At 68.6% G+C, this 111530-nt stretch carries 108 protein-coding genes and 3 pseudogenes (2 of these 111 cut by a window edge); 57 read left to right on the forward strand and 54 right to left on the reverse strand.

The window, feature by feature from the left end:
- Positions 1-777 carry the 3' portion of an SDR family NAD(P)-dependent oxidoreductase gene (locus tag ASE22_RS24085; protein ID WP_056366194.1) on the forward strand. Its footprint begins 9 nt before the window's first position, so 777 of the gene's 786 nt are visible here — the last part of the coding sequence; its start codon lies off the left edge, out of view; its stop codon occupies positions 775-777.
- Positions 778-821: 44 nt separating this feature from the next.
- Here the strand turns inward: ASE22_RS24085 and ASE22_RS24090 are convergent, their stop codons facing one another.
- A complete protein-coding gene (locus ASE22_RS24090) occupies positions 822-1118 on the reverse strand; it encodes a hypothetical protein (RefSeq protein WP_056365756.1) in 297 nt (98 codons plus the stop codon).
- A 10-nt stretch (positions 1119-1128) separates the two neighbouring features.
- Positions 1129-4029 carry a M16 family metallopeptidase gene (locus ASE22_RS24095; RefSeq protein WP_056365759.1) on the reverse strand — a complete coding sequence of 967 codons (2901 nt, stop codon included), beginning with the start codon at positions 4027-4029 and terminating at the stop codon, positions 1129-1131.
- Between the two features lie 249 nt (positions 4030-4278).
- Between ASE22_RS24095 and clpB the strand changes: the two genes are divergently transcribed.
- Positions 4279-6858 carry an ATP-dependent chaperone ClpB gene (clpB, locus tag ASE22_RS24100; RefSeq protein ID WP_056365763.1) on the forward strand — a complete coding sequence of 860 codons (2580 nt, stop codon included), beginning with the start codon at positions 4279-4281 and terminating at the stop codon, positions 6856-6858.
- Positions 6859-6965: 107 nt separating this feature from the next.
- Here the strand turns inward: clpB and ASE22_RS24105 are convergent, their stop codons facing one another.
- The 7 genes from ASE22_RS24105 to ASE22_RS24135 form a co-directional block, all read right to left on the reverse strand.
- Positions 6966-7391: an Hpt domain-containing protein gene (locus ASE22_RS24105; RefSeq protein WP_056365766.1), complete on the reverse strand. Its 426-nt coding sequence runs from the start codon at positions 7389-7391 to the stop codon at positions 6966-6968.
- A 158-nt stretch (positions 7392-7549) separates the two neighbouring features.
- Positions 7550-7768, reverse strand: a complete 219-nt coding sequence (locus tag ASE22_RS24110; protein ID WP_056365769.1) for a sulfurtransferase TusA family protein — start codon at positions 7766-7768, stop codon at positions 7550-7552.
- A complete protein-coding gene (der, locus tag ASE22_RS24115; protein WP_056365772.1) occupies positions 7768-9132 on the reverse strand; it encodes a ribosome biogenesis GTPase Der in 1365 nt (454 codons plus the stop codon). Before der ends, ASE22_RS24110 begins: the two co-directional genes overlap by 1 nt.
- Before the next feature lie 249 nt (positions 9133-9381).
- Positions 9382-10716, reverse strand: coding sequence for a PQQ-like beta-propeller repeat protein (locus ASE22_RS24120; protein ID WP_056365775.1), 1335 nt, complete (start codon positions 10714-10716; stop codon positions 9382-9384).
- 4 nt (positions 10717-10720) lie between these two features.
- Positions 10721-11428 carry a tetratricopeptide repeat protein gene (locus tag ASE22_RS24125; RefSeq protein ID WP_056365778.1) on the reverse strand — a complete coding sequence of 236 codons (708 nt, stop codon included), beginning with the start codon at positions 11426-11428 and terminating at the stop codon, positions 10721-10723.
- 110 nt (positions 11429-11538) lie between these two features.
- On the reverse strand, positions 11539-12396 hold the full coding sequence (gene panB / locus ASE22_RS24130; protein ID WP_056365780.1) for a 3-methyl-2-oxobutanoate hydroxymethyltransferase: 858 nt from the start codon (positions 12394-12396) through the stop codon (positions 11539-11541).
- Positions 12397-12652: 256 nt separating this feature from the next.
- Complete coding sequence (locus ASE22_RS24135) at positions 12653-12916, reverse strand: DUF2312 domain-containing protein (protein WP_056365782.1); 264 nt, start codon at positions 12914-12916, stop codon at positions 12653-12655.
- A gap of 191 nt (positions 12917-13107) precedes the next feature.
- On the opposite strand from ASE22_RS24135, the gene pyk reads away from it, so the two are divergent.
- The 3 genes from pyk to ASE22_RS27795 all read left to right on the forward strand — a co-directional run bounded on the left by pyk (position 13108) and on the right by ASE22_RS27795 (position 17348).
- A complete protein-coding gene (pyk, locus tag ASE22_RS24140) occupies positions 13108-14565 on the forward strand; it encodes a pyruvate kinase (protein WP_056365785.1) in 1458 nt (485 codons plus the stop codon).
- Positions 14566-14742: 177 nt separating this feature from the next.
- The gene (locus tag ASE22_RS24145; protein ID WP_056601277.1) at positions 14743-15591 is read left to right on the forward strand and encodes an MOSC domain-containing protein; all 849 of its coding nucleotides are present in this window, start codon (positions 14743-14745) and stop codon (positions 15589-15591) included.
- A 137-nt stretch (positions 15592-15728) separates the two neighbouring features.
- Complete coding sequence (locus ASE22_RS27795) at positions 15729-17348, forward strand: S10 family peptidase (protein ID WP_056365792.1); 1620 nt, start codon at positions 15729-15731, stop codon at positions 17346-17348.
- A gap of 9 nt (positions 17349-17357) precedes the next feature.
- Here ASE22_RS27795 and ASE22_RS27800 read toward each other — a convergent pair.
- The 4 genes and pseudogenes from ASE22_RS27800 to ykgO form a co-directional block, all read right to left on the reverse strand.
- Positions 17358-17556 (reverse strand): annotated as a pseudogene (locus ASE22_RS27800) (GIY-YIG nuclease family protein); the annotation flags it as partial.
- 204 nt (positions 17557-17760) lie between these two features.
- Positions 17761-18004 (reverse strand): annotated as a pseudogene (locus ASE22_RS24155) (GIY-YIG nuclease family protein).
- 462 nt (positions 18005-18466) lie between these two features.
- Positions 18467-19093 carry an HAD-IA family hydrolase gene (locus ASE22_RS24160; RefSeq protein ID WP_327196994.1) on the reverse strand — a complete coding sequence of 209 codons (627 nt, stop codon included), beginning with the start codon at positions 19091-19093 and terminating at the stop codon, positions 18467-18469.
- Positions 19093-19218 carry a type B 50S ribosomal protein L36 gene (ykgO, locus tag ASE22_RS24165; protein ID WP_003046794.1) on the reverse strand — a complete coding sequence of 42 codons (126 nt, stop codon included), beginning with the start codon at positions 19216-19218 and terminating at the stop codon, positions 19093-19095. The genes ASE22_RS24160 and ykgO overlap by 1 nt, the downstream gene beginning before the upstream one ends.
- A gap of 221 nt (positions 19219-19439) precedes the next feature.
- On the opposite strand from ykgO, the gene ASE22_RS24170 reads away from it, so the two are divergent.
- The gene (locus tag ASE22_RS24170; protein WP_056365799.1) at positions 19440-20060 is read left to right on the forward strand and encodes a DUF4136 domain-containing protein; all 621 of its coding nucleotides are present in this window, start codon (positions 19440-19442) and stop codon (positions 20058-20060) included.
- Positions 20057-21196 (forward strand): M14 family metallopeptidase, encoded by a 1140-nt coding sequence (locus tag ASE22_RS24175; RefSeq protein ID WP_056365802.1) that lies wholly within the window; start codon positions 20057-20059, stop codon positions 21194-21196. The genes ASE22_RS24170 and ASE22_RS24175 overlap by 4 nt, the downstream gene beginning before the upstream one ends.
- Before the next feature lie 37 nt (positions 21197-21233).
- On the opposite strand, the gene ASE22_RS24180 is transcribed toward ASE22_RS24175, so the two are convergent.
- A complete protein-coding gene (locus ASE22_RS24180) occupies positions 21234-21569 on the reverse strand; it encodes a PilZ domain-containing protein (RefSeq protein ID WP_235535995.1) in 336 nt (111 codons plus the stop codon).
- 150 nt (positions 21570-21719) lie between these two features.
- A complete protein-coding gene (locus tag ASE22_RS24185; RefSeq protein WP_056365805.1) occupies positions 21720-22286 on the reverse strand; it encodes an HNH endonuclease in 567 nt (188 codons plus the stop codon).
- Between the two features lie 176 nt (positions 22287-22462).
- Here ASE22_RS24185 and gluQRS point away from each other — a divergent pair, with 176 nt between their 5' ends.
- From gluQRS to uvrA, 5 genes are all read left to right on the forward strand, one after another.
- Positions 22463-23350: a tRNA glutamyl-Q(34) synthetase GluQRS gene (gene gluQRS / locus ASE22_RS24190; RefSeq protein ID WP_056365808.1), complete on the forward strand. Its 888-nt coding sequence runs from the start codon at positions 22463-22465 to the stop codon at positions 23348-23350.
- Between the two features lie 124 nt (positions 23351-23474).
- Positions 23475-23768, forward strand: a complete 294-nt coding sequence (locus ASE22_RS24195) for a GIY-YIG nuclease family protein (RefSeq protein WP_056365811.1) — start codon at positions 23475-23477, stop codon at positions 23766-23768.
- Positions 23769-24148: 380 nt separating this feature from the next.
- Positions 24149-24379, forward strand: a complete 231-nt coding sequence (locus ASE22_RS24200; RefSeq protein WP_056365815.1) for a twin transmembrane helix small protein — start codon at positions 24149-24151, stop codon at positions 24377-24379.
- 13 nt (positions 24380-24392) lie between these two features.
- The gene (locus ASE22_RS24205) at positions 24393-24962 is read left to right on the forward strand and encodes a cob(I)yrinic acid a,c-diamide adenosyltransferase (protein WP_056365818.1); all 570 of its coding nucleotides are present in this window, start codon (positions 24393-24395) and stop codon (positions 24960-24962) included.
- A 106-nt stretch (positions 24963-25068) separates the two neighbouring features.
- A complete protein-coding gene (gene uvrA, locus ASE22_RS24210) occupies positions 25069-28137 on the forward strand; it encodes an excinuclease ABC subunit UvrA (protein ID WP_056365820.1) in 3069 nt (1022 codons plus the stop codon).
- Between the two features lie 637 nt (positions 28138-28774).
- Here uvrA and ASE22_RS27025 read toward each other — a convergent pair.
- Both ASE22_RS27025 and ASE22_RS26405 read right to left on the reverse strand, forming a co-directional pair.
- Complete coding sequence (locus ASE22_RS27025) at positions 28775-29479, reverse strand: hypothetical protein (RefSeq protein ID WP_156397267.1); 705 nt, start codon at positions 29477-29479, stop codon at positions 28775-28777.
- Positions 29480-29483: 4 nt separating this feature from the next.
- Positions 29484-29984, reverse strand: coding sequence for a Panacea domain-containing protein (locus ASE22_RS26405; protein ID WP_156397266.1), 501 nt, complete (start codon positions 29982-29984; stop codon positions 29484-29486).
- Positions 29985-30375: 391 nt separating this feature from the next.
- Here ASE22_RS26405 and ASE22_RS24225 point away from each other — a divergent pair, with 391 nt between their 5' ends.
- From ASE22_RS24225 to ASE22_RS28055, 4 genes and pseudogenes are all read left to right on the forward strand, one after another.
- Positions 30376-31500 carry a calcium-binding protein gene (locus ASE22_RS24225; protein ID WP_056365829.1) on the forward strand — a complete coding sequence of 375 codons (1125 nt, stop codon included), beginning with the start codon at positions 30376-30378 and terminating at the stop codon, positions 31498-31500.
- 78 nt (positions 31501-31578) lie between these two features.
- Positions 31579-32199 carry a hypothetical protein gene (locus ASE22_RS24230; protein WP_056601273.1) on the forward strand — a complete coding sequence of 207 codons (621 nt, stop codon included), beginning with the start codon at positions 31579-31581 and terminating at the stop codon, positions 32197-32199.
- Between the two features lie 122 nt (positions 32200-32321).
- The gene (locus ASE22_RS24235) at positions 32322-33437 is read left to right on the forward strand and encodes a calcium-binding protein (protein ID WP_056365838.1); all 1116 of its coding nucleotides are present in this window, start codon (positions 32322-32324) and stop codon (positions 33435-33437) included.
- A gap of 349 nt (positions 33438-33786) precedes the next feature.
- Positions 33787-33924, forward strand: a pseudogene (locus ASE22_RS28055) (HGGxSTG domain-containing protein); the annotation flags it as partial.
- 318 nt (positions 33925-34242) lie between these two features.
- Here the strand turns inward: ASE22_RS28055 and ASE22_RS24240 are convergent.
- Positions 34243-35115 (reverse strand): DUF817 domain-containing protein, encoded by an 873-nt coding sequence (locus ASE22_RS24240; RefSeq protein WP_056366198.1) that lies wholly within the window; start codon positions 35113-35115, stop codon positions 34243-34245.
- A gap of 303 nt (positions 35116-35418) precedes the next feature.
- Here ASE22_RS24240 and ASE22_RS24245 point away from each other — a divergent pair, with 303 nt between their 5' ends.
- Positions 35419-36081, forward strand: coding sequence for an SOS response-associated peptidase family protein (locus tag ASE22_RS24245; RefSeq protein WP_056365841.1), 663 nt, complete (start codon positions 35419-35421; stop codon positions 36079-36081).
- A 180-nt stretch (positions 36082-36261) separates the two neighbouring features.
- On the opposite strand, the gene ASE22_RS24250 is transcribed toward ASE22_RS24245, so the two are convergent.
- The 4 genes from ASE22_RS24250 to ggt form a co-directional block, all read right to left on the reverse strand.
- A complete protein-coding gene (locus ASE22_RS24250; protein WP_056365844.1) occupies positions 36262-36705 on the reverse strand; it encodes a hypothetical protein in 444 nt (147 codons plus the stop codon).
- An 81-nt stretch (positions 36706-36786) separates the two neighbouring features.
- Positions 36787-37632 carry an AAA family ATPase gene (locus ASE22_RS24255; protein WP_056365846.1) on the reverse strand — a complete coding sequence of 282 codons (846 nt, stop codon included), beginning with the start codon at positions 37630-37632 and terminating at the stop codon, positions 36787-36789.
- A gap of 158 nt (positions 37633-37790) precedes the next feature.
- Positions 37791-38468: a DUF6975 family protein gene (locus ASE22_RS24260; RefSeq protein ID WP_056365850.1), complete on the reverse strand. Its 678-nt coding sequence runs from the start codon at positions 38466-38468 to the stop codon at positions 37791-37793.
- A gap of 164 nt (positions 38469-38632) precedes the next feature.
- Positions 38633-40351 (reverse strand): gamma-glutamyltransferase, encoded by a 1719-nt coding sequence (gene ggt / locus ASE22_RS24265; RefSeq protein ID WP_056365853.1) that lies wholly within the window; start codon positions 40349-40351, stop codon positions 38633-38635.
- A 236-nt stretch (positions 40352-40587) separates the two neighbouring features.
- On the opposite strand from ggt, the gene ffh reads away from it, so the two are divergent.
- From ffh to ASE22_RS24320, 11 genes are all read left to right on the forward strand, one after another.
- A complete protein-coding gene (gene ffh / locus ASE22_RS24270; RefSeq protein ID WP_056366201.1) occupies positions 40588-42063 on the forward strand; it encodes a signal recognition particle protein in 1476 nt (491 codons plus the stop codon).
- A 35-nt stretch (positions 42064-42098) separates the two neighbouring features.
- The gene (rpsP, locus tag ASE22_RS24275; protein WP_056365856.1) at positions 42099-42635 is read left to right on the forward strand and encodes a 30S ribosomal protein S16; all 537 of its coding nucleotides are present in this window, start codon (positions 42099-42101) and stop codon (positions 42633-42635) included.
- Between the two features lie 106 nt (positions 42636-42741).
- Complete coding sequence (gene rimM / locus ASE22_RS24280; protein ID WP_235535991.1) at positions 42742-43215, forward strand: ribosome maturation factor RimM; 474 nt, start codon at positions 42742-42744, stop codon at positions 43213-43215.
- Positions 43212-43487 carry a hypothetical protein gene (locus ASE22_RS24285; protein ID WP_056365862.1) on the forward strand — a complete coding sequence of 92 codons (276 nt, stop codon included), beginning with the start codon at positions 43212-43214 and terminating at the stop codon, positions 43485-43487. Before rimM ends, ASE22_RS24285 begins: the two co-directional genes overlap by 4 nt.
- Before the next feature lie 76 nt (positions 43488-43563).
- Positions 43564-44304 (forward strand): tRNA (guanosine(37)-N1)-methyltransferase TrmD, encoded by a 741-nt coding sequence (gene trmD, locus ASE22_RS24290; protein ID WP_056365866.1) that lies wholly within the window; start codon positions 43564-43566, stop codon positions 44302-44304.
- Between the two features lie 2 nt (positions 44305-44306).
- Positions 44307-44696, forward strand: a complete 390-nt coding sequence (rplS, locus tag ASE22_RS24295; RefSeq protein WP_056365870.1) for a 50S ribosomal protein L19 — start codon at positions 44307-44309, stop codon at positions 44694-44696.
- Positions 44697-44879: 183 nt separating this feature from the next.
- Positions 44880-45905 carry an aspartate-semialdehyde dehydrogenase gene (locus tag ASE22_RS24300; RefSeq protein WP_056366204.1) on the forward strand — a complete coding sequence of 342 codons (1026 nt, stop codon included), beginning with the start codon at positions 44880-44882 and terminating at the stop codon, positions 45903-45905.
- A gap of 279 nt (positions 45906-46184) precedes the next feature.
- On the forward strand, positions 46185-46628 hold the full coding sequence (locus tag ASE22_RS24305) for a GFA family protein (protein ID WP_056365873.1): 444 nt from the start codon (positions 46185-46187) through the stop codon (positions 46626-46628).
- On the forward strand, positions 46609-47382 hold the full coding sequence (locus ASE22_RS24310) for an alpha/beta fold hydrolase (RefSeq protein ID WP_056365876.1): 774 nt from the start codon (positions 46609-46611) through the stop codon (positions 47380-47382). Before ASE22_RS24305 ends, ASE22_RS24310 begins: the two co-directional genes overlap by 20 nt.
- A 120-nt stretch (positions 47383-47502) precedes the next feature.
- Positions 47503-49353 carry a M2 family metallopeptidase gene (locus ASE22_RS24315; RefSeq protein WP_056365879.1) on the forward strand — a complete coding sequence of 617 codons (1851 nt, stop codon included), beginning with the start codon at positions 47503-47505 and terminating at the stop codon, positions 49351-49353.
- Between the two features lie 294 nt (positions 49354-49647).
- Positions 49648-50814, forward strand: a complete 1167-nt coding sequence (locus ASE22_RS24320; protein ID WP_056365882.1) for a GGDEF domain-containing protein — start codon at positions 49648-49650, stop codon at positions 50812-50814.
- 16 nt (positions 50815-50830) lie between these two features.
- Here the strand turns inward: ASE22_RS24320 and ASE22_RS24325 are convergent, their stop codons facing one another.
- From ASE22_RS24325 to ASE22_RS24340, 4 genes are all read right to left on the reverse strand, one after another.
- Positions 50831-52282, reverse strand: a complete 1452-nt coding sequence (locus tag ASE22_RS24325) for an AMP nucleosidase (protein WP_056365885.1) — start codon at positions 52280-52282, stop codon at positions 50831-50833.
- Positions 52283-52333: 51 nt separating this feature from the next.
- Positions 52334-52816, reverse strand: coding sequence for a peroxiredoxin (locus ASE22_RS24330; protein ID WP_056365888.1), 483 nt, complete (start codon positions 52814-52816; stop codon positions 52334-52336).
- A 16-nt stretch (positions 52817-52832) separates the two neighbouring features.
- Positions 52833-53981, reverse strand: a complete 1149-nt coding sequence (locus ASE22_RS24335; protein WP_056366207.1) for a glycosyltransferase family 4 protein — start codon at positions 53979-53981, stop codon at positions 52833-52835.
- 144 nt (positions 53982-54125) lie between these two features.
- Complete coding sequence (locus ASE22_RS24340) at positions 54126-55088, reverse strand: glycosyltransferase family A protein (protein ID WP_056365891.1); 963 nt, start codon at positions 55086-55088, stop codon at positions 54126-54128.
- A 24-nt stretch (positions 55089-55112) separates the two neighbouring features.
- On the opposite strand from ASE22_RS24340, the gene ASE22_RS24345 reads away from it, so the two are divergent.
- From ASE22_RS24345 to ASE22_RS24385, 9 genes are all read left to right on the forward strand, one after another.
- Positions 55113-55673 carry a YqgE/AlgH family protein gene (locus ASE22_RS24345; RefSeq protein WP_056365894.1) on the forward strand — a complete coding sequence of 187 codons (561 nt, stop codon included), beginning with the start codon at positions 55113-55115 and terminating at the stop codon, positions 55671-55673.
- A 222-nt stretch (positions 55674-55895) separates the two neighbouring features.
- A complete protein-coding gene (ahcY, locus tag ASE22_RS24350) occupies positions 55896-57305 on the forward strand; it encodes an adenosylhomocysteinase (protein WP_056365897.1) in 1410 nt (469 codons plus the stop codon).
- Positions 57306-57597: 292 nt separating this feature from the next.
- On the forward strand, positions 57598-59979 hold the full coding sequence (locus ASE22_RS24355) for a sensor histidine kinase (protein WP_056365900.1): 2382 nt from the start codon (positions 57598-57600) through the stop codon (positions 59977-59979).
- Between the two features lie 25 nt (positions 59980-60004).
- Positions 60005-60463, forward strand: coding sequence for a tRNA (adenosine(37)-N6)-threonylcarbamoyltransferase complex ATPase subunit type 1 TsaE (tsaE, locus tag ASE22_RS24360; protein WP_156397265.1), 459 nt, complete (start codon positions 60005-60007; stop codon positions 60461-60463).
- Positions 60460-61419 carry an aminoglycoside phosphotransferase family protein gene (locus ASE22_RS24365; protein ID WP_056365903.1) on the forward strand — a complete coding sequence of 320 codons (960 nt, stop codon included), beginning with the start codon at positions 60460-60462 and terminating at the stop codon, positions 61417-61419. Before tsaE ends, ASE22_RS24365 begins: the two co-directional genes overlap by 4 nt.
- On the forward strand, positions 61416-62174 hold the full coding sequence (locus ASE22_RS24370; RefSeq protein ID WP_056365906.1) for a nucleotidyltransferase family protein: 759 nt from the start codon (positions 61416-61418) through the stop codon (positions 62172-62174). The genes ASE22_RS24365 and ASE22_RS24370 overlap by 4 nt, the downstream gene beginning before the upstream one ends.
- A gap of 120 nt (positions 62175-62294) precedes the next feature.
- On the forward strand, positions 62295-63227 hold the full coding sequence (gene thiL, locus ASE22_RS24375) for a thiamine-phosphate kinase (RefSeq protein ID WP_056365909.1): 933 nt from the start codon (positions 62295-62297) through the stop codon (positions 63225-63227).
- A 179-nt stretch (positions 63228-63406) separates the two neighbouring features.
- Positions 63407-65503, forward strand: coding sequence for a sodium-translocating pyrophosphatase (locus ASE22_RS24380; RefSeq protein WP_056365912.1), 2097 nt, complete (start codon positions 63407-63409; stop codon positions 65501-65503).
- 145 nt (positions 65504-65648) lie between these two features.
- The gene (locus tag ASE22_RS24385) at positions 65649-66140 is read left to right on the forward strand and encodes a GNAT family N-acetyltransferase (protein ID WP_235537443.1); all 492 of its coding nucleotides are present in this window, start codon (positions 65649-65651) and stop codon (positions 66138-66140) included.
- A gap of 45 nt (positions 66141-66185) precedes the next feature.
- Here the strand turns inward: ASE22_RS24385 and ASE22_RS24390 are convergent, their stop codons facing one another.
- From ASE22_RS24390 to ASE22_RS24405, 4 genes are all read right to left on the reverse strand, one after another.
- The gene (locus tag ASE22_RS24390; protein ID WP_056366212.1) at positions 66186-68948 is read right to left on the reverse strand and encodes a [protein-PII] uridylyltransferase; all 2763 of its coding nucleotides are present in this window, start codon (positions 68946-68948) and stop codon (positions 66186-66188) included.
- Positions 68949-69119: 171 nt separating this feature from the next.
- Complete coding sequence (locus tag ASE22_RS24395; RefSeq protein WP_056365918.1) at positions 69120-69389, reverse strand: hypothetical protein; 270 nt, start codon at positions 69387-69389, stop codon at positions 69120-69122.
- Positions 69383-69616, reverse strand: a complete 234-nt coding sequence (locus ASE22_RS24400) for a hypothetical protein (RefSeq protein WP_056365921.1) — start codon at positions 69614-69616, stop codon at positions 69383-69385. The genes ASE22_RS24395 and ASE22_RS24400 overlap by 7 nt, the downstream gene beginning before the upstream one ends.
- On the reverse strand, positions 69613-70071 hold the full coding sequence (locus tag ASE22_RS24405; RefSeq protein ID WP_056365923.1) for a DUF983 domain-containing protein: 459 nt from the start codon (positions 70069-70071) through the stop codon (positions 69613-69615). Before ASE22_RS24405 ends, ASE22_RS24400 begins: the two co-directional genes overlap by 4 nt.
- Positions 70072-70153: 82 nt before the next feature.
- Between ASE22_RS24405 and ASE22_RS24410 the strand changes: the two genes are divergently transcribed.
- Together ASE22_RS24410 and ASE22_RS24415 are read left to right on the forward strand one after the other, a co-directional pair.
- A complete protein-coding gene (locus ASE22_RS24410) occupies positions 70154-71515 on the forward strand; it encodes an aminotransferase-like domain-containing protein (protein ID WP_056365927.1) in 1362 nt (453 codons plus the stop codon).
- A gap of 102 nt (positions 71516-71617) precedes the next feature.
- Positions 71618-72046: a PaaI family thioesterase gene (locus ASE22_RS24415; protein ID WP_056365930.1), complete on the forward strand. Its 429-nt coding sequence runs from the start codon at positions 71618-71620 to the stop codon at positions 72044-72046.
- Between the two features lie 18 nt (positions 72047-72064).
- Here the strand turns inward: ASE22_RS24415 and ASE22_RS24420 are convergent, their stop codons facing one another.
- A complete protein-coding gene (locus ASE22_RS24420; protein ID WP_056365933.1) occupies positions 72065-72355 on the reverse strand; it encodes a hypothetical protein in 291 nt (96 codons plus the stop codon).
- Between the two features lie 360 nt (positions 72356-72715).
- Complete coding sequence (gene mutS / locus ASE22_RS24425; RefSeq protein ID WP_235535988.1) at positions 72716-75358, reverse strand: DNA mismatch repair protein MutS; 2643 nt, start codon at positions 75356-75358, stop codon at positions 72716-72718.
- 116 nt (positions 75359-75474) lie between these two features.
- Here mutS and ASE22_RS24430 point away from each other — a divergent pair, with 116 nt between their 5' ends.
- A complete protein-coding gene (locus tag ASE22_RS24430) occupies positions 75475-77736 on the forward strand; it encodes an NADP-dependent malic enzyme (protein ID WP_056365938.1) in 2262 nt (753 codons plus the stop codon).
- Positions 77737-77787: 51 nt separating this feature from the next.
- On the opposite strand, the gene ASE22_RS24435 is transcribed toward ASE22_RS24430, so the two are convergent.
- A complete protein-coding gene (locus ASE22_RS24435) occupies positions 77788-78516 on the reverse strand; it encodes a hypothetical protein (protein ID WP_056365940.1) in 729 nt (242 codons plus the stop codon).
- A gap of 178 nt (positions 78517-78694) precedes the next feature.
- Between ASE22_RS24435 and recF the strand changes: the two genes are divergently transcribed.
- Complete coding sequence (recF, locus tag ASE22_RS24440; RefSeq protein ID WP_056365943.1) at positions 78695-79777, forward strand: DNA replication/repair protein RecF; 1083 nt, start codon at positions 78695-78697, stop codon at positions 79775-79777.
- Between the two features lie 303 nt (positions 79778-80080).
- The gene (gene gyrB / locus ASE22_RS24445) at positions 80081-82561 is read left to right on the forward strand and encodes a DNA topoisomerase (ATP-hydrolyzing) subunit B (protein WP_056365946.1); all 2481 of its coding nucleotides are present in this window, start codon (positions 80081-80083) and stop codon (positions 82559-82561) included.
- Positions 82562-82610: 49 nt separating this feature from the next.
- On the opposite strand, the gene ASE22_RS24450 is transcribed toward gyrB, so the two are convergent.
- Both ASE22_RS24450 and ASE22_RS24455 read right to left on the reverse strand, forming a co-directional pair.
- Positions 82611-83963, reverse strand: coding sequence for a DUF3999 family protein (locus tag ASE22_RS24450; RefSeq protein ID WP_056365949.1), 1353 nt, complete (start codon positions 83961-83963; stop codon positions 82611-82613).
- Positions 83960-86794 carry a DUF2339 domain-containing protein gene (locus ASE22_RS24455; protein ID WP_056365952.1) on the reverse strand — a complete coding sequence of 945 codons (2835 nt, stop codon included), beginning with the start codon at positions 86792-86794 and terminating at the stop codon, positions 83960-83962. The genes ASE22_RS24450 and ASE22_RS24455 overlap by 4 nt, the downstream gene beginning before the upstream one ends.
- Positions 86795-86933: 139 nt before the next feature.
- On the opposite strand from ASE22_RS24455, the gene ASE22_RS24460 reads away from it, so the two are divergent.
- Entirely contained in the window at positions 86934-87410 is a 477-nt protein-coding gene (locus tag ASE22_RS24460; RefSeq protein ID WP_056365955.1) for a YaiI/YqxD family protein, read from the forward strand.
- Positions 87411-87487: 77 nt separating this feature from the next.
- On the opposite strand, the gene ASE22_RS24465 is transcribed toward ASE22_RS24460, so the two are convergent.
- The 4 genes from ASE22_RS24465 to ASE22_RS24480 all read right to left on the reverse strand — a co-directional run bounded on the left by ASE22_RS24465 (position 87488) and on the right by ASE22_RS24480 (position 90021).
- Positions 87488-88015, reverse strand: coding sequence for a DUF1993 domain-containing protein (locus ASE22_RS24465; RefSeq protein ID WP_056365960.1), 528 nt, complete (start codon positions 88013-88015; stop codon positions 87488-87490).
- 200 nt (positions 88016-88215) lie between these two features.
- Positions 88216-88536, reverse strand: a complete 321-nt coding sequence (locus ASE22_RS24470; RefSeq protein WP_056365962.1) for a hypothetical protein — start codon at positions 88534-88536, stop codon at positions 88216-88218.
- A gap of 32 nt (positions 88537-88568) precedes the next feature.
- Entirely contained in the window at positions 88569-89168 is a 600-nt protein-coding gene (gene wrbA, locus ASE22_RS24475) for an NAD(P)H:quinone oxidoreductase (RefSeq protein ID WP_056365964.1), read from the reverse strand.
- A 154-nt stretch (positions 89169-89322) separates the two neighbouring features.
- Positions 89323-90021 carry a pirin family protein gene (locus ASE22_RS24480; RefSeq protein WP_056365967.1) on the reverse strand — a complete coding sequence of 233 codons (699 nt, stop codon included), beginning with the start codon at positions 90019-90021 and terminating at the stop codon, positions 89323-89325.
- Positions 90022-90152: 131 nt separating this feature from the next.
- On the opposite strand from ASE22_RS24480, the gene ASE22_RS24485 reads away from it, so the two are divergent.
- The 6 genes from ASE22_RS24485 (at position 90153) to ASE22_RS24510 (ending at position 95719) form a co-directional block, all read left to right on the forward strand.
- Positions 90153-91070: a LysR family transcriptional regulator gene (locus tag ASE22_RS24485; RefSeq protein ID WP_056365970.1), complete on the forward strand. Its 918-nt coding sequence runs from the start codon at positions 90153-90155 to the stop codon at positions 91068-91070.
- 133 nt (positions 91071-91203) lie between these two features.
- Positions 91204-91470 (forward strand): DUF3297 family protein, encoded by a 267-nt coding sequence (locus ASE22_RS24490; RefSeq protein ID WP_056366215.1) that lies wholly within the window; start codon positions 91204-91206, stop codon positions 91468-91470.
- 5 nt (positions 91471-91475) lie between these two features.
- Positions 91476-92363, forward strand: coding sequence for an aldose 1-epimerase family protein (locus ASE22_RS24495; protein WP_056365973.1), 888 nt, complete (start codon positions 91476-91478; stop codon positions 92361-92363).
- A gap of 109 nt (positions 92364-92472) precedes the next feature.
- The gene (locus ASE22_RS24500) at positions 92473-92763 is read left to right on the forward strand and encodes a hypothetical protein (protein ID WP_056365975.1); all 291 of its coding nucleotides are present in this window, start codon (positions 92473-92475) and stop codon (positions 92761-92763) included.
- Between the two features lie 266 nt (positions 92764-93029).
- The gene (msrB, locus tag ASE22_RS24505) at positions 93030-93422 is read left to right on the forward strand and encodes a peptide-methionine (R)-S-oxide reductase MsrB (protein ID WP_056365978.1); all 393 of its coding nucleotides are present in this window, start codon (positions 93030-93032) and stop codon (positions 93420-93422) included.
- Between the two features lie 167 nt (positions 93423-93589).
- Positions 93590-95719: a transglycosylase domain-containing protein gene (locus ASE22_RS24510; RefSeq protein ID WP_056365980.1), complete on the forward strand. Its 2130-nt coding sequence runs from the start codon at positions 93590-93592 to the stop codon at positions 95717-95719.
- 38 nt (positions 95720-95757) lie between these two features.
- Here the strand turns inward: ASE22_RS24510 and ASE22_RS24515 are convergent, their stop codons facing one another.
- From ASE22_RS24515 to ASE22_RS24525, 3 genes are all read right to left on the reverse strand, one after another.
- Positions 95758-96480 carry a M48 family metallopeptidase gene (locus ASE22_RS24515; protein WP_056365984.1) on the reverse strand — a complete coding sequence of 241 codons (723 nt, stop codon included), beginning with the start codon at positions 96478-96480 and terminating at the stop codon, positions 95758-95760.
- A 116-nt stretch (positions 96481-96596) separates the two neighbouring features.
- Positions 96597-97037: a YcgN family cysteine cluster protein gene (locus ASE22_RS24520; RefSeq protein WP_056365988.1), complete on the reverse strand. Its 441-nt coding sequence runs from the start codon at positions 97035-97037 to the stop codon at positions 96597-96599.
- 1 nt (position 97038) lies between these two features.
- Positions 97039-97650: an SCO family protein gene (locus tag ASE22_RS24525; RefSeq protein ID WP_056365992.1), complete on the reverse strand. Its 612-nt coding sequence runs from the start codon at positions 97648-97650 to the stop codon at positions 97039-97041.
- A gap of 180 nt (positions 97651-97830) precedes the next feature.
- Here ASE22_RS24525 and ASE22_RS24530 point away from each other — a divergent pair, with 180 nt between their 5' ends.
- The gene (locus ASE22_RS24530; RefSeq protein WP_056366218.1) at positions 97831-98457 is read left to right on the forward strand and encodes an ankyrin repeat domain-containing protein; all 627 of its coding nucleotides are present in this window, start codon (positions 97831-97833) and stop codon (positions 98455-98457) included.
- Between the two features lie 64 nt (positions 98458-98521).
- Here ASE22_RS24530 and ASE22_RS24535 read toward each other — a convergent pair whose 3' ends face one another.
- The 10 genes from ASE22_RS24535 to ASE22_RS24580 form a co-directional block, all read right to left on the reverse strand.
- Entirely contained in the window at positions 98522-98968 is a 447-nt protein-coding gene (locus tag ASE22_RS24535) for an MmcB family DNA repair protein (protein WP_235535986.1), read from the reverse strand.
- 184 nt (positions 98969-99152) lie between these two features.
- A complete protein-coding gene (locus ASE22_RS24540; RefSeq protein ID WP_056365997.1) occupies positions 99153-99491 on the reverse strand; it encodes a DUF1491 family protein in 339 nt (112 codons plus the stop codon).
- 24 nt (positions 99492-99515) lie between these two features.
- On the reverse strand, positions 99516-99971 hold the full coding sequence (locus tag ASE22_RS24545; RefSeq protein ID WP_056366000.1) for a PaaI family thioesterase: 456 nt from the start codon (positions 99969-99971) through the stop codon (positions 99516-99518).
- 21 nt (positions 99972-99992) lie between these two features.
- On the reverse strand, positions 99993-100478 hold the full coding sequence (locus ASE22_RS24550; protein WP_082545561.1) for a PTS sugar transporter subunit IIA: 486 nt from the start codon (positions 100476-100478) through the stop codon (positions 99993-99995).
- Positions 100479-100498: 20 nt separating this feature from the next.
- Positions 100499-101092 (reverse strand): ribosome hibernation-promoting factor, HPF/YfiA family, encoded by a 594-nt coding sequence (gene hpf / locus ASE22_RS24555; RefSeq protein WP_056366004.1) that lies wholly within the window; start codon positions 101090-101092, stop codon positions 100499-100501.
- A gap of 79 nt (positions 101093-101171) precedes the next feature.
- Positions 101172-101873, reverse strand: a complete 702-nt coding sequence (dnaQ, locus tag ASE22_RS24560; RefSeq protein ID WP_056366006.1) for a DNA polymerase III subunit epsilon — start codon at positions 101871-101873, stop codon at positions 101172-101174.
- Positions 101866-102474: a dephospho-CoA kinase gene (gene coaE, locus ASE22_RS24565; protein WP_056366009.1), complete on the reverse strand. Its 609-nt coding sequence runs from the start codon at positions 102472-102474 to the stop codon at positions 101866-101868. Before coaE ends, dnaQ begins: the two co-directional genes overlap by 8 nt.
- Positions 102475-102479: 5 nt before the next feature.
- Positions 102480-103334 (reverse strand): shikimate dehydrogenase, encoded by an 855-nt coding sequence (gene aroE / locus ASE22_RS24570; protein ID WP_056366012.1) that lies wholly within the window; start codon positions 103332-103334, stop codon positions 102480-102482.
- A complete protein-coding gene (locus ASE22_RS24575; protein ID WP_056366013.1) occupies positions 103331-103924 on the reverse strand; it encodes a Maf family protein in 594 nt (197 codons plus the stop codon). Before ASE22_RS24575 ends, aroE begins: the two co-directional genes overlap by 4 nt.
- A gap of 76 nt (positions 103925-104000) precedes the next feature.
- A complete protein-coding gene (locus tag ASE22_RS24580; RefSeq protein ID WP_056366016.1) occupies positions 104001-104825 on the reverse strand; it encodes a pyruvate, water dikinase regulatory protein in 825 nt (274 codons plus the stop codon).
- 301 nt (positions 104826-105126) lie between these two features.
- On the opposite strand from ASE22_RS24580, the gene hemE reads away from it, so the two are divergent.
- The 4 genes from hemE to ASE22_RS24600 all read left to right on the forward strand — a co-directional run bounded on the left by hemE (position 105127) and on the right by ASE22_RS24600 (position 108835).
- Entirely contained in the window at positions 105127-106161 is a 1035-nt protein-coding gene (gene hemE, locus ASE22_RS24585) for a uroporphyrinogen decarboxylase (RefSeq protein ID WP_056366019.1), read from the forward strand.
- A gap of 3 nt (positions 106162-106164) precedes the next feature.
- A complete protein-coding gene (locus ASE22_RS24590; protein ID WP_235535984.1) occupies positions 106165-106632 on the forward strand; it encodes a CopD family protein in 468 nt (155 codons plus the stop codon).
- Positions 106633-106852: 220 nt separating this feature from the next.
- Complete coding sequence (gene rho / locus ASE22_RS24595; protein WP_056366022.1) at positions 106853-108109, forward strand: transcription termination factor Rho; 1257 nt, start codon at positions 106853-106855, stop codon at positions 108107-108109.
- A 21-nt stretch (positions 108110-108130) separates the two neighbouring features.
- Positions 108131-108835, forward strand: a complete 705-nt coding sequence (locus ASE22_RS24600) for a class I SAM-dependent methyltransferase (RefSeq protein WP_056366025.1) — start codon at positions 108131-108133, stop codon at positions 108833-108835.
- Positions 108836-108900: 65 nt separating this feature from the next.
- On the opposite strand, the gene ASE22_RS24605 is transcribed toward ASE22_RS24600, so the two are convergent.
- Both ASE22_RS24605 and ASE22_RS27030 read right to left on the reverse strand, forming a co-directional pair.
- Positions 108901-109113 (reverse strand): DUF2061 domain-containing protein, encoded by a 213-nt coding sequence (locus ASE22_RS24605; RefSeq protein WP_056366028.1) that lies wholly within the window; start codon positions 109111-109113, stop codon positions 108901-108903.
- Between the two features lie 224 nt (positions 109114-109337).
- Positions 109338-109508, reverse strand: coding sequence for a hypothetical protein (locus tag ASE22_RS27030; protein ID WP_156397264.1), 171 nt, complete (start codon positions 109506-109508; stop codon positions 109338-109340).
- Between the two features lie 145 nt (positions 109509-109653).
- Here ASE22_RS27030 and ASE22_RS24610 point away from each other — a divergent pair, with 145 nt between their 5' ends.
- From ASE22_RS24610 to ASE22_RS24620, 3 genes are all read left to right on the forward strand, one after another.
- Positions 109654-110550 (forward strand): class I SAM-dependent methyltransferase, encoded by an 897-nt coding sequence (locus ASE22_RS24610; protein ID WP_056366228.1) that lies wholly within the window; start codon positions 109654-109656, stop codon positions 110548-110550.
- Positions 110551-110559: 9 nt separating this feature from the next.
- On the forward strand, positions 110560-111210 hold the full coding sequence (locus ASE22_RS24615) for a TerC family protein (protein WP_056366031.1): 651 nt from the start codon (positions 110560-110562) through the stop codon (positions 111208-111210).
- Between the two features lie 304 nt (positions 111211-111514).
- Positions 111515-111530 carry the beginning of a choice-of-anchor A family protein gene (locus ASE22_RS24620; RefSeq protein ID WP_056366034.1) on the forward strand. It continues 1046 nt past the right edge of the window, so the window shows 16 of its 1062 coding nt (coding positions 1-16); it begins with the start codon at positions 111515-111517; its stop codon lies beyond the right edge, outside the window.

A 111530-nucleotide genomic window follows, 5' to 3' on the forward strand; every position in this document is an offset into this window, starting at 1 on the left:
CAACTCACGGGAAAGACGGCGCTGGTGACGGGATCGACCGCCGGCATCGGCCTGGCGATCGCCGAACGGCTCGCGGCCGAGGGCGTCGAGGTGACCATCTCCGGCCGCGACCGGGCCAAGCTCGACGCCGCGGCCGAGCGGGTCGGCAAGGCCGGGACGGTTCGCGCGGTGCTGGCCGACGCCGCGACAGCGCAAGGGGCGGCGGCGCTGATCGAGGCGGTGCCCGCGGTCGACATCCTGGTCAACAATCTCGGTATCTACGAAGCCAAGCCGTTCGCCGAGATCAGCGACGAGGACTGGCACCGCTTCTTCGACGTCAACGTGATGAGCGGGGTCCGCCTCTCCCGGCACCATTTCCCGGCGATGCTCGCGCGGAACTGGGGCCGGATCATCTTCATCGCCAGCGAGAGCGGGCTGATGATCCCGGGCGAGATGATCCACTACGGCATGACCAAGACCGCGCAGCTCGCGGTGTCGCGCGGGCTCGCCGAGCAGACGCGGGGCAGCGGCGTCACCGTCAACGCGGTGCTGCCGGGGCCGACCCGGTCCGAGGGGATCACCGGCTTCATCCGGTCGGTCGTCGACAACAAGGACGCCCCGGAGGCCGAGCGCGAAGCCGAGTTCTTCGACAAGCTCCGCCCGTCCTCGCTGATCCGGCGGCTGATCGAGGCGGAGGAGGTCGCGGCGATGGTGGCGTTCCTCGCCAGCCCGCTCGCGGCCGTCACCAACGGCGCCGCGGTCCGCGTCGAAGGCGGACTGGTCCCGACGATCGCCTGAGCGACGGGCGGCTGGAGACCGTCCGCGTCGAGCGGTCGATGGCTTCAGCTGCGCCGCGTGCCGGTCATCTCGGCCTTGCCGAAGGCGCCCATGGTGACGGTGCCGGTCAGCCGGTCGCCGTCGACCACCGCCTTGCCCACCAGCGTCATCGGCATCGGCTTCTTGGTCGGCATCTTCCAGACCAGGCGGTCGCCCTCGATCCGGCCGTCGATCACCGGCAGCTCGCCGATGTCGGCGACGTTGCTGCCGGTGAAGCGGTCGCCGTCGCGGACGATGGTCAGGACCGACGGCTGCTCGCCGAACGGCGCGCGGGTGACGCAGTCCCAGATCTCGGTGGTCATTGGCCGTCCCTCATTGGCCGACCGTCATCCGCTCGACCGGCAGGCCGATGTCCTTGAGCTGCGGCTCGACCTTGGCGGCGTCGCCGACGACGACCCAGATCAGGCTGTCGGGGCGGATCGCGGCGCGGGCGGCCTCGTCCATCTGGGCGGCGGTCAGCGCGCGGAAGCGGCCCGGCAGCTTCTCGTAATAATCGTCGGGCCGCTGCAGCGTATCCATCTGGATCAGCGCGCCGAGCAGGTCGCTCGAGGTTTCGAACGACCCCGGCAGCGACCGGATCTGGCCGTTGACGGTCCGCTCGCGCTCCTCGGCGTCGACCCCCTTGGTGGTCAGGAACGCCTTCATGTCGGCGAGCGCGGCCTTGATCGAATCGCCGGTCCGGTCGGTCTGCACCGGGGCGACGACGTAGAGCGGCATGGTGTCGCGCAGCGTCTGCGCCTGGGTGAAGGCGCCATAGGCCCAGCCCTTGCTCTCGCGCAGGTCCATGTTGAGCCGCGACAGGAAGCTGCCGCCGATCACCTCGTTCGCCGCCATCAGCGCCAGCGGATCGTCGACGCCCTTGGTCGGCAGCAGCTGGCCGGCCATGATGTAGCTCTGCGGGCTCTGCGGCCGGTCGATCAGCACGATCCGCGCGGGCCGCGCCATGCGGTCCATGCGGAACAGCTTCTCGCCCTTCGCCGCCGCCGGGGCGGCCCAGTTGCCGAAGCGCGCCTCGAGCAGCGGCTTGAGCTCGTCGAGGGTGGTGTCGCCGGTCACGAAGATCTTGGCGTTGTCGGGCCGGATCCAGCTCTGGTGGAAGGCGACGAGGTCGGCGCGGGTGACCGCCTTCACCCCTTCCTCGGTACCGCTGCCCGACAGCGGCACGCCATAGGGGTGGAGATTGCCGTAGAGCAGCGTCGGCAGGATCCGGCGGGCGATGCCGCGCGGCTGCGAATTCTCCGAGGCGATCCCGGCGAGGATCTGGCCGCGCAGCCGCTCGATCTCGGCCGGCGCGAAGGTCGGCCGCTCGACGATGTCGGCGAGCAGGTCGAGCGACGGGGCGAGATTGGCCTTGAGCGCGAACATCGACACATTGGTGCGGTCCATCGACGACGACGAGGCGATCTGCGCGCCGAGTCGTTCCTGCGCCTCGGCGATGCCGATCGAGTCGAGCTTGCCCGCGCCTTCGTCGAGCAGCGACAGCATCAGCCCCTGGGTGCCGAGCTTGGCCTTGGGATCGGCGGCGTTGCCGGCGTCGAACGCCACCGACACCCGCACCGTCGGCACCGTCGTGCGCCGCGCGAACACCACCTTGATCCCGTTCGACAGCGTCGTCCGCTCGACGTCGGGGAAGGCCAGGTCCTTGATGTCCTCGACCGGCGGGGGCGAGCTGCGGTCGACCGCGGCGGTCGGCTTCAGCGTCTGCGAGATCGCCGGGGCGGCCGCGCCGCCCTCGAACCGCGGGTCGCGATAATAGCGCGGGCCCATGCCACCGCCGGACGCGCCGATCGCGCTGCCCCCGGCCGCCGCCATGTCCGACGCGGTCCGCTCGCCCGGCTCGACGACCAGCCGGAAGGCGGGACGGCCGAGCCATTTCTGCAGCGCCGCCTTGACGCTCGCCGGGGTCGCCATCGCCGTCGCGGCGAGGTCCTTCTTGTACTTCTCGGGATCGTTCGAATAGACCGCGCCCTCGGCCAGCGTCACCGCCTTGCCGGCGAAGCCGCCGACGGTTTCGAGGCCGGCGATCTCGCCCGCCGCCTGCCGGGTGGCGGCGCGCTTCACCTCGTCGGCGGTCGGGCCGTTGCGGACGAACTCGGCGATCAGCGCGTCGAGCTGCTTCGCGACGAGCTTGGGGTCGACGCCGGGCTTCACGTCGGCGGTCACCTCGACGATCGAGATCTTCTCGAACTCCTGCACGCTGGCGGTCACCGAGACGGCGGTCTTGGCCTTGCGGACCAGCGCATTGTCGAGCCGCGACGAGGCGAGCCCGCCGAGCACGTCGAGGCCGAGGTCGAGCGGGATCAGGTCGGGATCGTTGAGGCCCGGCACCACCCAGTTGCGATAGATGCGGGTCTGCGCGACGCGGTCCTTCATCACCTGGTCGACCGGCGCCTTGAGCGTCGGCACCGGCACGTCGCGGCGCGCCGTCGCGGGCCCGCGCGGGATGTCGCCGAACCATTTCGCGACCTTCGCCTTCGCCGTGGCGGCGTCGATGTCGCCGGCCAGCACCAGCACCGCGTTGTTCGGGCCGTAATGCGCGCGGAACCAGTTCTTCACGTCGTCGAGACTGGCGGCGTCGAGGTCCGCCATCGAGCCGATCGTCGAGTGGCGATAGGGATGGCCGTCGGGGAACAGCGCGGCGAGCTGGGCATATTCGACCAGACCATAGGGCTCGTTGTCGCCCTGGCGCTTCTCGTTCTGGACGACGCCGCGCTGGTTATCGAGCTTGGCCTTGTCGATCGCGCCGAGCAGATGGCCCATGCGGTCCGATTCGAGGAACAGCGCCAGGTCGAGCGCGCCGGTCGGCACCGTCTCGAAATAATTGGTGCGGTCGAACCAGGTGGTGCCGTTGAGGTCGGTCGCGCCGATCGATTCGAGCGGCTTGAAGAAGTCCTCGTTGGCGTTCTCCGACCCGTTGAACATCAGATGCTCGAACAGGTGGGCGAAGCCGGTCTTGCCCGCGGGCTCGTCCTTCGACCCGATATGATACCAGACCGACACCGCGACGACCGGCGCCTTGCGGTCGGTATGGACGATCACCCGCAGCCCGTTGTCGAGGGTGAAGCTGTCATAGGGGATGTCGACCGCCTTCACGAGCGTCGCGACCGAGGCCGGCGCGGCGGCGGCGGTGGCGGGGGTGGCGGCGATCGACGGGACGGAGAGCGCGGTCGCGAACAGCAGGGCGGCGGCGGGACGGAACAGGCTGCGGCGCATTAGGGACTTTCCGGATGGGGGAAGGATTGCCGTGCAGTCTAGCCTCTGGCGCGACGGGTGCAATATGCGTGTAATACGCTTGTCGGTTGTCGGCGGTGGCTGGTCGGCGGATCGGAACGGCCGGGCGCGCCACGGCGGGCGGGCAAGCGTGCCGCGGCATGGACGAGGGGGGACGGACTTGTTTCGACGAACACTTGTGTTGCACAAAAGCCACACCATATCGCCGGACATAGAAGACAGGGATCAGGCATGAACCTCGAGAAATTCACCGACCGCGCGAAGGGCTTCCTCCAGTCGGCGCAGACCGTCGCGATCCGCAACAACCATCAGCGCATCGCCCCCGAGCATCTGCTCAAGGCGCTGCTCGAGGACGAGCAAGGCATGGCGTCCGGCCTGATCAAGGCGGCCGGCGGCGACGCGGCGACGGCGATGCGCGCCACCGACGCGGCGCTCGCGAAGATCCCGGCGGTGTCGGGCAGCGGCGCCCAGCAGACGCCGGGCCTCGACAACGACCTCGCCCGCGTCCTCGACCAGGCCGAGCAGATCGCCCAGAAGGCCGGCGACTCCTATGTCACCGTCGAGCGGATGCTGCTCGCGCTCACGCTGTCCACCACCACCCCGGCCGGCAAGGCGCTGGCCGAGGCCGGCGTGCGGGCCGATGCGCTCAACGGCGCGATCAACGAGCTGCGCGGCGGCCGCAGCGCCGATACGGCGAGCGCCGAGGACCGCTACGACGCGCTCAAGAAATTCGCCCGCGACCTGACCGCGGCGGCGCGCGACGGCAAGCTCGACCCGGTGATCGGCCGCGACGAGGAGATTCGCCGCACCATCCAGGTGCTGGCGCGGCGCACCAAGAACAATCCCGTCCTGATCGGCGAGCCCGGCGTCGGCAAGACCGCGATCGCCGAGGGGCTCGCGCTGCGCATCGCCAATGGCGACGTGCCCGACGGCCTGAAGGACCGCAAGGTGATGGCGCTCGACATGGGCAGCCTGATCGCGGGCGCGAAATATCGCGGCGAGTTCGAGGAACGGTTGAAGGGCGTGCTCGACGAGGTGAAGGGCGCCGAGGGCCAGATCATCCTGTTCATCGACGAGATGCACACGCTGATCGGCGCGGGCAAGTCCGAGGGCGCGATGGATGCCGGCAACCTGCTCAAGCCCGCCCTGGCGCGCGGCGAGCTCCATTGCATCGGCGCGACCACGCTCGACGAATATCGCAAATATGTCGAGAAGGACCCGGCCCTGCAGCGGCGCTTCCAGCCGGTGTTCGTCGGCGAGCCGACGGTCGAGGACACCATCTCGATCCTGCGCGGGCTCAAGGAGAAGTACGAGCTGCACCACGGCGTGCGGATCACCGACGGGGCGATCGTCTCGGCGGCGACGCTCGGCAACCGCTACATCACCGACCGCTTCCTGCCCGACAAGGCGATCGACCTGATGGACGAGGCCGCGTCGCGGCTGCGCATGGAGGTCGAGTCCAAGCCCGAGGAGATCGAGAATCTCGATCGCCGCATCATCCAGCTCAAGATCGAGCGCGAGGCGCTGAAGAAGGAGACCGACGCGGCGTCCAAGGACCGGCTCGACGCGCTCGAGGCCGATCTGGTCGAGCTCGAGGAACAGTCGGCCGAGCTCACCCAGCGCTGGCAGGGCGAGAAGGACAAGATCAACGCCGAGGCCAAGCTCAAGGAGCAGCTCGACGCGGCGCGGATGGAGCTCGACCAGGCGCAGCGCCGGGGCGATCTCGGCCGCGCGGGCGAGCTCAGCTACGGCGTGATCCCCGGCCTCGAGAAGGAACTGGCCGAGGCGCAGGGCGCCACCGTCGGCGCCATGCTCCGCGAGGAGGTGACCGCCGAGGACATCGCCGGCGTCGTCAGCCGCTGGACCGGCATCCCCGTCGACAAGATGCTCGAGGGCGAGCGCGAGAAGCTGCTCGCCATGGAGGAGGAGCTGGGCAGGCGCGTGATCGGCCAGAAGGACGCGATCGAGGCGGTGTCGCGCGCGGTCCGCCGCAGCCGCGCCGGGCTCCAGGATCCGAACCGGCCGCTCGGCAGCTTCCTGTTCCTCGGCCCGACCGGCGTCGGCAAGACCGAGCTGACCAAGGCGCTCGCCGAATTCCTGTTCGACGATTCGTCGGCGATGGTGCGCATCGACATGTCGGAGTTCATGGAGAAGCACAGCGTCGCCCGGTTGATCGGCGCCCCTCCCGGCTATGTCGGCTATGAGGAGGGCGGCGTGCTGACCGAGGCGGTGCGGCGGCGGCCCTATCAGGTCATCCTGTTCGACGAGGTCGAGAAGGCGCATGGCGACGTGTTCAACGTGCTGCTCCAGGTGCTCGACGACGGGCGGCTGACCGACGGCCAGGGCCGCACGGTCGACTTCTCGAACACGCTGATCATCCTGACCTCGAACCTGGGCAGCCAGTTCCTCGCCAATCTCGGCGAGGGCCAGGCGGTCGAGAGCGTCGAGGACCAGGTGATGGACGTCGTCCGCGCCCATTTCCGGCCCGAATTCCTCAACCGGCTCGACGAGATCATCCTGTTCCACCGTCTGGGCCAGGAGCATATGGGCCCGATCGTCGACATCCAGGTCGGCCGGGTCGGCAAGCTGCTCAAGGATCGCAAGATCAAGCTCGACCTCACCGACGGTGCGCGCGCCTGGCTGGGCAGGGTCGGCTATGATCCGGTCTACGGCGCCCGGCCGCTCAAGCGCGCGGTGCAGAAATATCTGCAGGACCCGCTCGCCGAAGCGCTGCTCCGGGGCGAGGTCCCCGACGGATCGACGATCACGATCGGCGAGGGCGACGGCAGACTGGAGCTCAAGGCGACGTGAGGCGGGGGGCGTCGGTCATGGCCGATGCCCCACCCCTTTCCCCACCGTCATGCTGAAACACCTTCAGCATGACGGCTATTCCTTGAGGGAGACCATCACCGAAATCGTCAGCCCTGCTTGCGGCCGAAACCGGCGGCGGCGGGGCGGCGCAGCGGCGCGGCCTGGCCGCGGGTCAGCTCGCGCTCGAACGCGCCGAGCGTCTCGATCAGCAGCGGGCGCAGCCGGATGATCTCGGCGTCGAGCTTGTCGGGGGCGCTGTGCTCCTCGACGCAGCGGCGCGCGCTATGCTCGATATGCTCGGCGAGCCGGCCGAGCGCCTCGCCGCCGAACTGCAGCGAATCGCCCTTGAGCGTGTGGGCGGGCCGGACCATCGAGACGGCGTCGCGCAGCTTGTACGCCTGTTCGACCGCGACCACGCACTTGGCGGCGTCGTCGCGATAATAGCCGAGGATCTTGGCGAAATCGCTGCCGATCAGCGCGCGCGTCTGGTCGAACGTCGTCCAGTTCACCACGCTGTTGCCGCTCTGCCCCATGTCCCGTTCCCATTCGCACTCTGGTCGATGCTGAAGCCATAGGCGAAGGCTCGTAAACGTCAGGTTACCGTAAGGGCGTTGTTTTCACCCGATTTTCCGAGATCGTTACGGTGGCGGCATATTTTCGCGCGCCGAAGCCGGACATTCGTCCGGGAAAATCAGGGCGTGACAGCCTTGCTGACGATCCACGCGGCCGATTCGGCGGCCGGGGTCACCGACCATCCCCGCTGCGCTGCGAGCGCCGCGATCTCGCCCGGCGCGATCGGATCGTCGGCGAGGATCAATACCGATTCGGCCCCGTCACGAAGCACGCGCGCCAGCCGGACCGCCGGCCAGGGACAGCGCATGCCGCGCGCGTCGAGCCGCAGCGGCTCCATCAGTCGAACGGGTTCTTCGGCGCGCGCACGGTGAGCCGGACCGGGACCGAGCCGAAGCCGAGGTCGCGGCGGATGCCGTTGACCAGGTAGCGGCGATAGCTTTCGGGCAGCTGGTCGACCCGGGTGCCGAACAGCACGAAGCTCGGCGGACGCGTCCGCGCCTGGGTCAGGTAGCGCAGCTTGATCCGCCGGCCGCCGGGGGCGGGGGGCGGATTGGCCTCGATCGCCTTCTCGAACCAGCGGTTGAGCTTGCCGGTCGACACGCGCAGCGACCAGGCGTCGCGGGTTTCGTAGGCGACCTGGAGCAGCTGGTCGATGCCGCGGCCGCTGACCCCCGAGACGGTCAGCAGCGGCAGGCCCTTAACCTGCGCGAGCCCTTCGTCGAGCGCGGTGCGGATGCCCTGGAACAGCGCGGGCGGATCGGCCGCGACGTCCCATTTGCTCAGCGCGATGATCAGCGCGCGGCCCTCCTGCAGCACCTTGTCGGCGATGCGCAGGTCCTGCGCCTCCAGCCCCAGCGTGGCGTCGAGCAGCAGCACCACGACCTCGGCGAAGTCGACCGCGCGCAGGCCGTCGGCGACCGACAGCTTCTCGAGCTTGTCCTGCACCTTGGCGCGCTTGCGCATACCGGCGGTGTCGATCAGCCGGATCGGCCGGATCTGGCCGTCGGGCGCCTTCCAGTCCCAGTCGATCGCGATCGAATCGCGGGTGATGCCCGCCTCGGGCCCGGTGATCAGCCGCTGCTCGCCGAGAATCTTGTTGATCAGGGTCGACTTGCCGGCATTGGGACGGCCGACGATCGCCAGCTTGAGCGGACCGCCCTCCTCGTCTTCGCCCGGGTCCGCCTCGTCGGTCTCCTCGTCGCGCTCGATATGCGGGCGCAGCGCCTCGAACAGGTCGACCAGGCCCTCGCCATGCTCGGCCGAGAAGGGAATCGGATCGCCCAGGCCCAGGCTGAACGCCTCGTGCACCCCGCCCTCGGTCGCCCTGCCCTCGGCCTTGTTGGCGACGAGCACCACCGGCGTATCCTCGCTGCGCAGCCAGCGCGCGATCTCCTCGTCGAGCGGGGTCAGCCCCGCGCGCGCGTCGATCATGAACAGCGCGACATCGGCTTCGCCGACGGCGGCCTGGGTTTGCGCGCGCATCCGGCCGGGGAGCGTCTGCGGGTCGTCGGTTTCGAAGCCGGCGGTGTCGATGATGCGGAAGTCGAGGCCGATCAGGGTCGCGTCGCCCTCGCGCCGGTCGCGGGTGACGCCGGGCCGGTCGTCGACCAGTGCCAGCTTCTTGCCGACCAGGCGGTTGAACAGCGTCGACTTGCCGACATTGGGACGGCCGACGATCGCGACGGTGGGGAGTATTGCCATGGGAGGGGGCCCATAGCGATATTAGGAGTCTTTTGTTAGCCCTCAAACGCCGGGCGGCCGGCATCGCCGACCTTGGCTTCCTCGCACAAGCTCGGGCGCGCGTTCGCGCTTGCTGAGCCCCGACGGGCTCCGACCCTTGGCTCTTGCGGTGGAACGGGACGCGGCAGCGTCCCGCAAGGCCGAACGGCCGCCGCGCTATCCCCGCGAAAGCCAAGGCCGGCGGACGCCGGCCGCCCGGCGCCCGCCGGCCTATCTATACGCTACCAGCCGCCCCTTGTCGGTCATCACCAGCAGCGTGTTGTCGGCCACCACCGGCGCGGCGTAGATCGTGTCGCCGAGCTTGGTGACGGTGCCGACCTTGCCGTCCTCGACCGCGACGTTGACGATCTGCCCCTCGGTGTTGGTGAGGATCAGGCGGCCGCCGGCGAGCACCGGGCCCGACCAGCCGATCGGCTTGCTCTTCTTCTTCGGGTTCTTCCAGCGGTCGAGCTTGGTCTGCCAGCGAATGCGGCCGCTGTTGCGGGCGATGCAGAGCAGCTTGGCGTCGTCGGTGACGAGGAACAGCCATTCGCCGGCGACCCACGGCGTCTCGATGCCGGCGATGTTGAGCTCCCACAGCCGCTGGCCGGTGACGATGTCCATCGCGACCATGCGGCCGCCCTGGCCGACCGCATAGACCCGGCCCTGGTCGATCACCGGCGATGCGTCGATGTCGACGAGGCTGGCGACCGAGGTGGTGATGCTGGTCCGCGACAGCGAGTCCTGCCACACCGCGCGGCCATTCTCGTAGCGATAGGCGCTCAGCTCGCCCGACGAGAAGCCGGCGATGACGGTGCCCTGGCCGACCGCCGGGGCGCCGACCCCGAACACGGCGGCGTTCTCGAGGCTGGCGCTCGCGGTCCAGATCTGCTCGCCATTGCCTTCCTTGAGCGCGAAGAGCTGATTGTCCTGGCTCATCACATAGATGGCGTCGCTGCCGATCGAGGGCGCGCCGCGCAGCGGGCCGCCCGGGCGCACCTTCCACAGCTGGTTGCCGGTGCCCGCGTCGAACGCGGCGGCATCGCCGACGCCGTTGGTGGCATAGACCTTGCCGTTGCCGTAGCTGACGCCGCCGCCGAACAGCGACGACTTGTTGCCGCCCTTGTCCGAAAGGGTCGCGGTCCAGACGGGGGCGCCGCTCTTCAGGTCATAGGCGTGGATCTCGGCATCGACGTCGATCACATAGACGCGGCCGGCGCCGACCACCGGCCCCGCGGCGAGCCGGGCCTTCTTGGTCGATCCGGCGATCTTCCGGTCCCAGGCGACGCCGAGCTGCTGGCCGAGCGCGACATGGCCCATCGACTTGGTGGCGTTGCCGCCCGGCTGCGCCCATTCCGGGTTGACCTGCTCGGGGGGCACGGTGACGGGCACCACCTCCAGCGTCGGATCGACCTCGGCCCCGGTCTCCGCGGTCAGGATCGAGATGCGCTGGCCCAGCACCGGAGTCTTGGGCTTCTTGCCCTCGCCGCCGCCGAAGATGCCGCAGCCGGCGAGCATCGTCGTCATCGCCAGCGCCGCGGTGAGCGCCATGAGCTTCCGGTTCATCCGATCAATCCTTGTCAGCGGGGGCGGCGGCGGACGCGGCGTCGACAGTGACGCCGAGGCTGGTCGCGAGGCGCGCGGCTCGGGTCCGCAACGTGTCCGGCATCGTCTTGTCGCGGGCGATGGCGGCGAGCAGCCGGCCCGCCTCCGCGCCGCGGTTGGTCTGGATCAGGGCGATCGCGGTCATCTCGCCCGCGGCGCCGAAGAAGGCGTTGCCCTCGACCGTCAGCGGCTTGAGCCGGTCGATAACCTGCTGCGGCTTCAGGCCGTCATATTCGAGCAGGGTCTGGCGGATCAGCGAGATGTCGCGATAGGGCTGGGCGACCGTCTCGTCGGCGGCGATGCCGGCATAGATGCCGATCGCGCTCTTGGTGTCGCCACGTTCGGCGGCCAGCGTCGCCTTGGTCAGCAGCGCCGCCACCCGGTAGCCGGGGCCGCCCTCGGCGACGAGCCTGTCGATCTTCTTGGCGGCCTCGGTCGCGCGGCTGGCCTGCACGTCAGCGATCAGCGCGCCCATCTCCTCGCCCTGCGCCTCGGCCTTCTTCTCGGACGCCTGGCGCCAGTAGAGGAAGCCGGCGAGCGCGAGCAGGAGGACGAGCAGCACGAGCAGGCCGATCCGTCCATAATGCCGGACCATGGTCTGGAGCTGATCGCGGCGCAGCTCGTCGTCGACCTCGCGCAGGAAGGCTTCTTCGGTGGGCGGCGTGGAGGCCAAGCATCTTCTCCGAAACTAGGAATGCCGGCTCTATTAGCGAGCCGCGCCGTCGGGTGCCATAGCCAATAGATATGGCGGGTGAACGGAGCCCGTGGTTGTCGGGCCGGCGCTCACGGCTTGGGCTGATAGGTCTGGTCGACCGTCGGGAAGGCGCGCGCGCGGACATCGGCGGCATAGTCCGCCACCGCCGCGTCGATCCTGCCCGACAATTGCTCATATTTCTTCACGAAGCGCGGCACCCGGTCGAACATGCCCAGCATGTCGTCGATCACGAGGACCTGGCCGTCGCACTGCGCCGATCCGCCGATGCCGATCGTCGGCACGTCGATCGCGCGCGTCATCTCGATCGCCAGCGGTTCGACCACGCCCTCGACCACCACCGAGAAGGCACCCGCCCGGGCGACCGCCTTGGCGTCGTCGATCAGCCGGGCATATTCCTCCTGGGTGCGCCCGCGCGCGCCATAGCCGCCCAGCGCGTTGACCGCCTGCGGGGTGAGCCCGACATGGCCGACCACCGGGATGCCGCGCGCGGTCAGGAAGGCGATCGTCTCGGCCATCGCCGCGCCGCCCTCGAGCTTGACCGCCGCCGCGCCGGTTTCCTTCAGCACGCGCGACGCCGAGCGGAAGGCCTGTGCGGGGCTTTCCTCATAGGAGCCGAACGGCATGTCGACGATGACGAGGCTGTGATAGCTGCCGCGCACCACCGCGGCGCCATGCGCGATCATCATGTCGAGGCTGACCGGGATGCTCGACGGCAGGCCGTAGATCACCTGGCCCAGGCTGTCGCCGACCAGCAGCATGTCGCAATGCGGATCGAGGATCTGCGCCATCCGGACCGAATAGGCGGTGAGCATCACCAGCGGCACCTTGCCCTTCGCGGCGCGGATCGCGGGCACGGTGAGCCGCTTCATCGGCGCGGGGGTCGGATTGGCGCGGCTGGTGGCGGTGTCGAGCTGGAAGGTGGACATTTTGGTTGGGCCCTCAAGCGCCGGGCGCCGGACGTCCGTCCGGCTTGGCTATCCTCGCATAAGCTCGGGCGGCCGTTCGGCCTTGCGGGCTCTGACGAGCCCGTTGCCTAGGCTGATGGGCGGCGGGGGTCAAATCGCTCTTCCCCCAGCCGTCACCCCAGCGGAGGCTGGGGTCTCGGGCGAGGAGCGGTCCCCTCGTCTCCCGAGATTCCAGCCTTCGCTGGAAGGACGGTCATTGCGTTGGTGAGGGACTATCCTAGATCATCCCCAGCGCGGCCATGTAGGTCTCCAGGACCATCGCCTCTTCCTCGTGCTCGCCCTTCTTCTTCTTGCGGATCGAGATGAGCTTGCGCACGATCTTGGTGTCGTAGCCGCGGCCCTTCATCTCGGACATGACGTCCTTGATGTCGTCGGCGATGCCCTTCTTCTCTTCCTCGAGCCGCTCGACCCGCTCGACGAACAGGCGCAGCTCCTGCGCCGCGATGCTGCCCTTGTCTTCGGTCGTGTCGGCTTCGGCCATGATTCGCGTATCCCTCGATGTGCGTGAAGGCGCAGGCTGTAGAGGCAGGCGCGCGGGGGCTCAACGGGGAATCGGCGAAGCGCCCGATGCGGCGAACCATGACAGGGCGGCGACGGAAGGGGTTGCCATCTCGGCGCCAGATTCTATCCCGAGGTGCTCCTGAGACCTCTCACCGAGAAGCGGAAGCGCACGTGGACATCCAGATTCCCCCCCGTCAGCGCAAGGTTCGCGTGCTCGCCACGCTGGGTCCGGCGAGCAGCTCGCCCGAGATGATCGCGAAGCTGTTCCGCGCGGGCGCCGACGCCTTCCGCATCAACATGAGCCACGGCGGCCATGAGGACAAGATCCCGATCGTCCAGGCGATCCGGGCGATGGAGAAGGAGCTCGGCCGCGCGACGACGATCCTGTTCGACCTGCAGGGCCCGAAGCTCAGGGTCGGCAAATTCGCCGACGGCTCGGTCCAGCTGGCGACCGGCCAGGCCTTCGTCCTCGACCGCGATCCCGCGCCGGGCGACCTGCACCGGGTGCAGCTGCCGCACCGCGAGATCTTCGAGGCGCTCGAGCCCGGCGCGCGCCTGCTGCTCGACGACGGCAAGCTGGTGCTGCGCGTCCGCACCGTCCATGCCGACCGGATCGAGACGCTGGTCGAGGTCGGCGGCGCGCTGTCGAACAGCAAGGGGCTGAACGTCCCCGACGTGATCGTGCCGATGGCGGCGCTGACCGAGAAGGATCGCCGCGACCTGACCTTCGCCTGCGATCACGGCGCCGACTGGATCGCGCTGAGCTTCGTCCAGCGGCCCGAGGACGTCGCCGAGGCGCGCCGGCTGATCGGCGGCAAGGCGGCGCTGCTCGCCAAGATCGAGAAGCCCGCCGCGGTCGAGCGGCTCGACGAGATATTGGAGATCGCCGACGCGGTGATGGTCGCGCGCGGCGACCTGGGCGTCGAGCTGCCGCCCGAGCGGGTGCCGCCGATGCAGAAGCGCATCGTCGAGACCGCGCGACGGATGGGCCGGCCGGTGGTGGTCGCGACCCAGATGCTCGAATCGATGATCCAGTCGCCCAGCCCGACCCGCGCCGAGGTGTCCGACGTCGCGACCGCGATCTACGACGGCGCCGACGCGGTGATGCTGTCGGCCGAATCGGCGAGCGGCCAGTGGCCCGAGGAGGCGGTGGCGATGATGGACGCGATCGCGCGCTCGGTCGAAAGCGATCCCGGCTATGCCGCGCGCCTCCACTTCACCCAGACCCACCCCGACGCGACCACCGCCGACGCGCTCGCCGAGGCCGCCGCGCAGATCGCTTCGACCGTCTCGGCCAGCCTGATCATCTGCTTCACCCTCTCGGGCTCGACCGCGCGGCGCATCGCCCGCGAGCGGCCGTCGGTGCCGCTGCTGGTGCTCACCCCGAAGCTTGCCACCGCACGGCGCACCGGGCTGCTGTGGGGCAGCCATTCGGTCCGCACCCGCGACGTCGCCAGCTTCGAGGAGATGGTCGGCAAGGCCAAGCGCATGGCGCTGCGCCACAAGCTCGCCAATGCCGGCGACCGCATCGTCGTCGTCGCGGGCGTGCCGTTCGGGACGCCGGGATCGACCAACATGATCCACGTCGTCCGGCTGACGGGCGACGAGCTCAAGGGTTATTCGGGATAACCCGTCCACGCTCGGGCCTCGGCACCCGATCGCGCGGGGCCGTCGCCCGGTAATTTGGCCGGCCGGCCGAATCTCGTTGGTGGGCCGGCCAGCAGCCGGTTCGCCGGTCCCCGTCTCTTTCCGTTCGCGCCGGCCGTGGCTAAGCGTGGGCATAGGCGGGCGGTCGGGAGCGAAGCGGTGGAACATCTGGGTCAGGTCGAGGAATTGCGGCGCTACCCCGTCAAGTCGATGGGGGGAGAGATGCTGGCGGCGGCGCGGATAGACACCCGCGGGCTGGAGGGCGATCGCGTCTGCGCCTTCATCGACGAGGAAACGGGCAAGGTCGTCACCGCGAAACTGCCGCACCGCTGGCGCGCGATGCTCGGCTTCGCCGCGACCTTCGATCCGGACGGCGGCGGCGGCGTCCGGGTCCGCTTTCCCGACGGATCGACCATGTCGGCCGGCGATGGCGACGCGATCGGCGCGGCGCTGTCCGCCGCGCTCGGGCGACGGGTCCGGCTCGCGCTGGAACGTCCCGAGCAATTGCTGATGGACCGCGCGGTGCCCGAGGCGGTGGCCGAGGCCGGCAGCGGCGCGGATGTCGAGGCGATCGTCCTGCCGGTCGGGATGGGCGCGCCCGAAGGCGGCTTCTTCGATTATGCGCCGATCCATCTGATCGCCACCGACAGCCTCGATGCGATGGCGGCCGATTCGCTTGCGGGGGTGCCGGAGCCCGTTCGCTTCCGTCCGAACATCGTCATCCGGACCGCGGCAAAGCCCTTCGTCGAGAATGACTGGGTCGGCGGGACGCTCGCCATCGGCGACGCCGTCCGGCTGCGGGTAACGCTGCCGACCCCGAGATGCGCCGTCCCGACCCTGGCGCACGGGTCCGTGCCGCCCGATCCGCGCCTGACCCTCGCCGTCGCGAAGCGCAACCGCGTCGAGGTTCTCGACATGGGCCCGCTGCCCTGCCTGGGCGCCTATGCCGAGGTCGTCTCGACCGGCGAGATCCGCGTCGGCGATCCGGTGGTCTGGTCGCCCGCCTGATCGCCGGGCCGGCCGCTTGTCCGGGCAGCGCCGGCCGCTTGGCGCGTATATCCGCAAAAACACATTGCAAGCGCCGCCGGGCGATTCATGATGCCGGCTTAGCGCCGTTCGCGGCCCCATCGATGAGAAGCCCGTCCATGAAGCCAGTCCTCGCCGCCACGCTTGCCGCCCTGCTCGCCGCAACCGCGCCCGCCACCGCCGCGCCCGCCGTCGCGGCGCCCGCGACCGAAGCGGAGGATCCGCCCGCCTCGTCGGCCGGGGAGCGCTTCCGGTCCGACGAGGTGCGGTCGACCGGATCGGTCACCGTCGGCGGCACCCGCATCCCCTATCAGGCGATCGCGGGCACCCTGGTCGTCCATCCCAGGGACTGGGACGACGTGCCCGCACGCGACGAGGCGGGGAAGAAGGACGGGAAGACCCAGGCCGAGGCGTCGATGTTCTACGTCGCCTATGTTCGGACCGGCGTGCCCGCCGCCAGCCGGCCCATCACCTTCGTCTTCAATGGCGGTCCCGGCTCGTCGAGCATCTGGCTGCACATGGGGGCGTTCGGGCCGGTGCGCGTCGAGACGGGCGATGCGGGGCAGGCCTCGGCCGCCCCCTACCGGGTCGTCGCCAACGACCAGGCGCTGCTCGACGCGTCCGACCTCATCTTCATCGATGCGCCCGGCACCGGCTTCAGCCGGGTCGCGGGCAAGGACAGGGACAAGGCCTTCTACGGCGTCGACCAGGACATCCATGCCTTCGCCCGCTTCGTCGTCGAGTTCCTGTCGAAGCACGGCCGCTGGGCCTCGCCCAAATATCTGTTCGGCGAAAGCTACGGCACGATGCGCGCCGCCGGCCTCGCCAGGGCGCTGCAGGACCAGGATGTCGACCTCAACGGCGTGATGCTGCTGTCGGACATCCTCAACTGGGATCTCGTCCCCGACGATCCGCAGGCCAATCCCGGCATCGACCTGCCCTATATCGTCTCGCTGCCCACCTATGCCGCGACCGCCTGGTATCACCGCCGCGTCGCCGACCGGCCCGACGATCTCCAGGCGTTCCTCGCCGAAGTCGAGCGCTTCGCCACCACCGACTATGCGCTGGCGCTGATGCAGGGCAATGCGCTGCCGGCGGCGCAGCGGCAGGCGATCGCCGAGAAGCTGGCGGCCTATACCGGCCTGCCGGTCGCCTATCTGCTGAAGACCAACCTCCGCATCGAATATGGCGCGCTCCAGAAGGAGCTGCTGCAGGACCGGGACCTCACCACCGGCACGCTCGACACGCGCTTCACCGGCTGGACGATCGATCCGCTGAGCAAGGTCGCCGACTATGACCCGCAGGGGTCGGCGATCGGCGCGGCCTATGCCGGGGCGTTCAACGACTATGTGCGCGGCACGCTGCATTATGGCGAGGGCCGCCACTACCAGACCAGCCTCGATGTCTATGGCAGCTGGGACTATAAGCACCAGCCGCCCGGCGCCGGCAAGCCGCTGATCGCGCTGCCCAACGTCCTGCCCGACCTGGCCGTGGCGATGAAGCGCAACCCGACGATGAAGATCATGGTCAACGGCGGCTGGTTCGACGTCTCGACCCCCTATTTCGCGGGGGTCTACGAACTGCGCCACCTGCCGGTGCCGGCCGCGCTCCAGGCCAATATCGAGTATCGCTATTATCCGTCGGGCCACATGGTCTATCTGCACCGCCCGTCGCTGAAGGCACTGCACGACAACGTCGCCGACTTCATCCGCCGTACGGATAATATAGGGGAGCGGTAGCTCTGCATCGTCACCCCGGTCGATCAGCGCGAACTTCCAGGCGCGCGACCAGCGCTTGACGCGCTTTTCCTGTGCGATGGCGTCGATGATCGACGGCACGCGCTCGGCCCAGACCAGCCGATCCCGTGCCCGTACGRTGCTGCGATATGCGCGCGGAAAGATCGGMAGTCACACCGACGTAGATCGTCCCGCGATACCGATCGGCCATCATATAGACCCAACCACCGCTCTGCCCCATCCGACGAAAGGCAAAGGAAGCGGGACCCCGGGTCAAGCCCGGGGTGACGAGATGCGGAGGTCGGTGCGGCGGAAACGGTGGCGCCCCTGCCTTCTTCGAGCGTGTCTCCGGCTTCGTGGGTTCGTCGCCATACATTGCCGTCACCCCGGGCCTGACCCGGGGTCCCGCTTCTTCTCAGGCCAGCGTGTCGTACAAATCCCGCCATTCTGGATTTCCGCGCTCGATCAGCGCGAACTTCCAGGCGCGCGACCAGCGCTTGACGCGCTTTTCCTGTGCGATGGCGTCGATGATCGACGGCACGCGCTCGGCCCAGACCAGGCTGCGATATGCGCGCGGAAAGATCGGAAGTCACACCGACGTAGATCGTCCCGCGATACCGATCGGCCATCATATAGACCCAACCACCGCTCTGCCCCATCCGACGAAAGGAAAAGGAAGCGGGACCCCGGGTCAAGCCCGGGGTGACCTCCGTATCCCGTCACCCCGGGCCTGACCCGGGGTCCCGCTTCTTCTCAGGCCGGCGCCTCGTACAGATTTCCGCGCTCGATCAGCGCGAAGTTCCGCGCGCGGAATCCCTGGCGAATCGAGTGAAGCCGAAAAAATACGGCGGCGCCCCGGAGGAGGGGAGGGGCGCCGCCGTTTCCGGCCTGGCCGAAACGCAAATCCGAAAGCGTGGAGCGGAGATCAGTGCCGCATCGCGTCCTCGATGGCGACGAAGTTCACCACCGCCATGAACAGCAGCGCCGCCGCGACGGGCAGGATGAGGAAATGATCACCGAAGAAACCGAGCATATGTGCCTCCTTGTCTGTGGAGGCAGCATCGCGCCGGATGCGCGAATCGGCTTTGACCGAAATCAAATCGCCGGATCGATCGCCACGATCAGTCGACCGGGGGCAGCAATCCCCGCGCCCGGAGGGCGGCGCGCAGCGGTTCGGCGCCGACGAACAGGTGGCCGGCGATCCCCGCCGCCTCGGCCGCCGCGACATTGTCGGCGCGGTCGTCGATGAAGATCGCCTCGCCGGCGGCCAGCCCGAAGCGGTCGAGCGCCATCGCGTAGATCGCGGGATCGGGCTTCACCAGCCTGACCTCGCCCGAGACGAGGATGTCCTCGAACAGGTCGAACAGCGCCGCCTCGCGCGTGCGGAAGGGCGGCCAGAATTCATGGCTGAAATTGGTGATCGCATAGAGCGGCACGCCGCGCGCGTGGAGGTCGCGGACGATCTCCCCCATGCCCGGCAACAGGCCGGTGACGGTGTCGGAGAAGCGCGGGCCGAAGGCAGCGATCGCGCCGGCGAAGCGCGGCCAGGCCGCGATCAGCTCGGCGCTCGTCTCGGCGAAGGGTCGGCCGGCATCGTGCTGGCCATGCCAGTCGAGCGTGACGACGTCGCGCAGAAACAGTTCGAGCTCGTGCGCGGGCACGAGCTTTTCGAAGAACTGCCGGAGATTCCAGTCGTAGAGCACATTGCCGACATCGAAGATGACGGCGCGCGTGCGAGACGCGGTGATCAGCCTTGGCGCGCCTTGAAGCGGCGGTTGGTCTTGTTGATCACATAGGTGCGGCCACGACGACGGATCACGCGGTTGTCCCGATGCCGGTCCTTGAGCGACTTGAGAGAGTTGCGGATCTTCATGGCGTCTGCGCCTGCTTTCTAAGCTGATATATGGAAAAACGAGGCGCTCCCCTATGGTCTGGCATCGAAGGAGTCAAGCGATTCAGCTTCTTGTCTGGCCTCAAGCGCCGGGCGCCGGACGAATGCCTCGCGCCGGCGCTTGAGGCGAAACCAAAAAGATTCCATGCACCCATTTCGTTGCTTCCGCGTTTCGATGCCGGAGCATCGCTCGGGAGAAAGACATGACGACGCGGAACCTGCTGTCCAAGGCCCTTATGATCGGTACCGTCGTCGCGCTGGCCGGCTGCGCCTCGCAGACGCCGCAGACCCAGGTGACGCGCTTCCATCTCGGCCAGCCGATCGCGCCCGGACAGGTCACGGTCGAGCCGCGCGACCCGACCCTCGCCCGGGATCTCGAATTCCAGGGCTATGCGCGTATCGTCCGCGCCGAGCTCGACCGGCTCGGCTTCGGGATCGCACCCGACCTGACCAAGTCCGAACTGGTCGCCGTCACCGAGGTGCGGCGCAGCTGGCGCCCGACCGACCAGACGCGCGGATCGTCGATGTCGATCGGGTTGGGCGGCGGCAGCGGCGGCGGCTGGGGCGGCGGCACCAGCGTCGGCCTCGGCGGGTCGGTCAGCTTCCCGATCGGCAAGCAGCGCGAGAAGATGGACGTGCTGACCCAGCTGTCGGTCCAGCTCAAGCGCCGCTCCGAAGGCACGGTGATCTGGGAGGGCCGCGCCGAGACGGTGGCGCGCGACAATACCCCCGCCGCGGGTCCCGAGGCGGCGGTGTCGCGCCTGGCAGCGGCCCTTTTCAAGGACTTCCCCGGCCGCTCGGGCGAGACTATCACGGTGAAATGAACGATCATGACAGCATCAGCATCTCGAGCGGCTTCGACAGCGGCAACATAGTCCTGACCGGCCGGGACGGCACCCGGTTCGACCTCGCCATCGTCAAGGACCACCAGTCCGACTTCTACCAGTGGTTCCATTTCCGCCTGAGCGGCGCGAAGGGGGTGCCCGTCACGCTGCGCATCGGCAATGCCGGGGGCGCGGCCTATCCCGACGGATGGAAGGACTACAAGGCCTGCTGCTCGTCCGACCGGCAGGTGTGGAAGCGCGTGCCCACGACCTATGCCGACGGCGCGCTGACGATCGAGGTCACCCCCGACGCCGACAGCGTCTGGCTCGCCTATTTCGCGCCCTATTCGATGGAGCGGCACCATGACCTGGTCGCGCGCATCGCCGCCGCGCCGGGGGTCTCCCATGAACGGCTCGGCGCCACCCTCGACGGGCAGGACCTCGACCTGCTGACGATCGGCGAGGGGCCGAAGGCGGTCTGGCTCTACGCCCGCCAGCATCCGGGCGAGAGCATGGCCGAATGGTGGATGGAAGGCGCGCTCGAGCGGCTGACCGATCCGCACGATCCCGTCGCGCGCAGCCTCCGCCGGCGGGCGACCCTCCATCTCGTCCCCAACATGAACCCGGACGGGTCGCGGCGCGGCCATCTGCGCACCAACGCCGCCGGGGTGAACCTCAACCGCGAATGGCACGGGCCGACCCTGGAGCGGAGCCCCGAGGTCCATCACGTGCTGCGACGGATGGACGCGACCGGCGTCGACTTCGCGATGGACGTGCATGGCGACGAGGCGATCCCGCACGTCTTCATCGCCGGGTTCGAGGGCATCCCCGGCTGGACCGAGGAGCAGGGCCGGCTCTACCATCTGTTCCGCGACACGCTCGCGCGGCGCAGCCCCGACTTCCAGACGCGCCACGGCTATCCGACGGCGGCGAAGGGCAAGGCGAACCTGTCGATGTCGACCAACCAGCTGGCCCAGCGCTTCGGCTGCGTCGCGGCGACGCTGGAGATGCCGTTCAAGGACAATGACGACCTGCCCGACGCCGGGCATGGCTGGTCGCCCGAACGGTCGAAGCGGCTGGGCGCCGAATGCCTCGGCGCGCTGCACGAGATACTGGACCAGCTGCCGGCGAAATGATGCGCCGGCCGGCCGGCCGACGGCCCTCAGGAAAATCCTAAGCCGCGCCGCGCTCGGTCGCGCTCGCCCGCAGCACCGTCACCGTCGCGTCGTCGAGTGGGCGGTCGAAGCGGCAGCCGGCCTCGCGGCCGTCGGCCCAGACGATGTGCGCGTCGACCAGCCCCTTGCCGGGCAGCGACAGGCGGATCGAGGTCTCGGGCGGCAGCTGCTGGTAGAGGCGTAGGCGCGCGCCGCTGCTGGAGATGTCGATGATCCGGCAGGGCGAGCGGCTCGATGCCGCCGGCATGCGGAAGCGGGTGTCGAAGGCGGCGGCCCCGCGCGGCGTGGCGCGGCGATTGGCGCCGTCGCGGAGCTGCACTTCGGACGAATACATAATGTCTCCCCCTGCGGACCACATGGCCGCGACCGAAACCCCGCAGCGGGATTACGCCGCGCGGGCGCGGGGGGCAACGGGGAATGCACGGGATGTTAACCATTGTTCGCAATCGCCGGACGCGGCCTCCCACCTGGCGGCACGCGGCCGTCAGGCGTCCAGCTCGACGTCCCAGTAGAGCCAGTCGCGCCAGCTCTGGTGGAGATAATGCGGCGGGAAGCTGCGGCCGTTCTCCTGCAATTCCCAGCTGGTCGGCCGGCGCGGGGTCTCGAACAGGCGCATGTTCGCCTGGCGCGGGGTGCGGCCGCCCTTGCGCAGGTTGCACGGCGCGCAGGCGGTGGAGACATTCTCCCAGGTCGTCCGCCCGCCCTGCGCGCGCGGGATGACATGGTCGAAGGTGAGGTCGGACAGCGCGCCGCAATATTGGCAGCAGAAACGGTCGCGCAGGAACAGGTTGAACCGGGTGAAGGCGGGGTTGTCCGACTGCTTCACATATTGGCGGAGCGCGATCACCGAGGGCAGCTTCATCGCGAAATTGGGGCTGCGGACCTCGCGGTCATAGTGCGAGACGATGTCGACCCGCTCCAAAAAAACCGCCTTGATGGCGGTTTGCCAGTTCCAGAGGGACAGCGGGTAATAGCTCAGCGGCGTATAGTCGGCGTTGAGCACCAGCGCCGGGCAACTGTCCGGATGTCGCATGAGATCGGAGTGGTACATGGTCGAACCAAGGCCTCCAGCAGGATGGAGAGCCCCACCCGCTTCGCCCCTCGACCTTCCGTTCGCACACCGGAACGCCTATGGCCGAACCGGCCGCGCCCTCGTGGCCACCCTTTCGCCGGAAAGCGTGACATGGGCATGACAGCATTTCCACTGACTCCCCGTCAAGAGTCCCCGTGCCTTCCGCGCTGATTTCCCGATTCGCCCCGAGCCCGACCGGACGGCTCCACCTCGGCCACGCCTTCTCGGCGCTGCTGGCGCACGATCTGGCGCATGGCCCGGACGGCGCGGGAAACGGGCGTTTCCTGCTGCGCATCGAGGATATCGACCCCACCCGCTGCCGGCCCGAACATGTCGAGGGGATCGTCGAGGACCTGCGCTGGCTCGGCCTCGCCTGGAACGGGGAGGTCGTCTTCCAGTCGCGGCGGCTGCCGCTCTATGCCGCCGCGCTCGACCGGCTGAAGGCGGCGGGGCTCGTCTATCCCTGCTTCTGCACCCGCGCCCGCATCGCCGCCGAGATCGCCGCGAGCGCCGCCGCGCCGCACGGGCCGGCCGTGAGTCCCGATGGCGGCCCGCTCTATCCGGGGATCTGCCGCGGCCTGTCGCCCCAGGAGCGCGCCGCACGGATAGCGGCGGGCGAGGCGCATGCCTGGCGGCTCGACGTCGCGAAGGCCGTCGCGCAATGCGGCCCGCTCGCCTGGCACGACGCCGGTGCGGGCACGGTCGCCGCGACCCCCGGCGTCCATGGCGACGTCGTCCTCGCCCGCAAGGACGCGCCGACCAGCTACCACCTCGCCGTCACCGTCGACGACGCCGCGCAGGGCGTGACCGACGTGGTGCGCGGGCAGGACCTGTTCGCCGCGACCCATGTCCACCGGCTGCTCCAGGCGCTGCTGGGGCTGCCGACGCCGCGCTACCACCACCACCCGCTGCTGACCGACGCGAACGGCGATCGCCTCGCCAAGCGCGCGGGCTCCCCGACCTTGGCGTCGATGCGCGCCGGGGGCGCCGATGCGGCCGCATTGGTGGCGCGGCTACGAGGCTCGGCGCCCCACCGCCGTTGAGCGCGCCGCACCTCTCCCGAGACCCCAGCCTGCGCTGGGGTGGCGTCATTGGAGAGCGAGGAAAAAAGAAACCGTCATGCCAGCGCAGGCTGGCATCTCCGGAGAGGTTCGTTACGCTTGCGTCATGCGGAAGGGCGGCTGGACCTACATCATGACCAACCGGCCGCGCGGCACGCTCTATGTCGGCGTCACCGCCCATCTCGCCGCCCGCATCCACCAGCATCGCCAGGGCGACGGCGCGGATTTCTGCAGGCGCTACAATCTCTGCCGGCTCGTCCATGCCGAGGAGCATGCGACGATCGACGAGGCGATCGCGCGCGAAAAGGCGCTGAAGGCCTGGAAGCGCGCGTGGAAGATCCGGCTGGTCGAAGAGGGCAATCCCGAATGGGCGGACCTGTTCGAACGGCTTCTTTCGTAATCCTCCCCTCCCCCAATCGTCATGCCAGCGMAGGCTGGCATCTCAGGAGGCCGGGGCGCCASRTCATCTCCCGAGACCCCAGCCTGCGCTGGGGTGACGTGCCGGGAGAACGAGTTAAAAAAATATCGTCATGCCAGCGCAGGCTGGCATCTCAGGAGGCYGGGGCGCCACGTCATCTCCCGAGACCCCAGCCTGCGCTGGGGTGACGTGAGTGGAGAGCGAGTAAAAAAGATGTCGTCATGCCAGCGCAGGCTGGCATCTCGTGAGGCTGGGACGCCACCTCATCTCCTGGATGCGCAGCCTGCGCTGGCACGACGGGAAGAGAGAACGCCCCCTCTTTTCCTTCGACCTCGCCCCCCGCCCGCGCTAAACCCCCTGCCATGAGCGGAAACACTTTCTTCTTCATCCTGATCCTCGCCGCGATGGTCGCGACCGTCGTGGCGCTGGTGCGCGGGATCATCGCCTTCCTCCGGACGACCGAAGCCGACCTGAAGGCGGGCGGCGTGAACCAGTCGGGGCTCAAGCAGAACAAGATGATGCGGATGCGCATCGCCTTCCAGGCGATCGCGATCATCCTCGTCATCCTGCTGCTGATCATGAGCCGCCAATAGACGGCCCCGCCCGATGGTTCGCCTGACCAGGATCTACACGCGCACCGGCGACCGGGGCGAGACCGGCCTCGTCGACGGGTCGCGCCTGTCGAAGAGCGCGCCGCGCATGGCCGCGATCGGCGATGTCGACGAGCTCAACTCGGCGATCGGCGTCGCGCTGACCCACGCCCTGCCCGACGACGCCCGCGCCCAGCTCGGCCGCATCCAGAACGAGCTGTTCGACCTCGGCGCCGACTTCGCCACCCCCGGTCCCGATTTCGCGCCGTCGGAGATGCGCCTGCGCATCGTCGCCGCGCAGGTCGAGCGGCTGGAGGCGGAGATCGACGCGATGAACGCCGAACTCGAGCCGCTGCGCAGCTTCGTCCTGCCGGGCGGCGACCCCGGCGCGGCGGCGGTCCACCTCGCCCGCGCGATCTGCCGCCGGGCCGAGCGCGCGGCGGTGGCGGCCGATGCCGATGTCGGGCTCAACCCGGTCGGGCTCGCTTATGTCAACCGGCTGTCGGACCATCTGTTCGTCCTCGCCCGCCGGCTCAACCGCGCCGGCGCCGGCGATCCGCTGTGGAAGCCCGGCGCCACGCGCTGACCGCGCCCGGCCGCGGCCCTTGAGAATCGCCCGGCCAGATCCCAGATAGCCCCTTCGCCCACAAGCCGCCTTGCGCGCCGCGAACAAATCTGGAACATTTGCGAATATGCTGACTCATATTTCGGTGCGCGGCGCGCGCGAGCACAATCTCAAGGGCGTCGACGTCGACCTGCCCCGCGACAAGCTGATCGTGATCACCGGCCTGTCGGGCTCGGGCAAGTCGAGCCTCGCCTTCGACACCATCTATGCCGAGGGCCAGCGCCGCTACGTCGAGTCGCTGTCGGCCTATGCGCGCCAGTTCCTCGAGCTGATGCAGAAGCCCGACGTCGACCATATCGAGGGCCTCTCCCCCGCCATCTCGATCGAGCAGAAGACGACGAGCCGCAACCCGCGCTCGACCGTCGCGACGGTGACCGAGATCTACGACTATATGCGCCTGCTGTGGGCGCGGGTCGGCATCCCCTATTCGCCCGCCACCGGCCTGCCGATCTCGGCGCAGACCGTCAGCCAGATGGTCGACCGGATCATGCAGCTCAAGGAGGGCACCCGCTTCCTGCTGCTCGCCCCGGTCGTGCGCGGCCGCAAGGGCGAATATCGCAAGGAGCTCGCCGAATGGCAGAAGGCGGGCTTCACCCGCGTCCGCATCGACGGCGAGATGCATGAGATCGAGGCCGCCCCCGCGCTCGACAAGAAGTACAAGCACGACATCGAGGTGGTGGTCGACCGCCTCGTCGTCCGCGACGGCATCGAGACCCGCCTCGCCCAGAGCCTCGAGACCGCGCTGCGCCTCGCCGACGGGCTGGCCTTCGCCGACCTGGTCGACACCACGGTGGCCGAGGCGACCGCGCATCGCCCCTCCGTCCGGGAGATGCCCGCATCCTTCCAATATGCCGAAGCTGTTCCCGATTCCCGTCACTCCAGCGAAGGCCGGAGTCTCGGGAGTGAAGCGGCGCCCGCGTCTCCCGAGATGCCAGCCTCCGCTGGCATGGCGGCCGAAGGCAGGACCGGCGGCAAGATGAAGAACGCCGGCGTCCCCGCCAACCGCGTCACCTTCTCGGAGAAATTCGCCTGCCCCGTCTCGGGCTTCACCATCGCCGAGATCGAGCCGCGCCTCTTCTCGTTCAACGCGCCGCAGGGCGCCTGCCCGGCCTGCGACGGGCTGGGCGAGAAGCTCTATTTCGATCCGCAGCTCGTCGTCCCGAACGAGGCGCTGTCGATCAAGCAGGGCGCGGTCGTGCCCTGGGCCAAGTCGAACCCGCCCAGTCCCTATTATATGCAGGTGCTCAGCTCGGTCGCGCGCGCCTACGACTTCCGGCTCGACACCCCGTGGAACGAGCTGCCCGAGGAGGCCCGCGACGCCGTCCTCCACGGCACCAGGGGGCGGGTGATCACCCTCACCTTCATCGACGGCCGCAAGAGCTACGACGTCCAGAAGCCGTTCGAAGGGGTGATCCACAATCTCGAACGCCGCATGCTCGCGACCGAGAGCGCGTGGATGCGCGAGGAGCTGGCCAAGTATCAGAGCGCCGCGCATTGCGAGGTGTGCGGCGGCGCGCGCCTCAAGCCCGAGGCGCTGGCGGTCAAGATCGCGGGCGAGGACATCAGCATGTCGACCCGCCGCGCGGTCGGCCCCGCGCTGAAGTTCTTCCGCGACATGCCGCGCCACCTCAACGATCAGCAGAACGCCATCGCCGAGCGGATCCTCAAGGAGATCGTCGAGCGGCTCGGCTTCCTCGACAATGTCGGGCTCGACTATCTCAACCTCGATCGCACCTCGGGCACGCTGTCGGGCGGCGAGAGTCAGCGCATCCGCCTCGCCTCGCAGATCGGCTCGGGGCTGTCGGGGGTGCTCTACGTCCTCGACGAGCCGTCGATCGGCCTGCACCAGCGCGACAACGACCGGCTGCTCGTCACCCTCCGGCGCCTGCGCGACCTCGGCAACACCGTGATCGTGGTCGAGCATGACGAGGACGCGATCCGCACCGCCGACTATATCCTCGACATGGGGCCGGGCGCCGGCGTCCATGGCGGCGAGGTCGTTGCGCAGGGCACGCTCGACGACATCCTCGCGCATGAGGGCAGCCTGACCGGCGACTATCTGTCGGGCCGCCGCATGGTCGACGTGCCGAAGAAGCGCCGCAAGGGCAACGGCAAGAAGGTCACCGTCCACGGCGCCCGCGCCAACAACCTCAAGGACGTCACCGCCTCGATCCCGCTCGGCACCTTCACCTGCATCACCGGGGTGTCGGGATCGGGCAAGTCGAGCTTCACGATCGACACGCTCTACGCCGCCGCCGCGCGCTCGCTCAACGGCGCGCGCATGGTCGCGGGCGCGCATGACAAGGTCACCGGCCTGCAGTTCTGCGACAAGGTGATCGACATCGACCAGTCGCCGATCGGCCGCACCCCGCGCTCGAACCCGGCGACCTATACCGGGGCCTTCACCAACATCCGCGACTGGTTCGCGGGCCTGCCCGAGAGCGAGGCGCGCGGCTACAAGCCGGGCCGCTTCAGCTTCAACGTCAAGGGCGGCCGTTGCGAGGCGTGCACCGGCGACGGGCTGCTCAAGATCGAGATGCACTTCCTGCCCGACGTCTACGTCACCTGCGACGTCTGCCACGGCAAGCGCTACAACCGCGAGACCCTCGAGGTGAAGTTCAAGGACAAGTCGATCGCCGACGTCCTCGACATGACCGTCGAGGACGCGGTCGAGTTCTTCAAGGCGGTCCCGCCGATCCGCGACAAGATGGCGATGCTGGCCGAAGTCGGCCTCGGCTATGTCAAGGTCGGCCAGCAGGCGACCACCCTGTCGGGCGGCGAGGCGCAGCGGGTCAAGCTCGCCAAGGAACTCTCCCGCCGCGCGACCGGCAACACCCTCTACATCCTCGACGAACCGACCACCGGCCTCCATTTCGAGGACGTCCGCAAGCTGCTCGAAGTCCTCCACGCGCTGGTCGAGCAGGGCAACACCGTGGTGGTGATCGAGCACAACCTCGAAGTCATCAAGACCGCCGACTGGGTGCTCGACCTGGGCCCCGAAGGCGGCGTGCGCGGGGGCGAGATCGTGGCCGAGGGGACGCCGGAGCAGGTGGCGAAGGAGCCGCGCTCCTATACGGGGTCGTATCTCAAGCCGCTGCTGACATCGGGTGCCCGGAGCGTTCAGGCCGCCGAATAGGCGACCCGCCGCTCGCAGATCGGGGAGGCAATGGCGTCGGCGCGCGAGGCCGCGCTATCCGGTACGCCCACGCCCTGTCAGGCCACAGCGCCCGCCACCCCCGACCGTCATTCCCGCGAAGGCGGGAATCCACCGGCAGGCTTGGCCCTGTCCATCTTTGGTTCGGGAAGCGTTCGCCGGTTCGAGCGTCCGCCCTTTGTCTCGGCATTGGAAATACGCAAAGCCCCGGCGGCTTCATCCGAACGCCTATGCGGCCTATGTAGAGAGGCGGGCCCGCCATGAGACCGCGCGGGGTTTTGGAGCTTCGGATGTCGCACGCTGACGATCCGGTCCAGTGGCCGGGCAAACGGATAGACTTCGGGTCTTTCGCCGCAGATCTGTTGTGCGGGGTGGAGAAATGGCAGCGGAGGGCACGCCCGAGCATCTCAAGAGCAGCGCTCCCATACGGGGCATTACCTTAGTCTGCTGCTCCGAGATCGACGCGCAAGCTGAGCAAGAACAGGTGGCAAAGGAAATGCGCAGCTATCCCGGGGCGCATCTCAAGCCGATGCTGCCTCCGGGCGCCCGGAGTGCTCAAGCTGCCGAGTAAGCCGCCTGCCGTTCGGAGCCGGTCGGTGCCCGGGGAGGCTGGCTTTGTTCATTCTCCGCGACGGGCAAGCTCTTCGAGGATAACCGGAACGGCGTCATCCAGCGCGTTACCGAACCGATCGAACTGATCTCTCAGTTCACCGTCCGTCAACAACTGACGCTCACTAACCTTCCACGCCCGGACATGGCGATCCGTTTTGCTTCCCGCTATTCGGGGAACAAAAATTATGAGCGCGTCGGATCCCTCAAAACCTTCCAGCGAGAGGATTGCCTTTTGGACGATGGTGGCAAACAAACGGCTTTGAAAGTCGGAAAAAGGCATACTGGCCCAGCCGATCAGAAAAACCGGCGTCAGCTTGCCCTTGTCCAGAAACGTGAATGTGGGCTTCACAGGTACAAACATGTTTCGACCAATCGGATACATCGCGATCATGTCGTGAAAGACTTGGATGCCTTTTATGTCGCGCGCACCGAGCCAAGGAATAAGAGCTGCAGCTATTTCTCGACCAAGCCGGCTAACTAGAGGGTTCGCTATACCTATTAGCGCTTTCTCAAGGGTTTCTCGGGAAAGACCGAAAGTAACGTAATCGGCGAATAGTCGGTATATTTGAGTTAACGCATAACGTGGTTTTCCTAAGACAAATCGCGTTATTTTGCGCGCTGTTTCGTCGCGGCGCCGATCATTCAGTCTCACCCAATTCGCAAGCGACGGGGGTTTTCTGATTTCAGCAATTTTCCGCTCCGGCGAAACCATCACATTACCCTTTCGGTCGTGCTGCGACTATTAATTCAGGCGTAATTTCCATTCCCGGATTAGCATGCCCATCGTACCACCATACTTGGTGCCATGCGCCGCCTTCTACATGCGAAATTTCTCTCAAGCGTGATGCGGACAAACGAATTAAAGGTTCTATGGAATCTCGTAGCGTTGCCTCATCCGACTCAGATAACGATACCGAAGATACCTCCTCTTTTCCCGATTTCGCGGAAAAAAATCGCGCCCGATCTCTTATCGGTTTGTCCTCAAACTTCTTGAACGCCTGGTAGATTTCTCTAAAAACCGGACCATGCTCCCAAGCTTCAATTTTCGCGTTAGTAAGAACGATACCTTTGTGAAGTAGAAGCGCCTCATACGCAAAAAAAAGCAATTTGTTCAGAGCCATATTGGTTAGCAACAGCCCTCGTGAATCGGCATAATCCAACAGCCAGTTTGCTAAACCGCGAATACTCAAATTAAGATTACCATATTCGAAGGTCATTATTACCCTTTGCGCGTTGGGCAGATTCCGTACGGCCTTCGCAAACCAACCGAAGCCGTCAACATCCAACGAATCTTCGCTCAATCGTCGCGCGTATCGCAGGTGATAGCAAGAGCGAATCGTTCGTTCTTTGTTCCAAAAAGCGAAGGACAGGAGGTACGGGACACTCTACTAAATAGCTGGAACCGCAAGGCCAGTGCATGAGCTGCTCGTTAACACATGCTCGTACAGCGTCGCACGCCATTACCTCCGCACCGGTTTACCCACCTGCGGAGCATCCGCCTGACAGGCGGCCAAATGGCAGCACGACAATCGCATCCATTTCGACGACCATCCCCATGACATCGGCGCGATAATCGCCAACAGTCGGTCATTATCGGGGGATCATCACATGACGCACATATTTCCCACCGGCGACAATGCGCTGCGCATGGATTTCGGGATCGAGCGGATCGGATTGCCGACGACGGTCGTGACGCGCACGGCGCAGACGCTGGTCTACGAAGTCGATGGCTATCGCTATGCCTTCACCGGCACCGACCTGACCTATGACGGGCAGGGCCGACCCACCGGTGGCTGGCTGAACTCCTTCGAATATAGCAAGGATGGCGCGGTCCTCTTCAACAAGGCCGCCAGCTCGTCCTGGGGGCTCGATCCGGTGATCTTCGCCACGCCGAACGGGATCGGCGATCATAATCTTGCGCGCTCGCTGCTGTCGGGGAACGATCATCTCCACGGCAGCGCCCTCGACGATTGGCTCGTCGATATTTCGGGCCACAATATTGTCGAGGGCGGGGCCGGCAACGACACGATCGTCGGCGGCGACGGCAATGACCATATCTATGGCTTGTCGGTCGCCGGCGGGGCGGACGGCGCCGATTATGTCGAAGCCGGCGCCGGGTCGGACTATATCCAGGGCAATGCCGGTAATGATCGCATCTTGGGTGGGGACGGATCGGATCGGATCAACGGCGGCGCGGACGACGACCATCTGTCGGGCGACGCCGGCAACGACAGCATCAACGGCAATCGCGGCAATGACGCCATCGAAGGCGGCGCGGGCAACGACGTGCTACGCGGCGGCCAGGGCAATGACACGATCGACGGCGGCGATGGCAATGACGTCCTGATGGGGGATGTGGGCGTCGACGTACTATATGGCGGAGCGGGCATCGACATCTTCGTCTTCGGCCCGGGCACCAGCCCGATCGGCGAAGATGTCGATCAGATCCACTCTTTCGAAGACGGCATCGATCATATCATGCTGGGCTTCACGCCACAGGCGGTGCTGGCCGGGACCGCCCAGACGAACGCCGCCACCTTCATGGAGGGTGCGCGCGCGGCGGCCCAGGCCCTGTTCGATCAGCATGCTGGCAATTGCGAGCTCGCGGTAATGGAAGGCCCAGCCGCCACGATGCTGATCTTCTGGTCGAGCAACAACGACGGCCTCGTCGATTCGGTGGTGCAGATGAGCTACAGCCAGAGCGCCCAATATGGGCTGGATGACTTCATTTGACCGGGGAAGGCGTGCGTCGTTGAATTCCGGTAAATTCCGGCGACACGTTACCGGTCCGGGGTTCCGGGGGACATGCGCATGCGACTGGGATGGATCGGGCTCGTCATCGGCCTCGGCGCGATGGCGTTCGGTGGACACGCGCTTTACGAGGCGAAGGTCGCGGCCGAGCGGAAGGACATCGCCTATGACCGGCTGGTCGCCGGGATGCCCGGCTTCGGCTGGTACAGGGTGCAGGGCGCCAGCTGGCGGCTGATCGACGCCGTCACCCTGCGCGGCGTGACGGGGGCGACCCTCCCCGACGTCTATGTCCGCGTCCGCCCCGCTGGCGCGCCCGACGGCGGCGATGCGCCGGCGAAGCTCCTCGTCCATATCGAGGACCAGACACTGGCCGACCGGATGGCTGGCATCCTCGCCGGCCTCGCCCAGGAGTCCTATCCGACCGCGGGGGACGAGACGCTCGAGGAGGAACACCCGATCGAGGGCATGGTCGAATCGGTCCTGACGGTCGACCGCATCGACCAGAAGGGCGTCCGCGACGCGCTCGGCGCGCGGCTGGCCGGCGACTATCTGGTCATCGCGCAGGGCCGGACGCCCGACCCGAGCGGGCGCGGCCTCGCCATCCTCATCGGCGGGCTGCTCCTCTCGGTCCTTTCGGCCTTCTCCCTGCTGCGCCGCCGCCGCGAGCGCGACATCATCTGAGATCGCGGCCCCCTATCGCCGCACCCCAATCGTCTCCATTTCCGATCTTTTGCAGGCTGGATAGCTTGACGCTTCCCGCCCTCCCCAAGCAACGATGGGCAGGCTTTGAGGGGAACGCACGGATGGTGATGGTCACGCCGGTCGGCGATGCGCCGGTCTACATGGGATCCCTTTTCGACTTCGTCGCCGTCAAACCCCGGCCCGAAGCGATCCATGTCCAGACGACCACCTCCTGGATCTTCGACGACCAGGTGGGACGGAGCAGCTATTCCGGCATCGGCTTTACCTATGACGCGCAGGGCCTGCTTGTATCGGGTACGATCACGGGGCTGCACTGGTCGGCGCCGGTCTACGGCGCGTTCGACGTCGGTGGGCTCGCCATATCCGCCGCGGCCTTCCGTCAGTCCTGGGCAGGCGGCGATCCGCTGGCGGCGCTGCTGCCCGGCGACGATGTCTATCAGGGCAGTTCGCACGACGACATCATCCGCGATGTCGCCGGGCACAACGTCTTCCTCGGCGGGGACGGCTTCGATCAGATGAGCGGCGGACCCGGTAACGATCATCTCTGGGGGCAGTCGCCCAACGGCGGTCCCGATGAAGGCGACTATCTGGCCGGCGGCGGGGGCTCGGATTATATCCAGGGCAACGCCGGCGACGACCTTGTCGAGGGCGGAGACGGGTCGGACCGGCTCTATGGCGGCCAGGGCGAAGACGCCCTCTACGGGGGCCCCGGCAACGACACGATCAACGGCAATCTTGGCAACGACTATATCCAGGGCAATGAAGGAAACGATCTGCTGCGCGGCGGGCAGGGCGACGATGGCTGGATCAGCGGCGGCGAGGGCAATGACACGATCATGGGCGATCTGGGGGCCGATCGCATGTTCGGTGGCTGGGATGCCGATCTGTTCGTCTTCGGCCCCGGCACCAGCCCGATCGGCGCCACGATCGACAGCGTCGCCGATTTCGAGCAGGGCAGCGACCTGATCTCGCTCGGCTTCGTCCCCGCCACGGTGCTGACCGGCAGCAGCGCCGCCGCCGCCGCCAGCATCGACGCCGCCCGCACCGCCGCCCAGGCGCTGTTCGACGGCCATGCCGGCGATCATGAGGTCGCCGCGATCGGCTATCAGGGCGCCACCCTGATCTTCTGGTCGGGCAATGGCGGCGCGGCGATCGACTCGGTCGTCAGCTTCCAGAACCAGTCCCCCACCGACTTCGCCCTCGCCGACTTCGGCTGAGGCCCGGAGGAGGGGACGCCACCCCTCCTCCGGCACCTCGATTCCTCCCTCTGCTCCCCGTCCTGCCAGTGCAGGCCGGCCTCTCGGGGGAGAGGAGACCACGCCGCCGCGGGAGCCGCCCGAGACCCCAGCCTGCGCCGACGTGACGCCGTGGATGCGGGGATGCCCCTCCTCCCGTCACCCCGGGCGCGACGAAAAGCGACAAACCACCCCCCACCCGTCACCCCGGGCTCGACCCGGGTCCCGCTGCCTTGCTCCCGAACCGCGCGATCAGGCCGCTCGCCCCGCCCATATCGTACCCCATTTGTTCTTCTCTTGTAGGTTCCCGCCCGCTACGCCTCGATACGCCATGGACCAGAGGCCGCCGACCGCCGAACCCGCGATCCTCGCCGCCGCCCCCCGCTGCGGCGCGCGCACCCGCTCGGGTGCGCCCTGCCGGTCCCCGGCGGTGAACGGCGCCCGGCGCTGCCGGATGCATGGCGGCAAGGGCAGCGGCGCCCCGCGCGGCAATCGCAATGGCTGGAAACATGGTGGCCGCTCGGCCTGGATCCGGGAAGTCGGCCGCTATCTGCGCGCCACCAGCCCCGCCGCGCTGGCCCGGCTCGTCGCCGATGAAAATGAAAAAGCAAAAATTCGAACACACAACCCCATGCACCCGGAAATCGGGCATCCGAACCCGGCCTCTTTCGCGTCATGCCAGCGCAGGCTGGCATCTCCGGAGAGGGGAGACCGGGTCGTCGCAGGAGCCTCGGGAGACTCCAGCCTGCGCTGGGGTGACGAAAGAACAGGCGTCACCCCGTCGCCGTCATGTTCGCGAGTCCCGCGATCCGGCGCCATGCACGCGCTCGACCAGCACGAAGCTGATGATCATCAGCAGATACCAGGCCCCCAGCTTGCCGATCGGCACCATCGTCCAGGCCGCTTTCTGGTGCGGGTAGCTCCACGCATGCGCCCAGGTGCCGATATTCTCGGCGAACCAGATGAACAGCGCGACCAGCAGGAAGCCGAGCAGCAGCGGCATCCGCCGATACGTGCGGAACGGGCGGAAATGGACCCAGGTCCGCCGGTAGAGCAGCGCCGTCGCCGCGAACAGGCCGAGGCGGATGTCGGGCAGCCAGTGGTGCGCGAAGAAGTTGACATAGATCGCCACCGCCAGCGCGACCGTCGCCCGACGCGATGGGTAGTGGCTGAAGCGGAAGTCGAAGATGCGCCAGACGCGGGCGAGGTAGCTGCCCACCGCCGCATACATGAAGCCCGAGAAGAGCGGCACGTCGCCGATCCTGAGCACCCCCGCCTCGCGATATTCCCAGCTACCGTGCGCGGTCTTGAACAGCTCCATCGCCGTGCCGACGATGTGGAAGGCGAGGATCACCTTCGCCTCCTCCCAGCTCTCCAGCCGGAAGGCGAGCATGCCGAGCTGGATCAGCAGCGCCGCGACCGTCAGGACATCATAGCGCGCGACCGGCGCTTGCGGAGGCCACCAGAGATGCGTCGCCAGCAGCAGCGCCAGCATCAGCGCGCCGAACAGGCAGGCCCAGCCCTGCTTGAAGCCGAACAGCAGGAACTCGTAGGCGAAGGCCGGGAAGCCCCGCGCGGGCGCCGCCGCCTCGAGCCGCGCGCGGATCCCGGCGAAGCGGGTCGCGCCGGCCGGTCGGATCTGTCGGTCGTCGCGCGCCATCGGCACGGGCATAGCGCGGGTGGGGATGTGCGCCTAGCGCCCCCTTTCCCTACCATCGGAATGACGGTTACGGGACCAAGATGCTCCTCCGCTCCCGTCATGCCAGCGGAGGAGGGACCTTTGCGGAACGTTCCTCGTCATTCCGGCGAAAGCCGGAATCTCCCTGACCTTGGGCTGTGGGGTAGGCGCATCTCGCGGAAAGAAAAGAGAGATCCCGGCTTTCGCCAGGATGACGGTCCTGGCGAAAGGAGAGAGGCCGGAGACGCTTGCGTGCAGCGGGCCGACGCGCCAGTTTCCCGCGCCATGTGCAACGAATTTTCGCGCAAGCTCGACCTCGACCTGCTGATCCTCGGCCTCCAGCAGGCGAAGGTCAGCCTCGCCTTTCCCGAGGGCCTGCCCAATATCGAGCCCAGCGCGAGCGTGCGGATCACCGATCCGAGCGTGATCGTCCGCGCGGCGCGGGGGCAGGCCGGGGTCGCCGAACTCGTCACCCGCCGCTGGAGCTGGGCGGGGCAAAGCGGCAAGCCGGTCTATAATTATCGCGGCGAGGGGCGCGACTTCCGCAATTCGGCCAGCCAGGGCCGCTGCCTCGTCCCGGTCGACGGCTTCTACGAGTTCACCGCGCCCGCCGACCCCAAGGGCAACGACAAGGGCAGGGGCAGGCGCAAGGACAAGTGGCTGTTCCGCTGGGCCGGCGCGGACTGGTTCGCGATCGCGGGCCTGTGGAAGGCCGACGCGGCGATCCCCGGTCCGGACGGCGGCGCCACCGGCGGCGAGGCCTTCACCCTGCTGACCTGCGAGCCCGGCCCCGACATCGCCCCTTATCACCGCCGCCAGGTCGTCCTGCTCGACCGCCGCGACTGGGCGGGCTGGCTCGACGGATCGGTCCCCGCGCTGGAGCTGCTGCGCCCGACCCCGGCCGGCACGCTGACGGTGGAGGCGGTGGGGCCGCCGTCGCTGCTGTGACCTATGGACCGTCCTTTTTTCGTCATGCCAGCGCAGGCGGGATCTTTGCGTAAACGCCGCCGCCCTTCCGTCATCCCGGCGAAAGCCGGGATCTCACTTTATCTTTTCCAGGGGGCGGAAGGGCAGGGAGATCCCGGCTTTCGCCGGGATGACGACGAAGAGAACGGAGACGGACCCGCGTCACACGATCCGGCTGCGCTCGGTGATCGCCTCGAAGCGGCGCATCACGACGCGGAGGGCGGGGACGCCCGTGCGGCCGATCCGGCCTTCGAACAGGTCGGGACCGATCGCCTCGGCCGCCACCTCGAGGCGAAACAACGGGGCGAGCGGGCCGAACACGCCGCGATAGTCGAGCCCGCCGCCATGGCGGACGACCTGCAGCGAGGCGGTCAACGTGGTGGGGCCGTCGATCGCGAACTCGCCGTGGAAGATCAGCTGGCTGTCGCCGCCCGCCATCCGGTTGCCCTCGACATGGAGGATGCCGCCCTGCGTCTCGTCGTCGCGGCAGCCGAACAGGCCGAAGCGCAGGGTCCACAGCCCCGCCATCGTCGCCGGAGTCAGCGGTTGCGGGCGTGGGACGGGAGCAGGGGCGGCGGAGCGGGACGGGGTACGCGGTGTGGCCATGTCCGGCCAACTATATGGACTTCATGGATAAAGGATGAATCGCGCGCCCGAATCCGCCCTCCGAATCCCCCTCGGCCGGGATCAGCCGCCCTGGCGGCGGGCGAGGAAGGCCAGCCGCTCGAACAGCATGACGTCCTGCTCGTTCTTGAGCAGCGCGCCGTGGAGCGGCGGGATCGCCTTCTTGGGATCGCGGTTCTGGAGCACCTCGAGCGGCATGTCCTCGACCAGCAGCAGCTTCAGCCAGTCGAGCAGCTCGCTGGTCGACGGCTTCTTCTTGAGGCCGGGGACCTCGCGGATCTCGTAGAAGATCTCCATCGCCTTGCTGACGAGCGCCTTCTGGATGCCGGGGAAATGGACGTCGACGATCGCCTGCATCGTGTCGCGGTCGGGGAATTTGATATAGTGGAAGAAGCAGCGGCGCAGGAAGGCGTCGGGCAGCTCCTTCTCGTTGTTCGAGGTGATGACGACGATAGGCCGCTCCTTCGCCGCGACCGTCTCGCCCGTCTCGTAGACGTCGAACGACATGCGATCGAGCTCCTGGAGGAGGTCGTTCGGGAATTCGATGTCGGCCTTGTCGATCTCGTCGATCAGCAGGACGGGAAGCTGCGGCGCGGTGAACGCCTCCCACAGCTTGCCGCGCTTGATATAGTTGCCGATGTCGTGGACCCGCGCGTCGCCGAGCTGGCCGTCGCGCAGGCGGGCGACCGCGTCATATTCGTAGAGGCCCTGGTGCGCCTTGGTGGTCGACTTGATGTGCCACTGGATCAGCGGCGCGTTGGCGGCGGCGGCGATCTCGTGCGCGAGGACGGTCTTGCCGGTGCCCGGCTCGCCCTTGACCAGCAGCGGGCGCCGCAGCGTGACCGCGGCGTTGACCGCGACCTTCAGGTCGTCGGTCGCCACATAGTTGCTCGTTCCCTCGAAACGCACGTCCGCACTCTCCCGCCAGGCCAATCGCCTAACGGCGATAGGGTGCGATGCAGCGAAGGGCAAGTTTGTTTGGCCGCGTTGCGGCAAGGCCGAACGGCCGCCCGAGCTTGTGCGAGGAAGCCAAGCGGGGAAATGCCCCGCGCCCGGCGTCTGAGGGCTTACACGAACGCCAGATTCCGCGCTTCCGACCGGGCCTCGAGCAGGCCCCACAGGCCGCGATGCTGGACGAGCAGTTGCTGCGCGCCGAACATCATCGCCCGGTCGATCGGGGCCGCCGCCGCGGCCGCCTCGATCGCCGCCATCGTCTGGCGCGCGGACGGGAGCGCGGGCGGGGTGAGGGGGAGGCCGAAGCGCTGGGCGGCGGCGTCGATCACGGTGCGGATCGCGCGCCAGTCGAGCACCAGCGCGACCGCTGCGCCGAGTCCGCAGCCCGCGCGGTCCGACCGGCCGAGCATGTCGAGCGCGTGGCGCTGGCCCGCGACCGCGGCCTCGCATTCGGCCTGGCGCGGCGTGCTGGGCAGCGGTCCCGCCGCGACCACCGTCCGCATCAGGAAGCCGCGCTCGACGGCGAAGCCCTCGGCCGCCGCGTCGAGCCAGCCGCGCACCGCCTCGGGCGCCGGCCGGGCGCGTGCCAGGTCGACGATGCTGGGGGCGCTGCCGTGCAGGCTGGACATCAGGTGGACCGCATCGGCCAGGTCCCGCGACGCCTCCCGGCCCCGCGCGAAGATCTGGCAGGCGATATAGGGGTGGCCCTTCGCGCCGTCGGCCGCGAGGAGCGCGCCGACCGTCTCGGCCGCGCCTGGACGCGCGGCCTCCCGTTGATTCACATACGCCATACGCAACACATCCCGAATACGACCGGAAAAGCCGTGCAGGGCAAACACGCGCCCTCCACGCGAATCGACATAGCGCAGTCGCGGTAAATGGCCGGTTTACGGACCCGAAATTATTTTCCCGGCCGCCCCCGCGACGCCGCTCCGACGAACTCGCCGCGACGGGCTCATTGCGACAGGGCGACGCCGGGGCTGCGCGGGTCGGCGGCACCGACCCAGCCGGCGGGCGTGCGCTGCAGGATCGTCAGCTTCGACGGCAGCTCGCCCGCCACCGCCGTCTCGCCGAGCCGGGCGAGCGCCGGGATCATCGCCTCGAGCGGGCTGCCGCGCTCGACCGTCAGCGCGGGCCCGTTGAAGAAGAGGTTAGGCAGCGCGATCGCATCCGCCGCCGGCAGGCCCCAGTCGATCGTGCCGACCAGCGCCTTGAGGCCGTGCATGATGATCGTCCGCCCGCCCGCCGATCCCAGCGCCATCGCCGGCCTGCCGTCGGGGCCGTAGACGATCATCGGCGACATCGACGACAGCGGCCGCTTGCCCGGCTCGACATGGTTGGGCACCAGCCGGCCATTCTCGCGCGGCTGTTCGTTGAAGTCGGTCAGCTCGTTGTTGAGGAAGAAGCCCCCCGCGACCAGCGAGCTACCGAACGGCCCCTCGACCGTCGAGGTCATGCTGGCGATGTTGCCCTGCCGGTCGATCGCGACGAAATGGGTGGTGCCCTGCTCGGCCGGCGCCTGCGTCATCGCCAGCGGCCCGGCGCCGGGCGGGGTGCCCGGTCGATATTCGCCCAGCGTCCGGTCGGGCGAGATCAGCTTCGAGCGCGCGGCCAGATAGGCGGGATCGAGCAGCCCGGCGACCGGCGCCGCGACGAAGTCGGTGTCGCCCAGCCAGGCGTCGCGATCGGCATAGGCGAGGCGCATCGCCTCCCCGATCAGGTGCCAGGCGACCGGCGAATCCTTGCCGAGCGCCTTGAGGTCGAAGCGTTCGAGCATGCTCAGGATCATCAGGTCGGTGATCGCGCCCGACGAGGGCGGCCCCATGCCGCAGATCCGGTAGCCGCGATAGACGCCGCAGATCGCCGCGCGCGGCTTGGCGCGGTAGCCGGCGAGGTCGGCGGCGCTCATCACCGTCGGGTTGCGCTTCGACGCGGCGATCGCGGCGCTGATCTTCCGGGCGATGTCGCCCTTGTAGAAGGCGTCGGGTCCCTTGGCCGCGATCTCGCGCAGGGTCGCGGCGAGCACGGGGTTCTTCACCGTCTCGCCGCTGGTCAGCGGGCGGCCGTCCTTCCAGTAGATCGCCCGCGCCTCGGGGAAGTCGGCCCAGAGCCGCTCGGCCTGCTTCAGCCGGAAGGCGAGCGTGCGCTGCACCGAATAGGGCCCGGGCTCGTTGTCGGGCAGCAGCGTGTAGCCCTGCTCGGCCAGCCGGATCGCCGGTTCGAACAGCCGGGCCCATGTGAGCTTGCCCCAGCGCTTGTGGGTCTCCGCCATCAGCGCGACGTTGCCCGGGATGCCGACCGAATAGCCGCCCGGGATCGCCTGCATATAGGGCAGCGGCTTGCCGTCGGCGCCGAGGAAGCGGTCGGGCCCGGCCGAGGCGGGGGCGGTCTCGCGCCCGTCGATGGTCGATACCCGGCCGGTCTTCGCGTCGTGATAGACCAGGAAGCCGCCGCCGCCGATCCCCGACGACATCGGTTCGGTGACGGTCAGCGCCAGCATGATCGCCATCGCGGCGTCGGCGGCGCTGCCCCCGGCGCGCAATATCTCCTGCCCCGCCGCCGCGGCGCGCGGCTCGGCGGCGGCGACGATGCCGGTGGCCGGCACGGCGCGGGCCGTAGCGGGTGAAAGCGAGAGGAGGAGGGCGGAAAGGAAGGCGATGGCGCGATGCAACATGCCCCGCAACTTATTGGATTGGCGCGCGGCCACAAGTCCCTAGACGGGGAAACCGGGCCGCGATCCTTGCCTTTGCCGGGCTTTGCGGCTAGGGACCGCCTCGTCGTTCCGACACGAAAGCATTGGCAAGCGTCCACGGACGCCCGCTGGCCGGCGAGGTTTCGCCCGCCGGCGCGCTTTGCGTTTCGGGTCCGAAGGTCAGCAATTTCGGCGCTTCGGCGCAGAGGAGTGAACGCATGTTCGAAAGTCTGAGCGAAAGGCTGGGCGGGGTCTTCGACCGCCTGCGCGGCCGTGGCGCGCTGAACGAATCGGACGTGCGCGAGGCGATGCGCGAGGTCCGCGTCGCGCTGCTCGAGGCCGATGTCGCCCTGCCCGTCGTCCGCACCTTCGTCGAGAAGGTCACCGAGCAGGCGGTCGGCCAGCAGGTGCTCCGCTCGGTCACGCCGGGCCAGCAGGTCGTCAAGATCGTCAACGACGCGCTGGTCGAGATGCTCGGCTCCGAGGCGTCGGACCTCAACCTCGACGTCTCGCCGCCCGCCATCGTCATGATGGTCGGCCTCCAGGGCTCGGGCAAGACGACGACCACCGCCAAGATCGCCAAGCGGCTGACCGAGAAGGGTCGCAAGAAGGTCCTGATGGCGTCGCTCGACGTCAACCGCCCGGCCGCGCAGGAACAGCTCGCCGTGCTCGGCACCCAGGCCTCGGTCGCGACGCTGCCGGTGGTGCAGGGCCAGCAGCCGGTCGACATCGCCCGGCGCGCGCTCCAGGCCGCGAAGCTCCAGGGCTTCGACGTGCTGATGCTCGACACCGCCGGCCGTCTCCACGTCGACCAGGCGCTGATGGAAGAGATGAAGGCGGTCGCCTCGGTCGCCGAGCCCGAGGAGATCCTGCTCGTCGTCGACGCGCTGACCGGCCAGGACGCCGTCAACGTCGCCAAGAGCTTTTCCGAGCAGGTCGCCCTGACCGGCGTGGTGCTGACCCGGATGGACGGCGATGCGCGCGGCGGCGCCGCGCTGTCGATGCGCGCCGTCACCGGCAAGCCGATCAAGTTCGTCGGCACCGGCGAGAAGCTGGACGGGATCGAGCTGTTCCAGCCGAGCCGCGTTGCCGGCCGCATCCTCGGCATGGGCGACGTCGTCAGCCTCGTCGAGAAGGCCGCCGAGACGATCAAGGTCGAGGAGGCCGAGGCGCTCGCCGCGCGGATGGCCAAGGGCCTGTTCGACTTGAACGACCTGCGCAACCAGCTGCGGCAGATGTCGCGGATGGGCGGCCTGTCGGGCCTCGCGGCGATGCTGCCCGGCATCAAGCAGGTCAAGCAGGCGATGGCGAGCGGCGCCGCCGACGACAAGGTGTTGGTGCGGATGGACGCGATCATCGGCTCGATGACGCCGAAGGAGCGCGCCAAGCCCGAACTGCTCAACGCCAAGCGCAAGATCCGCGTCGCCAAGGGCTCCGGCACCACGGTGCAGGACGTCAACAAGCTCCTGAAGATGCATCAGGACATGTCGACGATGATGAAGAAGATGAAGAAGATGGGCGGGCTCAAGGGCCTCGCCGGCCTGCTCGGCGGGGGCGGCGGCCTCGGCGGCATGCTGGGCGGCGGCGGTGCCGGCGCGCTTCCGCCGATGCCGGGCGGCGGCGGCCTTCCCGGCCTGCCGGGCAACCCGCAGGGCCTGCCCCCCGGTTTCCAGAATTTCCTGAAAAAACGCTGATTTGACCTGATCCGAATACCAGAAAGGAATATCGAATGTCCGTTTCCATCCGTCTCGCCCGTGGCGGCGCCAAGAAGCGTCCTTATTATCGCATCGTCGTCGCCAACTCGCGCAGCCCGCGCGACGGCGCCTTCATCGAGAAGATCGGCGCCTACAACCCGCTGCTCGCCAAGGACGATCCCAAGCGCGTCGTGCTCGACACCGAGCGCGCCAAGCATTGGCTCTCGGTCGGCGCGCAGCCGACCGACCGCGTCGCCCGCTTCCTCGACGCCGCCGGCGTGAAGGAGCGCGCCGCGCGCAGCAACCCGAACAAGGCCGAGCCGGGCGAGAAGGCCAAGGAGCGCGCCGAGGAGCGTGCGGCCAAGATCGCCGCCGCCGAGGAAGCCGCCGCCGAAGCCGCCAAGGCGCCGGTCGCAGAGCCGGTCGCCGAGGAAGTGACCGAGGCCCCGGCCGAGGAGGCTGCCGCCGAGACGCCCGCCGTCGAGGAAGCCGCCGCCGAAGCCCCGGCCGAAGCCGCTGCCGAGGAGGCTCCCGCCGCCGAAGCCGCAGCTGAGGAAAAGAGCGAAGCTTGACGCGCTCCGACCCGGCGTGCCGGGCCGACATCGCCGTACCCGTCATCCCAGCGAAGGCTGGGATGACGGAGGTGCGGGAAGGCGAATGGACGGAAGTGGGAATCCAGTGAGCAGCGACAAGCCCATCACCGTCGCCGCCATAGCCGGCGCGCACGGGATCACCGGCGAGGTGCGGCTCAAGCTGTTCAGCGATAATCTGACGGCGTACAAGACATTGTCCGGCGCGGGCCGGACCTTCACGCTCGTCTCCTGCCGCCCCGCCGCGAACGGCGCGGTCGCGCGCTTCGCGGAGATCGCCGACCGCAACGCCGCCGAGGCGCTGCGCGGCACGCAACTCAGCGTCCCGCGCTCGGCCCTGCCGCCGCTGGCCGAGGGCGAATATTATCATATCGACCTGATCGGCCTGCCCTGCCTGGTCGGCGACGAGACGATCGGCACCGCCGCGATGATCGAGGATTTCGGCGCGGGCGACGTGCTCGAGATCGAGAAGCCCGACGGCAAGCGCTTCATGGTCCCCGTCGCCAAGGCGGTGACGATCGAGCCCGATCGCCTGCTGATCGACCCGGAGTTCGTCGCATGAATGCCGTCACCATCTTCCTGCTGATCGGCAGCGTCTATCTGGTGATCGTCGCCTATGGCGTCGTCCGCACCCGCAAACTCGGCCTGCCGCCGCACATCCGCTTCGTCGCGGCCTCGGTCCAGGTGGTGCTGCCGCCCGTCGTCCTCGCCGTCGCGCTGCTGCTGACCGGCAACATGGCGGTGGCAGGCTGGAGCCTGATGCTCATCCTGCTGCTGGTCGCGGGCGCGCTGCTCGCGCTGTGCACCGATCTCGTCGCCCGGCGGGTATTGTAAGGCGTAACCGACGACGAGACCCACTTCGCGGACGCATCAGGCCTCAAGGTTGAAAGCTGGACGATCTGACCCTGACATGACCTTCGCCGCCACCATCCTGACCCTCTATCCCGAGATGTTTCCCGGACCGCTCGGCACGTCGCTCGCCGGCCGTGCGCTCGCCGAGGGGAAATGGTCGTGCGATCCGGTCCAGATTCGCGATTTCACCACCGACAGGCATCGCTCGGTCGACGACACGCCGGCTGGCGGCGGCGCGGGCATGGTGATGCGCGCGGACATCCTCGCCCGCGCCGTCGACCATGCGCTGGAGACCCGGCCCGACGTCCCCGTGCTGGCGATGACGCCGCGCGGCGCACCGCTCACCCAGGCGCGCGTGCGGCAGCTTGCGGCCGGGCCCGGCGTCACGATTCTCTGCGGCCGGTTCGAGGGAATCGACGAGCGGCTGTTCGAGGCGCGGCCGATCGAGCCGGTGTCGATCGGCGACTATATATTGTCGGGCGGCGAGATGGGCGCGCTGGTGCTGCTCGATGCTTGCATAAGGCTGCTTCCCGGGGTAATGGGCGCGCCCGACAGCGGTGATGAGGAAAGCTTCGAAACGGGGCTTCTCGAATATCCGCACTATACCCGACCTGCCGAGTGGGAAGGGCGCACGATCCCCGAGGTGCTGCGATCTGGGGATCATGCGAGGATCTTGGGCTGGCGTAAGGCCATGGCCGAGACCGATACAAGGCTAAGGAGGCCGGACCTTTGGGAGCGTCATGAGGACGCTCGGGACCAGTCTCCCTCTGGCGCGCGGCGACAGAAGAAGGAGCGATGAGCATGAACCTCATCCAGCAGCTCGAAGCCGAGCAGATTGCCAAGTTCAAGGAATCGAAGAAGATTCCCGAATTCCGTCCCGGTGACACGCTGCGCGTCGGCGTGAAGGTCGTCGAAGGCGAGCGTACCCGCGTCCAGGCCTATGAGGGCGTCTGCATCGCCCGCGCCAACAAGGGCATGGGTTCGTCGTTCACCGTCCGCAAGATCTCGTTCGGCGAAGGCGTCGAGCGCGTCTTCCCGCTCTACTCGCCGAACATCGAGTCGATCGACGTCGTCCGCAAGGGTGTCGTCCGTCGCGCCAAGCTCTATTATCTGCGTGGCCGCCGCGGCAAATCCGCGCGTATTGCAGAGCGTCGCGACAATAAACCGGCCGCCGAGGCCAAGGAAGCCTGAAGCCGGCGCTTCCATAGCAAACCTCGCAGGCGGCCGGCTCCCTCGGGAGACCGGCCGTTTGCTTGTCTGGATAGAATCCGTCCCGTCATTCCGGCCGAAGCCGGACTCTCATTGCTACACCGACCATCGCAATGGGATCCCGGCCTTTCGCCGGGATGACGTCGCAAAACAGGAAGAATGACCATGGGTTATCGTGTCGTCGTCGCAGGTGCCACCGGCAATGTGGGCCGCGAAATGCTGAACATCCTGGCCGAGCGCGAATTCCCGATCGACGAGATCGCGGCCGTCGCCTCCGCCCGCAGCCAGGGCGACATGATCGAGTTCGGCGAGACCGGCAAGATGCTCAAGGTCCAGAACATCGACAATTTCGACTGGTCGGGCTGGGACCTCGCCCTGTTCGCGATCGGCTCCGACGCGACCAAGATCCATGCGCCCAAGGCCGCCGCCGCCGGCTGCACCGTGATCGACAACAGCTCGCTCTACCGGATGGACCCGGACGTGCCGCTGATCGTGCCCGAGGTGAATCCCGAGGCGATCGACGGCTACAAGGCCCGCAACATCATCGCCAATCCGAACTGCTCGACCGCGCAGATGGTGGTCGCGCTCAAGCCGCTCCACGACGCCGCGAAGATCAAGCGCATCGTCGTCTCGACCTACCAGTCGGTGTCGGGCGCCGGCAAGGCGGGCATGGACGAGCTGTTCGAGCAGAGCCGCAACATCTTCGTCGGCGACCCCGCCGAACCGAAGAAGTTCACCAAGCAGATCGCCTTCAACGTGATCCCGCACATCGACAAATTCCTCGACGACGGCTTCACCAAGGAAGAGTGGAAGATGGTCGTCGAGACCAAGAAGATCATGGATCCGAAGGTGAAGGTCGTTGCGACCTGCGTCCGCGTCCCCGTCTTCGTCGGCCACTCGGAAGCGATCAACATCGAGCTCGAGAACGAACTGTCGGCCGAGGACGCGCAGAAGATCCTGCGCGAGGCGCCCGGCGTCATGCTCGTCGACAAGCGCGAGGACGGTGGATACGTCACCCCGGTCGAGTGCGTCGGCGAGTTCGCGACCTATGTCAGCCGCGTCCGCGAGGACCCGACCGTCGAGAACGGCCTCGTCCTGTGGTGCGTCTCGGACAATCTCCGCAAGGGCGCCGCACTCAACGCGGTGCAGATCGCCGAGCTGCTCGGCCGCCGTCACCTGAAGAAGGCGTAAGCCCTACCAACCCTATTTCGTCATGCCGGCCAGGCGGGACCTTTGCGTAACCCGTCATCCCGGCGGAGGCCGGGATCTCCGGAGAGAGGAGACGAGCGCGAGGCAGGAGCCGCCCGAGATGCCAGCCTGCGCTGGCATGACGCCGAGAGACAGGGTGCAGCTTATGCAAAGGCCCCGCACAGGCTGGCATCCATGGCTGTTGTCTCCTCAGATGGCATCTGGTTGATGAGAGACATGGACCCCAGCCTTCGCTGGGGTGACGCGTTGGGGAGTGTGGCGATGCAGCAGACCATGACCGGCGGCTGCCAGTGCGGCCGTATCCGATACAGCGCCGAGATCGCCTCGGACGAGGCCTATCTCTGCCATTGCCGGATGTGCCAGCGCGCGACCGGCGGGGTGTCGATCGCCTTCGTCAACCTGGCGAAGGCAGCGGTGCGCTGGGATCGGGAGCCCGACTGGTACGCCAGCTCGCCGATCGCGCGGCGGCCCTTCTGCTCGACCTGCGGCACCCCGCTGGGCTTCGAATATCCAGACAGTGACAATATCGACCTGACCGTCGGCAGCTTCGACGATCCCGCGCGCTTCCGCCCCGCGCATCATTTCGGCGCGGAGAGCCTGCACGAAGCGTGGATCGACACGAAGGAGCTGCCGCGCTACCGGACCGACGAGCATGAGACGCTCGTCGATCGCTGGATGAAGACCGTTGGCAAACTTCCCGACTGAAACCACGCTCCACCATTTCGACGGCGCGGACGGCGCCCGCATGGCCTGGCACGGCATGGGACCCGAGGACGGGCGGCCCGTCATCCTGATCCACGGGCTGTTCTCCAACGCCTTCACCAACTGGGTGCGCTACGGCCATGCCGCCAAGCTCGCCGTCAAGGGCCGCCGGGTGATCATGCCCGACCTCAGGGCCCATGGCGAAAGCGCCAAGCCGCACGACCCGTCGGGCTACAGCCACGACATCCTTGCCGACGACAATCTGGCGCTGATCGGGCAGCTCGGCCTCGCGCCGGGCGATTACGACCTGGGCGGCTATTCGCTGGGCGGTCGCACCACCGCACGGATGCTGGTGCGCGGCGCCAGGCCAGGCAAAGCGATGCTCGCGGGCATGGGTCTCGAAGGGCTGCTCGACCTGGGCGGCCGGGTGGCCTTTTTCCGCAAGGTGCTCGAAGGCGCCGGCACCCACCCGAAATTCTCGCCCGAGTGGATGGCCGAGGGCTTCCTCAAGACCACGGGCGGCGATGCGAAGGCGCTCCTCCTGCTGCTCGACAATTTCCCGAAGATCGCACGCAACGCGCTTGACGAGCTCGCCATGCCGATCCTGGTGCTGACCGGATCGGAGGACCAGGACAACGGCTCGGCCCGCGCGCTCGCGACGGCGCTGCCCAACGCCGGCTTCGTCGAGGTGCCCGGCAACCATATGAGCGCGGTGACGCTGCCCCAGTTCGGCGATGCGATCGCCGCCTGGTTCTGACCATCCTCTCCTTCCGATCGCGGGGCGCGACCGTCCCATCGGTGTAATACACGGGCTTGACGACCTCCGGTGGCGTGATGACAGTGGTGTCAGCACAGAACATACCGAGGAACCCTCCCCATGAAGATCTCGATCAAGGCGGCGACGTCCGCTCTCGCGCTCGCCGCGCTGCTCGCCACCGCCCCGGCGCTGGCCCAGGATCGGCCGGCCGCCGCGACGGCGTCCAGCGCCGCGCCGACCGTCGCGGAGGCCGACGCCTTCGTCGCCGACGCCGAGAAGCAGCTGGCCGACCTCGGCATCTACGGCGCGCAGGCGGCATGGATCAACGCGACCTACATCACCGACGACACCGACGCGGTGAACGCCCGGGTCGGCGCCGAATTCACCGAGATGCAGGTCCGCTACGCCAGCGGGGCGGCGCGGTTCGACGGGCTGAAAGGGCTGAGCTACGACACCCGCCGCAAGCTCGACATCCTCAAGCAGAGCATCGTCCTGCCCGCCCCGTCCACGCCCGGTGCCGCGCGGGAGCTCAACGACCTCGCGACCCGGCTCCAATCGGCCTACGGCAAGGGCAAGGGAACCCTGCGCGGACAGGAGATCAACGGCTCCGACATCGAGGCCGAGATGGGCACCAACCGCAACCCGGCCGAGCTGAAGGAAATGTGGGTCAGCTGGCACGACAATGTCGGCAAGCCGATGCGCGGCGATTATGCCAAGCTGGTCGAGATCGCCAACAAGGGCGCGGTCGACCTCGGCTATCAGGATCTCGGCGCGATGTGGCGCGCGGGCTACGACATGCCCGCCGACGACTTCGCGAAGATGATGGACCGGCTGTGGACGCAGGTTAAGCCCCTCTACGACGCGCTCCACTGCTACACGCGGATGAAGCTCAACGAGAAATATGGCGACGCCGTCCAGGCGAAGACCGGCCCGATCCGCGCCGACCTGCTCGGCAACATGTGGGCGCAGGAATGGGGCAACATCTACGATATCGTCGCGCCGACGGGCGCCGGCGACCTCGGCTTCGACACCGGCGAGCTGCTCGTCGCGAAGCAATATGACCCGGTGAAGATGGTGAAGACGGGCGAGGGCTTCTACACATCGCTCGGCTTCGCGAAGCTGCCCGACAGCTTCTGGACGCGCTCGCAGATCACCAAGCCGCGCGACCGCGAGGTCGTCTGCCACGCCTCGGCGTGGGACATCGACAATGTCGAGGACCTGCGAATCAAGATGTGCACCAAGGTAAACGCCGACGACTTCGTCACGATCCACCATGAGCTCGGCCACAATTTCTACCAGCGCGCCTATAACAAGCAGCCCTATCTCTACCTCAACGGCGCGAACGACGGCTTCCACGAGGCGATCGGCGACTTCATCGCGCTGTCGGTGACCCCCGACTATCTGGTGAAGATCGGCCTGCTCGATCCGGCCAAGGTGCCGAGCGCCGACAAGGACATCGGCCTGCTGCTGCGCCAGGCGATGGACAAGGTCGCCTTCCTGCCCTTCGGCCTGCTGATGGACAAATGGCGCTGGGGCGTGTTCAGTGGCCAGACCACGCCCGCCAGCTACAACAAGGCGTGGACCGACCTGCGCCTGCAGTATCAGGGCATCGTCCCGCCCGAGGCGCGCGACGAGGGCGATTTCGATCCGGGCGCCAAATATCATATCCCCGGCAACACGCCTTATGCGCGTTACTTCCTCGCCCGCATCCTGCAGTTCCAGTTCTACAAGGCGGCCTGCGAGCAAGCGGGCTGGAAGGGCCCGCTCCACCGCTGCTCCTTCTACGGCAACAAGGAGGTCGGCGCGAAGCTCGACGCGATGCTGAAGATGGGGGCGTCCAAACCGTGGCCCGACGCGCTGGAGGCCTTCACCGGCAGCCGGGAGATCGATGGCTCGGCGATGATCGCCTATTTCAAGCCGCTGATGGCCTGGCTCCAGAAGCAGAACAAGGGCCAGCGCTGCGGCTGGTGAGTCGAGCGACGGGACGGCGGCGAATCGATTCGGCCGCCGTCCCGGTCGCGATCGAATCGCCATAGTAATGAACATCGTTGAAAGTGCCCCAGTGAGCATATCGCACCAGGATCGCGGGCAAGAATCGCCCCAATAGTATCCAAAACGGAGCCAGTGACCGAAAACGGTACGGCGAATCGTTTTTTGACTATTGATTTTTACCACGACGCACCGCAGTGGCGCGGCCCAATCGGAACGGAGTTAACCAGTCGGCGGAGACAGGGGGTCTTCGCCGCCTGTTGCTTTTGGGGGACCATGACCGCAGCGGTGATCATCATCATCGCGCTGATCTTCAGCGCCGCGATGCTGACGGGGGTGATGCTGATCGCCTGGCGCAGCTTCGGGCGGCCGCGCCATGCGCTGGTCTGGGCGATCGCCTTCGCGGTCGCCACGGTCGAATGGATCGCCAATCTCGGCCTCCGGATCCAGGCGCCGGACAATGCGCCGCTCTATGCCGCGATCGCCGGCCTCGGCTGCCTGTCCAACGCGCTGATCGCGGCGGGCTTCGCGCAGCGGAGCAGGCCCGATGCGGCACTGACGCCCTATCTGCTCGCGGCGGCGGTCGCCGCGCTGCTGATCGCGGGCGCGGCGACCGTCGTGCCCCATCTGGGCGTGCGCGACGCGACCGGACTGCTGTTCGGCGGCACGATGATGGCGATCAGCACCGCGCATGTCGGCCGCCGCTTCCGCACCGCGTCGCTGCCCGAACGGTCGGTCACGCTGATGCTGATGCTGTTCGCGCTGATCGACCTGGCGATGGCCGCCGCCGCCTTCCGCCAGGGGGTGACGGGAACGGGCGATCCGCTCCAGCTCTACCGCACCATCCTGATCCTGCTCTATCCGCCGGCGTTCATCGGCGTCGGCCTCTTCTCGGTCTTCCTCGTCGCTTCCGACCTCGCCGAAACGATGCGGATGCTGGCGACGTCGGACATGCTGACCGGCATCTACAACCGGCGCGGCTTCGAGGATTCGGCCGAGCGCGCGATCCGCAACGCCCAGCGCCAGCGCCAGCCGCTCGCGGTCGTCGTCGCCGACATCGACAGGTTCAAGGCGATCAACGACCGCTACGGGCACGGCGTCGGCGACCGCGCCCTGCGCCATTTCGCCGGCCGGATCGAGCGGCTCGTTCGCCGCGGCGACCTGATCGGCCGGATCGGCGGCGAGGAGTTCGCGCTGCTCCTCGTCAACACGCGCGCGCAGGACGCGATCGAGGTGGTCGAGCGCATCCGCCGCGACATCGCCGCGATGCCGGTGAACGGGCCCGACCGGATCGTGATGACGGCGAGCTTCGGCGTCACCGGCCTGCGCCCCGGCGACATCTCGCTCGCCTCGCTCCTCGCGCGCGCCGACCGCGCCCTCTACCAGTCGAAGATCGGCGGCCGCGACCGGGTGACGAGCGCCGAGGAGCTGGAAGACGCGTGACGTCCCTTTCCAGCCCTTACCGGAATGGCGGCTCGTCGAACGCGCGCAGCTTGCGGCTGTGCAGGCGGGCGCCCTCGCCGCGGAGCTGATCGACCGCGGTGATGCCGATCTGGAGATGCTCGGCGATCGCCCGCTCGTAGAAGCGGTTGGCCTGGCCCGGCAGCTTGATCTCGCCATGGATCGGCTTGTCCGACACGCAGAGCAGCGTCCCATAGGGTACGCGGAAGCGATAGCCCTGCGCCGCGAGGGTCGCCGACTCCATGTCGATCGCGACCGCGCGGCTCTGGCTGAAGCGCAGCGCCGAGGCGGTGTAGCGCAGCTCCCAGTTGCGATCGTCGGACGTGACGACGGTGCCGGTGCGCATGCGCAGCTTGAGCTGTTCCATGCTCTGGCCCGAGACGATCTCGGCGGCGCGGGTCAGCGCCTGCTGCACCTCGGCGATCGCCGGGATCGGGATTTCGGGGGGCAGCACGCTGTCGAGGACATGGTCGTCGCGCAGATAGGCATGTGCCAGCACATAGTCGCCGATCCGCTGGCTGGGCCTGAGGCCGCCGCAATGGCCGATCATCAGCCACGCCGCCGGCCGCATCACCGCCAGGTGATCGGTGATCGTCTTGGCATTGGCCGGGCCGACGCCGATGTTGACCAGGGTGATTCCCGAGCGGTCGGGCGCGACCAGATGATAGGCCGGCATCTGGTGCTTGCGCCACGCGCTGTCGGCGATCGCCTGGCGCGGATCGGGATCGCCCGCGCGAATCTCCACCCCGCCCGCGCCGCTCAGCATCGTGTAGCGGCCGTCCCTGTCGAGCTGGTCGATCGCCCAATGGACGAACTCGTCGACATAGCGATGATAGTTGGTGAACAGGATATAGTCCTGCACATGGCCGGGCGGCGTGCCGGTATAATGCCGCAGCCGCGCGAGGCTGAAATCGACCCGGGGGGCATCGAACAGCGCCAGCGGCCGCGCCGCCCCATCCGCCTGCACCCACAGCCCGTCGGCGAGCTCGTCGCCGATCTGCGACAGGATGGTCGAGGGGAAGATGCGCGACAGCTCGACCGGCGACGCGCCGGTCAGGTCGAGGTCGTCGCCCGCGTCGAGCACATAATTATAGGGGATCTCGGTGCTGCTGATCCCCGCTTCCACCCGCACGCCATAATCCTCGATCAGCAGGTCGATCTGCTGGGCGAGATAGGGGGCGAACAGCGCCGGCTGGGTGACCGCGATCGCATAGTCGCCCGGTTCCTGCAGGCGGCCGAACGAGCGGCCGAGCGGCCCTGGGTCGCGGCCGCCCTCATAGCGCAGGCGTATCTCGGGATAGGCGAAGGTGCCGTCGCGGCGCGTCGCCGGATCGGGCCGTTCGCCGGTCCTGATATAATGGGTCAGCGCGGCGCGCAGCCGCGTCACCGACTGGCGGTAGAGCGTGTCGAGTTGCTCGACGAGTCGCAGGCTTTGCGTGGACGGCAACATGGTCTCCTTGTCGCCCGGGCCCGATCCACCGAATCGGGCCCGGCTCGATCCCTAGAGCTGGCCGAGGAGGTGCTCGGCGCTGCTCACCTTATACTCGCGCGGTTCCTCGATGTTCAGCCGGGTGACGACGCCGTTCTCGACGAGCATCGAGAAGCGCTGGCCGCGCTGGCCCATACCCGCGCCGCGCGCGTCCATCTCCAGCCCCAGCGCCCGGACGAAATCGCCATTGCCGTCGGCCAGCATCGTGACCTTGCCGTCGGTCCCCGCCGAGACGCCCCAGGCGCCCATCACGAAGGCGTCGTTGACGGCGGTGCAGACGATCTCGTCGACGCCCCTGGCGCGGATGTCGTCGGCCTTGTCGACGAAGCCGGGCAGATGCTTGGCCGAGCAGGTCGGCGTGAAGGCCCCCGGCACCGAGAAGAGCGCGACCTTGCGGCCCGCGAACAGCGCGTCGCTGGTGCGCTCGACCGGCCCGTCCACCGTCATCGTCTTGAAGGTGACCGCGGGGATGCGGTCTCCGATGGCGATCGTCATTATCGTTCCTTCCGCTTCATGATCGAGGCGGTCCTAACACCGCATCGAGAAATTCCCGTGTCACCGAGGGCCAGCCATGCGCGCGCGCATGAGCGAGCCCGCCGGCCGCCAGCCTGTCGCGAAGCGCATCGTCGCCGAGCAGCCGGCGGATCGCCGATGCGATGTCCTCGATATCGTAGCCATCGACCAGCAGACCGGTCTCGCCGTCGACCACCGCGTCGGTGACGCCGCCCGCGCGGCCGCCGATCACGGCCTTGCCGCAGGCATTGGCCTCCAGGAAAACCAGGCCGAAGCCTTCGGTGTCGCCATCGGCCAGGGTCCGGTTAGGCATCATGAAGATGGTGCAGGACCGGTAGAGTGCGGTCAGCGCCGCATCGTCGACGCCGCCCAGGAAGTCGATCCGGTCGGCCGCGCCACTGCGGGCCGCCCGCGCCTTGAGCGCTGCCTCGTCGCCGCCATGGCCGGCGATCTTGAGCCGGTAGGCGGGGAACTCGTCGGCGACCAGCGCATAGGCGTCGATGAGCTTGTCGAAGCCCTTGCGCTCGATCAGCCGCCCGATGCTCAGGACGAACGGCTCGCTCGTCCCGCCCGGGGTGAAGCGCTCGAGGTCGACGCCGTTGAGGACGAGGCGGATGCGATCGGGCGGGACGCCGAAGTCTTCGATGATCCGGTCACGGGTGAACCTGGACACCGTCACCACGACATCGCTCGCGCGCAGCGCCGGCCCGCGCAGCCGCGCCAGCCGGTTGTAGGCGCGCTGGGCGACTTCCTCGCCATGGGTGTAGATCACGACGCGCCAGGGCGCCAGGACGCCGAGCAGGATGGCGAGCCAGCCCAGGCCGTGCAGTTCGCCCAGGACGATCGCCTTGGCGCGCGCGCGCGTCGCCGCGATCACGACCGCGCAGAACACGACCAGCATCACCGGAAGGTCGATCAGGACCAGGTCGAGCCATCCCATCCGGCGGCGGATATCCTCGATGCGCGGCGGACGAAGCCATGGGATGCGCCGGATCGGATAGGGTTTTCCGGCATCGCTCTCGCGCCATCCCGGGATGGGCTTGCCGAAATCGGGATCGCGCCAGGCGCTCAGCACCGCGATGCGCGGCGCGGCATGGCAGGCCAGCCGATCGTACAGCGTCGGCGTTCCCCCCACGATGGGCGGCATCACATTCGATACCAGCAGGATCCGATCGTGCGTGTTCAAAGCCTTGCGAGGTCCTGCTGCGGGCCGCGATCCGGCGACGGTGTCGACGGCGCCCATCCATCTCCGCCTATCATCGGGACCGCACCTTTACCATCCCGCCGCCGCTCAGAGGGCCCGGCGCAACCGCATCAGCAGCGGGGCGAGGAACGGCGCGACGCGCAGCACGCGAAGCGCCCGGCGCCAGCGGGGACTCAGCTGGTCGTGGCCGGCGCGATCGAATTCGGACAGCGCGCGGGACAGCTCGCCTTCCCCGAGGTGGCGGAAGCCGTCGTCGATCAGGATCTGCCGCTCGATGCGGGCGCACATCTCGTCGGCCGCGAGCGCCTCGGGGCGGCCGGCGAGCCGCGTCCTGGCCCGCTCGGTCACCGTCAGGGCGGTGCGCAGCATCCCGCCCGAATTGCGCGAAGCCTGTCCCGCGCGGCGACGGTAACGCACGAGCGGGCGCGGCACATAGGCCAGCTCCCACCCCGCCTCGATCAGCCTTATCCAGACGTCGAGGTCCTCCGACGATATCAGGCTGGTGTCGAAGCCGCCGACCCCCATGATCGCCTCGCGGCGCATCACCGTCATCGCGAAGACGTTGAACTCGCGCCGCAACACCCGTTCGAGCGAGGCGGGAAGCGATTGCGGACAGCGGCTGGAGAAAAGCTCGCCGATGCGGTCCGCGCCGAAGAACGTCGCGTCGCTGGTGACGAAGCCGATCTTCGGCGACGCCTCGAGCGCGGCGATCATCGAGGAGAGGAAGTCGGGCTCATAGATATCGTCGCCGTCGAGCAGGGCGATATAGGGCGTGACGACCTCCTTCATCCCGCGGTTGCGCGCGGTCGAAGGGCCACCATTGTCGGTTTCCAGGAAGCGGATGCGCGGATCCGAGAGATAGGAGGCGACGTGCGCCCCGGCGCGCGTGTCGCCGTCGTCGACGACGATGATCTCCCAGTCCGCGCGATCCTGCGCATAGACCGAATCGATCGCATCGCGGATCATCGCGCCGACGCCATAGGCCGGAATCACGACCGTGACCGCTGCGCGAGGGCGTTCGCCCGCCGGTTCGCTTATTTGCGTCTCCATGCCCGCCAACTATAAGGGTTGGCGATGGATGCGCCAGCCTCTCTCCGCGGGCAGTTCCTGCTCGCCATGCCCGGAATCGGCGACCCGCGCTTCGAAAAGGCGATGATCGCCCTGTGCGCGCACGACGAGAACGGCGCGCTCGGGGTAGCGGTCGACCGGGTCATGCCCGGCATCACCCTGCACCGCCTGCTCGAGCAGCTCGAGCTAGAGCCGGGCGTGGCGCCCGATTGCGATATCCTGATCGGCGGCCCGGTCGAGCAACAGCGCGGTTTCGTCCTGCACACCACCGACTGGCTGGGCGAGGACAGCCTGATCGTCGAGGATCGCTGGTGCCTGACCTCGACCCTCGACGTTCTGCGCGCGATCGCCGCAGGCGACGGCCCGGCACGCTGGCTGGTCGCGCTCGGCTATGCGGGCTGGGCCGAGGGACAGCTCGACGACGAAATGCGGCGCCACGGCTGGCTCGCGACTCGCGGCGAGGACGGGCTCATCTTCGATCATCGGCCGCCCCGGCGCTGGGAAGCGGCGATGCGGTCGGTCGGAATCGACCCCCGCCTGCTCGCGGCCACCAGCGGCCAGGCGTGACCCGCTACGCGTTCGCGGCCTCGCCCCGGAGCGAAACGAAGCGGCGAGCCGGTCCCCCCGCACGGGGGGCATGGCGCGCATTCCCGGACGATCGCACATCGCGCCAGCAGCGCAGCCACATATAAAGATATCTTTATATTTGCATCGGACGGCCCGTCGGGCTATTGCGCCGGGCATTGCCGCCGGCCGCGCCGGCTGCCCCATCCCCAGAGGAGAAGCCCGGTGGCCACCGCCGTTGCGACTGAAACGAAGGATTATATCGTTGCCGATCTGGGCCTGGCCGATTTCGGCCGCGCCGAGATCAACATCGCCGAGACCGAGATGCCGGGCCTGATGGCGCTGCGCCAGGAGTTCGGAGGATCGCAGCCACTGAAGGGCGCGCGCATCACCGGCTCGCTCCACATGACGATCCAGACCGCGGTGCTGATCGAGACGCTGACCGCGCTCGGCGCCCAGGTCCGCTGGGCGACCTGCAACATCTTCTCGACCCAGGACCATGCCGCCGCCGCGATCGCCGCGACCGGGGTGCCGGTGTTCGCGATCAAGGGCGAGAGCCTCGCCGACTACTGGGATTATGTCGGATCGATCTTCGACTGGGGCGACGAGACCGCCAACATCATCCTCGACGACGGCGGCGACGCCACGATGTTCGCGCTGTGGGGCGCCAAGCTCGAGGCCGGCGCGACGCTGGGCGAGCCGGAGAATGACGAAGAGGTCGAGTTCCAGCGCGCGCTCAAGGCGTTCATCGCCAAGCGCCCGGGCTATCTGACCGAGACCGTCCGGAATCTGAAGGGCGTCTCGGAAGAGACCACCACCGGCGTCCACCGGCTGTACGAGATCGCCAAGAAGGGCGAGCTTCCCTTCCCGGCGATCAACGTCAACGACAGCGTCACCAAGTCGAAGTTCGACAATCTCTACGGCTGCAAGGAATCGCTGGTCGACGCGATCCGCCGCGCCACCGACGTCATGCTCGCCGGCAAGATCGCCTGCGTCGCCGGCTTCGGCGACGTCGGCAAGGGCTCGGCCCAGTCGCTGCGCAACGGCGGCGCCCGCGTGATGGTGACCGAGGTCGATCCGATCTGCGCGCTCCAGGCCGCGATGGAGGGCTTCGAGGTCGTGACGATGGAAGAGGCCGTGACCCGCGCCGACATCTTCGTCACCGCGACCGGCAATGCCGACGTCATCACCGCCGAGCACATGGCGGCGATGAAGCCGATGTCGATCGTCTGCAACATCGGCCACTTCGACAGCGAGATCCAGATCGCCGCGCTCAGCAATTACGACTGGACCGAGGTCAAGCCGGGCACCGACCTGGTCCGCTTCCCCGACGGCAAGCAGATCATCATCCTCGCCAAGGGCCGCCTGGTGAACCTGGGCTGCGCCACCGGCCACCCGAGCTTCGTGATGTCGGCGAGCTTCACCAACCAGACCCTCGCCCAGATCGAGCTGTGGACGCGGGGCGACCAGTACAAGAACGAGGTCTACGTCCTGCCCAAGCATCTCGACGAGAAGGTGGCCGCGCTCCACCTCGAGAAGCTCGGCGTCAAGCTCACCAAGCTGACCCAGAAGCAGGCCGGCTATATCGGCGTCTCGACCGAAGGCCCGTTCAAGCCCGACCATTACCGCTACTGATCGGTCCCGCCCCGGCGGAAGAAGATAGGAGACGCCCGGTCCGCACTTGCGGGCCGGGCGTTTTCCTTTTTCGGTTGCCCCTTCGATGCCGTCATCCCAGCCCAGGCTGGGATCTCATGAGGCTGGGATCTCATGAGGCTGGGATCTCATGAGGCTCGGCGGCGCGCCATTCTCCGGAGATGCCAGCCTGCGCTGGCATGACGCGGCAGGGTGCCCGCGTCCGCGATCGTGGCGTTCGCCGTCTGCATTTCCCTTCTCGCGCGCGGAATGATCCCGCTCTAGAAGCATGCCTATGTCGCAGATGATCCAGCTCGATCCGGTCGCCGCACTGATGCTCGCGATCATCGTCGCGCTGTGGGTCGCGGCAGCGGTGGCGTCGATCATCATGGGGTTGCGGCGCGATGCGATCGCCAAGACCCGCATGCGCGACTTCGAGCGACAGGGCGCCCTGCTCGCCAGCGCGCCCGCCGTCCCCTTCCGCGTCGGCCTCGACGGCCGGATCGGCGCCGACCCGCGGCTCGCCCACTGGCTGGGCCTGCCCGCCCCGCCCGCCACGATCGACGAGATGGCCGGCGATGGCGAGGGCGGCATCTCGGTCGTCGATGCCGAGGGGCTGGCCGCCGACATCGCCGCCGCCAACCAGGCCGGGCGGGCGTTCGAACGGGTGCTCCGCCTCGCCGGCACCGACCGGGTCGTGCTGGCGCGCGGCCGGCCCGCGCCGCCGGCTATCGGCGACGGCGTGATCATCTGGCTGTTCGACAACAGCGCGGCCGAGCGGACGATCGGCCGGCTGTCGGCCGAGGGCCAGGCGGTCAGCGACGCGCTCGACAGCTGCCTCGCGCTGATCGAGGCGGCCCCCTTCCCGATGTGGCATCGCGGTCCCGACCTGAAGCTGGCGCTGGTCAATTCGGCCTATGTCGCCGCGGTCGAAGGCGAGAGCGCCGAGGATGTGGTGACGCGCGGCGTGGAGCTGGTCGATTCCGCCGACGGCCGCACGCCCCGCGCGACCGCGCTGGCCGCCCGCGACGGCGGCCGGATCAAGACCCATGTCGTCCCGGTCACCCTGGGCGGCCAGCGCCGGACGATGCGGATCGTCGACGTACCGATGGGCGAGCATGGCGTCGCCGGCTACGCCTTCGACATCCAGGACCTCGAGCAGACCCGGGGCGAGCTGGGCCGCTTCCAGGAGGCACAGCGCGAGTTGTTCGATCGGTTGTCGGCCGGCGTCGCCCAGTTCGCCCCCGATCGCAGCCTGGTCTTCTTCAACCAGCCCTTCCTGCAGTTCTTCTCGCTGCTGCCCGAATGGATGACCGACCATCCCGAGTTCGACCGGGTCCTCGAACGGATGCGCGAGACGCAGCGCCTGCCCGAGGCGCGCGACTTCCCCGGCTGGAAGGCCGACCGGCGGGCCTGGTTCAACGCGGTCGACGCGGTCGAGGAGAATTGGACGCTCCCGGGCGGCCAGCATCTCCGCGTCGTCGCCCAGCCGCTGCCGAACGGCGGCCTGCTGCTGTTCTTCGAGGACCGGACCGAGCAGGTCCAGCTGTCGAGCGCACGCGACACGCTGCTGCGGGTCCGCACCGCGACCTTCGAGAATCTGTTCGAGGCGATCGGCGTCTTCGCCTCCGACGGCCGGCTCCACATCTGGAACCAGAGCTTCCGCGACATATGGGGCCTGTCCGACGCCGACCTCGCCCAGAATCTCCGCGTCGACGCGATGGTCGAGCTGGTCGCGGCCAAGCTCGCCGATCCGTCGCGCGCGCAGCTGCTGCGCGACCTGGTCCGCATCGCCACAGTCGACCGCCAGGCGCGCACCGGCCGCATGGCGCTGGCCGACGGCCGCTATTTCGACTTCGCGGTGGTGCCGCTGCCCGACGGCAACGCGCTGTTCACCCTGCTCGACATCACCGCCTCGCGCGGGATCGAGGAGGCGTTGCGCGGCCGTGCGGACGCGCTGGAAGAAGCCGACAAGCTCAAGACCGCCTTCGTGGCGAACATGAGCTACGAGCTGCGCGTGCCGCTGACCTCGATCGCTGGCTTCGCCGAGCTGCTCGACGCCGGCTATGCCGGCACGCTGCCGACCGTCGCCGGCGAATATGTGAAGGCGATCCTCGCCTCGGTCGGCCGGCTCGGCTCGCTGGTCGAGGACGTGCTCGACCTGACCCAGGGCGCGGCGGGCAATCTCCCGCTCGCCGAGGAGCATGTCGACATGGAGATGCTGCTCGACGACGCGGTCGCCGCCGCGCGGCCCGCCGCCGAGGGCAAGCCGCTCCAGCTGGTGGTCGACATCGAACCCGGGCTGGGCGCGATGCGCGGCGACCCGCGCCGGCTGCGCCAGATCGCCGACCATCTGCTCAACAACGCGATCACCTATACCCCGCCGCAGGGCAAGGTGACGGTCCGCGTCCGCGGCGACGAGGACATGATCGTCTGGACCGTCGCCGACACCGGCCAGGGGATGGACGCGGCCCAGCGTGCCGGCATCTTCGACAGCTATCCGCGCATCGACGCGAGCAACGACGAAGGCAAGCAGCTGATCGGCATCGGGCTGCCGCTGACCCGCCAGCTGGTCGAGGCGCATGGCGGCTCGATCGCCCTCGAAAGCGAGCCCGGCCGCGGCACCACCGTGACCATCCACCTGCCCCGTCACCATGGCGAGCCGCTGCATGTCTGAGCAGGGGGCGACACAGAGGATCGTCATGCGCTATCTTCGGGATGCGCAGGCGACCGCCGCCGCCGGCGCCGCGCTCGCGACCGTCCTGCGCCCTGGCGACGTCGTGGCGCTGAGCGGCGACCTCGGCGCGGGCAAGACCACCTTCGCGCGCGGCCTGCTCCACGCGCTCGGCTTCGAGGGCGAGGTGCCGAGCCCGAGCTTCCCGATCGTCATCCCCTATGCCCCGCCCGAGCTTCGCCTGCCGCTCTGGCATGTCGACCTCTACCGGATCGACGATCCCGACGAGATCGAGGAGCTCGGCCTCGACGAGGCGCGGGCCGACAGCGCGCTGCTGATCGAATGGCCCGAGCGGATGGGACGGCTGTTGTGGCCCGATGCGCTGCGGCTGACCATCGAACCCGACGGCCCCGACGCGCGCCGCTTGACTTGGACCGCGCCGGCGGCATGGGAGGGCCGATGGCCGCCCAAAGGATATCCGGGATGATTCCCCCGCCCCACGCCCCCGCCTTTCTCGACCGTGCCGGCTGGGACGGTGCCGAGATCCTGCCGCTGGCCGGCGACGCCAGCTTTCGCCGCTACTTCCGCGTCCGGCGGGCCGGCGACAGCGCCGTCCTGATGGACGCGCCGCCCGAGCATGAGGATAGCCGCCCCTTCCTGGCGGTCGCCGCACATCTCGACGCGATCGGCTTCCGCGCGCCGCGCGTGCTGGCGCAGGACCTGGAGGGCGGGCTGATCCTGCTCGAGGATTTCGGCGACGCGCGGATGAAGGAGGCGATCGAGGCCGATCCCGCCGCCGAGGCGCCGATCTACGCCCAGGCGATCGACCTGCTCGCCGACCTGCACGGTCATGCCGCCGGGCCGCTGCCGCCCTATGACATGGCGGTCTACCAGCGCGAGGCCGGGCTGCTGCCCGAATGGTACATGCCCGCCGTGGGGCTCGACGCCGACCCGGCGGGCTATGCCGCCGCCTGGGACGCGGCGCTGGCGCCGATCGCGCACGACCGGTCGGTCAGCGTGCTGCGCGACTATCATGCCGAGAACATCATGCTGCTCGGCGACGGCGGCCTCGGCCTGCTCGATTTCCAGGACGCGCTCGCCGGCCATCCCGCCTACGACCTCGTCTCGCTGCTCCAGGATGCGCGCCGCGACGTGCCGCCCGCGATCGAGACGGCGATGATCGCGCGCTACGCGGCGCGCCGCCCGTTCGACGAGGCCGCCTATGCGCTGCTCGGCGCGCAGCGCAACGCCAAGATCCTCGGCATCTTCACCCGGCTGTGGAAGCGCGATGGCAAGCCGCGCTACCTCGCCTTCCAGCCGCGCGTCTGGGGCTATCTGGAACGCGACCTCGCCCATCCGGCGCTGACACCGGTCAAGGCCTGGTTCGATGCGAACCTGCCCGCCGCCAAGCGCGCCGCGCACTGGCGGGAGCAGGCGGCATGAGCTTCGCCAAGCCGCTGTCGCTACGCCCCAACCCGACGCCCGTCCCGATCGGCACCGCGATGGTGCTGGCCGCCGGGCTCGGCAAGCGCATGCGCCCGTTGACCGCCACCCGGCCCAAGCCGCTGGTCGAGGTGGCGGGCAAGCCGCTGCTCGACCATGTGCTCGACCGGCTGCGCGACGCCGGCATCGGCCGCGTGGTCGTCAACGTCCATTACCTGGCCGACGCGCTCGAGGCGCATCTCAAGCGCAAGGCCGCCGACCTCGACATCCGCATCTCCGACGAGCGCGGGCTGCTGCTGGAAACCGGCGGCGGCGTCGCCAAGGCGCTGCCGCTGATCCCCGACGATCCCTTCCTGATCGTCAACAGCGACAATCTCTGGGTCGACGGCCCGGTCGACGCGATCAGCCTGCTGGCCGACCGCTGGAACGATGCCGAGATGGACGCGCTGCTGCTGCTGGTGCCGCTGGCCCGCGCCAACTGCCATAGCGGGCTCGGCGATTTCCATATGGACGGCGCGGGCCGCATCGTCCGCCGGCGCCCCTCCAAGGTCGCGCCCTTCGTCTATACCGGCGTCCAGCTCGTCTCGAAGCGGCTGTTCACCGACCTTCCCGAAGGCCCGTTCGGCTTCATGACCCTGTGGGAACGCGCGATCGCCGCCGGCCGTGCCTTCGGCCTGGTCCACCAGGGGCTGTGGTTCGACGTCGGCACCCCGCCCGCGATCGGCAGGACCGAGGCGATGCTCGGGCGGAACTGAGACTTACCGGAGCCCGCCGGACGCCGGCATGCCGGGCGATGGGGAGACGACGAGGACTGTGGCAAGGGTTCGGGCAAGATCCCGCTTCCACCGCGGCGGCGCTTGGGGAATGGTAGCGCCATGAGCGACGAGCAACGCCTGATCGAACGCCTGCGCGGGCTTGCGCGCCATCCCGCCGCACGCGGCCTCGCCGACGATGCGGCGGTGCTCCCCGCGCCGGTCGGCCGCGACCTGGTGTTCACCCACGACATGCTGGTCGAGGGCGTCCACTATCTGCCGGGCGACCCGGCCGGCGACGTCGCGTGGAAGCTGCTGGCGGTCAACCTGTCCGACCTCGCCGCCAAGGGGGCCGAGCCGCTCGGCGTGCTGATGGGCTTCGGCCTCTCCGGCGAGGCCGGATGGGACGCGGCCTTCGTCGACGGGCTCGGCCGTGCGCTCGACCATTTCGAGGTGCCGCTGCTCGGCGGCGACACCGTCGCCCAGCCGCGCGGGAATGCGCGCGTGCTCGGCCTGACCGCGATCGGCCAGGTCGCCGCCGGCGGCGCCCCCGACCGGCGCGGCGCCAGGGACGGCGACCTGCTGTTCCTGACCGGCCCGGTCGGCGACGCCGGGCTCGGCCTGAAGATCGCGCGGGGGGAGATCGAGGGGCCGCGCCGCCTGCTCAAGGCCTATCGACTGCCGATGCCACGCCTCGCCGAGGGCCGGGCGCTGGCGCCGCTCGCCCATGCCATGGCCGACGTCTCGGACGGGCTGTTGATCGACGTGGGCCGGATCGCCGACGCCTCGGGCCTCGCGGTGACGATCGATCTCGACGCGGTGCCGCTGTCGGACGAGGCGCGGCGCTTCGGCGCCGGCCGCGCCGCCCGGCTCGCCGCCGCGACGGCGGGGGACGATTACCAGCTGATCGCCGCGGTGCCGCCCGAAGCGGCCGCGGCGGCAGCGCGCCATGCGACCGCGATCGGACGGTTCGAGGCGGGTTCGGGCCTGCGCCTCCATGATCGCGACGGCGCGGTGCCCCCGCCCGGGACGCTCGGCTTCGAACATCGGCGCTAATCCGGCAAGTCACCGCGCCGGTCGGGAAGTATTGCTGCCCCTTTTAGTGTTCCGAGGCTACGGAAATTCGGCCTCTTGCGGCGGGCGAGCAACAAAGACATACAAGGTCGCCACGTGTCGGGGGACAAAAAAGGGCGGAAAAGCTCGATCCCCGCGCTTTCAGAGCGAAGGGAGTCAGGATGCTCATCATAGAAGTCGCGATCGGCTGCGGCCTACTCGCCATATTATACGGGATTTTTACCAGCCGTCAGGTGCTGGCCGCATCGGCCGGCAATGAAAAGATGCAGGACATCGCATCGGCGATTCAGGAGGGTGCCCGCGCCTATCTTGGCCGCCAGTACCGGACGATTGCGATCGTCGGGGTGGTGATGGCCGCGCTCATCGCCTATTTTCTTGGGCTGACCTCGGCGGTCGGTTTCGTCATCGGCGCGGTGCTTTCGGGCGCGACCGGCTTCGTCGGCATGAACGTCTCGGTGAAGGCCAATGTGCGGACGGCGGAAGCCGCGCGCCACAGCCTGCAGAGCGGCCTGACGATGGCGTTCCGGGCCGGCGCGATCACCGGCCTGCTCGTGGTCGGGCTCGGCCTGCTGTCGATCTCGCTGTTCTTCTATTATCTGGTCGGCATCCGCGGCTATGACGCCAATGCCGGCGTCGTCATCGAAGCGCTCGTCGCGCTCGCCTTCGGCGCCTCGCTGATCTCGATCTTCGCGCGTCTCGGCGGCGGCATCTTCACCAAGGCCGCCGACGTCGGCGCCGACCTGGTCGGCAAGGTCGAGGCGGGCATCCCCGAGGACGACCCCCGCAACCCCGCAACCATCGCGGACAATGTCGGCGACAATGTCGGCGACTGCGCCGGCATGGCGGCCGACCTGTTCGAGACCTATGTCGTGACGCTTGGCGTGACGATGATCTCGATCGCCCATTTCGCCACGGGCACCGCCGAGGAAGTGCTGCGGCTGATGTCGCTGCCGCTGATCGTCGGCGGCGTCTGCATCATCACCTCGATCATCGGCACCTACATGGTCCGCCTGGGCTCCAGCCAGTCGATCATGGGCGCTCTCTACAAGGGCTTCTGGACCTCCGCGATCCTCGCCGTGCCGGCGATCTACCTCGTCACCCAATATACGCTGGGCGACATGACGGCGCCGGTCGCGGGTGCGACCTTCACCGGCATGGACATCTTCCTGTGCATGGTCATCGGCCTCGCCCTCACCGGCGCGCTGGTGTGGATCACCGAATATTATACCGGCACCAACTATCGCCCGGTCCGGTCGATCGCCAAGTCGTCCGAGACCGGCCATGGCACCAACGTGATCCAGGGCCTGGCGATCAGCCTCGAATCGACCGCGCTGCCGACGATCGCGATCGTCGTCGCGGTGGTCGCGGCCTATCAGCTCGCGGGCATTCTCGGCCTCGCCTTCGGCGCGACCGCGATGCTGGCGCTCGGCGGCATGGTCGTGGCGCTCGACGCGTATGGCCCGGTCACCGACAATGCAGGCGGCATCGCCGAGATGGCGGGGCTCGACGACAGCGTGCGCGTCAGGACCGACGCGCTCGATGCCGTGGGCAACACCACCAAGGCGGTGACCAAGGGCTATGCGATCGGTTCGGCAGCCCTGGCGGCGCTGGTGCTGTTCGGCGCCTATACCGCCGATCTGGGGCTGTACTTCCCCGACCTGCCGGTCGATTTCGGCCTGTCCAACCCCTATGTGATCGTCGGGCTGCTGCTCGGCGCGCTGCTGCCGTACATCTTCGGCGCCTTCGGCATGACCGCCGTGGGCCGTGCCGCCGGCCAGGTGGTCGAGGACGTCCGCGCGCAGTTCCGCGACAATCCGGGCATCATGGAGGGCACCAGCCGGCCCAACTATGCGCGGACCGTCGATCTGGTCACCAAGGCGGCGATCAAGGAGATGATCATCCCGTCGCTGCTGCCGGTGCTGGCGCCGATCCTGGTCTATTTCGCGATCACCGCGGTCGCCGGACAGGCACAGGGCTTCGCCGCGCTCGGCGCGCTGCTGCTCGGCGTGATCGTGTCGGGCCTGTTCGTCGCCATCTCGATGACCTCGGGCGGCGGCGCGTGGGACAATGCCAAGAAGTATATCGAGGACGGCAACCATGGCGGCAAGGGCTCGGACGCGCACAAGGCGGCCGTGACCGGCGACACCGTCGGCGATCCCTACAAGGACACCGCCGGCCCCGCCGTGAACCCGATGATCAAGATCACCAACATCGTCGCGCTGCTGCTGCTCGCGGCACTGGCCCACGCGGCGATGTAGGCCGATCGATCCACGACCCCTAGGCCCGTCCGGAGCGATCCGGGCGGGCCTTTCCTTTCTAAGTGTAGCAGGTGCTTCAACCAGCGCGGCCGGATGCTATCAGGGGCGGATGACGGGCAAGCGGACAGGAAGCGGCTGGCGGCCGATGCGCCCGGGCGACATCGGTCCCGTGACGGCGATCTCGGACGCCGTCCATGGCGCGGCCTATACCGAAGCGCCGGCGGTCTATGCCGAACGGCTGGCGCTCCACCCGGCCGGCTGCCATGTCTTCGAGCATGACGGCGCGGTGGCCGGCTATCTTATCGCCCATCCCTGGCATCGCGACCGTCCGCCACCGCTCGACCGGCCGCTGGGCGCGATCCCGTCCGACGCCGACGGCTATTATCTCCACGACCTCGCCCTGCTGCCGTCGACGCGCGGCGCCGGCGCGGGCAAGGCCGGGCTGGCCCTCACGATTCGGCAGGCCGTAGCGGCCGGATTCGGCGACATCACCCTGGTGGCGGTCAACGGCGCCGACGGCTTCTGGGCGGCGCAGGGCTTCGCGCGCGTCGGCGGCGAGGGGCCGTCGCCCTATGGACCCGGTACGCTTCTTATGCGGCGCGAGGCCCTGGCGCAGGGCCCGCCACCGCCGGAATGAGGGTCGGGCAAAGGATCCGCGAAAGGCGGAATGCCGGGGCGGGGGTCAGGCCGCCTTGCGGGCCGGGGCGCCGGCCGCCGCGTCGACCACCAGCCGTTCGAGGGTCTTCAGCCGCGCGCTGCTGGTGATCTTGTCGCCGGTCAGGTCGGCCACATAGAAGACATCGACCGCGCGCTCGCCATAGGTGGCGATGTGGGCCGAATGGATCATCACCTTCGCCTGGAAGAGCGCATGGGCAAGCGCGTAGAGCAGCGCCGGCCGGTCGCGGGCGTTGACCTCGATCACCGTGTAGCGGTTCGACGCGCGGTTATCGATCAGCGCGGCGGGCTCGATCGAGAAGGCGTCGGCGCGCGGTCGGGCGAGCGGCTTGGCGAGGAGCTTGTCCGCCATGCGGCTGCGGTTGGCGAGCGCGTCCTCGATCGCGATGCTCAGACGCTTCATCCGGTCGTCGCCTTCGAAGGGCTGGCCGAACGGGTCCTGCACCAGCAGATTGTCGATCGCCATGCCGTCGCGCGTCGTGTGGATGCGCGCGTCGATCACGCTGGCGCCGGCGAGGTGGATCGCGCCCGCGATCCGGTAGAACAGCCCCGGATGGTCGCCCGCATAGATGCTGACCAGCGTCGCGCCGCGATCGGGATCGGGAGAGGCAGTGATCGACAGCGGCCTGTCGCCGGCATCGGCGGCCTCGATCAGCCGGGCGTTGCCCTCGAGGATGTCGACGCTTTCGGCGACCCAATAGGCTTCGGGGAAGCGCGCGACATATCGGCCGAAGCGATCGTCGTCCCAGCCGAGCCGCTCGCGCAGCTGCGCCTGCTTGGCGCTGATCCGCTCGCGCCGCCCGGTCTGCTTGTGGCCGAGCCGCAGCACCTCCTCCGCCGCTACGTAGAGGTCGCCGAGCAGCTGGCGTTTCCAGCTGTTCCACACCCCCGGCCCGACCGCACGGATATCGACGATCGTCAGGCAGAACAGCAGGCGGAGCCGCTCCGGGCTCTGCACCCGCTCGGCGAAGTCGAGGATCGTCTTGAAGTCGGACAGGTCGCGCTTGAACGCGGTGTCGGACATGACGAGGTGATAGCGCACCAGCCAGGAGACCGTCTCGGTCTCGGCCGGGGTCAGCCCGAAGCGCGGGCAGAGCTTCTCCGCCACCTCGGCGCCGAGGACGCTATGGTCGCCGCCGCGTCCCTTGGCGATGTCGTGCAGCAGCACCGCGACGTAGAGGACCCGCCGCTGGACCAGTCCCGGCATGATCTTCGACGAGAGCGGATGATCGTCCTTCAGCGCGCCCTTCTCGATCTGGCTGAGCAGGCCGATCGCGCGGATCGAATGCTCGTCGACCGTGTAATGATGGTACATGTCGAACTGCATCTGCGCCACGACCCGGCCGAAGTCGGGGACGAAGCGCCCGAACACGCCCGCCTCGTTCATCCAGCGCAGCACCGTTTCCGGCGTGTTGTGCGATGTCAGCACGTCCATGAACAAGGCGTTGGCGCGCGGATCGCGGCGGACGCCGTTGTCGATCAGCCGGGCGTCGCGCCCCGCCGCGCGCATCGCCAGCGGATGGATCTCGAGGCCGTGCCGGTCGGCGATCGCGAACATCTGGAGCAGCCGCACCGGATCCTGCGCGAAGAAGTCGTCGGTCGGGATCGCCAGCCGCCCGCGATCGAGCACGAAGCCTTCCAGCTTGGTAGGCTTGCGGCGCAGCGTGGGCAGGCCGAAGCGGCGGCCGCGCGTCGCGAAGGTCTCGTCGATATGCGCCAGGAAGATCGCGGTCAGGTCGCCGACGCGCTTCGCGGTCAGAAAATAATGCTGCATGAAGCGCTCGACCGCCGACTTGCCGGGCCGCTCGGCATAGCGCAGCCGCCGGGCGATCTCGGGCTGGACGTCGAAGGTCAGCCGCTCCTCGGGCCGTCCCGCGACGATGTGGAGGTGGCAGCGCACCGCCCAGAGGAAATTCTCGGCCTTCTGGAACTGGCGGAGCTCGGCCCGGGTCAGCAGCCCCTTGTCGACCAGTTCGGGTACCGACTGGACCTGGTAGACATATTTGCCGATCCAGAAGAGCGTGTGGAGGTCGCGCAGGCCGCCCTTGCCCTCCTTGAGGTTGGGCTCGACGACGTAGCGGCTGTCGCCCATCCGCCTGTGGCGCTCGTTGCGCTCGGCCAGCTTCTCGATGACGAAGGTCTTCGCAGTGCCGCTCACCACGTCGCGCCGGAACACCGTGCTCGCCTCGTCGTACAGTGCCTCGTCGCCCCAGACGAAGCGCCCCTCGAGCAGCGCGGTGCGGATGGTGAGGTCGCTCTTCGCCATGCGGATCATGTCGTCGAGCGAGCGGCTCGAATGGCCGACCTTCAGCCCCAGGTCCCACATCGAATAGAGCATCGATTCGATGACCTGCTCTGACCAGCTCGTCTGCTTCCACGGGGTGAGGAAGGCGATGTCGACGTCCGAATGCAGCGCCATCTCGCCGCGCCCATAGCCGCCCACCGCGAGCAGGGTCAGCCGCTCGGCGGCGGAGGGGTTGTTGTTCGGGTAGAGCCGCTCGACCGTGAAGTCGTAGATCAGTCGCACGATCTGGTCGGTCAGGAAGGCGTAGGCCGCCGCAGTTTCCGATCCCCGGGTCGGCTGCTCGGCCAGCCGCCGGGCGATCTCGCACCGCGCGGTGTCGAGCGCCGCCTTCAGGATCGCGGTGCCGCCGGCGCGCAACGCCGCCGCGTCGCTGCTGCCCGGCAGCAGCCCGGCCAGCGCATCGGCGACCATCCGCCGATCGATGATCGCGCGGCGCTGCGGCAGCAGGTCGAACTTGGTGGCCATGTCCGCCACATAGGGACGAATGGGGGAAAGAGCTAGATTCCGATCAAGCCGGTGATCTTCCGTCATTCCGACGAACGTCGGGATCCCCCTGCCTCGTCCGCGTCTCGAAGCGACCGTGAAGACGAAGACGCGAGATCCCGGCTTTCGCCGGGATGACGACCGAAGAGGCAATTAGGCGACGACGCCGCAATGGCGACATTGCCGCCGGTCGCGCCGCACCGGTTCGAGACAGGCGTCGCACAATTCCATGGCCTCGCGATCGAGCGGCGGGCCATCGCGGCAGACCGGCGGCAGGGCGAGCAGCAGCAGCGGCGCGAGCGGACCTGCGGCCAGCGCGGCGAACAGCCAGAGCAGCGGGTTGCGATCGCGGCCCATCGCGAAGGTCATCGTGCCGACGGCGCTGCCGCCCCAGAGCAGCAGGAGCGCCTGTTCGCTCAGCATTCCTCGCCGGCGAGCCGGCGGCCGTTCCTCAGCTTCGCCGGCTGAGACGGCGGCGACGCGGCCCCGGCCGCGAGGATGCCGAGCAGAGCGAGCGCGGTGCGGACTTCCGAGAAATCGTCTCCCTCGCCAGCCAGCACCATCGCCGCCTCGCGGTGATAGCCCTGTTGGGCGAGCAGCTTCGCCGCCGCCGCACGCGCGGCGCGCAGGTCGTCGGGGTCCGGTGTCATTGCCAGGGCCGCTTCGGGGGCATCACCCGCGGTCCGTCCGCGCCATAAGGGCTCCAGGGCCGGCTGATCTGCCCCTCGCCCGCCTTGAAGAAATATTGGCTGCACACCAGCCAGCCCTTGAGCGGGCGCAGCGGCAGCACGCAGGTGGCGAGCAGCATCGGCCCGGTGACGAGCAGCTGGGTGAGCAGCGAGGCGCTGGCATAGATTTCCAGCAGCAGCGCGAAGGTGACCGCGGGCACGCAGCCGAAGCAGATCACGAAGAAGGCGGGGCCGTCGGCGGGATCGGCGAAGTCGTAGCTGAGGCCGCAATGATCGCAGCCGTCGGCAAGCTTGAGGAAACCCTTGAACAGGCGTCCTTCGCCGCAGCGCGGGCAGCGGCCGCGGATGCCGGTGCGGATCGGCTCAAGCCTGGGCCATTCCTTTTCGATCGCGGCGGGGACGGTGATGTCGGCCATGACGCAACTCCTGCGAAGCTCTTGCCCCGCAGATAGAAGTATGTATGGCTGAAACAACCATACATAATCACCGGCACCCTCCATGCAAAGCTGGCTCGACCATCTCTCCGACCGCCCCGGCCCCAAATATCTCGCCATCGCCAACGCGATCGACCATGCGGTGCGGACCGGCGCGCTACGCCCCGGCGAGCGGCTGCCGCCGCAGCGCGAACTGGCGCGCGAATTGGGCGTCGACCTGACCACCGTCACCCGCGCCTACGGCCTCGCCCGCGATGCCGGGCTGATCGAGGGGGCGGGGCGGCTCGGCTCCTACGTCCGCAACGCCGCCGGGCTGCCGCTTGCGGACCTGACCGGCGATTCGGGGATGATCATGCCGCCCCAGCCCGGCTTTGCGCTGCTGGGCCAGGCGATCCGCGACGGCATGTCCAGCCTGCTGCGTGCCGGCGGCCAGTCGCCCCTGCTCCAGTATCAGCCGAGCGGCGGCGCGCTGCGCGACCGGCGGGAAGCCGCCGCCGCGCTCGGCGCGCGCGGCATGGCGACGACCGAGGACCAGGCGATCGTCACCACCGGCGGGCAGAATGCGCTCCATGCGATCGTCGGCACGATGTTCGCGCCCGGCGACGTCATCTGCGCGGGCCGGTCGACCTATCCCGGCCTGCTCGCGCTCGCCCGCCGCTTCCGCCTGGCGGTGCGCGCGATCCCGGGCGACGGCGACGGGCTCGATCCCGACGCGGTCCAGGCGGCGGCGCTGGCCGGAGCGAAAGCGGTCTATGTCGTGCCGACCAACGACAATCCGACCACCGCGACGCTCGACCTCGAACGGCGGCTCTGGCTGGCGGCGATCGTGCGCCGCCACGGCCTCACCCTGATCGAGGACGACGCCTATGGGCAGTTGCCCGCCGCGCCTCTGCCGCCGCTCGCCGCCTTCGCGCCCGAATGCAGCTGGCATGTCGCCAGCGTCGCCAAGATCGTCTCGCCGGTGCTGCGGGTCGCGCATGTCCGGGCGCCCTCGGTGAAGGCGGGCCGGCGGCTGGTGGACGATATCGCCGAGACTTCGGTGATGGCTCCGCCGCTCAACGCCGCGCTCGTCACCCACTGGCTGCGCGAGGGGGTGTTCGCCGATCTCGTCGCGCGGGTGCGGGCCGAGGGGGTGGCGCGGCAGCGGCTGGTCGCGCCGCTGCTGGCCGGGCTCGACCATGCAGCCCATCCCGAAGGCTATCATATCTGGCTGCGGCTCGCCGACAAGGCGCCGTCCCCGGCCGAGCTCGCGTCGCGGCTGAGCCCGCTCGGCCTGTCGATCGTCCCCGGCGAACGCTTCGCGGTCGATCCGGCCGCCGCCGAACGCGCGGTCCGCATCTCGATCGGCGGCGCGATCGGCCATGAGGGGCTCGCCCGCGCCTTCGCGGGGCTGCGAACGCTGGTCGGCGCGCCGCCGGCCGGCTAGAACGGCTTCGAGGCAGATGGAAACATCTGCCGACTCGGAAATCGCGGTAAAGCAACACGCTAGAGCGCATCACGGATCACGACGAACGGATTCGACCTGACCATGTCCTCGCTCCCACCCCTGCAATTCGACCTCGACGGGCTCGCCGCCTTCATCGACGAATCCTTTCCCGCCAGGGCACGGCCGGCGCTCGGTCGGCTCGTCACGATCGCCCCCGGCCATGCCCGGCTGCTGCTCGAGCCCGACGAGGACATGGTCCGGCCGGGCGGCATCGTGTCGGGTCCGGTGCTGATGGGGCTGGTCGACGTCGCCGCCTGGGCGGCGGTGCTCGCCCATGTCGGGCCGGTGGCGATGGCGGTGACGCACAGCCTGAACATGGCCTTCCTGCGCGCCTGCGCGGTGGCGCCGGTGACCGCCGACGCCCGCCTGCTCCGGCTCGGCCGCCGCCTCGCGACGATCGACGTGCGGCTCTGGCAGGAGAGCGAGGACCGGCTCGTCGCCCAGTCCACGGTCGGCTACGCGCTGCCCTGAAGCCGGGGCCGGGCGCCGCTACCGAAGCGTCGGCCCCCGGCTCCAGCCGTCGTCCAGCCCCGACAGCGCCCTGTCGATGCTGTCGAGCGCGGCTTTCCGGTCGGCGTCGCGCATGCCCTGCGCGCCGGTGATCGAGGCGCGAGCGCTGGCCAGCGCGGCGCGAACCTCGCCGCGTCGCGGCAGCTCGCGCATCTCGCGCATCTCGCGCGACCGTTCGGCAAAGGCCTCGCGGCGCGCCTCCACCGCCTCCGCCATCGCCTCCTGGCGGGCCGCTTCGGCTTCGCGACGCGCCTCGTCCGCCTCCCGCATCGCCTCGCGATGGGCCTCCGCCGCCTCCCGCGGCGCGGATCTCGGCGCGCTCGGCGGCGCTCAGCCGGTCGTGGCGGATGGTGGCGTCCCCGATCGGCCGCATGGGCGGCGGCGGCACGGCGGGCACGGGTGGAATCGGGGCGATATAGGGCGCGGTGGGGCCCGCCGCCCCGCCGGCCGACAGCGCAGCGCCGGCGGCCATCGCCGCCAGCGCCGCTCCTGCGGCGAGGCGGATCGCGGTCGATCTCTGCTTGGTCATGATGGTCCTCCCAAAAGGCTCGGGAGAGCTTTTGCGCGCGCGTCTCCAGGAACAAGCGGGGTTCGACCAACCTACGGCACCGCCGGACGAGCGACCCCGCCTTATTCCCCGGCGCCGCGCACGATCGCCTTGAGGCGGTAGAGGATGTCGAGCGCGTCGCGCGGAGAAAGCGAGTCGACGTCGATCGTCTCGATCTCGTGGCGCAACGGATCGGGCGCCGCCGCCTCGACCTGCGCGGCCGCCGCGAACAGCGGGAGATCGTCCAGACCCGCCGCGAGCCCGCCGGTCGCAGCGCGTCCGGCCTCGAGCTTCTTGAGCACCTCGCGCGCCCGCGCCAGCACCGGCGGCGACAGGCCGGCCAGCTTGGCGACGGCGATGCCGTAGCTGCGGTCGGCGGGTCCCTTGGCGAGTTCGTGCAGCAGCACCAGCTCGCCCTTCCACTCACGCGCGCGGACATGGTGGAGCGACAGCGCGTCGAGCCGCTCGGCCAGCCGGGTCAGCTCGTGATAATGGGTCGCGAACAGGCAGCGGCACCTGTTGATGTCGTGCACCGCCTCGACCACCGCCCAGGCGATGGCGAGGCCGTCATAGGTCGAGGTGCCGCGCCCGACCTCGTCGAGGATGACGAAGCTGCGCTCGGTCGCCTGCGCCAGGATCGCCGCGGTCTCGACCATCTCGACCATGAAGGTCGATCGGCCGCGCGCGAGATTGTCCGAGGCGCCGACCCGGCTGAACAGCCGGTCGACGATGCCGAGCCGCGCCGACGCCGCCGGCACCGGGCTGCCCGCCTGCGCCAGGATCGCAATCGCGGCGTTCTGGCGCAGGAAGGTCGACTTGCCGCCCATGTTGGGGCCTGTCACCAGCCAGAGGCGCTCCTGCTCGCCGAGACAGCAGTCGTTGGCGACGAAGCGCGCACCCTGCGCCGCCACCGCCGCCTCGACCACCGGATGGCGGCCGCCGCGCACGTCGAAGCAGCTGTGCGGCTCGAAATGGGGACGGGTCCAGCCGCCCTCGGCCGCACGTTCGGCGAGCGCCGCGGCGACGTCGAGCCGGGCGAGCGCATCGGCAGTCGCGGCGATGGCGGCGGTGCGGGCGAGCGCGGACGCCATCAACTCCTCGAGATGCGCGGCTTCCGCCGCCAGCGCATGCTCGCCCGACTGGCCGACCCGCATCGCCTGCTCGTGCAGGTCGGGCGCGTTGAAACGGACGACGCCGGCCAGCGTCTGACGATGGGTGAAGCCCGAATCCGCCGCCATCAGCGGATCGGCATGTTTGGCCTGCACCTCGATATGATAGCCGAGCACGCCGTTATGCTTGATCCGGAGCGAGGCGATGCCGGTCTCGGCGCGATAGCGCGCCTCCAGCGCGGCGATCGCCTTGCGCCCCTCGCCGCCCTGGCCGCGCAGCACGTCGAGCGCGGGATCATAGCCCTCGGCGATATAGCCCCCCTGGGCCGCGTCGATCGGCGGAGTGGCGACCAGCGCGCGCCTGAGCAGGTCGATCAGCGCCCCATGGCCGACCAGTTCGGGCAGCAGCGCATCGAGCAGCGGGGGCATGGGCGCGGCGCGGCCGAGCAGGTCGTGGAGCAGCCGCGCCTGGTCGAGCCCGTCGCGCAGCTGGCCGAGGTCGCGGGGCGAGCCGCGCCGCGCGACCAGCCGGCCGAGCGCACGGCCGATGTCGGGCAGCGCCCGGAGCGCGCCGCGCAGCCGGTCGCGCAGGCCACCGTCCCCCTCGAACAGCGCCACGAGGTCGAGCCGCGCCTCGATCGCCGCGACGTCGGTGAGCGGGGCCGACAGGTCGGCGCCGAGCAGCCGCGCGCCCGCGCCGGTCACCGTCCGATCGACCGCATCGAGCAGGCTGCCCTTGCGGACCCCCGCCTGGCTGAGGGTGATCTCCAGGCTTTCGCGCGTCGCCGCGTCGATCATCATGTGATCGGCGACGATGCGGCGGCGCGGCGGCTGCAGGAAGGGAAGGCTGCCCTGCCCGGCGCGCTCGAGATAGGCGATCAGCGCGCCCGCCGCGGCCAGCTCGGCGCGGGAAAAGGCGCCGAAGCCGTCGAGCGTGGCGACGCCCAGCAGCCGCTTCAGCCGCTCCTCGCCGCGGATCGAATCGAAATGCTCGCGCGGCCAGGCGACCGCCTCGGCGGGCATCTCCCCGAAATCCTCGGGGACGACGATCTCGGCGGCGGCGAGCCGCGCCAGCTCGGCGTCGAGTGCGGCGAGCGGCAGGCCGGCGATCTCGAACCGCCCGGTCGAGATGTCGGCGGCGGCGATGCCGATGCGGCGGTCCCCCTCCTCCTTGGCCTCCCCCTGTCCCACGCTCGCCACCGCGACCAGCCAGTTGGCGGCGCGCGAATCGAGCAGCGCCTCCTCGGTCAGCGTGCCCGCCGTGACGACGCGGACGATGGCGCGGCCGACCAGCGCCTTGGCGCCGGCGCGCTTCTTCGCCTCGGCCGGGCTCTCGGTCTGCTCGGCGATCGCGACGCGGTGCCCCGCCTTGATCAGCCGGGCGAGATAGCCCTCGGCCGCATGGGCGGGGACGCCGCACATCGGAATCGGCCGGCCGTCATGCTCGCCGCGCGCGGTGAGCGCGATGTCGAGGCAGGCGGAAGCGGCCTTCGCATCGTCGAAGAACAGCTCGAAGAAGTCGCCCATCCGGTAGAACAGCAGGCAGTCCTCGGCCGCCGCCTTCAGAGCCAGATATTGCGCCATCATCGGGGTCGGCGCCGATGCTGACGGGGCCATATCCTTTTTTGCGGTTTGCGCCATCCGGACGCTGATAGCGGCTTGTGGACTCTCGGGCCATGCCCCAAAAGCGGGCCGGGCAAAACACGGGCGGGGTGCCGCGAGGGGGCCATAGCATGAGCGACAGCAAGGTTCAGTTTTCCGACCGGGAGGCGCTGTTCTTCCATTCGACCGGACGGCCGGGGAAGATCGAGATCATCGCGTCGAAGCCGATGGCGACCCAGCGCGACCTGAGCCTCGCCTATTCGCCGGGCGTCGCGGTTCCGGTCCGCGCGATCGCCGCCGATCCGGCAACCGCCTATGACTATACCGCCAAGGGCAACCTGGTCGCGGTGATCTCGAACGGCACCGCGATCCTCGGCCTCGGCAATCTCGGCGCGCTCGCCTCGAAGCCGGTGATGGAAGGCAAGGCCGTCCTGTTCAAGCGCTTCGCCGACGTCGACTCGATCGACATCGAGCTCAACACCGAGGACCCCGAGGCGTTCATCAACGCCGTCGCGCTGATGGAGCCGACCTTCGGCGGCATCAACCTAGAGGACATCAAGGCGCCCGAATGCTTCATCATCGAGCAGGCGCTGAAGGAGCGGATGAACATCCCGGTGATGCATGACGACCAGCATGGCACGGCGATCATCGCCGCCGCCGGTCTCATCAACGCCGCCTATCTTACCAAGCGCGACCTCAAGGACATGACCGTCGTGGTCAACGGCGCCGGCGCCGCCGCGATCGCCTGCACAGAGCTGATCAAGGCGGTCGGCGTGTCGCCCGACAAGGTGCTGCTGTGCGATTCGAAGGGGGTCGTCTACCAGGGCCGCACCGAGGGCATGAACCAGTGGAAGTCGGCCCATGCCGCCCCCACCGACAAGCGCACCCTGGCCGAGGCGGTCGAGGGCGCCGACGTATTCCTGGGCCTGTCGGTCAAGGGCGCGCTGACCCCCGAGATGGTCAAGACGATGGCGCCGCATCCGATCATCTTCGCGATGGCGAATCCCGATCCCGAGATTCTGCCGCCCGACGCCAAGGCGGTGCGCGCCGACGCGATCGTCGCGACCGGTCGGTCGGACTTCCCGAACCAGGTCAACAACGTGCTCGGCTTCCCCTTCATCTTCCGCGGCGCGCTCGACGTGCGCGCGACCGGGATCAACCAGGAAATGAAGATCGCCGCCGCCCAGGCGCTGGCCGAGCTGGCGCGCGAACAGGTGCCCGAGGAAGTGGCGGCCGCCTATGGTGGCGAGGCCCCGCGCTTCGGCCGCGACTATATCATCCCGGCGCCGTTCGATCCGCGCCTGATGGAGGTGGTGCCCGTCGCCGTCGCCAGGGCGGCGATGGAGACCGGCGTCGCCCGCGCGCCGATCCTCGACCTCGAAGCCTATAAGAACAGCCTCAAGGCGCGGCTCAACCCGACCACCTCGGTCCTCACCCTCGCCTCCGAGATCGCCCGCGCGCATCCCAAGCGGGTCGTGTTCGCCGAGGCGGAAGAGGAAGTGGTGCTGCGCGCCGCGATCCAGTTCAAGAATCTCGGCTACGGCACCCCGGTGCTGGTCGGCCGCGACGACGTGCCCGACAAGCTGCGCGAGCTGGGCGTCGACGATCCCGAGACCTACGAGCTGCACAACAGCCGCAACTCGCCGCTGATCGAGCGCATGGTCGACTATCTGTACGACCGGATGAAGCGGCGGGGGGCGCTGCGCCGCGAGGTGCAGGCGATGGTCAACCAGGATCGCAACATCTTCGGCGCGCTGCTGCTGGCGCTGGGCGAGGCCGACGCGATGGTGACGGGCACCACCCGCACCTATAGCGGCACCTTCCGCCAGATCCGCCGCGTGCTCGATCCGATCGAGGGCAAGAAGCCACTCGGCATCCACCTGTTCGTCGGCCAGAGCCACACCGCCTTCATCGCCGACACCACGGTCACCGAGCGTCCCTCGGCGACCGAACTCGCCGACATCGCCGAGGCGACCGCCGCGGTGGCGCGCCGCATGGGCCACGAGCCGCGCGTCGCCTTCCTCAGCTATTCGACCTTCGGCAATCCGTCGGGCAACTGGCTGGAGACGGTGCGCGGCGCGGTGAGCGAACTCGACGCGCGCGGCGTCAGCTTCGAATATGAGGGCGAGATGGCCCCCGACGCGGCGCTCAATCCGTCGATCATGAAGCTCTACCCGTTCAACCGCCTGTCGGCACCGGCCAACGTCCTGGTGATGCCGGGCCTGCAGTCGGCCAACATCTCGGCCAAGCTGCTTCGCGAACTGGGCCGCGGCTCGATGATCGGCCCGATGCTCGTCGGCATGGAGAAGCCCGTCCAGATCGCGACGATGTCGTCGAACGCGGCCGAGATCATGACCCTCGCCGTGCTCGCGGCAGCGGGCATCGCGCACTGATCTTCCGCAGAACCTCCCTCCCTTCAGGGGAGGGAGGGATTCGCCGCCCGCCTACTCCGGCTTCTTCGCCATCGATTCCTGCATCGACGCGACCAGCGCCTCGACGCTCTGCGGCTGGGCGGGCAGGCGGAAATAGGCCGAGGGGAAGGCCGCCTTGCCGGCGAGGTTGAGGCGGAAGCGGCCACCGACGTCGATCGGCGTGCCCAGCGCGAAGATCGTCCGCGTCTCGCCGACCAGTTCGGTCGCCAGCGCGCCGATCAGCGGCGCCGAAGGCACGATCGCGGCATTCATGAACTGCTCGAGCGCGGCGCCGACCGGCTTGAGGTCGGCATCCTCGCTGATCAGATAATCGGTCGGCTTGTCGGGCTGGGTGCTGTCGAGCCCCTTCACATGATAGACCCGCCCGTCGCGGCCGCCCGCGCTGCCCGGCTCGCCGGGCTCGATCGTCAGCGCGACCTTCGGCCGTGCCTCGGCGGGCTGGTCGAACAGCCCCTCGAAGATCGGCGGCAGCACCCGGTCGATCGCGGTCGCGACATCCTTGAGCCGCGCCACCGTCGGCTTGCCGCCCTCGACGTCGACGATGTAGAATTCGCCGCCGACCAGCAGGCCGTAATCCTCGCTGCCCACCTCGCCGATCCGCGCGTCGCCATTGTCATGGACGTCGATCTGCAGCTGCTTGGCCTGGCGCACGTCGATATAGACGGCGCGCAGCCCCGCCCGCGCGGCGCCCGATGCGAGCAGCAGCGCGCCGACGGCAGCCATGATCAACCCGCGCCGCATTCGCACCCTCCCGACGTCATCCCGGCGAATGCCGGGATCTCCCTGTCTTGCGACCTTACCGGCAGCGTCGCGGAAGAAAAGGGAGATCCCGGCTTTCGCCAGGGTGACGGCAATGGGGAATGGATCGACAAGAGGCAGGACGCTTCCCCTCGACCGCAAAATCGCCAATGAGGGGGCCATGACCGTCGCCCGCCTGATGCTGACCGACTTTCGCAGCTATGCGTCGGCGACGATCGCGGCGGGGCCGGGCTTCGTCGTGCTGACCGGCGAGAACGGCGCGGGCAAGACCAATATCCTCGAGGCGGTGTCGATGCTGGGCCCGGGGCGCGGGCTGCGCGGCGCGGCGCTGGCGGAGATGGCGCGCGAGGGCGGGGCGGGCGGCTTCGCGGTCGCCGCCGAGCTTGCCGGCGGCGCCAGCGAGGGCGTGCGCCTCGGCACCGGCACCACCCCCCAGGCGCCCGAACGGCGGCAGGTGCGGATCAACGGCGCCGCGGCGTCGGCGGCGGCGCTCGGCGAATGGCTGTCGCTGCTGTGGCTGACACCGGCGATGGACCGGCTGTTCACCGAGGGCGCCGAGGGTCGCCGCCGCTTCCTCGACCGGCTCGTCCTGGCGATCGAGCCTGGCCACGCCCATCATGTCAGCCGCTACGATGCGGCGATGCGGGCGCGCAACAAGCTGCTCGCCGCGGAGGGACCGCCCGACATCGCCTGGCTCGACGCGCTCGAGATCCAGCTCGGCCAGCACGGGCAGGCGATCGCCGAGGCGCGCGCCCGCACCGTCACCGCGCTCGCCCGGCGCATCGCCGCCGAACCCCAGGGGCCCTTCGCGCGCGCCGCGCTGATGATCGAGGGCTGGCTGCCCGGCGCCCGGCCGCTGGTCGAGGAGCTGCGCCAGGGCCGCGCCCGCGACACCGCCGCCGGCCGCACCCTGTCGGGGCCCCACCGCCAGGACCTCGCCGTCAGCCACGCCGCCAAGCAGCAGCCCGCCGCCCGCGCCTCGACCGGCGAACAGAAGGCGCTGCTGCTCGGCCTCGTCCTCGCCCATGCCGACCTCGTCGCCGAACGGCGCGGGCAGCGGCCGATCCTGCTGATGGACGAGGTCGCCGCCCATCTCGACCCCGTTCGCCGCGCCGCGCTGTTCGACCGGCTCGGCCGGAGCGGCGGCCAGATCTGGCTGACCGGCACCGAACGCGCGCTGTTCGACGGGATCGGCGAGGCGAGCTGGCTTGCGGTCGGGGGCGGGGTGGTGGAGCCGCGATAATTTCCCGTCGCACGGCGGAGACGCGACCCTTGTGGAAGCTCCGCTCAGCTATCCGTCATCCCGGCGACGCCCGGATCTCCCTTCTCTTTCCGCGAGATCCGCCTTCTCGCATCCTTAAGACCAGTGGGATTCCGGCGTTCGCCGGAATGACGAGGAGAATTACGCAAAGCTCCCGCCTTCGCTGGCATGATGACTTTGTGCGGACCTTTTTCGCGGGAATGACGCAAGAGAGGGCGTAGACCGACGGTCCCTGCCACCCCTCTTTCTTTTGGCTTTTGCGACAGCCGTCGCTATATAATCGCTATGACGAGCGAAACCGAAAACACCCCCAACGCAAACAGCTATGGCGCCGATTCGATCAAGGTCCTCAAGGGTCTCGACGCGGTGCGCAAGCGCCCCGGCATGTACATCGGCGACACCGACGACGGGTCGGGCCTCCACCATATGGTGTTCGAGGTTTCGGACAACGCGATCGACGAGGCTTTGGCCGGGCATTGCGACCGGATCGTCATCACGCTGAACCCCGACGGGTCGGTTTCGGTCGAGGATAATGGCCGCGGCATCCCGACGGGCATCCATGCCGAGGAGGGCGTATCGGCGGCCGAGGTCATCATGACCCAGCTCCACGCCGGCGGAAAGTTCGACAACACCAACGACGCCAACGCCTACAAGGTGTCGGGCGGCCTCCACGGCGTCGGCGTCTCGGTCGTCAACGCGCTCAGCGACGTGCTCGACCTGACGATCTGGCGCGACGGCGAGGAACATTACATGCAGTTCCGCCAGGGCGACGCGGTCGCGCCGCTCAAGGTGGTGGGGCCGGCGAACGGCAAGAAGGGCACCAAGGTCACCTTCACGCCGTCGGCGAGCACCTTCAAGATCCTCGAATTCGACTTCGAGAAGCTCGAGCACCGCTATCGCGAGCTCGCCTTCCTCAATTCGGGCGTCCGGCTGTTCCTGGCCGACGAGCGCCATGCCGAGCGCAAGGAGGTCGAGCTGTTCTACGAGGGCGGGATCGCCGCCTTCGTGAAATATCTCGACCGCACCAAAGTGCCGCTGATGCCCGATCCGGTCGCGATCAACGGCCAGCGCGACGATGTCGGCATCGACGTCGCGCTCGAATGGAACGACAGCTATTACGAGCAGGTCCTCTGCTTCACCAACAACATCCCGCAGCGCGACGGCGGCACCCATCTCGCCGCCTTCCGCGCGGCGCTGACCCGCACCCTCAACAACTATGCCGACAAGTCGGGCATGTTGAAGAAGGAGAAGGTCACCCTCACCGGCGACGACATGCGCGAGGGGCTGACCGCGATCGTCTCGGTCAAGCTGCCCGACCCCAAATTCTCGTCGCAGACCAAGGACAAGCTGGTCTCGTCCGAGGTTCGCCAGCCGCTCGAAAGCCTGATGGCCGACAAGCTCGCCGAATGGCTCGAGGAAAATCCCGCGCATGGCCGCTCGATCATCCAGAAGGTGATCGACGCCGCCGCCGCGCGTGAGGCCGCCAAGAAGGCGCGCGAACTGACCCGCCGCAAGGGGGTGATGGACATCGCCTCGCTGCCCGGCAAGCTCGCCGACTGCCAGGAGCGCGATCCCAGCAAGTGCGAACTCTATCTCGTCGAGGGTGACTCGGCCGGCGGCTCGGCGAAGCAGGGGCGCGACCGCGTCTACCAGGCGATCCTGCCGCTCAAGGGCAAGATCCTCAATGTCGAGCGCGCGCGCTTCGACCGCATGCTGTCCTCGAAGGAGGTCGGCACGCTGATCCAGGCGATGGGCACCGGCATCGGCCGCGACGACTTCAATCTCGAGAAGCTGCGCTACCACAAGATCGTGATCATGACCGACGCCGACGTCGACGGCGCGCATATCCGCACCCTGCTGCTGACCTTCTTCTACCGGCACATGAAGCCGATCATCGAGGCGGGCCATCTCTACATCGCCCAGCCGCCGCTCTATAAGGTCGCGAAGGGCCGGTCCGAGGTCTATCTGAAGGACGATGCCGCGCTCGACGAATATCTCGTCACCGGCGGCCTCGGCGCGATGATGCTCGAGACCCCGTCGGGCGCGCGCTCGGGCGACGACCTGCGCGTACTGGTCGACCATGCCCGGCGGATGCGTTCGCTGATGCGCTTCGTGCCCAAGCGCTACGACCCGGTGATCGTCGAGGCACTGGCGCTGACCGGCGCGCTCGATCCCCAGAGCGGCGACGAGGGCCATCGCGCCTCCGCCCGCGCGGTCGCGGCCTGGATGGGCCGGATCGATCCCGAAGCCACCTGGTCGGGCGACCTGTCCGAGGATGGCGGCTATCACCTCCAGCGGCTGTGGCGCGGCGTGACCGACCATCACATCATCGAGCCCGCCTTCATCCGCTCGGCCGAGGCGCGCAAGCTCCACACGCTCGCCTCCGAACAGGCGGACAGCTATGCGGACAGTGCGCGGCTCGTGCCGCTGCGCAGCGCCACGGCGGCCGCGGGCACCGATGACGACGAGCCCGTCGCCGACACGCGCGGCACCGCGATCCACCAGCCGTCCAACCTGCTCGACGCGGTGCTGGCGGCGGGCCGCAAGGGCATGTCTGTCCAGCGCTACAAGGGGCTGGGCGAGATGAACGCCGAGCAGCTCTGGGAAACCACGCTCGACCCGACCAATCGCGCGATGCTGCAGGTCGAGATCGCGCAGGCCGACGTCGCCGACGAGATCTTCACCCGCCTGATGGGCGACGTGGTCGAACCGCGCCGCGAGTTCATCCAGGAAAACGCGCTCAGCGTCGCCAATCTCGACATCTGACCGGCCGCATCATCATCCCGGCGGAGGCCGGGATGATGAGAAAGCTCGCTCACCCCGCCTTTGCCGGCCTCCACAGCCGCCACACCATCAGCCCCAGCGCCGCTACGCCGAGCAGCAGCAGGCCCCAGAGCAGGGTCTTGCGTGGGCTGAACGGCCGGTCGTCGGCCTGGGCGAGCGCCAGCGGGGAGCTCGGCGGCGCGGCGACCGTCGCCTGCGGCAGGCGGTCCTCCGCGCCGGGGCGATAGCCGGGAACCAGTTCCCCCATCGCCAGATAGCGGCTCTCGGCACCGGCGACCCCCGCTGCCAGCGTATAGGGCGGCTTGCCGTCGAACAGCACCGCCAGCCGGGCCGGCTCGAACAGCAGCTTCAGCCGCGGCGCCGCCGCGAAGCCCGGGGTACGGCGGTCGGCCTCGATCCGATAGTCGCGATAGATCGCGCCCGACAGCTCGATCGGGGCGGTCGCGCCGGCGCGCAGGCTGCCCGATCCGATCGGCGTCCAGCTCTGGTCCGGGGCGTTGCGGCCGAACAGGGTGACGGGAACGAGCATCTCGCCCGCCGCCGGCGCGATCGTCACCGCCGCGAGGAGCATCGGGCGGGGCAGGGTGAAGCGGACGTCGTGCGCCTCGAGCCGGCGTGGCGCGCTGGTCGCTATCGCGGGGCGGTCGTCGGTGTCGAGCCGGCGCGCCACGTCGACCAGCGCCCCGCGCAACTCGACCGGGGCGAGCAGTCGCTGCGGGCTCGTCCAGGTCACGCGCAGATAGCGGCCCTCGAGGCCGATATCGTCGAGCGGGATCGCCTCGGACCCGATCGCGCCGGCGCGGCCGGCCTCGCGCCGGTAGAGGATCTTGCCGCCCACAGGCGTCCAGTCCGCCAGGTCGGGACTGGTCTCGACCACGAAGCTGACCGGCTGCTGCGGCGGCAGCACGGCGTCGAGCCGCAGGCTGCGCGCGCGCCCGACGATCGCGCGCGTGTCGAACAGGGCGCCCAGGGTGACGGCCCTGGCGGCGGAGGCGGGACCGCGCACCACCGTGACGATCCGGTCGCCGTCGCGCTGCTCGACCCGCAATTCGGTCCCTTCGGCGGCGAGCGCCCCGGCGGGGCCGACGATCGGGAAGGCGGGCAGGCGCAGCGTATCGATCGCGGCCCGGCCCGCCGCCGGGCCGGCGATCGCCATGGCGAGCGGAGTCCCGGCGCCGTCGAAGATCCGGACATCGGCACGCGTTGGCGAGCGCAGCGCCGCCAGCGCCGCCGCCGGCAGGTCGATCCGCTGGACCGATCCGCCCGGCGCGGGGGTGACGGCCAGCCGCACCGCATAGGCGGACGGATCGGCGGGATCGGCCCCGTCCTGCGCGGAGCAGCCGGCCAGCAGCGCGCAGGCCGCCGCCGTCATCCACCGGGTCATGCCTGCGCCTCCTTCGGCTCTTGGTCCTTCGCATCGCCATCGCGGGGCGGCAGCGGCGCAAAATAGCCGACCACCAGCATCAGCGCGCCGACGACGATGAAGGTCACGATCCTGGCGCCGCCGCTCGCCTGCGACAGATCGACGAAGAACAGCTTGAGGATGACGACCACCAGCAGCGCCGCACCGGCGATCCACACCCCGCGTTGCCCGCGCCGGTGCGCGAACAGCATCAGGCCGAGCGACAGCAGCGTCCACAGGATGGTGAGCCCTGCCTGCACGACCGCCGAGCCGAGCAGCGCGTCGCCATCCCAGGCAACGCCGAGATGATGATGGGCGACGCGCAGCCACAGCATGTTGATGTCGACGAAGCCCAGTCCCGCCAGCGCCATCCAGGCGCCGCGCCCCGCGATCCAGCCGAAGCCGCGATAGGGCGGATCGACCGCGATCAGGCTGCGCCGCCACAGCACCAGCGCGGCGAGCGCGAGCGCCAGGGTGAGCTCGACCGGATTGAGCAGCGGCACATAGGGAAGCGGCGCGGCATCGCCCTCCGCCAGCAGCGCCGCGAGGAGCGAGCCGCCATAGACGAGCGCGGCGACCGGCAGCGCCGCCTGTGCGTGATAGCCGGCGAGATGGCGATCGAGCGGCCAGCGGCGCGCTTCGACCGGGCGCCGCGCCGCGCGCCCCGCCCAGGCGGTCAGGAGGCCGAGCATCAGCACCGCCGCGACGAGGAAGACCACTCCTGCCCAACTGCTGTTCCACAATGCGCCGCGATCGATGCCGAGCCACAGGCAGTCGGCGAGCAGCGCCGCCGCGAGCCAGACCCCGCCGACATGGCTGAGCCGCTGGAGCAGCAGCGCGCCGGGCCGCGCATCGCCATCGCGGTCATTGGCGTGGAGCAGATGAAGATGGAGCGCGATCGCGACGATCCAGGCGATCCAGCCGGGATGGTAGAGGACATGGCCGTCGAGCATCGCCTGCCCGAGCCAGCTGCCGGCCAGCACGACCAGCGTCACCCGGCCCGGCCAGGTCGCGACGTCCCAGCGCAACCGCCGCCCGGCGAGCGCCGCCACCCAGGCGCTGGCGACCAGCGCGACCATGGTGAGCGACTGCTGGGTCGCGGCCGTGAACACCGGCACGCTGCCCTCGCCCGCGACCAGCGGCGGGACGGTGCGGCAGATCTCGGCGATCGACGCCAGCGACCAGAGCAGGAAGCCGAACAGGAAGGCGGGCTTGCCGAGCAGCGCTTCCCCCGCCGCATAGGCCCTGGCGGGGCGCGATCCGCTGTGCGGCAGGGGTTCGCGCAGCCACCAGGCGGTGGCGAGGATCGGCACCGTGACGAGCAGGCCGGTCAGGAAGACCGGATTGACGATCGGCAGCGCCTGCGGCCCGTCCTCGAGCAGGCCCAGGAACAGGAAAGCGGCGACGAACTGGAGCAGCAGGCCGAAGGCCCGCGGCATCCAGCGCGCCTGGCGCATGCCGACCCAGAAGGCGCCCGCACCCTCGAGCGCCCAGGCGGAGCCCGTCCAGCGGGCGCCGAAGGCGAGCGGGATGGCGAGGGTCGCGAAGCCGATGCCGATCGCGAGCAGCGTCTCGGCGAGCAGCCGATAGTCGTCGCCGCCACGCCGCCGCACCGCGACGGCGAGGGCCAGGTAGAGCGCGCCGAAGCCGAGCGCCGCGAAGGCCGCGCCATATTCATAGGGCGCGACCAGTCCGACCTGCAGGCCGAAGCCGACCAGCGCGGTGCCGAACAGCAGACTGCTGTCGACGAACCGGCCGACCCGGCTGTCGCTGTTGCGCGCATAGAGGATCGCGATCGCCAGGTAGATGACCACCGAGGCGATCAGGAAGGGCTGGGCCACCGCGAAATCCTGCGGCCGGTAGCTCAGCGTGCCCCAGAAGGCGGCGATCCCGAAGGTGGCGAAGAAGCCGATCAGGTTGATGCTGCGCCACGCCTTCTTCCAGGCGAGCGCCAGCACCGCCAGGTTGAGCAGCAGATGATAGCCGAACATCACCGCGACCGGCCCGCCCTCGCCGCCGAGCAGCAGCGGCACCGCATAGCCGCCCGCGAAGGCGGCCGCGGCCAGCCCCTCGGCATCCTGGAGCAGCGCCAGCGCGACCGCCCCGGCACAGACCAGCACCATCAGCGCGAAGGCGGCGGGCAGCGGCAGCATCGGATAGAGCGCCGCCGCCGCGAAGATCGTCAGATAGAGCGTGGCGACGCCGCCGCCCTGAAGCGCGAGCGCGAAGCCGGGCCGGACGGTCCGCCGGTTGAAGCCGACGCCGAGCAGCGCGATCCCCGCCGCCGCGACCAGCGCCAGCCGTATCTCGATCGGCAGCAACCCGGCGCCAGCCGCCCAACGCGCAAGAAAGGCGAGGCCGATGAACAGCACGACCAGGCCGGCGCGGACGATGGTGTTGCCGCCGAACATCCAGTCGCGCGCGGCGGCGATGCCGCGCGCCACGAAGCCGGGTTCGGCGGGCTCGGCGGGCATGGGCGCCGGCATGGAGGGCGGCGTGGGCTCCGCCGGGCGCGGCGCGACCGGATCGCGCGGGAGCGGCGCGGGCGCATCGACCGTCGGACGCGGCCCGGCGGCCTCGTCGATGATGCGGACGCCGCGCCGCCCGGCCGGCGGCGACGCCGTGGCGGGATCGGCGGAGACGCCCTCGGCGGGACGATCGACCAGCATCGCGCGGATCTCCGCACGCACGGCCACGCGCAGGCCCCAGCCGGCGCCGGCGCCGGCCATGGCGCCCAGCACCATTCCGAACTGCTCGAAATCGGAGACGAACAAGCCGAATAGCGCGCCGACGAGCAACCCCCAGAGGATCATGTATGTCTCCCTGTTCCGGCCCCGGCCCCAGGGTCTAGTGCGGACCCATGGCCGCCGAAACAACTATTTGGCGCAGCACCTTGCGACCGTCCGCCGAAACCGGTTCAGCGAGCCGGGGAAAGGCATTAAGAGCGCCGCCATGATCCAGACGCTCCGCATCCTCGTCGACGCCGATGCCTGCCCGGTGAAGGAGGAGATCTACAAGGTCGCCTGGCGGATCGGCGTGCCGGTCACCCTGGTCAGCAATCAGCATCTGCGCATTCCCCAGCATCCGCTGGTCGACAAGGTGGTGGTGGGCGCGGGCTTCGACGCCGCCGACGACTGGATCGCCGAGGCGAGCGGGCCCGCGACGGTGGTGATCACCGCCGACATCCTGCTTGCCGACCGCTGCCTGAAGGCGGGCGCCACCGCGATCTCGCCGAGCGGTAAGCCCTTTACCGCCAATTCGATCGGCTCGGCGGTCGCGACCCGGGCGATCATGGCCGACCTGCGCGCCGGCATGACCGGCGAGGGGATCGGCGGGCCGCCGCCCTTCTCCAAGGCCGACCGCTCGCGCTTCCTGTCCGCGCTCGACGCCGCGCTGGTGAAACTCGGGCGGCAATTTCCGGGACGCTAGAAACGAACCGCCGATTCGCCGCCTGTCCCGGGCGCCGACGGCCGATCAGCCGCGCCCCGGGGTCAAGCGTCCGGGGGTCAGTCGCGCGGGCGGACGTCCATCTCGCCGAGGAAGTCGCGCTTGCCGAGCGGTACGCCGCGGTTGCGCAGGATCGCGTAGACGGTCGTCACGTGGAACAGCACGTTGGGCAGGACGAAGTCGCGCACATAGGTGGCGCCGGTGAAGTGGATCGCGAGATCGCCCACCTCCAGGACGATCGGCGCATCCTCGCGCCCCGCGATCGCGTTTGCGGGAACCCCGTCGAGATAGGCGATGGTTTTGGCGATCCGCTCGTGCAGCTCCGCGACGCTCTTTTCCTCGTCGGGGAAGCTCGGCGCGGTCTGGCCGGAAAGACGTGCCACGGCGCCCTTGGCGCCGTCGCTGGCGATCTGGACCTGGCGGATCAGGGGATGCATGTCGTCGGCCAGCCGCGCGCCGAGCCATTCGGATTCGGCCACGCCCTGTCCGGCGAAATGTTCGGCGCCCTTGTCGAGCACGGCGGAGAGGTTGGCGAGGCTGCGGCGGATCACCGGAATCGAAGCGTCGTAGAGCGTGGTGCTGGTCATGACATCCCCTTCGGACTGCTGTCGGCCGCTTCCATCGGTCACCGATCGTTTCGGGCAGAGGCGGCCTGCGTCGCGAAGTGGGGTCTCTCCCCGCCAAAAGCAAACCCGGCAAAAGCAAACCGCCCGCCCCCCGCGAACGGGAGACGGGCGGCGCGGACGCTGCGAGAGGGGGGGCGTTACCCGCAGCGTCAGCTTGCCGGTCAGCGGGCGAGCATCGCCACCGCTGAAATCTGACTTGGGTGGAAGCCCAGCTCGATCAGCCGGGGCTTGAGTTCGGACACGTCGGCGCGGTCGCGCACCCGGCCGACGAAGCGCCGCAGGGTTTCGAGGCGCGGATCGGCGAGCGGCAGCTTGGGCCGCAGCCCCGCGGCCGAGCCGAACAGTCGGGCCAGCCGGCCGCGCCCCGCGCGACCCGCTTCGCCCGCCTCGCGCATCGCGAGGCTGACGACCTTCCATTCGAGCGCCGAGAGCGGCGGAACATCCGCCCGGCCTCCGGCCTTGATCGCAACGGCGGTCGTCATCGCTTCCTCCTCGGTTGACGCTTGTTTACGACTCAGCCGACCAGCTTGGCTGTGATCTCCGCCACATGCCGGCCCTGAAATTTCGCGCCATCGAGTTCGGTCGCGCTCGGCTGGCGCGAGCCGTCGCCATCGGCGATCGTGGTGGCGCCGTAGGGCGACCCGCCCTTGACCTCGTCGACGCCCATCTGGCCCTGGAACGCATAGGGCAGACCGACAATCGTCATGCCGAAGTGGAGCAGGTTGGTGAGGATCGAGAACAGCGTCGTCTCCTGACCGCCATGCTGGGTCGCGGTCGAGGTGAAGGCGGCGCCGACCTTGCCGTTCAGCGCGCCGCGCGCCCACAGGCCGCCCGCGCCGTCGAGGAACGCCGCCATCTGGCTCGACATCCGGCCGAAGCGCGTGCCGGTGCCGACGATGATCGCGTCATAATTCTCCAGTTCGGCTACGGTCGCGACCGGGGCCTTCTGGTCGAGCTTGAAATGCGCGCCCTGCGCGATCTCCAGCGGCACCGTCTCGGGCACGCGCCGGACGTCGACCTCGGCACCCGCGGAACGCGCGCCTTCGGCGACGGCTTCGGCCATCGTCTCGATATGACCGTAGGACGAATAATAAAGGACGAGGATCTTGGGCATTGCGGGTACTCCGATGGGATAGGTTGGTGCTTGGTGAACTCTGGATCCTCCTCCTCCGTCACCCCAGCGAAGGCTGGGGTCTCGGGAGGCTCGCGCGCTGCGCTGCATCCCGAGATGCCGGCCGGCGCCGGCATGACGTCGAAGGGGGACCTCGTTACGCGACGTCGACCAGGACGATCTCGGCATCGTCGATCGCCCTGACCTCGATCATGTCGAGATCGGCGATCGCCACGCCGTCGCGGGGCTCGGCGGCGACGCCGTTGACCTCGATCCGGCCCGCGGTCGCGACCAGATAGGCCTTGCGGCCCCGGCCGATCGCATGGGTCGCGGTCTCGCCCGCCTTGAGCGTCGCGCCGATCACCCGGGCATCGGCCCGGATCGGCAGCGCGTCGCCGTCGCCGTCGATGCCGCTCGCCAGGGTGACGAACTGGCCGGCGCGGTCGCCCCTGGGGAAGGGACGGGCGCCCCAGCCGGGCTTCTCGCCCTGCCGGTCGGGAATGATCCAGATCTGGAACAGGGTGGTCTCGACATCCTCCTCGTTCTTTTCCGAATGGACGATCCCGGTGCCCGCCGACATCACCTGGACGTCGCCGGCCTCGGTACGGCCGGCATTGCCCAGGCTGTCGCGGTGGGTGATCGCGCCGCTGCGGACATAGGTGATGATCTCCATGTCGTTGTGCGGGTGCGGCGCGAAACCCGTGTGCGGGGCGATGGCGTCGTCGTTCCAGACGCGCAGTGCGCCCCAGTGCACCCGGCTCGGGTCACGGTAATCGGCGAAGGAGAAATGATGCTTGGCGTCGAGCCAGCCATGGTTGGCACCGCCGAGCGTCGCAAAGGGCCGAACTTCGATCATGATGCTTACTCCCGTGGCCGCCGCGCCTTGGACTCGTGGGGGCGACCTGCTGGGGATCAATCTAGGCTTGCCGGCCGGCAAATAAATGGAGATGATCGAAACCTATCGTTTCCAGATATGATCGGAATCCTATGGCTCGCCTTCCCGATTTCGAGGCCTGGGCGATCTTCGCGAAGGTTGCCGAGCTCGGCAGCTTCTCGGCCGCCGCCGACGAACTGGCGCTGTCCAAGGCGACCGTGTCCAAGGCGGTGTCGCGGCTCGAGCAGCGCCTGGCGGCACCGCTCTTCCACCGCAGCTCGCGCAAATTGTCGCTGACCGAGAGCGGCCAGCTGGCCCGGGAGCGCGCGGCGATGCTGCTGGTGGAGGGCGAGGCGATCGAGGAAGCGATCTCCGAACGCGGCGCCGTGCCGCGCGGGCTGGTCCGGCTGGCGGCGCCGATGTCGTTCGGGATCGCGCATCTCCGGCCGATCCTGCCGCTGTTCCACCAGGCCTATCCCGAGGTGGTGATCGACCTGCACCTGTCCGACGACCGGATCGACCTGATCGAGCAGGGTTTCGACATCGCGCTGCGCATCGGCCAGCTCGAGGATTCGGCGCTCAAGGCGCGAAGGCTGTTCCCCGTCCGCCTGCCGATCGTCGGCGCGCCGTCGCTGTTCGACCGGCTCGGCCGGCCGCAACATCCGCGCGACCTCGCCCGCTATCCGGCCTTCATCTACACCCATGTCCGCGCGCCCGGCCGCTGGCAGATGCGCCATCCGACCGAAGGCGAGGTCACCGTCGAGCTCAAGGGCCCGATCCGCACCAACAATGGCGACGTGCTGATCGACGCGCTGGTGGCCGGCACCGGCATCACCCCGCTGCCCGACTTCCTCGCGTGGAAATGCCTGGCGGAGGGCAGCCTGGAGGAGGTGTTGGCCGACTGGAGGACCGGACCCGACGTCGCGCTCCACGTCGTCACCCCGCCGTCCCCGCTGCGCCCGGCACGGGTCAAGGTCCTGATCGACTTCCTCGCCGCCGCCTTCCTGAAACCGCCCTGGACGACGAGCTGACGACCCGATCGCCCTCGCCCTTCCGGCGGAAGGGCGTGCAGGAGAAGTTGAGATAGCGGCCGGAGCCCGCTAAAGCCGCACCAATTCCCCCAATACCGGACCCGCCCCCATGACCGACACGACGCCCGACACGATGCCCGACACGATGCCCGACCGCCTCTCGATCAATCCGTCGAGCCCCTATTTCCAGGCAGACCTGCTCGAGCGCGGCGTCGGCATCAAGTTCAAGGGCGTCGAGAAGACCAATGTCGAGGAATATTGCGTGAGCGAGGGCTGGATCCGGGTCTCGGTCGGCAACACCCGCGACCGCAAGGGCAATCCGCTGACGATCAAGCTGAGCGGCCCGGTCGAGCCCTATCTCAAGGACGCGGTCAACGGCGGCGAAAGCGCCGAGGGCTGATCGCGATGGCGACCGGCCCCGGGCATCGCCCCCTGCACCGGATCGCATCGGACCGCCTGACCGCCGAGATTTCCGAAGACGGCGCCGAGCTGCGGCGCCTTACCGACGCCGCCGGGCGCGACTGGCTGTGGGACGGCGATCCCGCCTTCTGGGCCGGCCGGGCGCCCGTCCTGTTCCCGATCGTCGGCACGCTCAACGGCGACCATCTCCGCTGGCAGGGGCGGGACTATCATCTGCCCCGCCACGGCTTCGCCCGCCGCCGCCGCTTCGCCCCGGTCGAATGCGACGGCGACGGCCTGATCCTCAGGCTCGAGGACGACGCCGATACGCGCGCCGCCTGGCCCTTCGCCTTCACCCTCGACATGATCTTCACCGTGCGCGCCGCGACGTTGACGATGACGGGGCGCGTGACCAACCGCGGCGACGGGCCGATGCCCACTTCCTTCGGCTTCCATCCCGCGCTGCGCTGGCCGTTGCCGGGGGAGACGGGCAAGGCGGGCCATGCCATCCGCTTCGACCGGCCCGAGCCTGCCCCGGTCCGCCGCCTCGACGCCGCCGGGCTGCTCGATCCCCGACCGCGCCCCACGCCGGTCGACGGCGACACCCTCGCGCTCGACGACGCGCTGTTCGCGGAGGACGCACTGATCTTCGACGCGCTCGACAGCCGCCGCCTCGTCTATCGCGGGCCGGGCGGATCGCAGGTCGCGGTCGATTTCCAGGACATGAAGCAGCTCGGCCTGTGGATGAAGCCCGGCGCCGGCTATCTCTGCATCGAGCCCTGGCAGGGCTATAGCGATCCCGCCGGCTTCGACGGGCCGCTCGACGAGAAGCCCGGCATGGTGATCGTCCCACCGGGTGGACAGCGCCTGTTCGCCATGGCGATCACCGTCTGATGAAGGCCTCCGGCGCGCGACCGTTCGAGGATCCGGGCACCGCTCCTCCGTCCGTCGCATGCGGCCGGGCCGCCACGGAACATCGCCCTCCGGCGCGCGTCCTGACCGCATGATGCGCCCCACCGACTGGATGTCCCTCGCCTTCGACAGCTGGCGTCTCGGTAGCGAGGCTTCGGAGGTGATCGCGCTCAGGATGGCGAAGATCGCCGCGGGCGACGCGGCCGCGATGGCCGAGGCGCAACGCATGGTCACCGAGAAGATGGAGGCTGCGGCAGCGCTGCACTGGAGCGCCATGACTGGCGGACTGGGCTCGACGCCGGCTCGCCAGGCGAAGGCGACGATCGGCCATTATCGCAAGGCGGTCGCGAAGAACCGGGCCCGGCTGCGGCGCGGCCGCTGAGCCGGACGCAGCCCGGCCCGGCGGTCGAGCCAAACCGCCGGGCCGGGCGCAAGCCACTCCAGAGAAGTTGGGGGCGATTCCCCTGCGCCCCCATAAGCCGACGCAACTACAAGGACGCCATGCAACGCCGAGGACCGGGGTAGGAGGCTCGATCGTCCCCCGCAGTGATCCGTGTCACAGCCGCGAGAAAAAGCCGCGCTTCCGCTGCGGTCTTCCGATCGGACGCGGTGCTTGACCGGGGCGCCCGCGCCACCCACATTCGCCCCATGGAAAAATATGAACTCAGCGACGCCGAATGGCGCGAGAAGCTCAGTCCCGAGCAATATCAGGTGCTCCGCCAGGCCGGGACCGAGCGGGCCTTCACCGGCAAATATTGGAACAGCAAGGACGACGGCACCTATCGCTGCGCCGGCTGCGGCGAGCCGCTGTTCGACAGCGACGCCAAGTTCGATTCGGGCTGCGGCTGGCCGAGCTTCACCGCCCCGGCGGAGGGCGAGGCGGTGACCGAGCATCGCGACGTCAGCCATGGCATGGTCCGCACCGAGGTACGCTGCGCCAGGTGCGAAGGCCATCTCGGCCATGTGTTCCCCGACGGCCCGGGCCCCGAAGGCCTGCGCTACTGCATCAATTCCGCGTCGATCGACTTCGACGAGAAGTAGGGCGGCGGACGGTCCCTCACACACCGTCACGGGGCGGAGGCGAGGCGCGTCGGCCGACGTTCATCGGCGCGTCATCGCCGTTGGTCGATAGGGCACCGCAATGGATCGAAATCGAGCGGCGTCCGGCTTGGCAGCGGCGGGCATAACGGCTAATCCGGCGGTCGCGCATGTCGACCCCGCCCAAACCCGCCAAGCCCAGAGCCAAGGACAAGCCTAGCCGGATGGGCTGGATCAGGACCCTCTTCAAGATCGGCCTCTTCACCGCGCTCGCCGGCCTCGGCGCGCTGGTGATCGCCGTGCTGATCGCGATGGCCTCGCTGCCCGGCTTCGAGGAGCTGAAGTCGAGCCCCAACGGGCAGACGGTGCGGGTGCGCGCCGCCGATGGATCGGTGATCGTCGCACTCGGGCCGAGCTATGGCGACTGGCTGCCGATCGGCCAGATCCCTGACCCGATGAAGAAGGCGATGGTCGCCGTCGAGGACCGGCGCTTCTACATGCATCCCGGCATCGACCCGATCGGCATGGCCCGCGCCGCCTGGGTCGCCTGGCAGCGGCAGGGCGAAGGGCGCCGGCTCCAGGGCGCGTCGACGATCACCCAGCAGCTGGCCCGCAATATCTTCCTGACCAGCGCCTATAATTTCGGTCGCAAGTTCCGCGAGGTGATCCTCGCTCTGGCGATGGAGCGCAAATTCTCGAAGGACCAGATCCTCGAACTCTATCTCAACCGCGTCTATTTCGGCGGCGGCGCCTATGGCATCGACGCCGCGGCGCGCAAATTCTTCGATCATTCGGCGACCACGCTGGACCTGGGCGAGAGCGCGATCATCGCCGGGCTGGTCAAGGCGCCGTCGCATTATTCGCCCACCGCCGACCGCGAGGCCGCGATCGACCGCGCCAAGGTGGTGCTGGAAGTGATGCAGGACGCCGGCGCGATCACCCCCGCCGAGGCCGAGGCGATCGACCTGTCCAAGGTCCGCCTCGCCCCCGAGCGCGATCAGAACGCGGTCCGCTACTTCACCGACTGGGCGCTCGCCCAGCTCGACGAGCTCGTCGACGAGCAGGTCCAGCCGATCGACGTGTGGACGACGATCGACCCGTCGATGCAGAAGGCCGCCGACGCCGCGATCCGCGCCAACGCCCCGCCGGGGGCGCAGGGAGCGTTGGTCGCGCTCGACCGCGACGGCGCGGTCCGCGCGATGGTCGGCGGGCGCGACTATGTCAGTTCGATCTACAACCGCGCGACCCAGGCGGAGCGGCAGCCTGGCTCGGCCTTCAAGTTGTTCGTCTATCTGGCGGCGATGGAAGCGGGGATGAAGCCCGACACGCCAGTCACCGACGAGCCGGTCGACATCGACGGCTGGAGCCCGCGCAACAGCAACCGCGAATATGCCGGCGCGATCGACATCCGCACCGCCTTCGCGTTCTCGGTCAACACCATAGCCGCCAAGATCGGCCAGCAGGTCGGCTTCGACACGGTCGCCGACATGGCGCACCGCTTCGGCATCGGCACCAAGCTCAACACCCATCCGTCGATGGTGCTCGGAACCTCCGACGTGCGCCTGATCGACATGACCCGCGCCTTCGCCGCGGTGGCGCGCAAGGGCGTCGCGGTGGTTCCCTATGGCATCGTCAAGGTGACGACCGCCAAGGGCGACATGCTCTACGAGCATCGCGCCGACGACAATCGCGTGCTGGTCGCCCCCTGGGTCGCCGCCGAAATGACCGACCTGCTCCAGACCGCGGTCAACACCGGCACCGCGCGCGCAGCGCAGATCGGCCGGCCGGTCGCGGGCAAGACCGGTACCACCTCGTCGAACAAGGACGGCTGGTTCCTCGGCTTCTCCTCGGGCATCACCACCGGCGTGTGGATGGGCCGCGACGATGCCAAGACGGTCGGCGGCCTGCAGGGCGGCCGCGCGCCCGCACGCGCCTTCGCCGATTTCATGCGGGTCGCGGTCGCCAAGCGCCCCGCCGAGGCATTCGAGACGCAGGTCACCCTGCCCGAATTCCAGATCGAGCCCGACGACGAGGCCTTTTTCGGCGCCCCCGACGAGAGCTTCACCGATCCCGACGGCCTCCCGGCCGAGGACGGCAGCGAGCCCCAGGCCGATCCCGAGGACGGCTTCGAGCCGCAGGCCGCTGCCGCTCCTCCTCCGCCCCGCGTCCAACCCCCGCCACCGCCCGCCGTCCCGGCCCGCGCGCAGCAGCAGCAGCCACAACAGCGCCCTTCGCTGGGATCGGATTTCCTGAGCGGCATCGACCAGCCGCGCCGCAACGCGGATCGGCCGCGGCCCTGATCTCGTCCCGGCGTTCGCCGGATGAGATCAAGCGAAACTCACGCCTCGCGGCCCAGCCAGTAGAGGTCGCGGCCATGGACGCGCAGCCAGGCCCGCTCGGGCGTCGGATCGCGGCCGAGCAGCCGTTCGACCGCGGCGTGGAAGTCGGCGCTGTGATCCATGTGCAGCCGGTGCCCGACCTCGTGCGCCACGGTCGCCTCGAGCACCGCCGGCGGGGCGAGGATCAGCCGCCAGCTGTAGCGGATGTCGCCGCTGGACGAGCAGCTACCCCATCGCGCGCGCGGATCTCCGATCGATACCCGGCCGATCGTCACCCCCGCGAGACTGCCGAAGCGCGCCGTCTCCGCCTCCAGCCGGGCGAGCGCCTGCGCCCGCAGCCAGCGCACCACCCGCGCCCCGATCATGTCGACGGGCGGCGGTACGACCAGCCGGTCGCCGACCCGGCGAACGATCCGGCCGCCATCGCCCAGCTCGACCGTCAGCCGCTCGCCCGCCACCTCGATTACCAGGCCGGGCAGGATCGGTCGGGCGACGGGCAGAGCGCCCAGCGCCTCCTCGATCCAGCCGCGCTTGCTTTCGACCCATTTGAGCGCGGTGCGCAACGAGGCGCGGGCAGGCAGGATCAGCCGGACCCCGCCGTCGCGCGGATCGACGCTGAGCCGCATCCGCCGCGCCTGCGCCATGCGCCGCACCTCGAGCGGACGGCTGCGCCCGCCGGCTTCGAACAGCATCACCGGCTCGGGCTTGCGGCGGAAGATCATGGGCCGGTTCTAGCGCCTTATCGTTTCGCTTGGAATCGGGTGGCCATCCTCGATTCGATGTCCCGAACCCGTTTCAGGACCGGCAGGAGGCGGTTCTTTGCAGGGATGAGGAATCCCTACAAATCCCGGTCGACCAGATGATGTTCGAGGTCGCCGGCCTCGTCCTCCGACACGGTCCAGCCCTTGACCGAGATGCCTGCCTCGTGGACCGACTCGGGATTGCCGCTGATCAGCGGGTGCCAGTCGGGCAGCGGCTGGCCCTCGTCGAGCAGGCGATAGGCGCAGGTCGCGGGCAGCCAGTCGATCTCGCGCAGCACGCGGGGGGTCAGCCGCACGCATTCGGGGACGAAGGTGCGCCGATGCTTGTAGTCCTTGCACAGGCCGGTGCGGCGGTCGAGCAGGCGGCAGGCGACGTTGGTCGGCATCAGCTCCCCCGTCTCCTCGTCCTCCAGTTTGTGCAGGCAGCATTTGCCGCAGCCGTCGCACAGCGACTCCCACTCGGCCCGCGTCATCTCGTCGAGCCGCTTGGTTTCCCAGAACGGCCGGGGCGCGTTCATCTCAATGCGCCCAGCGCTTGATGTCGGCGACGACCGATTTCGCGCCATTTTCCTGGGCGACCAGCGCGATGGGCTGGCCCTGCGGACCAAAGAGCGCCGTCATCCGCGAATGGTCCATCAGATAACCGATATTCGGATCCGGCACCTTCTTGTAATAGACCGCAAAGCTCTTGGCGACCGCGGCGATCTGTTCCTCGCTTCCCGTCAACGCGATCAATCCGGGAAAGGCGTTCGTATAGGTCTTGAGCCTTTCGGGCGTATCGCGCGCCGGATCGACCGTGATGAAGATCGGCTGGATACGGGCGGCGAGCTGCGGGTCGCTTTTGGCCAGATCCCTCAGACCCTTCATGATGTTGTTCACGTCGAGGGGGCAGACGTCCGGACAGGTCGTATAGCCGAAGTAGATCAGCCGGTACTTGCCCGCGAAATCGGTATCGCTGACCTTGCGGCCGTCCTGATCGGTCAGGGTGAAGGGCCCGCCGATCCGCGCATCGGCCAGCGGCGGAGTCTCGCGCGCCGGGCCGCACCCGGACAGCAGCGGCGGCCCGGCCAGCAGCAGCAGGGCGGCGAACGCACGGAACAGGATCGGATTGTTCATGGTGCGGCCAGCCATGCTTTGCTATTGGCCTAGGTGCAAGAGCCTGATCGCTTTAAGTGGAAGGGCCGTGCGCTTGCGCTGAAAGCAGGAAGCAGGCTCTTATCGATGATTCTGATCTTGATTCACGCTCCGGGCTGAGCCAGCCTGCAGCGATCAAGGTCAAAGGCGTTTCATAACAAGGACATGCCAGATACGATGATCCGCCGTCCTATCCTGATCCGCCGCGCCGCCATTGCGATCGGCTCCATCCTGCTGGGTCTGGCCGCCGTGCCCGCCGCCGCGCAATTCTCGGACAGCTACAATTTCCTCAACGCCGTTCGTCAGTCGGATGGCACCAAGGCGACCAAGGCTCTCGAGGGCACTGGCGCCACCATGGTCAACACGCGCGACTATTCGACAGGAGAGACCGCGCTGATGATCACGGTCAAGCGCCGCGACCTGACCTGGTCGAGCTTCCTGCTCGGCAAGGGCGCCAATCCGAACGTCCGCGATTCGCAGGGCAATGCCCCGTTGCACGCCGCCGCCCTGCTCGGCTTTACCGAGGGGGCCGAGCTTCTGCTGGGCCGCAACGCCCAGGTGAACATCGCCAACAATAGCGGCGAGACCCCGCTGATCATCGCCGTGCAGCAGCGCAACGTGCCGATGGTCCGCCTGTTGCTGACCAACGGCGCCGACCCGAAGATCGCCGACCGCATCGCCGGCAAGTCGGCGCGCGACTACGCCTCGGAGGATCCGCGCGGCGCCGCTGTGCTCAAGGTGATCGACGAGACCAAGTCCACCGTCGCGCCCAAGAAGAACCTGTCGGGGCCCGGAATCCGATAGGCTTTCGCGGAGCCGCCGCTGGAACTCGGCGACCTCCCGGCCATTGCGGCGCGATCCGGGCTCGTCAGACGCAACTGTCGGGAAAGGGATCGAGATCGCCCCATAGCCGGCGTGCCGCACGGCGGGCGAAACGCAGCGTCTCGGCCTTGCGGCGCGCGCCGGCGAGAGGGCGGTGGAGCGGTTCGCGTAGGATCGCCGCGTCGTAGCGGTCGGCGACGATCAGGCCGCAGCATTCCGGGCGAAACGCCTCGGTCTCGAACGGCCGCAGGTCGAATCCGCCGGGCACCGCCCAGAAGAAGCGATCGCAATAGTCGAGATAGAAGGGCCATTTGGCGTCGCCGAGCAGATCGGCGCGCGAGACCTTGATCTCGACGATGGTGATGCAGCCTTTCGAGTCGATCGCCATGATGTCGGCGCGGCGGCCATTGCCCAGCGGGACTTCGGGCAACGGGGTCAGTTCGGCCTGCAGGAACAGCCGGGCGACGCCGCGCGCGACGTCGGCCGCGATCATCGGTTCAAGCGATTCGGGAAGCGAGGCCATGAGGGGGATATAGAACAAGCCGGGAACGGGGGGAAGCGTCGGACTTCCCACCCATCGTCATGCCAGCGCAGGCCGGCAACTCGGGAGACTTACGCGCTCCGCCGCTCCCGAGATTCCGGCCTGCGCCGGAATGACGCAAGTGGCGGACGGCACATCACAGCAGAACCTCTCCCGCGATCCGCTCGGCCTCGCGATGATCGATCTCCACCACCCAGAGATCGGGGTCTGACCGCCGCCGTCGTGCGACATAGTCGCCCGCCGCGCCCGGCGCGTTGGGATCGGCGGGACCGACCTTCTCGAAGCCGTGCCCGCCGTCAAACCGCCAGACACGCTCGACGATCGCGTTGAGCACGCCGCGATCGGCCAGCATGACCAGCACCGCGCCGGCGATCGCGTCGCCCTTGCCGATCACCATCGCCGATCCGCCTTCGGCCTCGATCCGCCGGATCAGTGCCGAGACGAGCAGCCCGGTCGCGGCGCGCGGCTCGATCACGGCGCCCGGTTCACGGCGATGCGCTCAGGCCCGCGCATAGCCGGGCAAGGTGGCGAGCGGGATGCGCGAGCGCATGAAGGTTCCGGTGCCGCGCGCCACCTCCTCGCCCTCGGCGTCGAGCAGCCGCGCGTCGGCGACCAGCACGCGGCGGCGGCCGTTGACCCAGCGGCCCTCGGCGATCGCCGGCCCCTCCTTCATCGGCCGGGTGAGCAGCAGGTTGAAGGCGGTGGTGAGCAGGAAGAAGTCGTTGACCAGGCTGTTCGCCGCATAAAAGGCGGCATCGTCGAGCATCTTGAAATAGGTGGTGCCGTGCGCGGCGCCGGCGGCGTGGAAATGGCTCGGCTCGACCAGGAAGTGGATCCGTGCCAGCCCCTCGCCGGTGATCTCCAGACGCGATTGGAACAGCCGGTTGATCGGCGCCGCGGCATAGAGCGCCTCGAGCGCGCGATAATGCGCCTCGGCCCCGGTCTCGCCGCTCATCGCCCCATCCCCGAGGGTGGCTCAGGCGGCGTGGCGGGTCTCGCCGGTCGCGAACAGCGCGTAGAGCGCGTCGTCCGATCCGGCCCCGCGAAGCTTGGCGACGAAGCCCTTGTCGCGCATCCGCCGACTGACCCGGGCGAGCGCCTTGAGATGCTCGACCCCGGCATCGACCGGGGAGAGCAGCAGGAAGACCAGGTCGACCGGCAGGTCGTCGATCGCGGCGAAGTCGATCGGGTTGCCGAGTCGCGCGAACAGGCCGACGACTCGATTGAGTCCCTCGATCTTGCCGTGCGGGATGGCGACGCCGCCGCCGAAGCCGGTCGACCCCAGCCGCTCGCGTTCGACCAGCCGGTCGACGATGACGCGCGCGTCGGCGTCGACGAGCTTCGCAGCGACGCCGGCAAGTTGCTGAAACAGGGCTTTTTTATTTGGGACGACCAATGCGGCCTGCACCGCCTGAGGCGATAGCAGGTCGCTCAGGTCGTCCATCGATTTCATCTCAGTCATTCGACGGGGTTCGCTATTCCTTATCCGGCCGCCCGGCTCGGCTCCACCCAGCCGATCGTGCCGTCGGTGCGCCGATACACCATATTGAAGGCGCCCGTACCAGAATTTCGGAAGAGAAGCGCCGTCGTATTTCGCAGGTCGAGCATCATCACCGCGTCGGACACGCTGGCGTCGGGAACGTCGACCCGGGTCTCGGCGATGATCACCGGGCTGTCGCCGGTGACTTCCTCTTCGGGCGGGGCTTCGAACACCGTGTAGCCGGCATTGTCGTCGGCCATGTCGACTGCCGCGTCGACGAGCTGCGGCACGGCGGGGCTGCGCGACTTCAGCCGGTTCATATAGCGGCGGAGCTGCGTCTCGATGCGGTCGGCCGCCTGGTCGAAGCAGGGATGCGCATCCATCGCCTGGCCCGATCCCTTGAGGATCACGCCGTGCATGACATGGGCGACGATATCGCAGGAAAACCCGTTGCCGTGCTGGCCGCGCCCGAAGGTCACATGGGCGGACAGGCTTCGCGAGAAGAATTTGTCGGCGATCGCGTGGAGCCGGGTCTCGACATGGGTCCTGAGGGCTTCGCCCGTATCCACCTGATGTCCAGAAACACGAATTTCCATGGCAATTCTCCAACGTTGATGTTTCGGTGGTGGTCCGCCCTCGGGCATTCCGCCATCCGTACATTTTCGGACTATTTCCTCAGCCCGCCGCGCCCTCCAGCCAGAGCGGCGCATCGAGCTTCTCAACAAACGCCCTGTGTCGTTCCAGTTCCTCCTCGCTTGCAAAATGGGGACGGATCGCCCTGATCGTCCGGCTCGCGACCACCGCGCGCGGGCTGGCGACGACGATCACCTCCTCGACGATCGCCTCGCCGATCGACAGGCCGATCTGGCGGCCGCCGGTCAGCTCGACATAGAGCTGGGCCAGCAGCTGCGCATCGAGCAGCGCACCATGCTTGACCCGGTGGCTGCGATCGATACCGTAGCGGCTGCACAGCGCGTCGAGGCTGTGCTTGGCGCCAGGGTGGATCTTGCGGGCGATCTGCAGCGTGTCGACCATCCGGCCCAAATGGACGATCGATCGGCCGCAGGCGCCGAGCTCCCAGTTGAGAAAGCCGAAATCGAAGCTGGCATTATGCGCGACGAGCGGCGCGTCGCCGATGAACTCGAGCAGCTCCTCGACCTTGTCGGCGAACAGCGGCTTGTCGCTGAGAAAGCGTTCGGACAGGCCGTGGACCTGTTCGGCCTCGAACGGCATCGGGCGCTGCGGGTTGAAATAGCAGTGGAAGGCCCGGCCGGTCTCGACCCGGTTGACCAGTTCGACGCAGCCGATCTCGACCAGCCGATCTCCCGTGGCGGGGTTCAGGCCGGTTGTTTCGGTGTCGAAGACGATTTCACGCATGCCGACAATATCGGACTCCCCGCGCGGTGAGGCAAGAGACGAGATGACGGACGGCCCTGCGTGTCCGATCGATCGTGCCGCCATTGTCGATGACGAAGTCGGCGCGCGCCCTTTTTTCGTGATCGGGCAGCTGCAGCGAGCGGATATGCTTGAGTTTCAACGGGTTCATGCCGGGTCTTGCTAGCACGCGGCGCGCCTGTTTCCATGCCGGGGCCGAGACCACCGCGATCGCGTCGACCTGCCGCCAGCCTTTTTTTTCGAACAGCAGCGGGATGTCGAGCACCACCAGTGGCCGCGCGCGATGCCGCCGCAGGAAGAGCCGCCGCGACTCGACGAGCGCGGGATGGATGATTCGCTCGAGTCGGTGGAGCGCCGCCCTGTCGCCGAGCACCGCCTTGCCCAGCACCGCACGGTCGATCCCGTGCGGGCCAGCGGTTCCGGGAAAGGCCGCCTCGATCGCCGCGACCAGCTTGCCGTCCCGGCCCTGGAGGCGGTGGACCTCGGCATCGGCGTCGTAGACGGGCACGCCGGCGCGCGCGAACATCGCCGACACGGTCGACTTGCCCATGCCGATCGATCCGGTGAGGCCGAGGACGATCATCAGCGTCAGGCGACCAGCAGTGCGCGCAACATGTCGTCGGCATCGCGCGGGGCGGGGCGGCCGAAGAAGCGGCCGAACGCCTCGGCCGCCTGGCCGATCAGCATGTGCAACCCGTCGACGGTGCGTAGGCCATGCGCTCTCGCCTCGGCGAGCAGCGGGGTCTCGAGCGGGGCGTAGACGATGTCGTAGACCACCGAATCGGGCGGGACATGGGTGAAGTCGAGCGCCAGCGGCGGCTGCCCGTCCATGCCCAGCGAGGTGGCGTTGACGACGAGGTCGAGAATCCCCTCGCGGTCGTCGAACGGGAAGTCGGTCGGGTCGGCGAAGATGTCGATCGGGGCGACCAGCCGCTCGTCGGGCTCGAAGCTCTCGCGCAGCGCCCGCGCCTTGTCGAGGTCGCGAGCGGCGATCACGATGGTGAAGCCATGGTCGTGGAGCGCCAGCACCACCGCCTTGGCCGCGCCGCCGGCGCCGAACACGCGCGCCATGCGGAACAGGTGCTGCTGGGCCAGCAGCGGCCGGATCGGCTCGAGAAATCCCGCATAATCCGTATTATAGCCGGTGAGCTTGCCATCTTCCGGCACGATCGTGTTGACCGCGCCGATCCGCTCGGCGGCGGGATCGATGCGGTCGAGCAGCGGCATCACCGCCTGCTTGTGGGGAATGGTGACGTTGCAGCCGCGCCAGGAAGGGTTTCGGCGGCGTTCCTCGAGGAATGTCCGAAGATCTTCGGACCTCACATGAGACGCACGATAATCCGCCTTGATTCCAGCGCGTTCCAGCCAGAATTTGTGGATCGTCGGCGACTTGGAATGGGCGATCGGATCGCCGATCACCTCGGCAAATGGCAGTTCGCTCATGTCGGCATCGCCCCCCGGATCCGCAGATAGTCGAGCAACGGGAGCAGCGGCAGCCCCAATATGGTGAACTGGCTGCCCTCGATCCGCGAGAAGAGCTGGATACCGTGCCCCTCGATCCGGTAGCCGCCGACGCAATGGCCGATCTCGGGCCATTCGGCGTCGAGATAGGCGTCGATGAACGCCTCGCCCAGCGGACGGACGTGCAGGGTGGCGGTATCGACATGGCGCCACACCGGCGCCCCGCCCTCGCAGATCACCGCCGCGCTGTGGAGCTTGTGGCGTTGTCCGCTCAGCCGCAGCAGCAAGGCGCGCTGTTCCTCGCGGCTTCCGGCCTTGTCGATCATCGTGCCGTCGTCGAAGGCGACGGTGGAATCGCAGCCGAGCACGAGGTCGGTCGGGTGGCGCCGGGACAGCTTGGTCGCCTTGAGTTCGGCCAGCGCGTCGGCGAGGTTGCGGGGCGAGACGCCCTCGGCGCGCAGGCCCGTCTTCATCGCCTCTTCGTCAACTCCGGCAGCCATGGCGGCGAACGGCACCCCCGCCGCGTCGAGCATCGCCCGGCGCGACGCGGATTGCGAGGCGAGGATCAGCATGGGTTGGCCACCCCTTGTTTCCCGGCACGGGGAGGGGAAGCGGCAGAGCCCGTCGAGGGGGATGGAAGGGACCGCCTCACGCCTCCTCCGCCTTCGACGAGCGCTCGTTGACGAGGTTGATGATCGCCGCCGCGGTCTCCTCGATCGAGCGGCGGGTGACGTCGATCACCGGCCATCCCTGATCGGAAAAGATGCGCCGCGCGAAGCTCAGTTCGGTGACGACCTTCTCATGGTCTACATAGGCGGTCTCGGGCGACTGGTTGAGCGACAGCAGGCGGTTGCGGCGAATCTGGATCAATCGCTCGGGGCTGGTGGTCAGGCCGACGATCAGCGGGTGGACCAGCGAATAGAAGGAGGGCTGCGGCGGCGATTCGATCACCAGCGGGACATTGGCCACCTTGTAGCCGCGGTTGGCGAGGTAGATCGAGGTCGGCGTCTTCGAGGATCGCGACACCCCGGCCAGGATGATGTCGGCCTCCTCCCAGTCCTCGGGGGCGATGCCGTCGTCATGCGCGATGGTGAACTGGATCGCCTCGACCCGCGCATAATAGGCCGCGTCGAGGATGTGCTGGCGACCCGGCCGGGCCAGCGCCTGCTGCCCGAGCAGCTGCGACAGCGCGTCGATCACCGGATCGAGCGCCGAGACGCTGGGTAGGCCCAGCGCGTGGCAGCGCGATTCCAGCCGGGTGCGGATGTCGTTGTTGACCAGGGTGAAAATGACCAGTCCCGGCCGTTGCGCGATTTCGAGGAGGATGCGATCGAGATGGCCCTGGCTGCGCACCATTGGCCAGAAATGCTTGATCGTCTCGACTCCCTCGAACTGGGCGAGCCCGGCCTTGGCGATGTTCTCCAGCGTCTCGCCGGTCGAGTCCGACAGCAGATGCAGGTGCAGCCGGATCATAAGCGGGCTACGGGGATGGGTCTGTGGAAAAACATGCGGATGGAGCTAGCGGAAGGCTGGGTATCGTTTCAAGCGGCGGATTCATCCCCGCTGACGGCCCCGATGTCCGTCGATTCATCCACAAGGGGCTGGGATCATCCACAGGCTGTGGATAATGGGTATGACGGAAGGGACTCGGAACGTCGCGGCGGTTCCGCATGAGTCAAGCTGTTGGCAATCGCGCCCACTGTGAATAAACCCCGGCTCGCAACGCCCTACTATCTCTTCAGATCCTCTTTTAAGAATCTCTATAAGGAAGATAATGGCAGTCCTGTCCGCCGAAACGCGTCCCCTGCTCGCCGTGCTCCGGGGTGAGCGCCGCGACCCGCCCCCGATCTGGCTGATGCGCCAGGCGGGACGCTATCTTCCCGAATATCGCGCGCTCAGGGCCGACAAGGGCGGCTTCCTCGAACTGGTCTATGACAGCGATGCGGCGGCCGAGATCACCCTGCAGCCGATCCGGCGCTTCGGCTTCGACGGGGCGATCCTGTTCTCCGACATCCTGATCATCCCGCATGCGATGGGCCAGGACCTGCGCTTCGAGGCAGGCGAGGGGCCGCGCCTGTCCCCGACCCTGGTCGACCGGACCCTCGCCGAGCTGGTGGCCGTGCCCGAGCGGCTCGAACCGATCTACGGCACCGTCCGCCGGGTGCGCGCGGCACTGCCCGCGGAAACCACCTTCCTCGGCTTCGCGGGTAGCCCGTGGACCGTCGCCACCTACATGGTCGCGGGGCAGGGCAGCCGCGAGCAGGCCGAGACCCGGCGCAAGGCCTATCGCGATCCGGCGGGGTTCGCGGCGATCGTCGACGCGCTGGTCGACGCCACCACCGACTATCTGTCGAAGCAGATCGAGGCGGGCGTCGACGCGGTGCAGCTGTTCGACAGCTGGTCGGGGAGTCTCGCCCCGCGGGAATTCGAGCGCTGGGTGATCGCGCCGACCGCCGAACTGGTCCGCCGTCTCCGCGAACGCCATCCGGGGGTGCCGATCATCGGCTTTCCGAAGGGCGCCGGCGGCAAGCTTCCCGCCTATGCCCGCGAAACCGGGGTCGATGCGATCGGGCTCGACGAGACGGTCGATCCGGCGTGGGCGCATGCCAGCCTGCCCGAGGGACTCACCGTGCAGGGCAATCTCGACCCGCTGGCGCTGATCGCCGGGGGCGAGACGCTCGATTCGGCGGTCGACGCCATCCGCGGGGCTTTCCCCGGGCGGCCGCATGTGTTCAACCTGGGCCATGGAATCCTGCTCGACACGCCGATCGCCCATGTCGAAAGACTGCTGGCGAGGGTCAGGGGGTAGATCATGACGCTATTGCCGATCGACGTGCCGATGGGTTTTCTGGGCAATGCCTATCCATGGGTGAAGGCCGCGCATCTGATCTTCGTCATCTTCTGGATGGCGGGGCTGTTCATGCTGCCGCGCTTCTTCATCTACCATCACGCCGCGCTCCCCGGATCGGCCGAGGATCGTGCCTGGATCGAACGCGAACGTCGGTTGCGCTCGATCATCATCACCCCGGCGATGGTGCTGGTCTGGATCTTCGGGCTGACGCTCGCCTTCGACCAGGCGCTATGGGCCGTCCCCTGGTTCCAGGCGAAGTTCGCGACGGTCCTGCTGCTGTCGGGCTTCCACGGCTGGGCGGTCGGCTATGGCAAGCGTATGGCGGCCGGCTATCGTGCTCCGTCGGACAAGGCCTTGCGCTTCATGAACGAGATTCCCGGCATCGCGACGGCGGTGATCGTGATCCTCGTCATCGTGCGGCCGTTCTGAGATAGCCGCTTCCGGTTCGTCCGCCCGCGGAAGCGGGAATGACGGGAAGATCGACCGGGCGTCGCCAGACGCTTGACTTGAAACCCGCCCGCGCTTACCTCCCGGCCTAGAGCAGGCCCGCCGTTCGCGCTGGGCCCTTATCTCCTGCAGAACCGAAGCGGCCTTCCCATCGCCGCCCTCGAACCTCCCAGAACCGCCAGAACACCCAGGATCTCCGTCGATGCACCTGAAGGACCTCAAGAAGACCATCCCCGCCGATCTCGTCACGATGGCCGAGGAGCTTGGCGTCGAGGGCGCGTCGACGATGCGCAAGCAGGACCTGATGTTCGCGATCCTCAAGGTCGAGGCCGAGAATGGCGAGCAGATCATGGGCGAGGGCACGATCGAAGTGCTGCCCGACGGCTTCGGCTTCCTGCGCAGCCCCGAGGCGAATTATCTCGCCGGCCCCGACGACATCTACGTCTCGCCCAACCAGGTCCGGAAGTTCGGCCTGCGCACCGGCGACACCGTCGAAGGCGAGATCCGCGCGCCGAAGGACGGTGAACGTTATTTCGCGCTGACCCGGCTGATCTCGATCAATTTCGACGATCCCGACGTCGTCCGCCACCGGGTCAATTTCGACAATCTCACGCCGCTCTATCCCGAAGAGAAGCTGACGCTCGACAATCTCGACCCGACGGTCAAGGACAAGTCGGCGCGCGTCATCGACATCGTCGCGCCGCAGGGCAAGGGCCAGCGCGCGCTGATCGTCGCGCCGCCGCGGGTCGGCAAGACCGTGCTGCTCCAGAACATCGCCAAGGCGATCACCGACAATCATCCCGAGGTCTTCCTGATCGTCCTGCTGATCGACGAGCGGCCCGAGGAAGTCACCGACATGCAGCGCTCGGTGAAGGGCGAGGTGATCTCCTCGACCTTCGACGAGCCCGCGCAGCGCCACGTCCAGGTCGCCGAGATGGTGATCGAGAAGGCCAAGCGCCTCGTCGAGCACAAGAAGGACGTGGTGATCCTGCTCGACTCGATCACCCGCCTCGGCCGCGCCTACAACACCGTCGTCCCCTCGTCGGGCAAGGTGCTGACCGGCGGTGTCGACGCCAATGCGCTGCAGCGGCCGAAGCGCTTCTTCGGCGCCGCGCGCAACATCGAGGAAGGCGGCTCGCTCTCGATCATCGCCACCGCGCTGATCGACACCGGCAGCCGCATGGACGAGGTGATCTTCGAAGAGTTCAAGGGCACCGGCAACTCGGAGATCGTGCTCGATCGCAAGGTCGCCGACAAGCGCATCTTCCCGGCGATGGACGTCGGCAAGTCCGGCACCCGCAAGGAAGAGCTGCTGGTCGACAAGGGCAAGCTCAGCAAGATGTGGGTGCTGCGCCGCATCCTCATGCAGATGGGGACCATCGACGCGATGGAGTTCCTGCTCGACAAGATGAAGGACTCGAAGACCAACGAGGACTTCTTCGACTCGATGAACCAGTAGGCGGGCGAGAGGGGACGCGGCTTGGGGGGGCTGACCGACTGGACCTACAAGCGCTTCTGGGCGCATGTCGAGCATCCCTATCGTCGCCTGCGCCGGCGGCTTCTCGAACTCGCCGCCCCAGGCCTGACCGTCCTCGACGCGGGCTGCGGCCATACCGCCCCCAATCTCCAGGAATTGCGCGAGAGCGGCGCGACGCTGATCGGCGTCGACCTGGTACCGCTCGCGCCGCAGCCCGGCATGGAACTGATCGAGGCCGATCTCGCACGGATTCCGCTGCCTGACGGCTCGGTCGACCTGATCTATTCGCGCTCGGTGATGGAGCATGTCGTCGATCCGGACGCGGTCTATGGCGAAACGGCACGGCTGCTCAAGCCGGGCGGGCGCTGGATCTTCCTGACCGCCAATCGCTGGGACTATGTTTCGATCGTCTCGCGGCTCACCCCGAACCGCTTCCACGCCGGAATCGTCCGCCGTTTCGAGGGACGCGACGAGATCGACGTCTTCCCGACCGCATACCGGACGAACGACCGGCGCCAGATCGGGCATTATGCCGCCGCGCACGGCTTCCGCATCGACGCCTTCGAGCGGCACGGGCAATATCCGGCGATGTTCTACCGGGTCGGCCCGCTCTTCCTGATCGCGACCTTCTTCGAGAAGCTCGTGATGAAGCTTCGATTGCTCGCGGGGCTGCGCGGCTGGCTCTATGTCGAGCTGGTGAAGGTCTGAGCCCCCCTTCGGATCAGAGTGTCGGTTGATCGGTTCCCGGCGTTGGAGCGGGAACCCCATCGGTTTCAGGTCGCTGCGGCCGGCTCGATGGAACGCCCCGACAGGAAGCCCTTCCAGGCTTTTTCATGGAAGAAGAAGGCGATCGCGTTGACGCAGGGTTCGACCAGCGCGATCCCGCCGGCGATCTCGGCCGATCCGGTCATCAGATAGGCGACGCTGAATCCCACCGTGAGGTGGATGGTCAGATAGGTCAGGGTCTTGAGCAGGTCGGTGGGCATGGCCTGTATTTGCGAATCATTCGCAGATAAAGCCAACGCATTTGATCGATCGCAGATATCGATCCCCTAGATGACGGGATCGGCGCTCCGCCGCTGGCCGTTCATTCTCAATATCCGGCGGAATTTGGGACATTGCAGCTGGTCCGGCGCGGGACAGGCGGCGGCATGGCGCAGGCCGACGCGCAGCGTGGCGGGCCGCCGGATCGTGCGGGCGTTTGGGGGGCTTAGCCATTACGCGCAGCCTCTTCCAAATCTGCCAACCCCATCGGATCGCCGAAGCGGTCATAAACATACGGGTCGCGACCAGCCTCAATCAGCGCTCGCACCTTGGCCAAGGCCTCTTCCGCGCTCAGAGCGACATAGCGGTCTGCGCTATCGTGAATGTCAAAGGTCATGCCGCCTTATCGCCCGGTAGGCAGCTCTGGCGTACCCCAAAATTCAAACCGACCCACTACCAGATCGCGCATGGCTTGACCTCAAGTCGACTTGAAGTGGCACGATAGGATTTCCCGATTCGAGGACAAGCCGAAGGAGATGACCATGAGCGATCCCGAAACGAGGCGCGCCGAGCAGCAGGCGCTGTGGAACGGCGTGGCCGGGCAGGCCTGGGTCGACGAACAGGCGTTGCTCGACCGGCTGTTCGCGCCATTCGAGACGCTGCTGGTCGAGGCGGCGCGGGAGACGTCGGGCGGGCGGGTGCTCGATGTCGGCTGCGGCACCGGCGCGACCACGCTCGCCGTCGCGCGTGCGCTCGGGTCGGCCGGCGACTGCACCGGCGTCGACATCTCCGCGCCGATGATCGCGCTCGCCCGCGATCGCGCCGCGCGCGAAGGGATAGCGGCGCGCTTCGTCCAAGCCGATGTGGAGGGCCATGGCTTCGCCCCGGCGGGCTTCGACCTGGTCATGTCGCGCTTCGGCGTGATGTTCTTCGGCGATCCGGTCCGCGCCTTCGCCGGTCTGCGGGCGGCGGTTCGGCCGGGTGGCGGACTGGCGATGCTGGTCTGGCGCGGCGCGGCCGACAACCCCTTCATGACGGCGGCCGAGCGTGCGGCGGCACCGCTGCTGCCGCCACAGCCTCCGCGCGACCCCGACGCTCCGGGCCAGTTCGCCTTCGCCGACCCCGATCGGGTGCGCCGGATTCTGGGCGCGGGCGGCTGGAGCGGGATCGAGATCGAGCCGGTCGACGTCGACTGCGCCCTGTCCGACGCCGAGCTCGACACCTATTCGGTCCGGCTCGGTCCGCTGGCGCGGGTCCTCCCGACCCTCGACGAGGCGGAAAGGGCCCCTATCGTCGCGGCGGTCCGCGCCGGATTCGACCCTTATCGGACCGATGGCCAGGTCCGTTTCACCGCGGCCTGCTGGATGATCCGCGTCCGGCCGGGAATGCCGTCGCACGGATCACGGTTACAGGCTCGACAGGCCGAAGCTTTCGGCTAGGGAAAGGACATGGTCGAGCTCTGGAATCACATCGTCGCGGATTTTTCCAACATCACCAGCCCGACGGCGATGGCCGCCTTCCTGCAGGTGCTGATGATCGACATCATGCTGGCCGGCGACAATGCCATCGTCGTCGGTGCGCTCGCCGCCGGCCTGCCGGTGGACCAGCGGCGCAAGGTCATCCTGATCGGTATCGTCGCCGCGCTCGTCCTGCGCATCGTCTTCGCGGTCAGCGTCAGCCTGTTGATGAGCATCGTCGGGCTGGTGCTGGCGGGGGGCTTCCTGCTGCTCTGGGTGTCGTGGAAAATGTTCCGCGAACTCCGCCACGCCGGAGCCCCGGAGGGTTCGGATCCCACCGAGCATGATGGGATTCCCCAGACCAAGACCTTCCTCGGCGCGGCCTGGGCGGTCGCCGTTGCCGACGTTTCGATGAGCCTCGACAATGTCCTCGCGGTCGCCGGTGCGGCACGCGAGCATCCCGGCATCCTCGTCATCGGCCTGCTGCTGTCGGTCGCGCTGATGGGAATCGCCGCCAATTTCATCGCCCGCTACATCGAGCGCTACCGCTGGATCGCCTATGTCGGCCTGGCCGTGATTCTCTACGTCGCTGCCAAGATGATCTGGGAAGGCAGCCACCAGGTCTGGCCGCTGATCGCCTGAATCCCCTTTGCCGGCAGTTTTTTGACGCGGGGGAGCGCTCTCCCGCGGCCGGGAAATGTTGCAATGGTTTACGATCATTTACTTTGCTGTTCTGCGTTTCCTTCAAGTTTAACTTAATATTAATTCGTCTTTTACAGGAGTGTCGGTTTTTTTTACAGTTGCTTCCGGGCCGTTCGAGCGTATGACAACTGGTGGAACGCATTTTATTACTGGAAAACTCTTCGGACGTCTGCTAGGGAACATGCAGATGGTATCCGTTTGTGGGCTGGGGTGAATGTCCCGCTTGGTTGGATGGGGTGAAGCGATGCGTATGTTCCGTG

This window comes from Sphingomonas sp. Root720, assembly GCF_001428605.1.
Taxonomy (GTDB): Bacteria; Pseudomonadota; Alphaproteobacteria; order Sphingomonadales; family Sphingomonadaceae; genus Rhizorhabdus.

Excerpts from the sequence above, each read along its gene's own strand:
- ASE22_RS24090 (WP_056365756.1), bottom strand. The coding sequence starts at position 1,118 with ATGACCACCGAGATCTGGGACTGCGTCACCCGCGCGCCGTTCGGCGAG.
- ASE22_RS24095 (WP_056365759.1), bottom strand. The coding sequence starts at position 4,029 with ATGCGCCGCAGCCTGTTCCGTCCCGCCGCCGCCCTGCTGTTCGCGACC.
- clpB (WP_056365763.1), top strand. The coding sequence starts at position 4,279 with ATGAACCTCGAGAAATTCACCGACCGCGCGAAGGGCTTCCTCCAGTCG.
- ASE22_RS24105 (WP_056365766.1), bottom strand. The coding sequence starts at position 7,391 with ATGGGGCAGAGCGGCAACAGCGTGGTGAACTGGACGACGTTCGACCAG.
- ASE22_RS24110 (WP_056365769.1), bottom strand. The coding sequence starts at position 7,768 with ATGGAGCCGCTGCGGCTCGACGCGCGCGGCATGCGCTGTCCCTGGCCG.
- der (WP_056365772.1), bottom strand. The coding sequence starts at position 9,132 with ATGGCAATACTCCCCACCGTCGCGATCGTCGGCCGTCCCAATGTCGGC.
- ASE22_RS24120 (WP_056365775.1), bottom strand. The coding sequence starts at position 10,716 with ATGAACCGGAAGCTCATGGCGCTCACCGCGGCGCTGGCGATGACGACG.
- panB (WP_056365780.1), bottom strand. The coding sequence starts at position 12,396 with ATGTCCACCTTCCAGCTCGACACCGCCACCAGCCGCGCCAATCCGACC.
- ASE22_RS24135 (WP_056365782.1), bottom strand. The coding sequence starts at position 12,916 with ATGGCCGAAGCCGACACGACCGAAGACAAGGGCAGCATCGCGGCGCAG.
- ASE22_RS27795 (WP_056365792.1), top strand. The coding sequence starts at position 15,729 with ATGAAGCCAGTCCTCGCCGCCACGCTTGCCGCCCTGCTCGCCGCAACC.
- ykgO (WP_003046794.1), bottom strand. The coding sequence starts at position 19,218 with ATGAAGATCCGCAACTCTCTCAAGTCGCTCAAGGACCGGCATCGGGAC.
- ASE22_RS24170 (WP_056365799.1), top strand. The coding sequence starts at position 19,440 with ATGACGACGCGGAACCTGCTGTCCAAGGCCCTTATGATCGGTACCGTC.
- ASE22_RS24175 (WP_056365802.1), top strand. The coding sequence starts at position 20,057 with ATGAACGATCATGACAGCATCAGCATCTCGAGCGGCTTCGACAGCGGC.
- ASE22_RS24180 (WP_235535995.1), bottom strand. The coding sequence starts at position 21,569 with ATGTATTCGTCCGAAGTGCAGCTCCGCGACGGCGCCAATCGCCGCGCC.
- ASE22_RS24185 (WP_056365805.1), bottom strand. The coding sequence starts at position 22,286 with ATGTACCACTCCGATCTCATGCGACATCCGGACAGTTGCCCGGCGCTG.
- ASE22_RS24195 (WP_056365811.1), top strand. The coding sequence starts at position 23,475 with ATGCGGAAGGGCGGCTGGACCTACATCATGACCAACCGGCCGCGCGGC.
- ASE22_RS24200 (WP_056365815.1), top strand. The coding sequence starts at position 24,149 with ATGAGCGGAAACACTTTCTTCTTCATCCTGATCCTCGCCGCGATGGTC.
- ASE22_RS24205 (WP_056365818.1), top strand. The coding sequence starts at position 24,393 with ATGGTTCGCCTGACCAGGATCTACACGCGCACCGGCGACCGGGGCGAG.
- uvrA (WP_056365820.1), top strand. The coding sequence starts at position 25,069 with ATGCTGACTCATATTTCGGTGCGCGGCGCGCGCGAGCACAATCTCAAG.
- ASE22_RS27025 (WP_156397267.1), bottom strand. The coding sequence starts at position 29,479 with ATGGTTTCGCCGGAGCGGAAAATTGCTGAAATCAGAAAACCCCCGTCG.
- ASE22_RS26405 (WP_156397266.1), bottom strand. The coding sequence starts at position 29,984 with ATGACCTTCGAATATGGTAATCTTAATTTGAGTATTCGCGGTTTAGCA.
- ASE22_RS24225 (WP_056365829.1), top strand. The coding sequence starts at position 30,376 with ATGACGCACATATTTCCCACCGGCGACAATGCGCTGCGCATGGATTTC.
- ASE22_RS24230 (WP_056601273.1), top strand. The coding sequence starts at position 31,579 with ATGCGACTGGGATGGATCGGGCTCGTCATCGGCCTCGGCGCGATGGCG.
- ASE22_RS24235 (WP_056365838.1), top strand. The coding sequence starts at position 32,322 with ATGGTGATGGTCACGCCGGTCGGCGATGCGCCGGTCTACATGGGATCC.
- ASE22_RS24240 (WP_056366198.1), bottom strand. The coding sequence starts at position 35,115 with ATGGCGCGCGACGACCGACAGATCCGACCGGCCGGCGCGACCCGCTTC.
- ASE22_RS24245 (WP_056365841.1), top strand. The coding sequence starts at position 35,419 with ATGTGCAACGAATTTTCGCGCAAGCTCGACCTCGACCTGCTGATCCTC.
- ASE22_RS24250 (WP_056365844.1), bottom strand. The coding sequence starts at position 36,705 with ATGGCCACACCGCGTACCCCGTCCCGCTCCGCCGCCCCTGCTCCCGTC.
- ASE22_RS24260 (WP_056365850.1), bottom strand. The coding sequence starts at position 38,468 with ATGGCGTATGTGAATCAACGGGAGGCCGCGCGTCCAGGCGCGGCCGAG.
- ggt (WP_056365853.1), bottom strand. The coding sequence starts at position 40,351 with ATGTTGCATCGCGCCATCGCCTTCCTTTCCGCCCTCCTCCTCTCGCTT.
- ffh (WP_056366201.1), top strand. The coding sequence starts at position 40,588 with ATGTTCGAAAGTCTGAGCGAAAGGCTGGGCGGGGTCTTCGACCGCCTG.
- rpsP (WP_056365856.1), top strand. The coding sequence starts at position 42,099 with ATGTCCGTTTCCATCCGTCTCGCCCGTGGCGGCGCCAAGAAGCGTCCT.
- ASE22_RS24285 (WP_056365862.1), top strand. The coding sequence starts at position 43,212 with ATGAATGCCGTCACCATCTTCCTGCTGATCGGCAGCGTCTATCTGGTG.
- trmD (WP_056365866.1), top strand. The coding sequence starts at position 43,564 with ATGACCTTCGCCGCCACCATCCTGACCCTCTATCCCGAGATGTTTCCC.
- rplS (WP_056365870.1), top strand. The coding sequence starts at position 44,307 with ATGAACCTCATCCAGCAGCTCGAAGCCGAGCAGATTGCCAAGTTCAAG.
- ASE22_RS24300 (WP_056366204.1), top strand. The coding sequence starts at position 44,880 with ATGGGTTATCGTGTCGTCGTCGCAGGTGCCACCGGCAATGTGGGCCGC.
- ASE22_RS24305 (WP_056365873.1), top strand. The coding sequence starts at position 46,185 with ATGCAGCAGACCATGACCGGCGGCTGCCAGTGCGGCCGTATCCGATAC.
- ASE22_RS24315 (WP_056365879.1), top strand. The coding sequence starts at position 47,503 with ATGAAGATCTCGATCAAGGCGGCGACGTCCGCTCTCGCGCTCGCCGCG.
- ASE22_RS24320 (WP_056365882.1), top strand. The coding sequence starts at position 49,648 with ATGACCGCAGCGGTGATCATCATCATCGCGCTGATCTTCAGCGCCGCG.
- ASE22_RS24325 (WP_056365885.1), bottom strand. The coding sequence starts at position 52,282 with ATGTTGCCGTCCACGCAAAGCCTGCGACTCGTCGAGCAACTCGACACG.
- ASE22_RS24330 (WP_056365888.1), bottom strand. The coding sequence starts at position 52,816 with ATGACGATCGCCATCGGAGACCGCATCCCCGCGGTCACCTTCAAGACG.
- ASE22_RS24335 (WP_056366207.1), bottom strand. The coding sequence starts at position 53,981 with ATGCCGCCCATCGTGGGGGGAACGCCGACGCTGTACGATCGGCTGGCC.
- ASE22_RS24340 (WP_056365891.1), bottom strand. The coding sequence starts at position 55,088 with ATGGAGACGCAAATAAGCGAACCGGCGGGCGAACGCCCTCGCGCAGCG.
- ASE22_RS24345 (WP_056365894.1), top strand. The coding sequence starts at position 55,113 with ATGGATGCGCCAGCCTCTCTCCGCGGGCAGTTCCTGCTCGCCATGCCC.
- ASE22_RS24355 (WP_056365900.1), top strand. The coding sequence starts at position 57,598 with ATGTCGCAGATGATCCAGCTCGATCCGGTCGCCGCACTGATGCTCGCG.
- tsaE (WP_156397265.1), top strand. The coding sequence starts at position 60,005 with ATGCGCTATCTTCGGGATGCGCAGGCGACCGCCGCCGCCGGCGCCGCG.
- ASE22_RS24365 (WP_056365903.1), top strand. The coding sequence starts at position 60,460 with ATGATTCCCCCGCCCCACGCCCCCGCCTTTCTCGACCGTGCCGGCTGG.
- ASE22_RS24370 (WP_056365906.1), top strand. The coding sequence starts at position 61,416 with ATGAGCTTCGCCAAGCCGCTGTCGCTACGCCCCAACCCGACGCCCGTC.
- thiL (WP_056365909.1), top strand. The coding sequence starts at position 62,295 with ATGAGCGACGAGCAACGCCTGATCGAACGCCTGCGCGGGCTTGCGCGC.
- ASE22_RS24380 (WP_056365912.1), top strand. The coding sequence starts at position 63,407 with ATGCTCATCATAGAAGTCGCGATCGGCTGCGGCCTACTCGCCATATTA.
- ASE22_RS24385 (WP_235537443.1), top strand. The coding sequence starts at position 65,649 with ATGCGCCCGGGCGACATCGGTCCCGTGACGGCGATCTCGGACGCCGTC.
- ASE22_RS24390 (WP_056366212.1), bottom strand. The coding sequence starts at position 68,948 with ATGGCCACCAAGTTCGACCTGCTGCCGCAGCGCCGCGCGATCATCGAT.
- ASE22_RS24395 (WP_056365918.1), bottom strand. The coding sequence starts at position 69,389 with ATGCTGAGCGAACAGGCGCTCCTGCTGCTCTGGGGCGGCAGCGCCGTC.
- ASE22_RS24400 (WP_056365921.1), bottom strand. The coding sequence starts at position 69,616 with ATGACACCGGACCCCGACGACCTGCGCGCCGCGCGTGCGGCGGCGGCG.
- ASE22_RS24405 (WP_056365923.1), bottom strand. The coding sequence starts at position 70,071 with ATGGCCGACATCACCGTCCCCGCCGCGATCGAAAAGGAATGGCCCAGG.
- ASE22_RS24410 (WP_056365927.1), top strand. The coding sequence starts at position 70,154 with ATGCAAAGCTGGCTCGACCATCTCTCCGACCGCCCCGGCCCCAAATAT.
- ASE22_RS24415 (WP_056365930.1), top strand. The coding sequence starts at position 71,618 with ATGTCCTCGCTCCCACCCCTGCAATTCGACCTCGACGGGCTCGCCGCC.
- ASE22_RS24420 (WP_056365933.1), bottom strand. The coding sequence starts at position 72,355 with ATGCGGGAGGCGGACGAGGCGCGTCGCGAAGCCGAAGCGGCCCGCCAG.
- mutS (WP_235535988.1), bottom strand. The coding sequence starts at position 75,358 with ATGGCCCCGTCAGCATCGGCGCCGACCCCGATGATGGCGCAATATCTG.
- ASE22_RS24430 (WP_056365938.1), top strand. The coding sequence starts at position 75,475 with ATGAGCGACAGCAAGGTTCAGTTTTCCGACCGGGAGGCGCTGTTCTTC.
- ASE22_RS24435 (WP_056365940.1), bottom strand. The coding sequence starts at position 78,516 with ATGCGGCGCGGGTTGATCATGGCTGCCGTCGGCGCGCTGCTGCTCGCA.
- recF (WP_056365943.1), top strand. The coding sequence starts at position 78,695 with ATGACCGTCGCCCGCCTGATGCTGACCGACTTTCGCAGCTATGCGTCG.
- gyrB (WP_056365946.1), top strand. The coding sequence starts at position 80,081 with ATGACGAGCGAAACCGAAAACACCCCCAACGCAAACAGCTATGGCGCC.
- ASE22_RS24450 (WP_056365949.1), bottom strand. The coding sequence starts at position 83,963 with ATGACCCGGTGGATGACGGCGGCGGCCTGCGCGCTGCTGGCCGGCTGC.
- ASE22_RS24455 (WP_056365952.1), bottom strand. The coding sequence starts at position 86,794 with ATGATCCTCTGGGGGTTGCTCGTCGGCGCGCTATTCGGCTTGTTCGTC.
- ASE22_RS24460 (WP_056365955.1), top strand. The coding sequence starts at position 86,934 with ATGATCCAGACGCTCCGCATCCTCGTCGACGCCGATGCCTGCCCGGTG.
- ASE22_RS24465 (WP_056365960.1), bottom strand. The coding sequence starts at position 88,015 with ATGACCAGCACCACGCTCTACGACGCTTCGATTCCGGTGATCCGCCGC.
- ASE22_RS24470 (WP_056365962.1), bottom strand. The coding sequence starts at position 88,536 with ATGACGACCGCCGTTGCGATCAAGGCCGGAGGCCGGGCGGATGTTCCG.
- wrbA (WP_056365964.1), bottom strand. The coding sequence starts at position 89,168 with ATGCCCAAGATCCTCGTCCTTTATTATTCGTCCTACGGTCATATCGAG.
- ASE22_RS24480 (WP_056365967.1), bottom strand. The coding sequence starts at position 90,021 with ATGATCGAAGTTCGGCCCTTTGCGACGCTCGGCGGTGCCAACCATGGC.
- ASE22_RS24485 (WP_056365970.1), top strand. The coding sequence starts at position 90,153 with ATGGCTCGCCTTCCCGATTTCGAGGCCTGGGCGATCTTCGCGAAGGTT.
- ASE22_RS24490 (WP_056366215.1), top strand. The coding sequence starts at position 91,204 with ATGCCCGACACGATGCCCGACCGCCTCTCGATCAATCCGTCGAGCCCC.
- ASE22_RS24495 (WP_056365973.1), top strand. The coding sequence starts at position 91,476 with ATGGCGACCGGCCCCGGGCATCGCCCCCTGCACCGGATCGCATCGGAC.
- ASE22_RS24500 (WP_056365975.1), top strand. The coding sequence starts at position 92,473 with ATGATGCGCCCCACCGACTGGATGTCCCTCGCCTTCGACAGCTGGCGT.
- msrB (WP_056365978.1), top strand. The coding sequence starts at position 93,030 with ATGGAAAAATATGAACTCAGCGACGCCGAATGGCGCGAGAAGCTCAGT.
- ASE22_RS24510 (WP_056365980.1), top strand. The coding sequence starts at position 93,590 with ATGTCGACCCCGCCCAAACCCGCCAAGCCCAGAGCCAAGGACAAGCCT.
- ASE22_RS24515 (WP_056365984.1), bottom strand. The coding sequence starts at position 96,480 with ATGATCTTCCGCCGCAAGCCCGAGCCGGTGATGCTGTTCGAAGCCGGC.
- ASE22_RS24520 (WP_056365988.1), bottom strand. The coding sequence starts at position 97,037 with ATGAACGCGCCCCGGCCGTTCTGGGAAACCAAGCGGCTCGACGAGATG.
- ASE22_RS24525 (WP_056365992.1), bottom strand. The coding sequence starts at position 97,650 with ATGGCTGGCCGCACCATGAACAATCCGATCCTGTTCCGTGCGTTCGCC.
- ASE22_RS24530 (WP_056366218.1), top strand. The coding sequence starts at position 97,831 with ATGATCCGCCGTCCTATCCTGATCCGCCGCGCCGCCATTGCGATCGGC.
- ASE22_RS24535 (WP_235535986.1), bottom strand. The coding sequence starts at position 98,968 with ATGATCGCGGCCGACGTCGCGCGCGGCGTCGCCCGGCTGTTCCTGCAG.
- ASE22_RS24545 (WP_056366000.1), bottom strand. The coding sequence starts at position 99,971 with ATGAGCGGCGAGACCGGGGCCGAGGCGCATTATCGCGCGCTCGAGGCG.
- ASE22_RS24550 (WP_082545561.1), bottom strand. The coding sequence starts at position 100,478 with ATGACTGAGATGAAATCGATGGACGACCTGAGCGACCTGCTATCGCCT.
- hpf (WP_056366004.1), bottom strand. The coding sequence starts at position 101,092 with ATGGAAATTCGTGTTTCTGGACATCAGGTGGATACGGGCGAAGCCCTC.
- dnaQ (WP_056366006.1), bottom strand. The coding sequence starts at position 101,873 with ATGCGTGAAATCGTCTTCGACACCGAAACAACCGGCCTGAACCCCGCC.
- coaE (WP_056366009.1), bottom strand. The coding sequence starts at position 102,474 with ATGATCGTCCTCGGCCTCACCGGATCGATCGGCATGGGCAAGTCGACC.
- aroE (WP_056366012.1), bottom strand. The coding sequence starts at position 103,334 with ATGAGCGAACTGCCATTTGCCGAGGTGATCGGCGATCCGATCGCCCAT.
- ASE22_RS24575 (WP_056366013.1), bottom strand. The coding sequence starts at position 103,924 with ATGCTGATCCTCGCCTCGCAATCCGCGTCGCGCCGGGCGATGCTCGAC.
- ASE22_RS24580 (WP_056366016.1), bottom strand. The coding sequence starts at position 104,825 with ATGATCCGGCTGCACCTGCATCTGCTGTCGGACTCGACCGGCGAGACG.
- hemE (WP_056366019.1), top strand. The coding sequence starts at position 105,127 with ATGGCAGTCCTGTCCGCCGAAACGCGTCCCCTGCTCGCCGTGCTCCGG.
- ASE22_RS24590 (WP_235535984.1), top strand. The coding sequence starts at position 106,165 with ATGACGCTATTGCCGATCGACGTGCCGATGGGTTTTCTGGGCAATGCC.
- rho (WP_056366022.1), top strand. The coding sequence starts at position 106,853 with ATGCACCTGAAGGACCTCAAGAAGACCATCCCCGCCGATCTCGTCACG.
- ASE22_RS24605 (WP_056366028.1), bottom strand. The coding sequence starts at position 109,113 with ATGCCCACCGACCTGCTCAAGACCCTGACCTATCTGACCATCCACCTC.
- ASE22_RS27030 (WP_156397264.1), bottom strand. The coding sequence starts at position 109,508 with ATGACCTTTGACATTCACGATAGCGCAGACCGCTATGTCGCTCTGAGC.
- ASE22_RS24610 (WP_056366228.1), top strand. The coding sequence starts at position 109,654 with ATGAGCGATCCCGAAACGAGGCGCGCCGAGCAGCAGGCGCTGTGGAAC.
- ASE22_RS24615 (WP_056366031.1), top strand. The coding sequence starts at position 110,560 with ATGGTCGAGCTCTGGAATCACATCGTCGCGGATTTTTCCAACATCACC.